General features: G+C 49.9%; 101 protein-coding genes and 1 tRNA gene (1 of these 102 cut by a window edge). 48 read left to right on the forward strand and 54 right to left on the reverse strand.

The genetic code is table 11. The annotated features are described in order from the left end of the window. Nucleotides 1-721, forward strand: the 3' portion of a protein-coding gene (gene pseI, locus P2G88_RS08590) for a pseudaminic acid synthase (protein ID WP_275795449.1). It extends 329 nt beyond the left edge of the window; 721 of the gene's 1050 nt are visible here — the last part of the coding sequence; its start codon lies off the left edge, out of view; its stop codon occupies nt 719-721. Between the two features lie 40 nt (nt 722-761). Here the strand turns inward: pseI and P2G88_RS08595 are convergent, their stop codons facing one another. The 24 genes from P2G88_RS08595 to P2G88_RS08710 all read right to left on the reverse strand — a co-directional run bounded on the left by P2G88_RS08595 (nt 762) and on the right by P2G88_RS08710 (nt 26203). After that, nucleotides 762-2099 (reverse strand): MBL fold metallo-hydrolase, encoded by a 1338-nt coding sequence (locus P2G88_RS08595; protein WP_275795450.1) that lies wholly within the window; start codon nt 2097-2099, stop codon nt 762-764. 15 nt (nt 2100-2114) lie between these two features. Next, complete coding sequence (locus tag P2G88_RS08600; protein ID WP_275795451.1) at nt 2115-2852, reverse strand: class I SAM-dependent methyltransferase; 738 nt, start codon at nt 2850-2852, stop codon at nt 2115-2117. A gap of 120 nt (nt 2853-2972) precedes the next feature. Next, nucleotides 2973-3647 (reverse strand): class I SAM-dependent methyltransferase, encoded by a 675-nt coding sequence (locus P2G88_RS08605; RefSeq protein ID WP_275795452.1) that lies wholly within the window; start codon nt 3645-3647, stop codon nt 2973-2975. 3 nt (nt 3648-3650) lie between these two features. Continuing rightward, entirely contained in the window at nt 3651-5735 is a 2085-nt protein-coding gene (locus tag P2G88_RS08610; RefSeq protein WP_275795453.1) for a 6-hydroxymethylpterin diphosphokinase MptE-like protein, read from the reverse strand. Further along, nucleotides 5713-6060 carry a hypothetical protein gene (locus tag P2G88_RS08615; protein WP_275795454.1) on the reverse strand — a complete coding sequence of 116 codons (348 nt, stop codon included), beginning with the start codon at nt 6058-6060 and terminating at the stop codon, nt 5713-5715. The genes P2G88_RS08610 and P2G88_RS08615 overlap by 23 nt, the downstream gene beginning before the upstream one ends. Then, entirely contained in the window at nt 6041-6457 is a 417-nt protein-coding gene (fliS, locus tag P2G88_RS08620; RefSeq protein ID WP_275795455.1) for a flagellar export chaperone FliS, read from the reverse strand. Before fliS ends, P2G88_RS08615 begins: the two co-directional genes overlap by 20 nt. A 14-nt stretch (nt 6458-6471) precedes the next feature. Next, a complete protein-coding gene (fliD, locus tag P2G88_RS08625; RefSeq protein WP_275795456.1) occupies nt 6472-7869 on the reverse strand; it encodes a flagellar filament capping protein FliD in 1398 nt (465 codons plus the stop codon). A 12-nt stretch (nt 7870-7881) separates the two neighbouring features. Then, entirely contained in the window at nt 7882-8322 is a 441-nt protein-coding gene (locus P2G88_RS08630; RefSeq protein WP_275795457.1) for a flagellar protein FlaG, read from the reverse strand. A gap of 65 nt (nt 8323-8387) precedes the next feature. Then, nucleotides 8388-9314 carry a flagellin gene (locus P2G88_RS08635; protein WP_275795458.1) on the reverse strand — a complete coding sequence of 309 codons (927 nt, stop codon included), beginning with the start codon at nt 9312-9314 and terminating at the stop codon, nt 8388-8390. A gap of 592 nt (nt 9315-9906) precedes the next feature. Beyond that, nucleotides 9907-10836, reverse strand: a complete 930-nt coding sequence (locus P2G88_RS08640; protein ID WP_275795459.1) for a flagellin — start codon at nt 10834-10836, stop codon at nt 9907-9909. Nucleotides 10837-11913: 1077 nt separating this feature from the next. Then, nucleotides 11914-12840, reverse strand: coding sequence for a flagellin (locus tag P2G88_RS08645; RefSeq protein ID WP_275795460.1), 927 nt, complete (start codon nt 12838-12840; stop codon nt 11914-11916). 491 nt (nt 12841-13331) lie between these two features. Continuing rightward, a complete protein-coding gene (gene flgL / locus P2G88_RS08650) occupies nt 13332-14558 on the reverse strand; it encodes a flagellar hook-associated protein FlgL (RefSeq protein WP_275795461.1) in 1227 nt (408 codons plus the stop codon). A gap of 16 nt (nt 14559-14574) precedes the next feature. Then, nucleotides 14575-16722, reverse strand: coding sequence for a flagellar hook-associated protein FlgK (flgK, locus tag P2G88_RS08655; protein WP_275795462.1), 2148 nt, complete (start codon nt 16720-16722; stop codon nt 14575-14577). 51 nt (nt 16723-16773) lie between these two features. Continuing rightward, nucleotides 16774-17775, reverse strand: coding sequence for a flagellar assembly peptidoglycan hydrolase FlgJ (gene flgJ / locus P2G88_RS08660; RefSeq protein ID WP_275795463.1), 1002 nt, complete (start codon nt 17773-17775; stop codon nt 16774-16776). Between the two features lie 4 nt (nt 17776-17779). Then, nucleotides 17780-18892 (reverse strand): flagellar basal body P-ring protein FlgI, encoded by a 1113-nt coding sequence (locus P2G88_RS08665; protein WP_275795464.1) that lies wholly within the window; start codon nt 18890-18892, stop codon nt 17780-17782. An 8-nt stretch (nt 18893-18900) separates the two neighbouring features. Then, the gene (gene flgH / locus P2G88_RS08670; RefSeq protein ID WP_275795465.1) at nt 18901-19581 is read right to left on the reverse strand and encodes a flagellar basal body L-ring protein FlgH; all 681 of its coding nucleotides are present in this window, start codon (nt 19579-19581) and stop codon (nt 18901-18903) included. Nucleotides 19582-19593: 12 nt separating this feature from the next. Further along, nucleotides 19594-20382, reverse strand: coding sequence for a flagellar basal-body rod protein FlgG (gene flgG / locus P2G88_RS08675; RefSeq protein ID WP_275795466.1), 789 nt, complete (start codon nt 20380-20382; stop codon nt 19594-19596). Between the two features lie 29 nt (nt 20383-20411). Continuing rightward, nucleotides 20412-21155: a flagellar basal-body rod protein FlgF gene (gene flgF / locus P2G88_RS08680; protein ID WP_275795467.1), complete on the reverse strand. Its 744-nt coding sequence runs from the start codon at nt 21153-21155 to the stop codon at nt 20412-20414. Nucleotides 21156-21383: 228 nt separating this feature from the next. After that, complete coding sequence (flgE, locus tag P2G88_RS08685; protein ID WP_275795468.1) at nt 21384-22775, reverse strand: flagellar hook protein FlgE; 1392 nt, start codon at nt 22773-22775, stop codon at nt 21384-21386. A 13-nt stretch (nt 22776-22788) separates the two neighbouring features. After that, the gene (locus P2G88_RS08690) at nt 22789-23466 is read right to left on the reverse strand and encodes a flagellar hook assembly protein FlgD (RefSeq protein ID WP_275795469.1); all 678 of its coding nucleotides are present in this window, start codon (nt 23464-23466) and stop codon (nt 22789-22791) included. 20 nt (nt 23467-23486) lie between these two features. Then, nucleotides 23487-23909 carry a flagellar basal body rod protein FlgC gene (flgC, locus tag P2G88_RS08695; protein ID WP_275795470.1) on the reverse strand — a complete coding sequence of 141 codons (423 nt, stop codon included), beginning with the start codon at nt 23907-23909 and terminating at the stop codon, nt 23487-23489. Nucleotides 23910-23913: 4 nt separating this feature from the next. Next, on the reverse strand, nt 23914-24312 hold the full coding sequence (gene flgB, locus P2G88_RS08700; protein ID WP_275795471.1) for a flagellar basal body rod protein FlgB: 399 nt from the start codon (nt 24310-24312) through the stop codon (nt 23914-23916). A gap of 123 nt (nt 24313-24435) precedes the next feature. Next, nucleotides 24436-25266 (reverse strand): protein-glutamate O-methyltransferase CheR, encoded by an 831-nt coding sequence (locus P2G88_RS08705; protein ID WP_275795472.1) that lies wholly within the window; start codon nt 25264-25266, stop codon nt 24436-24438. Nucleotides 25267-25285: 19 nt separating this feature from the next. Beyond that, the gene (locus P2G88_RS08710; protein ID WP_275795473.1) at nt 25286-26203 is read right to left on the reverse strand and encodes a chemotaxis protein CheV; all 918 of its coding nucleotides are present in this window, start codon (nt 26201-26203) and stop codon (nt 25286-25288) included. Nucleotides 26204-26346: 143 nt separating this feature from the next. On the opposite strand from P2G88_RS08710, the gene flgA reads away from it, so the two are divergent. From flgA to flgN, 3 genes are all read left to right on the forward strand, one after another. Next, complete coding sequence (flgA, locus tag P2G88_RS08715; protein WP_275795474.1) at nt 26347-27063, forward strand: flagellar basal body P-ring formation chaperone FlgA; 717 nt, start codon at nt 26347-26349, stop codon at nt 27061-27063. 206 nt (nt 27064-27269) lie between these two features. After that, nucleotides 27270-27605 (forward strand): flagellar biosynthesis anti-sigma factor FlgM, encoded by a 336-nt coding sequence (gene flgM / locus P2G88_RS08720; protein ID WP_275795475.1) that lies wholly within the window; start codon nt 27270-27272, stop codon nt 27603-27605. Between the two features lie 3 nt (nt 27606-27608). Beyond that, nucleotides 27609-28028 (forward strand): flagellar export chaperone FlgN, encoded by a 420-nt coding sequence (gene flgN, locus P2G88_RS08725; protein ID WP_275795476.1) that lies wholly within the window; start codon nt 27609-27611, stop codon nt 28026-28028. Nucleotides 28029-28120: 92 nt separating this feature from the next. Here flgN and P2G88_RS08730 read toward each other — a convergent pair whose 3' ends face one another. Next, entirely contained in the window at nt 28121-28555 is a 435-nt protein-coding gene (locus P2G88_RS08730; RefSeq protein ID WP_275795551.1) for an LPP20 family lipoprotein, read from the reverse strand. Nucleotides 28556-28772: 217 nt separating this feature from the next. Here P2G88_RS08730 and P2G88_RS08735 point away from each other — a divergent pair, with 217 nt between their 5' ends. The 5 genes from P2G88_RS08735 to P2G88_RS08755 all read left to right on the forward strand — a co-directional run bounded on the left by P2G88_RS08735 (nt 28773) and on the right by P2G88_RS08755 (nt 35373). Next, on the forward strand, nt 28773-29906 hold the full coding sequence (locus P2G88_RS08735; RefSeq protein WP_275795477.1) for a flagellar assembly protein T N-terminal domain-containing protein: 1134 nt from the start codon (nt 28773-28775) through the stop codon (nt 29904-29906). Between the two features lie 129 nt (nt 29907-30035). Further along, a tRNA-Arg gene (locus P2G88_RS08740) sits at nt 30036-30110 on the forward strand. Between the two features lie 578 nt (nt 30111-30688). Continuing rightward, a complete protein-coding gene (locus P2G88_RS08745) occupies nt 30689-31216 on the forward strand; it encodes a hypothetical protein (RefSeq protein ID WP_275795478.1) in 528 nt (175 codons plus the stop codon). Between the two features lie 15 nt (nt 31217-31231). After that, a complete protein-coding gene (locus P2G88_RS08750; RefSeq protein ID WP_275795479.1) occupies nt 31232-32314 on the forward strand; it encodes an efflux RND transporter periplasmic adaptor subunit in 1083 nt (360 codons plus the stop codon). Continuing rightward, nucleotides 32311-35373 (forward strand): efflux RND transporter permease subunit, encoded by a 3063-nt coding sequence (locus tag P2G88_RS08755; protein ID WP_275795480.1) that lies wholly within the window; start codon nt 32311-32313, stop codon nt 35371-35373. Before P2G88_RS08750 ends, P2G88_RS08755 begins: the two co-directional genes overlap by 4 nt. 179 nt (nt 35374-35552) lie before the next feature. On the opposite strand, the gene P2G88_RS08760 is transcribed toward P2G88_RS08755, so the two are convergent. The 8 genes from P2G88_RS08760 to recO all read right to left on the reverse strand — a co-directional run bounded on the left by P2G88_RS08760 (nt 35553) and on the right by recO (nt 43667). Beyond that, the gene (locus tag P2G88_RS08760) at nt 35553-35975 is read right to left on the reverse strand and encodes a hypothetical protein (protein WP_275795481.1); all 423 of its coding nucleotides are present in this window, start codon (nt 35973-35975) and stop codon (nt 35553-35555) included. A 222-nt stretch (nt 35976-36197) separates the two neighbouring features. Continuing rightward, on the reverse strand, nt 36198-37448 hold the full coding sequence (locus tag P2G88_RS08765) for an HD-GYP domain-containing protein (RefSeq protein WP_275795482.1): 1251 nt from the start codon (nt 37446-37448) through the stop codon (nt 36198-36200). Nucleotides 37449-37452: 4 nt separating this feature from the next. Continuing rightward, on the reverse strand, nt 37453-38262 hold the full coding sequence (mazG, locus tag P2G88_RS08770) for a nucleoside triphosphate pyrophosphohydrolase (protein ID WP_275795483.1): 810 nt from the start codon (nt 38260-38262) through the stop codon (nt 37453-37455). A 16-nt stretch (nt 38263-38278) separates the two neighbouring features. Further along, on the reverse strand, nt 38279-40426 hold the full coding sequence (gene relA / locus P2G88_RS08775) for a GTP diphosphokinase (protein WP_275795484.1): 2148 nt from the start codon (nt 40424-40426) through the stop codon (nt 38279-38281). 26 nt (nt 40427-40452) lie between these two features. Continuing rightward, a complete protein-coding gene (gene rlmD, locus P2G88_RS08780) occupies nt 40453-41787 on the reverse strand; it encodes a 23S rRNA (uracil(1939)-C(5))-methyltransferase RlmD (RefSeq protein ID WP_275795485.1) in 1335 nt (444 codons plus the stop codon). After that, nucleotides 41787-42167 (reverse strand): holo-ACP synthase, encoded by a 381-nt coding sequence (gene acpS / locus P2G88_RS08785; protein ID WP_275795486.1) that lies wholly within the window; start codon nt 42165-42167, stop codon nt 41787-41789. Before acpS ends, rlmD begins: the two co-directional genes overlap by 1 nt. Before the next feature lie 52 nt (nt 42168-42219). Then, nucleotides 42220-42951: a pyridoxine 5'-phosphate synthase gene (gene pdxJ / locus P2G88_RS08790; protein WP_275795487.1), complete on the reverse strand. Its 732-nt coding sequence runs from the start codon at nt 42949-42951 to the stop codon at nt 42220-42222. A 20-nt stretch (nt 42952-42971) separates the two neighbouring features. Then, a complete protein-coding gene (gene recO / locus P2G88_RS08795; RefSeq protein ID WP_275795488.1) occupies nt 42972-43667 on the reverse strand; it encodes a DNA repair protein RecO in 696 nt (231 codons plus the stop codon). Nucleotides 43668-43788: 121 nt separating this feature from the next. Here recO and P2G88_RS08800 point away from each other — a divergent pair, with 121 nt between their 5' ends. Next, nucleotides 43789-44445: a hypothetical protein gene (locus P2G88_RS08800; RefSeq protein ID WP_275795489.1), complete on the forward strand. Its 657-nt coding sequence runs from the start codon at nt 43789-43791 to the stop codon at nt 44443-44445. Here P2G88_RS08800 and P2G88_RS08805 read toward each other — a convergent pair. From P2G88_RS08805 to dsbC, 3 genes are read right to left on the reverse strand one after another with little or no spacing between them, the layout of a single operon-like run. Next, nucleotides 44436-44708, reverse strand: a complete 273-nt coding sequence (locus tag P2G88_RS08805; protein WP_275795490.1) for a hypothetical protein — start codon at nt 44706-44708, stop codon at nt 44436-44438. The genes P2G88_RS08800 and P2G88_RS08805 overlap by 10 nt on opposite strands. Continuing rightward, nucleotides 44705-46429 carry a single-stranded-DNA-specific exonuclease RecJ gene (gene recJ, locus P2G88_RS08810; protein WP_275795491.1) on the reverse strand — a complete coding sequence of 575 codons (1725 nt, stop codon included), beginning with the start codon at nt 46427-46429 and terminating at the stop codon, nt 44705-44707. The genes P2G88_RS08805 and recJ overlap by 4 nt, the downstream gene beginning before the upstream one ends. Before the next feature lie 27 nt (nt 46430-46456). Next, complete coding sequence (dsbC, locus tag P2G88_RS08815; RefSeq protein ID WP_275795492.1) at nt 46457-47179, reverse strand: bifunctional protein-disulfide isomerase/oxidoreductase DsbC; 723 nt, start codon at nt 47177-47179, stop codon at nt 46457-46459. A 259-nt stretch (nt 47180-47438) separates the two neighbouring features. On the opposite strand from dsbC, the gene P2G88_RS08820 reads away from it, so the two are divergent. Further along, nucleotides 47439-48668, forward strand: a complete 1230-nt coding sequence (locus P2G88_RS08820) for an EAL domain-containing protein (protein WP_275795493.1) — start codon at nt 47439-47441, stop codon at nt 48666-48668. 17 nt (nt 48669-48685) lie between these two features. Here the strand turns inward: P2G88_RS08820 and xerD are convergent, their stop codons facing one another. Continuing rightward, nucleotides 48686-49558 carry a site-specific tyrosine recombinase XerD gene (gene xerD / locus P2G88_RS08825; RefSeq protein WP_275795552.1) on the reverse strand — a complete coding sequence of 291 codons (873 nt, stop codon included), beginning with the start codon at nt 49556-49558 and terminating at the stop codon, nt 48686-48688. A gap of 92 nt (nt 49559-49650) precedes the next feature. On the opposite strand from xerD, the gene aceK reads away from it, so the two are divergent. Together aceK and P2G88_RS08835 are read left to right on the forward strand one after the other, a co-directional pair. Further along, the gene (gene aceK / locus P2G88_RS08830) at nt 49651-51351 is read left to right on the forward strand and encodes a bifunctional isocitrate dehydrogenase kinase/phosphatase (RefSeq protein ID WP_275795494.1); all 1701 of its coding nucleotides are present in this window, start codon (nt 49651-49653) and stop codon (nt 51349-51351) included. A 78-nt stretch (nt 51352-51429) separates the two neighbouring features. After that, the gene (locus P2G88_RS08835) at nt 51430-51921 is read left to right on the forward strand and encodes an acyl-CoA thioesterase (protein ID WP_275795495.1); all 492 of its coding nucleotides are present in this window, start codon (nt 51430-51432) and stop codon (nt 51919-51921) included. Nucleotides 51922-51948: 27 nt separating this feature from the next. Here P2G88_RS08835 and P2G88_RS08840 read toward each other — a convergent pair whose 3' ends face one another. Next, complete coding sequence (locus tag P2G88_RS08840; protein ID WP_275795496.1) at nt 51949-52533, reverse strand: outer membrane beta-barrel protein; 585 nt, start codon at nt 52531-52533, stop codon at nt 51949-51951. 187 nt (nt 52534-52720) lie between these two features. Between P2G88_RS08840 and fldB the strand changes: the two genes are divergently transcribed. From fldB to P2G88_RS08870, 6 genes are all read left to right on the forward strand, one after another. Then, complete coding sequence (fldB, locus tag P2G88_RS08845; protein ID WP_275795497.1) at nt 52721-53263, forward strand: flavodoxin FldB; 543 nt, start codon at nt 52721-52723, stop codon at nt 53261-53263. 30 nt (nt 53264-53293) lie between these two features. After that, the gene (gene folM, locus P2G88_RS08850) at nt 53294-54001 is read left to right on the forward strand and encodes a dihydromonapterin reductase (protein WP_275795498.1); all 708 of its coding nucleotides are present in this window, start codon (nt 53294-53296) and stop codon (nt 53999-54001) included. Beyond that, nucleotides 54002-54787 carry a CLCA_X family protein gene (locus P2G88_RS08855; protein WP_275795499.1) on the forward strand — a complete coding sequence of 262 codons (786 nt, stop codon included), beginning with the start codon at nt 54002-54004 and terminating at the stop codon, nt 54785-54787. 63 nt (nt 54788-54850) lie between these two features. Then, entirely contained in the window at nt 54851-55270 is a 420-nt protein-coding gene (locus P2G88_RS08860) for an organic hydroperoxide resistance protein (RefSeq protein ID WP_275795500.1), read from the forward strand. A gap of 88 nt (nt 55271-55358) precedes the next feature. Next, the gene (locus tag P2G88_RS08865) at nt 55359-55823 is read left to right on the forward strand and encodes a MarR family transcriptional regulator (RefSeq protein ID WP_275795501.1); all 465 of its coding nucleotides are present in this window, start codon (nt 55359-55361) and stop codon (nt 55821-55823) included. Between the two features lie 126 nt (nt 55824-55949). Beyond that, entirely contained in the window at nt 55950-56369 is a 420-nt protein-coding gene (locus P2G88_RS08870; RefSeq protein ID WP_275795502.1) for an organic hydroperoxide resistance protein, read from the forward strand. 48 nt (nt 56370-56417) lie between these two features. Here the strand turns inward: P2G88_RS08870 and P2G88_RS08875 are convergent, their stop codons facing one another. Further along, nucleotides 56418-57161: a transporter substrate-binding domain-containing protein gene (locus tag P2G88_RS08875; RefSeq protein WP_275795503.1), complete on the reverse strand. Its 744-nt coding sequence runs from the start codon at nt 57159-57161 to the stop codon at nt 56418-56420. A 147-nt stretch (nt 57162-57308) separates the two neighbouring features. Here P2G88_RS08875 and P2G88_RS08880 point away from each other — a divergent pair, with 147 nt between their 5' ends. From P2G88_RS08880 to P2G88_RS08905, 6 genes are all read left to right on the forward strand, one after another. Then, on the forward strand, nt 57309-57650 hold the full coding sequence (locus tag P2G88_RS08880; protein WP_275795504.1) for a metalloregulator ArsR/SmtB family transcription factor: 342 nt from the start codon (nt 57309-57311) through the stop codon (nt 57648-57650). Between the two features lie 9 nt (nt 57651-57659). Further along, nucleotides 57660-58130: an arsenate reductase ArsC gene (locus P2G88_RS08885; RefSeq protein ID WP_275795505.1), complete on the forward strand. Its 471-nt coding sequence runs from the start codon at nt 57660-57662 to the stop codon at nt 58128-58130. Next, on the forward strand, nt 58130-58849 hold the full coding sequence (arsH, locus tag P2G88_RS08890) for an arsenical resistance protein ArsH (protein ID WP_275795506.1): 720 nt from the start codon (nt 58130-58132) through the stop codon (nt 58847-58849). Before P2G88_RS08885 ends, arsH begins: the two co-directional genes overlap by 1 nt. A gap of 10 nt (nt 58850-58859) precedes the next feature. Next, complete coding sequence (gene arsB, locus P2G88_RS08895; RefSeq protein WP_275795507.1) at nt 58860-59876, forward strand: ACR3 family arsenite efflux transporter; 1017 nt, start codon at nt 58860-58862, stop codon at nt 59874-59876. Between the two features lie 33 nt (nt 59877-59909). Further along, entirely contained in the window at nt 59910-60398 is a 489-nt protein-coding gene (locus tag P2G88_RS08900; protein WP_275795508.1) for an arsinothricin resistance N-acetyltransferase ArsN1 family A, read from the forward strand. 110 nt (nt 60399-60508) lie between these two features. Continuing rightward, the gene (locus tag P2G88_RS08905) at nt 60509-61336 is read left to right on the forward strand and encodes a putative porin (RefSeq protein WP_275795509.1); all 828 of its coding nucleotides are present in this window, start codon (nt 60509-60511) and stop codon (nt 61334-61336) included. Nucleotides 61337-61405: 69 nt separating this feature from the next. Here the strand turns inward: P2G88_RS08905 and P2G88_RS08910 are convergent, their stop codons facing one another. Together P2G88_RS08910 and P2G88_RS08915 are read right to left on the reverse strand one after the other, a co-directional pair. Beyond that, nucleotides 61406-62272 carry a universal stress protein gene (locus P2G88_RS08910; protein ID WP_275795510.1) on the reverse strand — a complete coding sequence of 289 codons (867 nt, stop codon included), beginning with the start codon at nt 62270-62272 and terminating at the stop codon, nt 61406-61408. Further along, complete coding sequence (locus P2G88_RS08915) at nt 62272-63765, reverse strand: SulP family inorganic anion transporter (protein ID WP_275795511.1); 1494 nt, start codon at nt 63763-63765, stop codon at nt 62272-62274. The genes P2G88_RS08910 and P2G88_RS08915 overlap by 1 nt, the downstream gene beginning before the upstream one ends. A gap of 165 nt (nt 63766-63930) precedes the next feature. Between P2G88_RS08915 and P2G88_RS08920 the strand changes: the two genes are divergently transcribed. From P2G88_RS08920 to P2G88_RS08935, 4 genes are read left to right on the forward strand one after another with little or no spacing between them, the layout of a single operon-like run. Next, a complete protein-coding gene (locus P2G88_RS08920) occupies nt 63931-65049 on the forward strand; it encodes an S-(hydroxymethyl)glutathione dehydrogenase/class III alcohol dehydrogenase (protein WP_275795512.1) in 1119 nt (372 codons plus the stop codon). Nucleotides 65050-65057: 8 nt separating this feature from the next. After that, the gene (gene fghA, locus P2G88_RS08925) at nt 65058-65942 is read left to right on the forward strand and encodes an S-formylglutathione hydrolase (RefSeq protein WP_275795513.1); all 885 of its coding nucleotides are present in this window, start codon (nt 65058-65060) and stop codon (nt 65940-65942) included. Nucleotides 65943-65994: 52 nt separating this feature from the next. Further along, a complete protein-coding gene (locus P2G88_RS08930; RefSeq protein ID WP_275795514.1) occupies nt 65995-66405 on the forward strand; it encodes a DUF5675 family protein in 411 nt (136 codons plus the stop codon). Then, on the forward strand, nt 66399-66932 hold the full coding sequence (locus tag P2G88_RS08935; RefSeq protein ID WP_275795515.1) for a hypothetical protein: 534 nt from the start codon (nt 66399-66401) through the stop codon (nt 66930-66932). The genes P2G88_RS08930 and P2G88_RS08935 overlap by 7 nt, the downstream gene beginning before the upstream one ends. Here the strand turns inward: P2G88_RS08935 and P2G88_RS08940 are convergent. Next, nucleotides 66929-68476 (reverse strand): glutamate synthase-related protein, encoded by a 1548-nt coding sequence (locus tag P2G88_RS08940; protein WP_275795516.1) that lies wholly within the window; start codon nt 68474-68476, stop codon nt 66929-66931. The two genes, P2G88_RS08935 and P2G88_RS08940, sit on opposite strands and share 4 nt — an antisense overlap. A gap of 125 nt (nt 68477-68601) precedes the next feature. Between P2G88_RS08940 and P2G88_RS08945 the strand changes: the two genes are divergently transcribed. From P2G88_RS08945 to P2G88_RS08960, 4 genes are all read left to right on the forward strand, one after another. Beyond that, nucleotides 68602-69228, forward strand: a complete 627-nt coding sequence (locus P2G88_RS08945) for a YigZ family protein (RefSeq protein WP_275795517.1) — start codon at nt 68602-68604, stop codon at nt 69226-69228. 16 nt (nt 69229-69244) lie between these two features. Next, the gene (locus tag P2G88_RS08950) at nt 69245-69688 is read left to right on the forward strand and encodes a GFA family protein (RefSeq protein WP_275795518.1); all 444 of its coding nucleotides are present in this window, start codon (nt 69245-69247) and stop codon (nt 69686-69688) included. Between the two features lie 105 nt (nt 69689-69793). Continuing rightward, nucleotides 69794-70693: a transporter substrate-binding domain-containing protein gene (locus tag P2G88_RS08955; RefSeq protein ID WP_275795519.1), complete on the forward strand. Its 900-nt coding sequence runs from the start codon at nt 69794-69796 to the stop codon at nt 70691-70693. 112 nt (nt 70694-70805) lie between these two features. Then, on the forward strand, nt 70806-71207 hold the full coding sequence (locus P2G88_RS08960) for a hypothetical protein (protein WP_275795520.1): 402 nt from the start codon (nt 70806-70808) through the stop codon (nt 71205-71207). An 8-nt stretch (nt 71208-71215) separates the two neighbouring features. On the opposite strand, the gene P2G88_RS08965 is transcribed toward P2G88_RS08960, so the two are convergent. The 3 genes from P2G88_RS08965 to yjjX are packed head-to-tail and all read right to left on the reverse strand — an operon-like array spanning nt 71216 to nt 72899. Then, complete coding sequence (locus P2G88_RS08965) at nt 71216-71647, reverse strand: hypothetical protein (protein WP_275795521.1); 432 nt, start codon at nt 71645-71647, stop codon at nt 71216-71218. 31 nt (nt 71648-71678) lie between these two features. Continuing rightward, complete coding sequence (gene yjjG, locus P2G88_RS08970) at nt 71679-72353, reverse strand: pyrimidine 5'-nucleotidase (protein ID WP_275795522.1); 675 nt, start codon at nt 72351-72353, stop codon at nt 71679-71681. A gap of 3 nt (nt 72354-72356) precedes the next feature. Continuing rightward, nucleotides 72357-72899 (reverse strand): inosine/xanthosine triphosphatase, encoded by a 543-nt coding sequence (gene yjjX / locus P2G88_RS08975; RefSeq protein ID WP_275795523.1) that lies wholly within the window; start codon nt 72897-72899, stop codon nt 72357-72359. 113 nt (nt 72900-73012) lie between these two features. Between yjjX and P2G88_RS08980 the strand changes: the two genes are divergently transcribed. Further along, on the forward strand, nt 73013-74809 hold the full coding sequence (locus P2G88_RS08980) for a lipase maturation factor family protein (protein WP_275795524.1): 1797 nt from the start codon (nt 73013-73015) through the stop codon (nt 74807-74809). A gap of 35 nt (nt 74810-74844) precedes the next feature. On the opposite strand, the gene P2G88_RS08985 is transcribed toward P2G88_RS08980, so the two are convergent. The 5 genes from P2G88_RS08985 to P2G88_RS09005 all read right to left on the reverse strand — a co-directional run bounded on the left by P2G88_RS08985 (nt 74845) and on the right by P2G88_RS09005 (nt 80528). Continuing rightward, complete coding sequence (locus P2G88_RS08985) at nt 74845-76023, reverse strand: hypothetical protein (RefSeq protein ID WP_275795525.1); 1179 nt, start codon at nt 76021-76023, stop codon at nt 74845-74847. Between the two features lie 41 nt (nt 76024-76064). Continuing rightward, nucleotides 76065-76871 (reverse strand): outer membrane lipoprotein-sorting protein, encoded by an 807-nt coding sequence (locus P2G88_RS08990; RefSeq protein WP_275795526.1) that lies wholly within the window; start codon nt 76869-76871, stop codon nt 76065-76067. Continuing rightward, a complete protein-coding gene (locus P2G88_RS08995; protein ID WP_275795527.1) occupies nt 76868-79168 on the reverse strand; it encodes an MMPL family transporter in 2301 nt (766 codons plus the stop codon). Before P2G88_RS08995 ends, P2G88_RS08990 begins: the two co-directional genes overlap by 4 nt. A gap of 11 nt (nt 79169-79179) precedes the next feature. Beyond that, nucleotides 79180-79971 carry a TetR/AcrR family transcriptional regulator gene (locus P2G88_RS09000; protein ID WP_275795528.1) on the reverse strand — a complete coding sequence of 264 codons (792 nt, stop codon included), beginning with the start codon at nt 79969-79971 and terminating at the stop codon, nt 79180-79182. A 176-nt stretch (nt 79972-80147) separates the two neighbouring features. Further along, nucleotides 80148-80528, reverse strand: coding sequence for an STAS/SEC14 domain-containing protein (locus P2G88_RS09005; protein ID WP_275795529.1), 381 nt, complete (start codon nt 80526-80528; stop codon nt 80148-80150). 126 nt (nt 80529-80654) lie between these two features. Here P2G88_RS09005 and P2G88_RS09010 point away from each other — a divergent pair, with 126 nt between their 5' ends. After that, complete coding sequence (locus P2G88_RS09010; RefSeq protein WP_275795530.1) at nt 80655-80885, forward strand: hypothetical protein; 231 nt, start codon at nt 80655-80657, stop codon at nt 80883-80885. Here the strand turns inward: P2G88_RS09010 and P2G88_RS09015 are convergent. Further along, a complete protein-coding gene (locus tag P2G88_RS09015) occupies nt 80882-81691 on the reverse strand; it encodes an AraC family transcriptional regulator (RefSeq protein ID WP_275795531.1) in 810 nt (269 codons plus the stop codon). The two genes, P2G88_RS09010 and P2G88_RS09015, sit on opposite strands and share 4 nt — an antisense overlap. 132 nt (nt 81692-81823) lie before the next feature. On the opposite strand from P2G88_RS09015, the gene P2G88_RS09020 reads away from it, so the two are divergent. The 3 genes from P2G88_RS09020 (at nt 81824) to P2G88_RS09030 (ending at nt 84012) form a co-directional block, all read left to right on the forward strand. Then, a complete protein-coding gene (locus tag P2G88_RS09020) occupies nt 81824-82216 on the forward strand; it encodes a hypothetical protein (RefSeq protein ID WP_275795532.1) in 393 nt (130 codons plus the stop codon). Beyond that, complete coding sequence (locus P2G88_RS09025; RefSeq protein ID WP_275795533.1) at nt 82217-82747, forward strand: GNAT family N-acetyltransferase; 531 nt, start codon at nt 82217-82219, stop codon at nt 82745-82747. Between the two features lie 83 nt (nt 82748-82830). Next, complete coding sequence (locus P2G88_RS09030; RefSeq protein ID WP_275795534.1) at nt 82831-84012, forward strand: serine hydrolase domain-containing protein; 1182 nt, start codon at nt 82831-82833, stop codon at nt 84010-84012. On the opposite strand, the gene P2G88_RS09035 is transcribed toward P2G88_RS09030, so the two are convergent. Further along, nucleotides 84009-85013 (reverse strand): NAD(P)-dependent alcohol dehydrogenase, encoded by a 1005-nt coding sequence (locus P2G88_RS09035; RefSeq protein WP_275795535.1) that lies wholly within the window; start codon nt 85011-85013, stop codon nt 84009-84011. The two genes, P2G88_RS09030 and P2G88_RS09035, sit on opposite strands and share 4 nt — an antisense overlap. 158 nt (nt 85014-85171) lie before the next feature. On the opposite strand from P2G88_RS09035, the gene P2G88_RS09040 reads away from it, so the two are divergent. The 5 genes from P2G88_RS09040 to P2G88_RS09060 all read left to right on the forward strand — a co-directional run bounded on the left by P2G88_RS09040 (nt 85172) and on the right by P2G88_RS09060 (nt 88668). After that, the gene (locus P2G88_RS09040) at nt 85172-85750 is read left to right on the forward strand and encodes a thymidine kinase (RefSeq protein WP_275795536.1); all 579 of its coding nucleotides are present in this window, start codon (nt 85172-85174) and stop codon (nt 85748-85750) included. Then, the gene (locus P2G88_RS09045; protein WP_275795537.1) at nt 85714-86361 is read left to right on the forward strand and encodes a LysE family translocator; all 648 of its coding nucleotides are present in this window, start codon (nt 85714-85716) and stop codon (nt 86359-86361) included. Before P2G88_RS09040 ends, P2G88_RS09045 begins: the two co-directional genes overlap by 37 nt. Nucleotides 86362-86446: 85 nt before the next feature. Then, nucleotides 86447-86830 carry a hypothetical protein gene (locus P2G88_RS09050; RefSeq protein ID WP_275795538.1) on the forward strand — a complete coding sequence of 128 codons (384 nt, stop codon included), beginning with the start codon at nt 86447-86449 and terminating at the stop codon, nt 86828-86830. Between the two features lie 51 nt (nt 86831-86881). Beyond that, nucleotides 86882-88054 (forward strand): benzoate/H(+) symporter BenE family transporter, encoded by a 1173-nt coding sequence (locus tag P2G88_RS09055; protein ID WP_275795539.1) that lies wholly within the window; start codon nt 86882-86884, stop codon nt 88052-88054. Continuing rightward, entirely contained in the window at nt 88051-88668 is a 618-nt protein-coding gene (locus P2G88_RS09060) for a GntR family transcriptional regulator (protein WP_275795540.1), read from the forward strand. The genes P2G88_RS09055 and P2G88_RS09060 overlap by 4 nt, the downstream gene beginning before the upstream one ends. Nucleotides 88669-88678: 10 nt before the next feature. On the opposite strand, the gene amrB is transcribed toward P2G88_RS09060, so the two are convergent. Beyond that, nucleotides 88679-89464, reverse strand: a complete 786-nt coding sequence (gene amrB, locus P2G88_RS09065) for an AmmeMemoRadiSam system protein B (protein WP_275795541.1) — start codon at nt 89462-89464, stop codon at nt 88679-88681. 74 nt (nt 89465-89538) lie between these two features. Here amrB and amrS point away from each other — a divergent pair, with 74 nt between their 5' ends. Next, nucleotides 89539-90645 carry an AmmeMemoRadiSam system radical SAM enzyme gene (gene amrS / locus P2G88_RS09070; protein ID WP_275795542.1) on the forward strand — a complete coding sequence of 369 codons (1107 nt, stop codon included), beginning with the start codon at nt 89539-89541 and terminating at the stop codon, nt 90643-90645. Here amrS and P2G88_RS09075 read toward each other — a convergent pair. After that, on the reverse strand, nt 90642-92399 hold the full coding sequence (locus P2G88_RS09075) for a monovalent cation:proton antiporter-2 (CPA2) family protein (RefSeq protein ID WP_275795543.1): 1758 nt from the start codon (nt 92397-92399) through the stop codon (nt 90642-90644). The two genes, amrS and P2G88_RS09075, sit on opposite strands and share 4 nt — an antisense overlap. Nucleotides 92400-92601: 202 nt before the next feature. Here P2G88_RS09075 and P2G88_RS09080 point away from each other — a divergent pair, with 202 nt between their 5' ends. The 4 genes from P2G88_RS09080 to P2G88_RS09095 all read left to right on the forward strand — a co-directional run bounded on the left by P2G88_RS09080 (nt 92602) and on the right by P2G88_RS09095 (nt 96151). Further along, the gene (locus P2G88_RS09080) at nt 92602-93321 is read left to right on the forward strand and encodes a transporter substrate-binding domain-containing protein (RefSeq protein WP_275795544.1); all 720 of its coding nucleotides are present in this window, start codon (nt 92602-92604) and stop codon (nt 93319-93321) included. Between the two features lie 124 nt (nt 93322-93445). Next, entirely contained in the window at nt 93446-93640 is a 195-nt protein-coding gene (locus tag P2G88_RS09085; RefSeq protein ID WP_275795545.1) for a prolyl oligopeptidase family serine peptidase, read from the forward strand. A gap of 93 nt (nt 93641-93733) precedes the next feature. Beyond that, complete coding sequence (gene dgt, locus P2G88_RS09090; RefSeq protein ID WP_275795546.1) at nt 93734-95239, forward strand: dGTPase; 1506 nt, start codon at nt 93734-93736, stop codon at nt 95237-95239. Between the two features lie 96 nt (nt 95240-95335). After that, a complete protein-coding gene (locus tag P2G88_RS09095) occupies nt 95336-96151 on the forward strand; it encodes a methyltransferase (protein ID WP_275795547.1) in 816 nt (271 codons plus the stop codon). The last annotated feature ends 153 nt before the right edge of the window (nt 96152-96304 follow it).

Here is a 96304-nt window from a genome sequence, read left to right on the forward strand (position 1 = left end):
TCCATTCGATGAAAGTGCGGTGGACTTCCTGGAAAGCCTGGATACCCCGGCGTACAAAGTGGCCTCTTTTGAGCTGCTGGATTTACCGCTAATTGCATACATGGCAAAAACCGGTAAGCCCATGATTATGTCGAGCGGCATGGCAAATCAGGCGGAAATCAAAGAAGCCCTGACTTGTGCCAAAGACAATGGCGCCAAGGACATTGTGCTTTTGCACTGTATCAGCGGCTACCCGACACCAATCGAGCAAGCCAACTTAATGACTATTCCAATGCTGGCTAGGGATTTTGGCTGCCAGGTGGGGCTATCCGACCATACTCTTGGCACCATCGCTTCTACCACAGCTATTGCATTGGGTGCGCGGGTTATCGAAAAGCACTTCACCCTTCGTCGTGCCGATGGCGGCCCCGATGCGGCATTCTCTCTCGAGCCTGAAGAATTTAAGCGGCTTACAGAAGACTGCTTCGCCGCCTGGCAAGCACTGGGCAAAGCCGGCTATGAGCAACGTGAAGCGGAAAAAGCGAATTTGAAATTTCGCCGCTCGATTTATGTGGTCGAGGATATCAAGGCGGGAGATCTGTTTACCGAGAAAAATATTCGCAGAATTCGTCCCGGATATGGCTTACATCCAAAACATTTTAAAGACATTCTGGGACAGAAAGCCCGGCGCGACTTCAGCCGGGGCGAGCCACTGGTGAAACCTCCCAAAGAGTCGAGCTGATCTTCGGGAAATTTTCAACCTCTTCAGGAACCGGTATCAACTATCGGTGGAAAAAATAAAGACAGTGATAAAGACCCCTTTCAAAAACATCGGGTACCCTCTCGAAATGCAGATGAGAGCCAATCTCAGCATTATTCCAATGGGCATATCTCGGCCCTTTTAGAAGCAGATCCAGTAGCCGCACATCGAGAGCAATACGCACAAAGGGCTCTTTTTCCAAGGGTTTGATATCTTTCACTGGCAGCTTTTGCGGCGACTCTGTCATGGAAAAAACGTATTCTTCATCCTGCCCAAAACTAAACATAACCCTGGTTTGGGTGGTAAAGCCTATGCCGTTTGCCATCTTGAGAAATCTTTCATAAGCCAATGCCATGTTCTCATCTAAGACGTCTTCATCAACATCCAGATTATTTTCATAGTCATATGGCAGTGTTGATATTCTATTCATGAACTCATCAAACGATGGATGACTCAGAACCAGAGAAGCATCTTTGCTGTTGTTGTTTAAGTCCAACACTTCTCTCTGCTGAAGCAAAACCCCCTGACTTAGCGTACCAACCTCGATTTCAATATTGGCCAGGGCCAGCTGAATATTGGGAACGCCTCGAGAGACATTCAGAGTGTGAAGCTTGCCGCCGAGAATATAGGTGCCGGCAAAAGGCATAAATTGCTTTGGCCTGATCAGTTTCACAAAATTAACAGCCTGACAGATGAATTGCTTCTCCTTGCCCTCAATGGCCTTTTTCTTCTCTTCGAGCGAAGAGAAAGTAAAACACTGAGGGTAAGGACCTGCGCCAGCATAACCAACAAGCAACAGATCAATTTCCTCGTCCAGTTTGTTTGCCAAGATGGCAGCTTTGGCAAGCTCAAAAGGGCAATCATTCAGATTCAGAATTCTTTTATCGCCACTGCTAAACAATGCAAGGGTGTCTATATTGGTTTTTGAGTAGTCAATCTCCAGATCTGCACAACCAAAAAACTTGCCACACAGCTCTGGGTCGCAATTGTCTGCGGCAAATATCTGAATGAAGGAGTCCGAGTCAAAAAAGAATTTCTCGGCATTCTCACACTCGATCACTTCAAAACCGAAACTCTCGATTTTTCTCTTTAGAAAAACGGATTTGAACTTATGGATGATAACGGGCTTTTTATGAGGGAGATGCTTGAATGTTTTTTCGCTAAGGTGGTCTGGGTGAATATGACTGACATAAATATAATCATATTCCAAATCAGCCAACTTGCTCTCGGGGAAGGGGGGGTAGTGAAACCAACTACCATGATACTCCCCCTCCGTTAGCCAGGGGTCGGTCAGGATCCTGACCCCATTCAGATCCAGTATCTGAGTAGCAGACTGCAAATGCTGAACATGGCAACTCATGTTCTCTCCCCTGTATTAGGCTAGTTTTCTGAGGTACATCACCGGTTGTCGGCTTATGCTATTGGCAACCATCTGATAACGGCTTCCACTTGCCTGCAAAAACTCGAGCATGGCCACGGTCTCGCCAGGCCAAATAGCACTGATGGCCTCGTCGAAGGCAATAATGCCTCCCACAGCAAGTCGGTCTTCCAAAAAAGTCAAAGCGGTTTTAACGGGTTCGTAGATATCAAAGTCAATGTAGGCCAAAGAAATCAATACTTCTGGGTTGTCATTAGCAAACTGGGGAATGGTTTGATTTGCATCCCCGACGATGAGGTGAACATAATCGTCATACTGAAACATGGAGATTGCTTTTCTCAGAAGCGCTTCGTCACCACAATAGGCGCCCTGCAGTGACTTAATATGTTCTCCGTCTTTCCTATCGCCTGAAGGTAATCCTGAGAAGTTGTCAAAGCCGAGGACCATTTTTGTGGAGTTTGGGCTAAGCAACTGGAGTGTCTTAGCCATAAACATAAGGTTCGCCCCTTTCCAGGTACCAAACTCAGCAATATGGCCAGGCACCGACAACGTCTCTTTGAGCATCTCGTACACGGCAAGTTTATTGCCAAGGGTTTGCTCCCCTGCATATAAGGCGAAGTGGTCAATGCGCTCATACAGCCTGGGCTCACCAATCTCTTCGGCAAATTGCTTTCTGCGTTGCAGGTACTCGTTGTCGCCCCGGGAAAACTTATCCTTAAGCTCAGACAGTTTCATTAGTAACCTCATTCAGTTGTGATAGGGAGTGTCACGAAAGCCAATATAACCCTCTATGCAAGCAATTTTTAAACCATTCTTTTCATTAAAGGCTTAACCCGAAAAAGAAAGACCCTTTGCTTATTTGCTGTAGGGATTTTCAATAAATGCACCTTTTGTTCGTTTACGTAAAACACTCAAACCATAATTATGGTCAGGATGCCATGCGGGGTCAGAATTTATAGTCTTCTGCATTTCCAGTGAGTATGCCGGGTTCCAGAGGAACATCTTTGCGTAATCCATTTTATAGGAATGCAGGCCATGCTTTGGGGTGTAGTGGTTTTGAAAAGGCACTGTACTATAAAAATCCCAAATAATGATCCGTCCTCCATCAGCCAGAACACGATCGGCTTCGGCAGCAATTTTAAACAAGTCTTCTCTGTCACAGAGATAAAGGCAAAAGCCAAATATCACCGTATTAAACTGACCCGCAGAGAAGGATGTCAAGTCAGAGGCGACTCCCCTGCGCAAATCGATATTCGGATAGGCCTTATTGCCCTGCTCCACAGCCAGAGCGGAGGGCTCAACACCAACACAAGTCGCATCGGCAAAGGCAGATTTTATGGCGGCAAGACGATATCCGTTTGCAGCCCCTATCTCCAAAACCTTACCAGGCTCCTCGGATTGATTAAGGAGATAAACCAGAGCTGGATCCTTTTTTACGAAGTCGTCCAGCGAAAAAGTGGTATCAGATGAAGTGTTACGCAAAAACCAGGCATCGGCTTCGCCTGCCATGAAAGACTCTTTTTGTTTCATGGTTTACTCGAACTCCACATAGTCCAACATTTTTGCATACTTTTTCTTGGCGTCCTCAATATAACCCCGCCATAGCTCCAGGGCCTTATCAGTATATTCAAGCATCTTCTTCTCTTCTTTAAAAGAAAAGATAAAAAGTCGCAAAACAGCATGCACATAAGAGATCGTGCCATTAAATACGAAGTAAATATGTCTATTTTTTGTTTTATAAAAGGAATTAACATAATTCGATTGATGATATAAAGCTTCCGTTAGTTTATCCCTATTTTTAAACGGGCCTTTTATCTGGTCCAACAACACATCGCACACTTCTTCAAAAAGAGGAATATTGACAACATTCATATATTCTTCAGCAGTGATCCCTGAAGAAACAAAGGCACTCTTTTTTATCCAGTCAATTATTGGTTTCTTATTCAGAGGCCTTGTTAAAAGGATATCGTCAGGATTTACCGGATATGTCCCTCTCAACAGTGCGCCATCTGAACAGTTATAACGATGTCTGGCTGGCTCTGATTGGATAGCTTGCTCCAAGAAATAGCGACAGGTATCCAGTGTCCTGTTGGTTATTATCTTTCCACCAAAATTACCCGGCACCTCAAACTCATTAGTCGATACTGTATCTCCAGCGTGTAATGTTTCCCCTTTTTTAGATTTTTGATAATACGCACTTGCCTTTGAGTGATGATTTCCTCTGTCCCGGTAGCCGTTATCCACACCGAAAAGATAGATATCGTCGAATCCTAAATACTGGGAAATTACCATGCCAGTGTTAGCTACCAAAGGATTGCAATAATAAAAGTAACGAAACTTAATGTCGCGATCAAAATTGGCGTTTATCAGAGAAACGCATGGCTCGCCCATCTTCAGACCACAGCCGCTCCAGGCGAAGAGATCGTGGCAAGCAGGATGTAGAAGATTCACCGTTAGCAGATTTACTTTTTTTAGTATCTCATGATCTACATAATTGTTAAGAACATCGAAAGTCAATTTCGTACGCTCTAACTCCACATGAAAATCCGGGACGATTCCATATTTAACCAAAGAGGTTATGGCTGTCCCCATCGAAATGACAATGGCATTGTCCTGATGGGCTCTAATATGCTCAATACAGGTATCCAAAGAGGGACCATTGGCGATCAAAAATACGGGAGTGTCAGGAAATTCTTTGGATAAGTCAGTACCATTTTTCATAAACGGGATATCCCGTTTTAGGCTGTGGTATGTGTGTGCAAGGCTTAAGACGCTATCGTCGAAAAATCCCCATCCTGCACCAAGGACCGCGAAATCTTCACTGACCTGGTTAATAAGCTTACGGATATTTTCAGTTTGATAATGAAGATAAAGATAAGAAGCACAGGCATGATATGATCCTTTCTCATGTAAATCATTAAACAGGTCATTCGTTATATCTTTATATTCCACCCCAATATTTAAAACAATATGGGTATTATCCTTATCAACTTTTTCAAGAATTCTGAACCAATCTGCTGTGTATAAGCTCGCGTAAAACACGTCATTATTTGGTTCAATAATATATAGATTTTCTATTGTGAGCTTTTCAATCAACTCTTCTATATGATATCCCAAACCACTTCCAAAAACGAATAACGTACCGACTCTTTTTGGCAATGTTTCCAATGGTTCAAGGACTTCAGATGCCTCTTCATAAAGGCCATAAATTCTATTCATATATTCCACATGAATAAAATTCTCTGGATTTTTTTCGTTGCTGGTGAAGGTTATTTCGGAGCGAAAAGGTTTCTTAAAAAACTGCTCTACCTGCTCATGGCACTCTTTGAGAGGATCCTCACCATATAAGGGAATACCCGTACTGGACTCAACAACATTGATGACGCCAGACGCCGTAGCAAACATTTTCAGTTTATCCGACTTGTAGTCCTTAAACTGCTTGTGAATCTCAGGCATATGCTTCTCAAATGCTTTGAGATTCTTTTGGAACTGCTCAGGCATCAAGCGGTCAAGCTGGCGAGCCGCATCGATACGTCCCTTGGCTGCGGTAGCCATCTCTGTGACGCGCTTTTCCAAGGCTTCGAGATTTTGCTTATTACTTGTCTTTTTTGTCGTCATGGGAATACCGCTTATACTGCTTCGAGGCCTTCTTCTGGCGTTCGCTCTGAGATAATAGCTCTTTTATGCCTTGTTGTTGTCCTTCCAGCAACATCATTAAGTCATTAAAGCGGTTTTGAACTTCACCGAGTCTTTTTGATAGAGCAGGAGTCAGACTGTCTTCGTTAAGACAAGGGAAGAAATCTTCCAGGGCTTTTTTAAATCGTTCTTGGTGGGTTGCCGCCTGCTTCAGATCACCTGAGCCTGCGGCTATTTCGATATTGGATAACAGTTCTTCGATGCGGGTTAGTCTGGATTCAATAGCGTCAACTGGCTGCTTTTGCACTGTATGCCTCTTCTTTGGCACTCTCAGGGATTTGGTCCCAAGCGGATTTGATTTCCGCTAACAGTTTGGCAACTTCTTCGACGGCGTCAACATCATTATTGATACTGGCATCGGCCAATCTGTCAGTCATATAGGTATAGAGTGCCTGAAGATTGTTGGATAACTCTCCACCAATCTCCATATTCAATGAAGAAGACAATGCTTGGATAATAGTCGTAGCACGAGAAAGTGTAGCGGCTTTGACTTCCAAATCCTTACGCTCCATTGCCCCTTTGGCAAGAGCGAGACGATCCAGAGCTCCTTGCATCAGCATCTGAATAACACGATGAGGGTCGGCGACGGACAATTCACTACGAATGCTGTCTTTCTTGTACGCTTGTAATTGCCGTTGATTCATCTTTGACTCCAAAACTAAGACTTATTAGTGGTAAAACCGGGCAATGAGGCCAATTGCTGAGCTAGATAGTTACCTGTACTTCTAAATTGGGCCACCAATACATCCAATGCAGAGTATTGCTCACGCAAGCGTTTTTCCAACTGTTCCATACGATAAGCGTGCGAAGATTTATCATCTTCCAACTTACTCAAATCTTCTCTCAGGGCTGTCTCCCGACCTTTAAGCACACCATCGGTCTGCAGGTAGGTATCGAACAGAGAACCAAGCGATGTTGCCAGTCCATCAGCGCCAGCAAATACATTTCCTACATTGGCGAAGTCTTCATTCAGGGCATCATCTAGTGAGCCATAAGTCGAGCTGTACTCAAGCTTCCCTTCTTTACTGAGAGAAATTCCCAAGTCAAACAAAGAAGTAAAAGGACCGGCACCGGTAATTTGGCGACTAATCCCCGCGGTAACTTGCTCACGCATCAGACGGGTAGCAGAGTCATATGCCAGACTGCCCCCGGCACCGTATGCCGTGTTGAGCACATCCACCATTTCATTAAACTTAGTGACGAAATTCTCAATATTGGCTTTCACCGCATCTTTGTCTGCGGCAATTGTCAACTTATCGGTTTGGCCAGCTGTTGATACTGCCTTCGCAGTAATAGTAGTGTCCTGCACGGCATCGACAAACACATCTGTAGAACTACTGACCAAAATGCCATCTATCAGCATCTGCGCATCTTTGGCCTGATCAGCTACTGCGATACTGATACCGCCTGCACCACCGCCGTTGGCCTGTGTTGAGACGCTATCTAGCTCGGCTGTATCGTTACTGACAACCAAGTCATTACCAGCGCCAGTGACATTAGAGGTATAAACCAAAGTCGCGCCTGAGCCTGTATTAATAATGTTAGCGGATACACCAAAGTTATCTGAAGAGGTGTTAATGGCATCTCGAATATCAGCCAGCGTGGCGTTAGCACCCAAATTGACCGAAAAGCTCTTCGCTCCGGCAGTCAGGGTCAGGTTACCGCCACTTGCCGTTACCTCCTGAGCCGTTGAAGTAAAGGCGTTTTGAGCTGACTGAGCACGGCTGCCAGAAGACAGTTGCGTCACTTCGATATTAAAAGCGCCAGCTGTTGCAGAGCTGGTGGTGGAGACCGAAATTGCGGCCTCGCTACCAGCAGCCTTAACCTTTGCCGATACCAAGTCAAATTTGGTAGAGCTATCCAATGTCTTAATGGCCGAATTCACGGCATCCATGGCAGACTTTACTTTGCCGACACCGGACAAGGTAATGTTGAGGGTGGAACTACGCTTAGTAAATTGGGCCTGCTTAGGGGCATTTTCTGCTTTTACCAAAGCAGAGATTATCGCCTCTAGATCGAGCCCCGATCCAACACCAGCCGAAGTAATACCTGCCATTTATCTCTCCACCTAAGCTTGCGCTTCGTATAAAAAACCTTTCAAGGAATTGAGTTCTTCATTCAACTCCCTAATTTTATCGGCGACTTTGAGAAAATCTTCAGCAGGAATTTGCCGAATTAGCTCTTTCTTCTCCGTATCGTAAACTTTGATGATGGAACGCCCCTGATCCGCATCCACCTTAAACTGCAAGGTAAAGTTGGACATCACCAGTGCCTGGTTTACTTCCTCGGTCCGTTGATCCAATTCCTTCAGTTGCTCGGCTTTAAGCTCCTGGATTCGACTCAGAACTGTGGAATCTTGCTCTTCTGACTGTATCTCGGTTTTTACCGATACTGCAGGCACTGTCGATAGCTTATCAACATTGCGGTTGTCAGTTGACTCAGTCGAAGAGCGTTCAACTACACCACCGAACACCAATGGTGCTTTGACAGATAGTTGTTCAATTGCCATAAATGCTCTCCGAATCAGGATTACCTGGGACGACTAGCGCCCCAGGCTTATCCTATTATTTGCCATTAACCCAGCAGAGACAAGGCTGTCTGAGGACGCTGATTTGCCTGAGCCAATATTGAGGTACTGGCCTGTTGCAAAATTTGCGCCTTGGTCAAGGCAGCGGTTTCTGCTGCAAAGTCGGCATCACGAATACGTGACTGTGCAGCGGACAGGTTTTCTGAAATATTCGACTGGTTACGGATGGTAGAGGCAAAACGGTTTTGCACTGCACCTAACTCCGCACGTTTACGGTCAAACACTTCAATCATGGCATCAACAGCGTTAAGTGCTGATTGGGCGTTAGCCTGAGATGTCAGAGAGAAAGCGGTTCTGGCAGCAAACACCGTTGCAGCGCTAGCCTGACCGGAAGTCGAAAGAGAACCGACGATACTGGACACAGACGCAGCGATTTCACTTAACTTAAAGCTAGCAACAGAGTTTTGGCTGCCATCGAAGCCCTTTACTGCAGTCATGGTAAAGCTGATGGTTTGGTTAGCATCTGCGCCTACCTGGAAGCTGGCAGAATAAGTACCATCCAACAACTTCTGACCACCGAAGCTGGTGTCGCCTGCGATACGGTCGATTTCAGTCCACAACTGGTCGATTTCCAGTGCAATGGCCTGACGGTCCTTATCGGTGTTGGAACCGTTAGCAGCTTGCGCCGCCAGAGTACGAACCCGTTGCAAAGAGTTGGTCACCTCATCCAAGGCACCTTCAGCAGTCTGTGCCAGAGAGATGCCATCGTTGGCGTTACGGATCCCCTGGTTTAGACCGTTGATTTGACCAGTCAAGCGACTGGTGATTTGCATGCCTGCCGCGTCGTCAGCAGCGCTGTTGATACGCAAGCCTGACGACAAACGCTTAAATGCGGAATCCAACTGGCTGCCTGAATTAAGCAGTTGGCGTTGAGCATTGAGCGAAGACACGTTGGTGTTGACAAATAAAGCCATGTTAGCCTCCTAAAATTTTCACTCACTCGGGTACTCCGTTTCGGAATCCACCCGACCAGCATCTTTAAGACAGGGGGAACCAATTCCCTGCCGGTATGATGATTCCGGGTTATTTCCTGAACCGAAACACCCCGGTGAAGCAATCGAGCTCGTGTCCCAAACACAGGTTAGATTAGCCTCATATCTGTTAACGGCACCGATTCCCGAAGCTTTAGGGCTGAATTTAAAATATTTTCGCCAAAAAACGTAAGAAGCTGATTTTATTCAATTTTTACTTATGAAAAATCTTCAGGCAATAGCGGCAAAGATTGCCGCCAGGGGACAGACAGAGGTCGATAATGGAGACTAAGCAATATCGCCGAAAGCTGAATGTCCCTTTACTAAATAAGAACAGGGCTTTTATGCAATAGGCTCAGATTTACCTGGAGCAAAGTGAAACGTTGGAGGCAGGGCAATGGACCGAAGAACCGCCAAGTGCTTAATGCAGATGCACGGACGTTTTCTATCGCCAAAAATTTCGGCATACCGTTTATCTTGGACATAAAAAAGCCCGCTTGCGCGGGCTAATGAGCTAGTGCTCAGGAGGCGGTTATTAACCTTGCAGTAGAGAAAGCGCGGCCTGTGGACGCTGATTGGCCTGAGACAGAATAGTTGTACTGGCCTGCTGCAGAATCTGCGCTTTGGTCAGCGCTGCGGTCTCTGCCGCGAAGTCGGCATCACGAATACGTGATTGAGCAGCCGACAGGTTCTCTGAAATATTTGATTGGTTACGGATGGTGGATGCAAAACGGTTCTGAACCGCACCCAACTCCGCACGCTTGCGGTCAAATACTTCAATCAGGGCGTCTACCGCGTTCATTGTTGACTGCGCGTTGGCCTGTGATGTTAACGAGAAGGCCGTTCTTGCTGCAAATACCGTTGCTGCACTGGCTTGTCCGGTTGTCGCCAAAGATCCTACGATACCTGATACTGCGGCTGCAATATCGCTCAACTTAAAGCTGGTGACGGAATATTCACTGTTATCAAAACCTTTCACCGATGTCATGGTGAAGCTGATAGTTTGGTTAGCATCGGCACCCACCTGGAAAGATGATGCATAAGTGCCGTCCAACAGTTTCTGTCCGCCAAAGGTAGTGTCGTTGGCGATACGGTCGATTTCTGTCCACAGTTGATCAATTTCCTGAGCAATCGCCTGGCGATCCTTATCGGTGTTTGAACCGTTAGCTGCCTGAGCGGCCAGGGTACGAATACGCTGCAATGAGTTAGTGATTTCGTCCATTGCACCTTCGGCTGTTTGCGCCAAAGAAATACCGTCATTGGCGTTACGGTTGCCCTGATTCAGACCATTTATCTGAGAAGTCAAACGGTCGCTGATTTGCAAACCGGCGGCATCGTCGGCAGCGCTATTGATCCGCAAACCTGAAGACAGACGCTTGAAGGCTGTATCAAGCATTTGGCCTGAGCCCACCAGTTGACGTTGGGCGTTTAAAGCAGATACGTTGGTGTTTACATATAATGGCATGGCTAAGTTCTCCTAAGTTTCACTATTAAGCTCTATTTCAGCCTCTTGTCAGGTCTGCTTTTTGTTTTTTTGTATCTCCTGACACCCTATGTATCGCCAAACGAAAAAAAACCTTTAAGGATTTTTTTAAATTTCAAATTTAGATATAAATATCAATAAGTTACACAAATTAAAATTCAGATAAGATGCAGATAACTAATACATAAAAGCAGCACCAATCGCCTGCTTTTTTTTGCGTTAACATCAAATCGACATGGCTAGAGCAGCAAATTGGCTTGAAGCGACCATTTTCTTAGAAGAGCCGCATTATCGGCATATCTGAATTTAACTTGAGCACTTTTTTGAAAATGCCTAATGAGTAAATCTTGGATTGGGAGACAGTACACAGACTGAAGTCCCGTTTTGCCCCTTTCCAGTATAAGCAACTCTCAATCTGGGCATCCATCAGATACTCAAGCAGAGACCAAACGTACTTGCTCTTAAACTGACAACATAAATAGAGACGTAACACATAGGGTCTCATAACAACCTAACCTCGCAATCTTCTGTACCGGGAAGGAGAGGCCTGTTTCAAACCTCATCACAGGCAGTGAAGAACAGATGCTGTTACAAGCCAACTCAGGCAATCGCTGCTAAGCCACAGTACTGTCCAGCATGGAAACGGTCTCTGCTGATTAGACACAAATCAATAATGAGAGAAGTTATACAGGCAAATAAAGAAGAAAATGACCGTATGCAAGCTTGTGCCCGAATCAAGTGAAATGGTTCACTGGCATGTAGCAGGGCGCAGCAGACTAACCACGTATTAACTGAAAAACTGTACAAAGCCTACTTCTTGCTATTGGGAATTCGCCAGAGCATGAAGGGTGGTGAGAATGTTTGCCAAGAGAAGATGTCGGAAAAAAAGGCTTAAAGTTGGAATGGTTGTTGCTTAAAATATAGCATGCGTTTTGCGCATATTTTGGGTCACTGAGCCTCTGGTGACTCAATCACTCTCCAGTGAAGCTCGTAGCTCGTGTCCCAAACACTGGGGATTAGCGAAGGCGGTCTGAACCACCGCCTTCGCCTTTTACATTATTATCCCAGCAGCGACAGGGCGGCCTGTGGACGCTGGTTGGCCTGCGCCAGAATAGTGGTGCTAGCCTGCTGCAGAATCTGCGCCTTAGTCAGAGCAGCTGTTTCGGCGGCGAAGTCAGCATCTTTAATGCGGGACTGAGCAGCAGAAAGGTTCTCGGCGATGTTTGACTGGTTACGAATGGTTGAGGCAAAACGGTTTTGCACCGCCCCCAATTCCGCACGCTTACGGTCAAACACTTCGATCATGGCATCAACAGCGTTCAGTGTAGACTGAGCGTTCGCCTGTGAGGTCAACGAGAATGCGGTTCTGGCACCGAATACTGTCGCCGCGCTGGCTTGGCCGGACGTGGACAAAGAACCAACGATACTGGAAACAGACGCAGCAATATCACTCAACTTAAAGCTGGTGACGGAGTTTTGACTACCGTCGAAACCTTTTATTGCGGTCATCGTGAAGCTGATGGTCTGGTTAGCGTCTGCCCCCACCTGGAAGCTGGCCCCATAGCTACCATCAAGCAGCTTCTGACCACCAAAGGTAGTGTCATTAGCGATTCGGTCTACTTCGGTCCACAGTTGGTCAATTTCCTGGGCGATTGCCTGACGATCCTTGTCGGTGTTAGAACCGTTAGCAGCCTGAGCAGCCAATGTACGGATACGCTGCAAGCTGTTAGTAACTTCATCCAGTGCACCTTCAGCAGTCTGTGCCAGAGAGATACCGTCGTTGGCGTTGCGGTTACCCTGGTTTAAACCGTTGATCTGAGAGGTCAGACGATCGGTGATCTGCAAACCTGCAGCATCATCTGCTGCACTGTTGATCCGTAAACCGGAGGACAAGCGTTTAAATGCTGTATCCAGCTGAGAACCTGAACTGAGCAACTGACGCTGCGCGTTCAGGGATGAAACGTTAGTATTGACAAACAAGGCCATAATAGACTCCTACAAACACATTCCAGCCAGCGCTGGTGACAGGCTCGCGCCCAATATTTAAAAACACTTTCAAAACAATCACTTCTGAACAAAGTCACTGTTCATGGTGTTCTCGCTTATAGTTATCGACGCGCCTTGACCGTCCTTTAGCAAGATTTTGCCGCTTGACAACAAAAAGCGGCAATTATTTGCCGCCGCAAGTATAAAAAAATCATAATTTTCATATAATTATGTTTTTTGATAATTTTTTAATCAGAGAAGAAAGTAGAGATTTGGAGACTTGGAGCTTAAATCTGATGAAAAAGACAAAAAAACAAAACAAATCATAATATTTTATGATTTTTCCTAAAGTTTTCTTAGGGTTTGCCGATAGCTTGAGTTACGGCCAACTGCGCACAAATGTGCAGAAAAAACAGCGCTGAAAGAAGTCAGGAGTCTGTGAGTCAGACTCTATTAGTAAAGACAAATACGATTTAGGTAGAAACGCTGAGCTAGCGAATAAAATCAAACAGCGTCAACCCGGTAACACGGGAAAAGGTAGATTGTGCGGCCTGCAAAGCCGTTTCCTGTCGGGTAAGGTCTGACACTGCCTGTGCATAATCCACATCCTGAATATCCGAGCGTGTTGATTTGGTGGCTATCTCCAAATCAATGTTGGAGTTGTAGATAGAGTCCGCCACTCTGATACGTCCTCCAACCGAGGCTGTCGCGGCACCTAACGCATTGGTTCCATTATCCATCCCAATCAACACATCATCCAAAGCATCAAGAAAAGCCTCGCTACTTAGCGAACTGTCCCTCAGTGCAACAAAAAAATCATCCAGGGTCTGCGCCAAATTCTTCTTTTGGGGTGGGTCCAGTTGAAAGTCTACGGTATCACCGGGCCCACCTGTAATTTTGAATTCAATACCGTTGAAGGTAAAAGGTTCACCTGATGCAAAGTTGAAGGTACCCAAGTTAGCACCTGTTCCCACATTGGTAACTGTCACCTGATTACCGGCACCATTGATGGTAATGCGGAAATTATTGTTGGCCGGGGTCACCGCATCATAGTTATTTCGATGAAAGGCATCAAAAACCGGCTGAACCTCTATTGATGAACTGGAAGCCGCTGCAGTGCCGCCCGTGATGCTGGACTTCAGTCGGGCAAATACATCCTCAAACACGGTTTTACCTGAGTCATTTCCGTTTAACTTGACTGAGGAAGATAATTGGATTTGATTAACCCCTTCATCTCCCTGGAAGAAATATTTATTGCCTGAAGCCGTGGGATCATAGACAAAAGCAGGAGACTTGGACTGAAAACCGGCAAAAATATATTCACCGGAAGCATTTCTTGCATTCATCAGATCAAAGACTTCGTCGCGAATTTGCCCAATTTCAATACTGATGCCTTCCTTATCTTTGGCAGACATCACGCCATTACCGGCCTGTATTGCCAACTGCCTGGCGCGGGTAACAGCATCGTTAATATTGCGCATCACCGCTTCCTGCTGTTCCAACTTGCTCTTAAGCACATCGTTATTACGCTGGAACTGTGTAATTTGATCCAACTCTTCCGTCAGTCGGATAACCTTTGATGCCCCCACCGGATCATCAGAAGGACGCAACAGTTTCTTGCCCGATGCGAGACGTTGCTGGATATCGGAGAGATCACCTTGGTTGTCCAAAATGTTTTGGATACTGCGATCATAAAGCTGATTAGTTGAAATACGCATCGCTGGCTATTACCCGTTATCTGACCACGCCCAATATAGTATCGAATATATTTTGGGCCGCCGACAAGATCCTTGCAGAGGCACTATAGGCCTGTTGGAACCTGACCAAGTTTGCCGCTTCTTCATCCAAGCTCACTCCAGAAATGGAGTTAAACCAATCTTCTGACTGGGTTTTCATGGCGGTGGCGGCCTGTACATTTATATCGGCCGTTGCCGATTTTTCTCCAACGGAACTCACTAAGTTTCCGTAAGCCCCATGGAAAGTGGTGCCATTCTGGTTACTAAAGCCGGTACTGACGTCGCGACGAATGGTATTGGCATCCTGTAATCCAGCCAGTTCAAGGCCGTTTCGGTTGTCATCCACACCATTAGTGTTATAGCTGATGGTGAAAGTGTCACCTGCCTTAGGCACCCCTTTTAGGCTGATATCATAGCCAGGGTAGTCCGTTAGTGCCGAGAAACCTGCAGGCCAGGCCGGACCAGCACCGCTAGCCTGTCCTTGTGCCAGCAGGTTATTCAGGTTGGGCGGATTGGTCACCGTGGTAATCACCGTGCCTGCGCTGTCACGTACTTCAAACACATTGGAAGCTGTAAAAACGATTTGTGTTGGAGCGCCCAAACCCGGCACCGGTGAGGCACCTGGACCATGGATACCACCCGCACCATTAAAAGCAGAGGCTTGGTTGGTCGCAAAAGCGTTGTCTACGGTCGTGTTAGTGACTGAAGTGGACAAAACACTGGCAGATCCGAGGTTGGTGATAGCGCCCTCGCCCTTGATGGGAGAAGCGAAAGCCAAATCTTCACCACGCACAATGGCGGTGGCTATTTGCCCTGCACTCTGGCGGGTAGGCTGTAGTAAGAAAGCGTCTCCCACGGCATAGCCCGCGCCATCGGGAAACTCAAGTTCTAAACCATCGAGTATCGGTGCAAAAGTGCCGCTGGCAGCCGTTAAACCGGCAAAGTTTTGTGTAATTGGTGCGCCGTTGACATCCAACGATGGCGTGCCATCTGGATTCAGTAGATCAACGGTGACATCCACGCTATTGGGGACACCGGCGTTAACGGCGGTAATAGTAACACGGTAGTCTGAAGTGCTAAGTTGCTCGGCATTTCCAGCCTCGACCCTGCCATTCATACGCAGCGTTGCCGAGGAGTTGGCGGCATAGTTCAATCCAGCGGTAGTGGGCAATTGAAAAATGTCAGCGCCAAGCTGGCCATCCAAATCCATGCCAAGACGATTCTGCTCATTCATTGAGTCGGCAAAGGCCAGCGCCATTTGCCCTAACTGCCTTTGACTGGGTGCGAGCACTTGATCCCGAAAAGCAAACAATGCTCCCATTTTCCCACCCAAGGTGGTTTGTGCCACATTCACAGTGGTGGGTTTGCCAGCACTGACAAGGCTCAAGGTTTTGCGGGTAATATCCGGATCGCCATTGACTTGAAAAACGTTGAAACGACCACTTTCCAACACCAAGGATTGGCCAGAGGTTAAATTCACTAAGGTCGTGCCATCGTCCAGATTGCGTGTTTCAATAGAGGCAATTTCTGCCAATTTCATGATCGCTTTATCGCGCTGGTTCTTTAGCGCGCCAGGCTCTTCAAAAGCGTTGGAAAAACGGGTCTCGCGGATTTGCGTATTGAGATCGGCAATACTCTTAATCAGATCATTGGCTTCCCGTGTGACACTCTCCAGCTCAGTGTTAAGCTCTTTTTCGGTGACATCCATGTAGCGTGACAAGCTGGATACACGCTCCAACATGGAGTTGGCTTCACCTATCACCAAGTTTCTTGCGGCCACATTACTGGGTTCATCGATAGCCGTTTGCAGTGAGGCAAAGTATCGGCTTAAGCTACCTGAGATACTGTTAGACTCGCTGGCCAGCACATTGTCCATCTGGAAGATACGCTGGTAGAAAGTTTCCGCTTCGGCCAATTTGGTGGTATCACGGCGAAACTGATTCTGTGCAAAAACATTAAGCACCCGCTCAGTGTAGCCCTTGCCTACGCCTCCACTTAACTCATCAACAAAATTGGTGCGCTCACGGACATAACCTTCAGTGTTAACGTTGGCTATATTATGGCTGGTTGTCTGCAGCAGCCGATTGTGAGCTTGCACCCCGCTGGTCGCGATTGAGAAGAGATCTGCAGTTCTGGTAATAGCCATAGCTTATTTGTCTCAATATACCCTGGACAGGCGCCGCTGTTTTTGGAGCCGTTATTCTGAAGCCGATGGAGCTGAGAACAGTTCAGCCTGATCGCCTTGCGGATTACCCTGCATAAATCGTGCAAATGTTTCACTGTTCAGCACACTCAAGACCTTCTTGGCATAGAGAGGGTCGGTCGCATAGCCCGCTTTTTGCAGCGCATCGAAGTAGGCGCTACTATCACCAGCATTGTCCAATGCCTGCTGATACCTCGGGTTTTCCTTTACAAAAGACACATAGTCACGCATGGATTCTGTAAAGGAGGGATAAGCACGAAACGGTGCCTTTTCGGTCCTGGCGATACCGTCTTCATATTCGAGGGTGTTAACCACGGCTTTGTCCCCCTGCCATCGCTTATCGGCCTTGATGCCGAAAAGATTATGGCTGTTACTGCCGTCAGTCATATGGATCATCTTTTGTCCCCACCCCGTCTCCAGCGCAGCCTGCGCCACCAAAGCTCTGGCATCAATTCCAAGTTCCTTAGCCACTTTCTCGGCATGGGGCAGTAATTGGCTGACGAATTCCTCGGGACTGTCAAAAGCTGCCTGCTTGTTGGCAGGCATTGTTTTAGGCCCTAACACAAAATCTTGCGCAGAAGCCGTTTGCTGAGCTCTTTTACGATTGATAGATGACAAATTTGCATCGTTGCGTAAAACCGATGCCGGACGAAAATTCTCTATATCCTGCCCTAGCTGCTGGACAATGATGTCGGCCAATCCAATACTGCCATTGGCAGCCAGATCGCTGGCCATCTGCTGATCGTGCATGTCTCGGTAGAATTTCACCTGCTCTGAGTTAAACGGGCTATCGCTGTCCGAGAGCACATCGGAGGCGGCGCGCATGGACTTAAGCATCATGCGCACAAAAATTCCCTCGAACTGTTTGGCGGCCTCATGCAAAGCTTCTTTATCGCCAGCTTTGGCCGCTTTTCGCAAGCTGTCGAGACCTTGCACATCATGCACATTACGCGCTTGATGTAACTGGTCCTGAACTTTTAAGTCGAGGTTTTCCATGATCTTAAATTACAACCAATTGACCTTGCAGCGCACCGGCCTGACGAAGCGCCTCCAGTATCGCCATTAAGTCGCCAGGTGCAGCACCGACTTCATTCACCGCGCGTACTAACTGATCCAATGTCACGCCGGGATTAAAGGTAAACATACGGCTGTCATCGAGATTCACGTCCACCACCGATTGCGTCGTTACTACCGTCTCACCTTCAGCCAATACTCCCGGTTGTGACACCTGCTGGTTTTCGGTAATGGTGACGGTCAAACCGCCATGGGTAACGGCAGCAGGCAACAAGCGTACATCTTTGCCTACTACAATAGTGCCGGTGCGGCTGTTGATAATGATCTTGGCCGGTGCATCTGCCGGCTCAAAGGTGAAATTCTCTAATGTCGCCAGGAAGTTTACTCGCTGACCCACTTCGCGGGGCGCAGACACTCTCACTGATGCAGCGTCAATAGGGGTAGCAATGGTAATGCCCTTGGCTGGATCAGCGCCCAAATGAGCATTGATGGCATCTGCCAGATTACGGGCGGTGGAGAAATCTGGATAGTGCAGATTCAGGGTCAGGAAATCGTTCTGCATCAGACCGCTTTGCACCGTTCTCTCAACAATCGCACCATTGGCAATGGTGCCCACAGTGGGTGTATTGGAGACGATTTTGGAGCCATCTGCGCCTTCTGCACCAAAGCCACTAACCACCAGGCTACCTTGCGCCACGGCATACACATTGCCGTCCAAGCCTTTAAGGAAGGTCTGTAACAAGGTGCCGCCACGCAAACTACCGGCCTCCCCAATGGAAGACACTGTCACATCTATCGTTTGGCCAGGTTTAACGAAAGGCGGCAACTCAGCATGCACGGCAACCGCTGCCACGTTTTTGATTTTTGGCTTTAAGGTGCTGGGCAACATAATGCCAAAGTTAGACAGCATGGTGCGAAAGCTTTGTTCGGTAAAGGGGCTTTGTTCCCCGGTACCTGGCAACCCCACCACCAAACCATATCCCACCAGTTGGTTGCTTCGCACACCCTGGATAGACACAAGATCTTTGATGCGCTGCGCCGCTTGTAACGGTGCAGTCATCCCTATCAACAACATTAAAAACAGGGAAATAACACGCATAATGCCTCCTAGAAGGGCCACCATTGTGATGAGAAGAAGCGAGTCAGCCAGCCTTGCTCCTGAGCATTGGCAAAGGTACCGGTACCACTGTATTGAATTCTGGCATTGGCAATTTTGGTTGAAGCCACCTGGTTATCGGGGCTGATATCGGCTGCCCTGACAATGCCAGTCAGGCGGATATACTCATCGCCGTTATTAATGGTTAGCCATTTTTCACCGCGCACAACCAGATTTTGGTTCGGCATGACCTGAATCACCGTCACAGAAATGTTACCGCGAAGGTTATTGCTCTGATTGGCCGTGGCGCTACCAGAGAAATCGTTGGAAGAATCCAATCCCAACTGAATGGACTGGCTGCCAATATTCACCGCATTGCCACCTAAGCCCGTAATAGGCTGTAGATCTATTTCATTGGTTTTGGAGGTATTGGTGCCTGCGCTCTTAGTGGCATTTGTATTTTCCTGCAACACCACAGTAATAATGTCGCCAACGCGTCTGGCCTTCACATCTGAATACAGGCTGTTGGCAAAATCTGCATGAAATATGGAGCCGTCATCATTGATTTTTTGCTCCGGCATATCCGGCATCGCCGGGGCATAATAGGGATCGTTGGGCGAAGGCGCATGCACCGAAGTACTGGCACACCCTGCCAACATCAATATCCCACCAAGCAAGAGCAAAGCTTTCATTTTAGTTACCCATTAAAGCTGCTGAATCACCTGACCAAGCATCTGATCGACTGAACTGATTACCTTGGAGTTCATCTCATACAGTCGCTGGCTTTCGATCAGATTGACCAATTCTTCGGTGACGTTGACGTTAGAGGTTTCCAATGTACCTTGTTGCAAGCTACCCAGGCCTTCCAGACCAGGAATCCCCTGAATCGGCGCACCACTCACGGCAGTTTCCACATACAGGTTCTGACCAATAGGCTGTAAGCCAGCGGGGTTGATAAAGTCAGCAATATTCAGCTGTCCGAGGACGACAGGTTCGGCCTGTCCACGCACACTGGCAGAGACTTCGCCATCCTGAGAGATAGTGATCTGCTGGGCGTCCTCGGGCACTGCAATTACCGGCTGTAGCTGGAAACCCGCTCCCGGTGTGACCATTTGACCTTGGTCATTTAAGGTAAACTGACCGTTTCGGGTGTAGGCAATGGTGCCATCGGGCTGCAGGATCTCGAAAAAGCCGCGCCCCTGAATAGAGACATCCAGCGCATTGTCTGTGGTCAGCATATTGCCTTGAGTGAAGGCTTTTTGAACGGCAACCACTTTCGTTCCGGCGCCAAGCATCAAGCCTGAAGGCAGCTCGGTATCGGCAGACGAGCGGCCACCTGGCTGATTAATGTTCTGGTACAACAAATCCTCGAAAATCGCTCTGCCCTTTTTAAAGCCTACGGTACTGGCGTTTGCTAGGTTGTTGGAAATGACCGATACATCGGTTTGGGCCGCATCCAGGCCGGTTTTACTGATCCATAATGCCGGGTGCATAAGCTACCTCCACCTTTAAAATCAATTCGTTACAGGATTTGCAGCAGGCTGTTTGCCTGGCGATCAAGGTTCTCTGCCTTATCCATCAGTTTTACCTGCATCTCGTAATGACGTTGCAGGGTGATCATGCTGACCATCTCTTCAATGGGGTTGACGTTACTGCCTTCGAGCATCCCATTGCGCAGCCGAACATCGGCATCGACGCCCGCTAAATTGCCGTCGCGCATGCGATATAAACCATCGTCACCTTTGATCATTTCGCGCTTCTCTGGGTTGACCAGCTTCAATCTGCCCACCTCAGCCAGCACAGTTTCGGGCGCCCCCTGAGGGCGAATAGAGATGGTGCCATCAGAAGCGATATCTATTTTCGACAGCGGTAATGGCAGGAAAATAGGACCACCATCGCCAATCACAGTATTACCATGTCCATCCTCAAGCACACCGTCCGGACCTAACTGAAAATTGCCGGCCCGGGTATAGGCTTCATTGCCTTGATCATCCTGTACGGAGAACCAGCCATCACCTTGAATTGCCAGATCTAATTCGCGATCTGTCTGGATCATGGCGCCGTCTTCAAAATCATTAGCCGGGCTTTCTGTCATTGAAAAAACCCGCGTGGGCAACCCTTCACCAAATGCTGGCATCGCGCGGGCTTGTTCCAGTTGCGCTTTGAAACCGTTGGTTTGCGCATTGGCCAGGTTATTGGCGCGAATTGAGACCGCCAGCAGATCCTGCTTGGCACCGCTGGCGGCGATATAGAGCATTTTATCCATGACGATTCTTTGACTCGAAAACCTTAGTTACAGGATATTCTGCAAGGAAAGTGCCAATGTGGGAGATAGAGATTCCCGCTATCTACATGCGGGCATGTTCGCGATTACTACCAAAGGATTGGCTGTCTGAAATGCGGGAAGATGCCTGAAATGGTTATCGGGCATCTCTAATAAAAAGGACGAGGCGGGCTTTCACCACACCTCGTCTATCTCCTGAGCAACTTATTTTTATCGGATGTTCAATACCGTCTGGTTCAGGGTGTTATTCACTTCCAAGGCCCTGGAGTTAGCCTGGAAGTTACGCTGAGCAATAATCATATCGATTAACTCAGACGTGAGGTTAACGTTGGCTTGCTCTAAAGCAGAGGAATTAATGGTACCAAAGGTACCGGTAGTCGCTTCACCTGCTAACGCTTCACCAGAAAGAATACTCTCCTTCCACTGAGTATTACCAATTTGGGTTAGTCCCTGCTCGTTAGCAAATCGCACTAGGGAAACGCGACTTAGGGGAGAGGAGGTACCGTTTGAATAGGTGGCACGCACCAATCCATCTGGACCGATATCGATGCCTGTTAGACGCCCAACCGGCAAGCCATCCTGTTGAAGTGCAGTCACTTCAAAACCAGAGGCAAACTGAGTGGGTTCATTTGGCGTGGCAGTAGTAGTATTGAGATTGAAATCAATAACAATTGTCTGGGTTGGATCTGAACCGTTGGACAGAATAGTTGCGCCTAGTGCAGTTGTCGTCAGCTTACCATCCGGTTGGGCAACACCGTTACCCGATTGAATCGCTATAAAGTCACCACCAGAACTAAATGTAAGGCGAGAGCCAGTCACCGCATTACCGGTGTTGGTGCCGGCAGAGTTGGGTGATGCACCTGGTGCCGTTAACGTTGTGGCATCATCGTCGGTAATGTTAACCAAATTACCGTCAATGGCCGTCACCATTATCCATTGGTTAGCAGTAGGTCCGGCAATGGCGTCTTTTATAAAATAGTAAGTCTGAACATGGCTATCCCCCAGAGAGTCATAGATAGTCACCGAAGTCGCTGCGTTGTAAGTCAGCGGATCGGTAGGGTCGAAATCGGCCGGATTCAATGCTGCATCGCCTGCAGGAAGGTTCATTTTAATATCCACTTCACGGGTACGCTGCGGTATACCGGAAGAATCTGGAACACGAATGGGCTGAGCAGTGCTTAGTGCAACCGAAGCAGAACTACCATCAACGTTGACTGGAAACCCCAACAGGTGATGACCGTTGGAGTTCACCACAAAGTTTTCCGAATTAAGCTTAAACATACCCGCGCGGGTAAAGGAGAAGTCTCTGGATGTGGTTTCTGGAATAGTAGCAAAAAAGCCGTTACCAGTAATAGCCAGATCCAACGCGTTATTAGTGAATTGCAAACTACCCTGGGTAAATTGCTGAGCGACCACTGAGGTCAATACACCATCCCCCACCTTGGTTTTGGCACCAGCCAACAAAGAGGCTGCATAGACGTCACCAAATTCGGCCCGCGACTCTTTAAAGCCCACGGTATTGACGTTGGCGATGTTGTTAGCCGTGGTATCCAGGTCTTTTTGTGCAGCGTTGACGCCGCTCAGTGCAATATTAAAGGACATAACAGTCTCCTAATTAACCACCAATTTCCAATACGTCAGTTAGCTTAATGCTCTGATTACCGGAAAGGTTAAGAATCACGCCCTGGCTGCTGGAAGCCAGACTAACGCTGTTGACATGACGATGCATGGCCAGGGGAACTTCCTTCACTTCATTGCCAACCTTGGCCCTGGCGGTAAACTTGTAGTCACCGGGCGGCAAAACATTGCCGCGTCCATCGGTACCGTCCCAGCTAAATTCGATATTGCCGGGTTGATTGGAGCCTAGTTCAAGTACCCGTACAGTTTGGCCAATGCCGTTTTCAATGGTGATCTTCATCTCATGACCGGCTTTTTCATTGACAATCACGCCGGACACGTCGCTACCGGACTTGAGCACGCCTTGGTTACCCAGCACCAATACGTTCTGCCCTATCAGGCTTGAAGCCTGCAGTGCCTGGTTAGAAGTCATGGAGGCAGCAAAATTCTCAAAGTTGGTATTGAGCTTATTCAGGCTATCGGCCATGGTGAAGCTGGTCATCTGGGCAATCATCTGATCGTTGTCCACCGGTTTGGTGGGATCCTGCATAGACAACTGTTCGGTCAGCAAAGAGAAGAAATCCTCCTGGGTCAACTGGCCGTTTTTGTTTTCCGGCACACCCGTTTCTTCTTGCCAACGCAGGTTTGAGAGGTTGCTGTTGTTAATGGTGTTCATTGCTTATCCCCGCTTAGGCCTTAGTTCTGACCCAGTTGCAGAACGCGTCTGAAAATACGCTTGGTGGTATCTGCCACCTGTACATTGGTTTCATAGGCAGTGGAAGCGGACAACATATCAGCCATTTCCTCAACCACATTGACGTTGGGCTTATAGATGTAGCCGTCTTTATCTGCCATAGGGTGATTGGGGTTAAATTCCACCTGCAGTGGTGCGTCGCTCTCCACCACACCAAGGACCTTTACCCCGGTGCCGCCTTTTTGTGCTTCGATGGCATTTTCCATCTCGGCTGCAAATACCGGCTTGCGGGCCCGGTAAGTGGCGTCGTAGCTGCTACTGACACTGTTGGCGTTGGCGATATTACTGGCAGTGGTGTTGAGGCGAACGCTTTCTGCGCTCATGCCAGTGCTGGCAATATTCATCACATTGAACAAACTACTCATCTACTTATCCCCCACTGCTCAAGGCTTTTTTCATGCCGGTCAGTTTGCCGCTTAAAAATTCCATGGTGGCTTGATAGCGCATGCCGTTTTCCAGAAAACTATTACGCTCAGTCTGTACATCCACGGTATTGCCGTCGCCGGTATCCGGCTGGTCTGGCACGCGGTACATTAACTCTCCGGGGTTACGGACCTGGACATCAAAATGCTTCTCATGGGTGCGACTGAGACGCTGCGAGCGCTCAGACTGTGCCGCCTTCATTGCGGACTGGAAATCGATATCACGGGCTTTGTACCCAGGTGTATTGGCATTCGCCAAATTACCGGCAATCACTTCCATGCGGTCATTTCGGACCTGCAGCGCCTTGTGATGAAATCCAACGAGTTTGTCTAAGCTGATCGCCATTTATGCTCTCCCATGGCGGAATACTATGGCTAGAGCAAAGCAATTGATGTGCCAAAAAGGGAAAACGTGCTTGATTTGAATCTGCAAACCTCGCCTTCCCTGGCAAGGACATGACATAAGCCTTTATTTTTTAAGGTAATAAAGGCCAGGATTACAGCGAATCATGGAAAAGGCGTCGGACAATCCAGACATGGATTCCGAGGCACCGAGGAACAAAATACCTGCAGACGGCAGGCAAGCGGCAATTTGTTGCAGTATTTGCGTTTTGACCTGCGGCGAGAAGTAAATCAATACATTGCGACAGAAGACCATATCGAAGCGGCCCAATGAAGCATAAGACTCAAGCAAATTAATGGGACGGAAGCTGACCATCGCCGTCACCTGAGATTTAAGCCGCATAGAGCCATTGTCCATCGTCTCAAAAAATTGGCGCTTACGCTCTTCTGACAGCCCACGGGATAAAGACAGATTATCGTACTCTGCAGCCTTACAGCGGCTTAGCATATCCGTTGAAATATCGGTTCCCACAATCTGTACCCCGCCGGGGAAGGCGCCGGGGTTGCGCTGCAGGTACTCCAACACGCAAATAGCGATGGAATAGGGCTCTTGCCCCGAGGAGCAGGCCGCCGACCATATTTTCAACGGGCCAGACTTACCTTTGAATTTGCTGAGCAATTCAGATTTCAGTAATTCATAGGGGTAGGAGTCGCGAAACCACAGGGTTTCGTTAGTGGTCATGGCATCGATCACCGCCTCTCGCAATGTACGATCATGGCCATTCACCACTTTTCTCAGTAGTTGTGACAAATCCGGTATATCGAAGCGACGCAATAGCGGTGACAAGCGACTGCGCACCAAATACTGCTTGTTGTCACCCAATACAATACCGCACTGACGTTCCAGATAGTCTCTGAACGTCACATAATCTTGGTTTCCTAATTCTTGTTCTGGCACTGGGTTACTCAGATAGGGGTTAATCCAACCATTTCTTTACTGCGTTGGCGAGTTCATCAGGGTGGAACTTCGCGATAAAATCATCGGCGCCAACCTTCTTCACCATGGCCTGATTAAACACGCCGCTTAAAGAGGTATGCAAGATCACATGCAGGTTCTTAAGCTCAGGTGAATTTTTTATTTCCGCTGTTAAGGTGTAGCCATCCATTTCCGGCATTTCAATGTCAGACACCAAAACACCCACCTTATCGGTAACATCGCCGGTCTCTTTGGCCAGCTCTCTGAGCATAGTCAGGGCTTCCATACCGTTCTTGGCGGCGACAATATTAAGACCAAGGGTAGTCAGAGCCTTGGTGACCTGATTGCGGGCAACGGAAGAATCGTCGGCGATAAAGATAATCTTGTCTTTGATGTTAGAGAGATCCAAGCCTTCGGTAACCGACGCGCTGACATCGGTTTTAAGTGGAGAGATTTCGTTGAGGATTTTCTCCACATCCAAGATTTCCACTAATTCCTTATCCACTTCGGTCACAGCCGTCAAATAACTGGCGCGTCCGGAGCCTTTGGGGGGCGGCAGAATGGAATCCCAATTGATGTTGATGATTCGCTCTACCGAACTCACCAGAAAACCCTGCACCGAGCGGTTGTATTCGGCAATGATGATAAAACATTTTTTGAGATCTTCGATCTTGCCACCACCGGTGGCCAGACTTAAATCAATCACGGAAATGGTCTGTCCACGAATATGGGCAACACCTCTGACGAAAGGGTTAAGTTTTGGCATGGCGGTCAGCGGAGGACATTGCAGCACTTCCCGCACTTTAAATACGTTGATGCCAAAGCGCTGTCTTCCTTTAAGCTTGAATAAAAGAAGCTCTAATCGGTTTTGCCCCACCAGTTGTGTGCGCTGGTTGACCGAATCGAGAATGCCTGCCATTCCATCACCCCTCAATATAAATTCGATCCGGCACAAAACTTGCCGTCATCGAGGTAGAGATTCTTGTATCGCCAGTCTTTTGACGGCTTCACTATGTTACAAGAATTTGTTCATAAGCATAGACAAAGTGGCAAGAACTGAATATGAAAAATTTGCCTATTATCCTGAAGAGATTGAGATTTTTACCTTTTGCCCTGCTTGTAGCCGGACAATCGATGGGCGCATTGGCAAGCGCGGTAAATCACTCACAAGTAGAAGCAGCAGCCATCCAGCACGTGGCTACTGCACTCAATGTTGAGGTGCAGGGAGACCCCAATGTAGACATAACCATGTCACCATTGGATGAGCGCATCCAGGTTCCCCATTGCAGCGTGCCACTTAACGCAGAGACAGACAGCAACAGTCTTAGCCAGGCCAATGTCACGGTCAGGGTTTTCTGCCCCAGTTCCAACTGGTTCTTGTATGTGATGGTCAAAGTGACACATCTGCAGGATGTGGTTGTGGTAAAGACCGCCATTTCACCGGGCACAATGCTGGATAGCAGCAACCTGGAAGTGGTAAAACTGGAAAAAAGTCAGTTACGAAGCACAACCTTCTCTTCAGAGGATGAAGTGCTAGGTGCCCGCAGCAAACGTAGATTAAGACCGGGGCAACCTGTGGAGCCGTCACAACTTTGCTTTGTATGCAAAGGTGACAGCATCGTTATCCATGCAGATATGGGGGGCCTTCGCATCAAAGCGAGTGGCATCGCTCAGCAAGACGGCAATTTGGGCGACACCATTATGGTAAAGAACCAATCTTCCAACAAAATAATTGATGCCAAAGTGACCAGCCCCAATCAGGTGAGCGTGCGTATTTGAAGGCTTGAAAACATTTTTAAGGCCTGAATAAACTTCCCTGAGAAGACGCCGATAAAGTAAGTACCAAGCCCCATTGATGAAATGGATTTGGTAGGAAGGCAGCAAAAGTGGTATTTCATTAAAGGTTAAAGGATAATCTATTAAAGTATCAATTTTAGCTGCCGATAAAGTCTTAAGAGGTTTTTACAGGTAGTGGGTGATTAACCATGTCCGTCAACAACATTAATGGCAACATGAGCAAGGCTCAGATTGAAAGCCAGAAGCTGCAACAGCAGCAACAGACGCAGAATCAGGCTGCGCAAAGCGGCGCTGCCAAAGCGCAAACAGCCGCTCTGGCGCCACGCCAAGATTCGGTGTCGCTAACGCAATCTGCCCAGCAATTGTCTCAGGTGCAGAAGAAAGGCAATGATGCGCCGGTTGACCAGGCCAAGGTGGATCGTCTTAAGAAGGCGATTCAATCAGGCGAATATCGGATCAATCCTGAAGTGCTGGCGCAAAAGATCGCCAAGCTGGAAGCCGAGTTGTTTGGTGTTAAGTCCTAATCTATGAGTCAGATTGCGGAAGCTTTAGCCATTCAACTCACCCACTTGGATCGTCTCCAGTCTTTGCTGGACCAAGAGCTTTCGCTAATTAGTAACAGGGATGCAGAAGCCTTGATCACCTTGGTCAAGGAAAAGGAAGCACTGCTAGATGCTATTCAGGCGCTAGATGAGAAATTAAAAACTGCTCTGTCATCGGACATCGAAGAAGATGTCGCTATTGCCGATTTGAAACAGCAGATCCTGAGCAAAGTCGAAGAGTGCAAATATCGCACTAAGATCAATGCTACAGCCGTTGAACAAGGGCAACTACGTCTTGAGCATTTACGTGGATTGATTATGGAAGCCAGAGCTAAAGAAAGCCTGACTTACGACAAAGCCGGCAAAAAACAATCCGGCACCAAAAGCGGCGGTATCAGCGCTTAACTCTCAAGCTCGTAGCTCGTAGCTCGTAGCTCGTAGCTCGTAGCTCGTAGCTCGTAGCTCGTAGCTCGTAGCTCGTAGCTCGTAGCTCGTCACTAATAATACTTCACATCCCGAATACGCTTAGGCTTGGCCGTTGACAGGTAAATGTCATAGACCCGACGCATATCCAATTCCAGTTCAGTGGCATAAGTGTCATCGCCGATGGGATAGCTTTTAACAATGCGGGCCCCGCGAATAACGCCATCCACATTGGATTTTAACCTGGCGTCTTGCAGCACCATATCGGATAAGGTTTCCTGACCGGACAACTTGTGACCATACACCTGCTCAGCCAATTCGCGGTAGGCATCCAATTTTGACGCTTTAACAGCTTGTAGCATTTTGACACTGTCACTATTGCCCCGTTGAGCATCGATAGGGGCATAGCCAATCGCAGTCAGTACCGGATATTCTTCAGGCTCCACATATTCCCATTCCACATGCTTGTCGAAGAAGGTAGAACAGCCGGTGAGGACGAAAAACGCCATTAACACCCCTGCAGATTGTTTCAGTTTCATCATTCTCTCCACATCGAAAATGGGCCTCAGCATGGCCAACTAACCTTTTTGTCACTTAGTTGACTGCAATTACCGTACCTAGATGCTAAAAAACACCATGACAAACCAATAATGCGTATAGGCACATTTCCTGCAAAGTCCAGTGTCATTAATAACGGATTCTTGTCATGCGTTACGAGGTATTGTGGTGAAACCCCTATTTTTGCTTATTTGCCTGATGGCCTTCCCAAGCTATGGCGTATGGTTTGAAGCGAGCGGACAGGCCCTGATTATCAATGGGGACAAACAGCACGCACGAAAAATGGCAACTCAGGAAGCCATCAAACAGGCGTTGATGTTCGCCGGGGCCAAGGTCAGTAGCGTACAACAACTGGCCGATGGATTACTTCGTGACGATCTATTGGAAGTTCGCGCCGGCGGTGAGGTCGATAGGGTTGAGCTTATCGATGAGCATATCGGCAGCGATATCGTTACGGTGTCGATTCGTGCCGATATTTTCCCGCAGGAAAGCATGTGTGATGGTTCAGATTATCGTAAAAGCCTTGTCACCGCTTGGTTCCCCATAAGATACAAGCAACAAGCCAGTCTTGGGCAAATCTACGATTTGGGTAAATCGGTACCCATCCAGTTGAAAGAATTCTTCAAGCTTACCAGCCGCAATGCTGATATCGACTCTGTGCAGCATTTCTATCTTACCCCCGACAAGGATCTGAGCCAGCAAGCCATCATGTTGGCACGCAAGGCAGGCGGACAGTTTGTATTGGTGGCGGACATTGTCGACCTAAGCAGTGAACAGTTGGACGGCAATATTTTGACGTTTTGGCGTCAAGCCCCCATCAAACGCACGTTTGCCATCGAATTCCATCTTGTTAACGGTATCACCGGCGAAGTTCTGCTTTCTGAGCAAATAAGCACCTTGGCGGAATGGACATTTGAACCACACGCGACCATAGATGCCAATAGCAGCATTTTTTGGGACTCCAACTATGGCCGTGCTATTCAGGCCCTGCTGCAAGACGTAGCCCAGCGTATTGACGAACAAGTGGCCTGCCAACCAGCTCATGGCAGAGTACTGCAAAGCAGTAATGAGAAGCTTGCGGTGAATCTGGGCAAGACCCATGGTGTGAACATTGGCGACAGAATGCGCTTATTCAAGCTAAAGCAGTTCTTCGATCCGATGGGCAACCTGCACTATCAATATCAACTGCACCCGGAAGAAGTACAGGTCATTCAGCTCTCACTAAACTCCTCTGTGGTAGAGACGGTAAGCGGTGCCCCACTCTCCAATATCCAACCTAACGACTTCGTTTCAAAGCGCTAGGAATAGATGAATCGCGCAGTTTTTATGCACTTGTTCCGGGCAGACTTCAAAACTGCGCGGCATTAAGTAATAATGCCGCTCGGCTAAGCTGCCCGGCAAACCGTCGGTTCTTTTACAAGCCCATGCCAGGTCCCCATAGTTTAATGGATAAAACGAGCCCCTCCTAAGGGCTAGATCTAGGTTCGATTCCTGGTGGGGACGCCATTTCCAAAATCTCGCATCATCTGTATTAATCGAAACCCATCTAAAGCTATATAAATCAGTGTGTTAAGCATTAACGTATCAATTTTCTACTTTAATCAAAATAGACCTGAATTAGCCCAAAATTGACGCCGCATGTAGCACATATGCAGTAAGGGATTTGGTACTGCAAGCCAGTGATATAAGACAGTTGTTACTATCTAGTTGCAAAGGCGGGAGTGGCGGCAATGATACCGGAATAAATGCCTGACACAGCTCTCACCCGGCAACGCTGGGGACATACTGTCCAGTGGTGTCACGTTGCAAGGTACTTTCTAAAGTTAACAGAACCAAGAGTATTAATTTAACTAAACCCCAAAGATAAAATAACAACCTTGTTTAGGTTAGATTTCTGACGACGCCTAGTAACCGAGTAATAAGCTGCTTTGTCATTGGTAGCTTGCGGCCAGATGGCCTTACCTTACTCATCCAGCAACAGATCCAACTGATTGGCCCATACTTTAGGCAACCAAACCGATGCAGACTTAGGCAGTACTGCAGGGGCATTCATCGTCTTTAAACATAATGTTGAGGAAATCAAAATGCGTAACTTGCTGGTATTAGTGCTTTTTCTGAGTACAACGTTAGGATTAGGAGGTTGTGTGGGAATGGCAGCAGAGGGCGTGCGAGCGGCAGACAGTGAAAACACTCGAGCAGTCTATATGGAATCCGCGATGGCCGGAGACGCCGACGCTCAGTTTAAGGTAGGCAGTGCCTATTGCTGTACGCCTGGGGACAGTCAGGATGGCTATTATGACAACTTTAAGGCCACCGAGTTTTTATGCATGGCCGCCAGGCAAGGCCATGCAGATGCGGCCTTGAAACTGGGTAAAATCCACAGTGGCGATCGCATAGACGGTGTGCGCTTGCTACGACGGGCGGTGACAGCAGTGGCAGGCAGTGACAAAGCCAACCTGCAAGTCGCCGCCTATTGGCTAACCCAGGCACAACAACAGGGCAGTGAAGAAGCCCAAAGCCTGTTGGCAAAATTGCCAACACAGGATATCAGCGAATTTTCCGCTTCTGACAGCGCCCCTTGCACCTGGCAACAGGTTTACGGCGACCAGTAAATAAGGACAGTGACGATGCGACATCAAACATTTGGCGTTTTTTCCACGGGCAGCCTGCTTGGCTTAGTACTCACTCTTAGTGGTTGCAGCGAACCTGAGGCCCCCGAAGTACAGGTCCAGCCCCGTCTGGTAAATACCTATACCATCAGCCGCCAATCAGTGCAGGACTGGTTAGAATTTCCCGGGGTTGTAGAGGCCGCCCAATCGGCCGATTTAGGATTCAGGGTGACCGGAAAACTGGCGACCCTGGAGGTCAATGAAGGGGACACAGTCACCACAGGCCAGGTTCTGGCAACACTGGATGATACTGACTATCAGATCCAATTGAGCAGCCGTCAGGCCGAGTTTGACCAGACCAATGCCGATTTCAACCGGGCCCAAAACCTGCTGAGCCAAAACCTTATCGCCCGGGCTGACTATGACAAGCTCGAAGCTCAGCGCGCAGCATCACTGGCCGCCCTGACCGCCGCCAAGCAGAATGTGCAATACACCAAACTCACCGCCCCATTTGATGGTCGCATCGCCCGTCGCCATGTGGACAACTTTGAAGATGTGTCCACCATGCAGCCCATCTTCACCCTGCAGGACTTGTCCTCTTTGCATATTAAAGTGGATATTCCGGAAACCGTGATGATCAAGTTACGCCAGGATCGGGCATCGAAGATTTTCGCCTCATTTGACTCACTGTCAGACAAACAGTATCCACTGGCCCTGCAGGCCGTCTCCACCGAAGCAGATCCGAGTTCACGAACTTATACCGTGACCCTGAGTATGCCAAGGGTGCCGGATTTGAATATTTTGCCCGGCATGTCCGTTACCGTCAGAGGTTCACAGCAGGAAGACATAGACAGCGCAGTGGTGATGGTGCCGACCCAATCCGTGGTGGAAACCAATGAGGGACGGATTGTCTTTGTGGTGGAAGAGCAGGAACAAGGACTGGGAATTGTGCGCGTGCGTCAAGTCACTACCGGCAAAGTCTCGCAAAACGGTATCCAGGTCACGTCGGGGCTGACCCTGGGCGATAGGGTTGTCACCGCCGGCATGAGCAAGATGGCTGATGGACTGACCGTGCGCACCAGCAAGGAGTGGTCCAAGTGAATATCACTCGCCTAGCCATAGAGAACAACCGCATTACCCTGGTCTTGCTGGTGTTGATTTTCTTCGCCGGCTTTCAGACCTTTAACCAGATGCCACGGGCCTATGATCCGGGTTTTATTGTGCGCACCGCTCAGGTACTGACCTATTTCCCCGGCGCCAGCCCGCAGCGGGTGGAACAGCTGGTGTCGGCACAAATCGAAGAGGCCGTGAAGGAGATCCCGGAACTGGACTTTGTTAAAAGCGAGTCCCGCACCGGCGTGTCTATTGTACTGGTCAACATTAAAGCCGCTTATAAAGACATGCGCCCTATCTGGGACAATCTGCGCCGCAAGATTGAAGACAAGGTGCCGGATCTGCCCGACAACATTGGCGGGCCATTTATCAATGACGAGTTCGGAGATGTGTATGGCATTGTGCTGACAATCACCGGCGAAGGCTTTGACAATGCCCGCCTGCAGGACGTGGCCGATGAGGTAAAAGACACCCTGCAACAGATTCCCGATGCGGCCAAAATTGATATTCTCGGCGCTCAGGAAGAGCGTATTTTTGTGGAATACGACAACGCCCGGTTGTCAGAGTTGGGGATATCTCCCCATCAACTGGCGCAGATGTTAGAGGCCCGCAATATCGTGATTTCCGGTGGCGCCTTTAACCTTGGCAATGAGCGTATAGCGCTGGAACCCACCGGCAACTTTGAATCTGTGGAGGATATCGGAAAGACCGTTATCACCTCGCCTCAGAGTAAACGTCTGGTGATGCTCAGGGACATCGCTCATATTTCCCGCGGCTATGTGGATCCTCCCAGCACACTGGTACACAGCAGTGGTCAGCGCGCCCTGGCAGTGGCAGTTTCCATGCGTGAGGGCGGTAATAATATCGTCCTGGGTGAACAGGTGCTGGCTGCGGTCAACCGCCTCGAACAACGATTTCCCCACGGTATTGAATTTGACCTGGTGAATTTCTCGCCCGCCGAAGTCGATGCCAAGGTTAAGGACTTTATGTCTAACCTGCTGCAGGCCATTGCCGTGGTCACGCTGGTGATGCTGGTCAGCCTGGGTATGCGCACCGGCCTGGTGGTAGCCATGTTAATTCCCACCACTATGTTGCTGTCGCTGATTGTGATGTCATTATTTGACATAGGACTGGACCAGATCTCTTTAGCGGCCCTGATTATTGCCCTGGGCATGTTGGTGGACAATGGCATTGTCATGTCCGAAAGCATCATGGTGCAGATGGAGAAAGGCACCAAAGCGCTGGACGCCGCCATTGCCTCTGCCAATGAACTTAAAGTGCCGCTGCTGACGGCCTCGTTAACCACCTCTGCGGCCTTCCTGCCCATTTATCTGGCAGAGTCCGATGTAGGTGAATTCACTGCGTCACTGTTCAAAGTGGTCACCATCACCCTGCTCTGTTCCTGGGTTATTTCCCTGACCATTATTCCCCTGTTGTGTGTGAAATTCCTGAAAATCACACCCTCAGGCGAGGAATTGAATAAACCGGCCTATGAGTACTATCGTAACTTGTTGAGCTGGATGCTCAGACATAAAGCCGTCACCTTATTGATCACCTCTGCGGTGTTCGCCGTGGCTATCTCCGGGTTGTCCTTATTGCCGAAAATCTTCTTCCCGCCTTCGGATCGCAGTTACTTCAAAATGGAACTGGAATTACCCACCGCTTACACCATTGAAGGTACCGAAGCGGTGGTGGATGCGGTGGAGGGCTTTCTGGCTGACGAGTTGCAGGTCAATGAAGCGCGTCCAGAAGGGATCACCAACTGGGTCAGTTATGTGGGTGATGCCGGACCGCGCTTTTTGCTCTCCCACAATCCTAAACCCTCAAGTTCAAACTATGCCCTGATCGTGGCGAATGTGTCTGATGTTTCGGCTATCCCCAACGCTATGGCGAAGATCCGCCAATATGCGCAGGATCACCATCCGGATCTAACCCTCAAACTCAAACTGATTGAAAATGGTCCCTCGGTGGAAAACCCGGTAGAAGTAAGATTGTCGGGGCTTGATTCAGATCTGCTATTTTTTGCTGTGGAAGAACTTCGCGGCCATTTGCGGCAGATGCCGCAGTTGCAGAATGTCACCGACGACTGGGGACAGCGGATCAAGAAATTACGCATCGACATCGATCAGGTCCGTGCCCAGCGCGCCGGGGTCACCAGTCAGGATATTGCGATCTCCCTGCAATCCGGCCTCACCGGAATGGAGCTGACAGAATACCGGGAGGAGGAAGACTCAATTCCCGTGTTACTGCGCACCGAGGCCAGCGGCCGACAGACGCTCAGCAAGGTAGAGTCTTTATCCGTCTACGCCCAGTCCAGTGGCCATGCCGTGCCCCTGAGCCAGGTGGCCAGCGTGGAAATGGTCTGGGACATTGCCAAAGTGTATCGCCGTAATGGTATCCGTACGGTAACGCTGGGAGCACAGCTTGTGGGAGACGCCAATGCGGCCGCTGTGGTCAGTCAGTTAGATGGCTGGCTGCAAGAACAGCTTCCCCGCTGGCAGAACAGGGTCAGCTATTCATTTGGCGGTGAGCAGGAAAGTTCTGCCAAAGCCAATCAGTCCATTGCAGATAAGCTGTCCATCGCCGGCATGATTATTCTGGTGTTGCTGGTTGCTCAGTTTAACAGTGTACGTAAGTCGCTGATCGTGCTTTCTACTATCCCGCTGGGACTCATTGGCGTAGTCATCGGCTTGTTGGTGGCCCGCTCATACTTTGGCTTTATGACCATTCTGGGGATCGTGTCGCTGGCCGGAATTGTGATCAATAACGCCATTGTTCTGCTGGAACGGATCCAGATTGAACTGGATGCCGGCGTCGCACACTTCGAGGCCATTATCAGTGCCGCTTTGCAGCGTGCCCGGCCGATCCTGCTCACCACCGCCACCACGGTGTTAGGATTGATCCCGTTGTATCTGGGGGGAGGAGCCATGTGGGAGCCGATGGCCATCGCTATCATGGCAGGACTGCTGTTTTCCACCGTTCTCACCCTTGGGGTTATTCCCGTACTGTATGCCTGGCTTTATGGCGTAAAGGCCAAAACAAGCTAGATAAGGTTCAGCCAACACCGGGCAGCACACGCTGCCCTTTTTATTGGAGTCATGATGGTATTCGCCCTTGGCCTCTGGATTGCCAAACAAGAACGCTGGCCGATAAAAAGGCATATGGGGCTGTTACCCAAAAAACAAAGAGATAGGCCACGGCTATGCGCTGATAGCTATCTGATATATCAAGCTTCAACCCACAGCAGAAGACTGGACAGTCCCTGATCTTTAATCAACGTCAGGGACATTTGATATGGTTCTGGATTAGAGATGTGATAATCCAGGGTTTCACGATACGGCAGAAAATCATGCACTTTTTGCGGGCTTCCAAAAAGCGCGATAATTTCTTGTTCATCCATGCCGGGTCGAAGAGCCAGTCCCAACCGCCCCAGAATTTCATCCACTTTATGCAGGGGCAATTCGACCATATCCAGGGCAATTAGCCGGAGTTCATCCGGATGTTTTTTTGAGCGCAAAAATTCGGTTGCGCCAAATGCCTCACCCAGCCAGTCGCGGCCCATAAAACGCCAGCTGTCAAAGGTCTCAATAGTTTCCGGGGCCAGAAACTGAGCCAATCTGAGACTGAAGAAATGTTTATGCGGCAGCAAAGGACGTCCTTGAATGTCGTCAAAGCAGCGCTGATTTATCCTACCTCTGATAAACGACGCTTTACCAACTGGCTGTTTTCTTTAGCTTAAGTATTGCATAAGTCGCGCAGGTCGTTAGGGATATCGAAGCTTACATGGGAAATTGTTGAGGACGAAGCATCGATTGAAATGCATCTCCACCAAAGAAGGCTCCAATTTTAAGTAAAAAAATGCGGGGACTTATCAGCCCTTATCCACAAAATAGCTGATGCGGGCGCGTGGATTGAGGTATTCAAATACCGGTTGTGGTAACTGGGCGGGTTTGAGCACCCTATCGATTTTGACGTCGCTGTCCTTGAGATCGATCATCGGCGCTTCAGTGCTGGGTACACTGCCATCATATAGCAGCACCGAGGGATTAAGCAGGTCGGCGGTATTCACCGACATCACCATACCAACCCGCTTGTCAGTAAGTTGAACTAAAGAGCCCGGTGGATAAACACCAAGCAAGGTCACCAGGACCTTGGTTTCCCGATCGGCCAGCTTGCCCTTCATCTGCTTAAACAGATGAGAAAGCGCAGCATAAGGGATCTTACCTGGCTCGCCCCGGTTGGGATGACAGAGATTGTCATATTGATTGACCAGGACCAGGATCTTGGCCAAGGGATGCATATCCGTGCCCTTAAGGCCGCGGGGGTAACCACTGCCGTCTTCAAATTCGTGGTGTTGCAGCACCAAAGGTAATAGTGACTTGGGGAAGTTATCGGACAACGACAATAATTCGACGCCATACTGGCAGTGCATCTTCAGCAGGTTTTCTTCGGGTTTAGTCAGGGCGCCAGGCTTTCTCAGGACCGAGGTTGGGATCTTGAGCTTCCCCACATCGTGAAACAGTGCCGCCAGCCCAAGATCTTTTGCATCCTGCTTACTCAATTTGCATTGCTTCGCCATCATCATGGCCAGCACAGAGACATTCAGCGAATGAAAGTAGAGATCTTCACCTTGTTTGTCTGGGTTCATCAGGTGCAAGACCACACTGCCCTCATCCATGATCATATCGGCCATATCACCGATCATCTGCTGGGCATCCTCAATCGCTTCCAGTGGACGGCTACCCAACTTGCCCATCAGGTTGCGAACCTGGATCATACTGCGTTGAAAGGCTTTCTCGGTTCTTTGCAGACTGCGACGGAAATCCTTTAAGCGCTCAATCCGCTCCCTTTTCTCCCTTTCCATCTGCTCTTTGAGTTTGAGTACTTCCGGATCTTCTGCCTCTACCACAACAGGCTTTTTAGGCATGGGCGGTACGGCAACATCACTTTTATCCTGGTCAATGACCACAAAGGGCAGTTTCAGGGAGCGGATCACCCGGATCTGTTCATCGGTGGAGAGCTTAAAGCTGTTGAACAGGAAAGGATGCTTCATCCAACCCGAAGGCAATCTCACATACATACCAACCAGCAGTTGATCGGGATGGATTTTCAGCTTAGCCACAGAATTAGTCCTTCTTTACCCGCTGCCACACTCTTTCCATCTCCTCCAGGCTACAATCAGCTAGCTGTTTGCCCTGTTTGTGAATATGGTCTTCTACCTGACGAAAGCGCTTTTCAAATTTATTGTTGGCGCGCCTTAGCAATGTTTCCGGATCCTTTTTCAGCTTACGGGCAAGGTTGACGGTAGCGAAGAGTAAATCACCCAGTTCTTCTTCCAGGGCTTGTTCATCAAGATGGGGCTTGTTCAGTTCTACTTTGACCTCCAGGATCTCTTCCTGGATTTTGTCGAATACACCGTCCGTATCAGGCCAGTCAAAGCCAACAGTGGCACAACGTTTTTGCAACTTGGCAGCACGTTTTAAGGCGGGCAGCGTTTGCGGAATATTGTCTAACAGGCTGGCGATACCCTCGCTTAATTTGTCCTGACGCTCTTTGGCCTTTTCCGCTTCCCAGTTGGCTTTAACCTGTGACTCATCAAAATCCTGGTTGGCAAATACATGGGGATGACGGCGGATAAGCTTTTCCACCATGCCCCCTGCGATGGCATCAAAATCAAACCAGGCTTTTTCCTTTCCCAATCTGGCATAGAACACCACTTGAAACAGCAAGTCACCGAGCTCTTCGCGAATATCCTCAGGATTGCCCTTTTCGATGGCATCTACCACCTCATATACCTCTTCGATGGTAAAAGGCACGATGGTGGAAAAATCCTGCTTGAGATCCCAGGGACAGCCCCCTACCGGATCCCTCAGCCTGTCCATCACCCAAAGCAGTTGTTCGATGGCGCTATGTGAGGGATCAGGCTGCTGTTTCAAAGGCTAACTCCGGTGATTAGTGCTCGATACGCTTGATTTCATGAATGCCGTTTATCTGCTTGATCCTGGCCATCATCTTGGCCAGCGCGTTAAGATCCTTAACCTCAATTTTAAGCACAATTCGGGCGTGGTGATCTTTATGATTGCTGTGGCTGTTAACCGCCAGCAAGCCGACTTTCTCATTGGCCAACACCGTGGTGATGTCTCTTAAGATGCCATCCCTGTCAGCACAGCGAATATCCACTTCTGTCTGAAACGCACCACTGGGCGCTCCAGCCCAATGCACATCCAGCATACGCTCAGGATGTTCCTCTGTCAGATGCGCCAATTGTTCACAATCTTCGCGGTGGACGCTAACGCCTCGGCCAATGGTGATATAGCCAACTATGGGGTCTCCCGGCAGCGGCTGACAACATCCGGCTAATTGGGTCATTAAATTGCCCACGCCTTCGACCACCACGGCGCCTTTACCCTGCCCCTGACCGGAGCGAGTTTTAATTCTGGGATCCATGCTTGGCGGCGGCGCATGGCGCTGCTGCAGGAAATTAACCACCTGATTCAAACGCAGATCGCCACCACCAATGGCCACATAGAGATCATCCAGGCTGGCCATATTGAATTTCTCAAGAGCCTCAGCCGCTTCCTTGGCAGGCAGGCCAACACGCTGCAGTTCTTTTTCCAGTGTCTCTTTACCGGCGGCCAGATTTTTATCCCGGTCCAGCTTCTTAAACCAGGTGTGGATCTTGGCGCGGGCCCTTGAGGAATGCACATAGCCTAAGTTCGGATTCATCCAGTCGCGGCTGGGATTAGGTTGTTTACCAGTGAGGATTTCCACCTGATCGCCGGTTTGCAACTGGTAAGTAAAAGGCACAATCCGACCTGATACCTTAGCGCCGATACAGCGATGGCCCACATTACTATGAATGTAATAGGCGAAATCCAGCGGTGTGGAGCCAAGAGGCAAATCCACCACATCGCCTTTGGGGGTAAACACATAAACCCGGTCATCAAATACCTGACTACGCAGTTCTTCAACCAAATCGCCCGACTCGGCCATTTCTTCCTGCCACAGCAGAATCTTGCGTAGCCAGTTAATCTTATCTTCATAGCCGGAACGCCCGCCGGCGGTACCTTCTTTGTATTTCCAGTGGGCCGCCACCCCCAGCTCCGCATCTTGATGCATCTGCTGGGTACGAATTTGAATTTCCACCGAACGGCCGGCCGGTCCCACAATCACCGTATGAATAGACTGATAACCATTAGGTTTAGGTGTAGCGATATAATCATCGAACTCGCGTGGAATATGCTTCCAATTGGCATGAACGGTGCCTAATGCGCCATAACAATCCTGAAGCCTGTCGGCGATAATACGCACTGCACGGATATCGAAAAGCTCGTCAAAATCAAGATGCTTCTTCTGCATCTTCTTCCAGATACTGTATATATGCTTGGGACGACCATAGACCTGGGCGCGAATTTGCTGCTCTTCTAATTTGGCCTGCAAACTGGTGACGAAATCGTCTATATAACGCTCTCTGTCCTCGCGCTTTTCATCCAATAACTTGGCAATCTGCTTGTAGGTCTCAGGGTGCAGGAAGCGAAAGGCCATATCCTCCAGCTCCCATTTCAGCTGTCCTATGCCTAATCGATTGGCCAGAGGCGCATAAATACTGGCGCACTCCCGAGCCACCAGTACCCGGGTTTCCTCATCGGCACTTTTCACCTGATGCAGCGCACAGACCCGTTCGGCGAGCTTGATCACCACCGCACGCACATCTTCCACCATAGACAACAACATACGGCGCAGGTTATCAATTTGCGCTTCGTCTTTACGGGCATGTTTACTGTGCAGATTGCGGATAGCCGCCATGCGACGCACACCTTCCACCAGCTTCCAGACATTGGCACCCAAGCGATCGGTGATCTGCTGCTCAGTCCACTGCTCTGCTTCCACCAGGGGCAGCATCAGCGCCGTTTGCAGAGTCTCATCGTCCATATGCAGTTCGTGCAGGATTTCCACCATCTCACGTCCTGCACTGGGCAAATTAAAACGGTCCTGCAAGGCTTGTAGCTTGTCGGCAGTGCCTTTAGGCAGTTGCAAAGACGTCAACCATTCCTCGAATGGCACGCTGACCTGTTTATGCACTTTGCGAATTGAGACCATTTTCTATCCTGTAGAACGCTGGCGGGTTATTTGGGTACCAATAATGCCATGAGTTCGGTATGGGCGGTGCCCGGGAACATATCCATCAGACCTATTCTATCCAGTCGCCAACCTTTCTCAACCAACAGACCTGCATCCCGGGCGAAGGTCGCCGGATTGCAGGACACATAAAGCACTTGCTTAGGTGCAAGACGAGGAAGATATGGCATCAGGGCCTGTGCCCCGGCTCGTGCCGGGTCAAGCAATATCTTATCCACCTGCCCAATGCTTTTTATTAAGGCGTCGAGCTGTTTGCTATCGGATAAATCCACTTGCTTGAATTGAGCATCCAATCCATGTGCCTGTGCATTGCCTAAAGCTCTTTCCACCATCGGCTTCAGGCCTTCAAAGCCGCTGACTTGCGCCCCTTGTTTTGCCATGGGCAGGCTGAAATTGCCCACCCCACAGAAAAAATCCAAAACCTTTTCACCAGGCTGAATGTCCAGCCAGGACAGAGCCTGTGCCACCATCGCCTGGTTTAGTGGGCCGTTGACCTGCACGAAATCGTTGGTCCCGACCTTAAGACTGATATCCGGCATTGGGGCGTAGCTTGCTTCTCCTTGGGGCCCCGCCAAATGCTCGAACTGTCCCTGATTGTTTTCAAGCAGCAATTGGCAACCATGTTTATCGGCAAAATCCACCAGCGCGTTGCGATCTGCCTCGCTAAGCGGGCGGGTGACGCGAAGACACAACTGCAGCAGATTATCGGCATCAAACAGACTGATATGGCCCAGGTGTTTTACCCCTTTAAGGCGTTTCAGCAGCGGCAACAAGGCTGGCAGCAGGGCTTGTAACGCGCTGGTGAGCACCTGACATTCGTGAATGCCCACCACTTTGTCGCTAGCCTTGGCGCGAAAACCAATACGTACATCATTGTCACGCTGGGCATCAATGGCCAGTCGTGCCTTACGCCGGTAGCCTTTGTCCGCTCCCATCAGCGCCGCTTGCCATGGCAGTGTATCGATATGTCCAAGACGAGAGAGCAACTCTCCCACAGCCTTTGTTTTGTGCCGCAATAAATCAGCCTGGCCGATATGCTGATTCTGACAGCCACCACAGTCGTTAATATGTGGACAAAAAGGGACAATACGTTCGTTGGACGCTTTTTGCACCTTGGTGGCAATGCCATGCCAGACTTTGCTTTTCTGCTCGGTGATGCGCACATCCACCTGCTCGCCAGGTAATGCCCCTTCCACAAACACCACAGGTTGATGGCTGCGACAGACCCCAAGACCGCCATGCTCCATGTCATCAATGACCAGGCTGACCTTGCCAACCGGCTTGGACTTAGGCTTCTTTGGCGCCTTATAAATCTGTACCATCAGACACGCTCCAAAATCACTGTTGCCACGGCGTAGTGCTGCTCATCGGCGATGCTGATGTGGCTGTGAGTCACGCCCATTTGCTCACAGTGGGTCAGTAATTGCCCCGACAAACGCAAGCAAGGCTGGCCGGACTCATGATGGCCAATTTCCATCTGCTGGAAACTGATCCCCCTGCCAATGCCTACACCAGCGGCTTTGACCGCCGCTTCTTTGGCAGCAAAACGTTTGGCCAGGAAGCGCTCCGGAAACTTACTCTGACGAAACTCCGCCAGCTCCACCTCAGTGAGCACACGCTCAGCCAGACGCCCGGACTTTTCCAGTTGCGCTTGCATACGGGCGATTTCAACGATATCTGTGCCAATGCCGACTATAGACATAGCGAATCCCGGTTAGGCATAAGGGGTGAGGGGTAAGAACTGAGGCAGTGCATTATTGGCGAGCCTCTAACATCAGACGCTTCATGTCGGCCACGGCTTTGTGCAAGCCGTCAAAAACGGCGCGCCCGACAATGGCATGGCCGATATTCAGCTCAACAATCTCTTTAATGGCAGCGACAGGTTTGACGTTATGATAGGTCAGGCCATGGCCGGCGTTGACTTTCAAACCCAGGCTATGGGCGTATTTTACCCCGTCGATAATCTTAACAAGCTCTGCCTGCTGGGCCTTTTCACCATGGGCTTCGGCATATTGGCCGGTATGGATCTCAATATACTCGGCGCCACTGGCTTTGGCCGCGTCAATTTGCCTTTTGTCAGCATCAATAAACAAGGACACGATGATGTCCTCTGCAGCCAGCTGCGCGCAGGCTTGCTTGATACGCTCCTGATTACCAGCCACATCCAACCCGCCTTCGGTGGTCAACTCTTCGCGTTTTTCTGGCACCAGGCAGCAGAATTCCGGCTTGATCCGAAGCGCTATGGCCAGCATTTCTTCGGTTACCGCCATTTCCAGATTCATGCGGGTTTGCAGCGTCTGGCGTAATAGCTCCACATCACGATCGATAATATGTCGACGATCTTCACGCAAATGAATGGTGATACCGTCAGCACCGGCGCGCTCAGCGATTTCAGCCGCATGCACAGGATCAGGATAGGCAGTGCCCCTGGCGTTACGAAGCGTGGCGACGTGGTCGATATTGACGCCAAGGAGAATGTCTTTCATTAAATATGCTCCACTCATTTCTACTGTCCGGATATAAAAAGTTCTCTGCTTTTCAGGGGTTTATCCCCTAACAACGGGCGCAGGGCAAGCCTGGTTAACAGTTTAGCCGCCTTTAAGGATTGCGGATGCCAGTCAGCACGGCCAATGGCCAGCAACTGATCGCCCTCAAAACACACTGGCGCATTGTGCAGTACCCTGACAAACCCCATTTCATGCTCAAAGCGGTAGCGTTGCAGTGGCTCAATAGGTGCGCCAGACTCCGCTTCATTAACGAAGTCCAGTTCATAGCCTAACTGAGACAACAACAACAACTCATATTCGCGCAGGATCGGCTCAATGGCTTCTCCCGCACATAGCTGCTGCAAACATTGCTGATAGGCATGAAAGAGCGCCGGAAATGGCAACTCTGAGGGCAATAAGCGTTGTAGCAACTCGTTCAAATACAGCCCGCAAAACAGGGCATTGCCTTGTAGCTGAAAATGCTGGCCGGCAGATTCAACCGAGCGCAGGGTTTTCAGTTCGTGCTTACCTACCAAGCATAATTCGATAGGCTGGAAGGGCTGAAGTAAACTACGATTGGCGCTTTTCGCACTGCGCACCCCTTTGGCCACCAGGCTCTGCCGACCTTGTTCGGCACTGAAGATATCCACCAGGAAACTGGTTTCCCGGTATGGACGTCTGTGCAACACAAATGCCTGGCACAACCCGCTATTCAAGTTCTTGCCTTTGGTTTTAAAAAAGGAGCGTCAGTATAAGGTAATCTGTGATCCCGCCATAGGTTTCTCTTGAGTATCTAAGCTGCTATCCCTATGCTGTTGCGGCGAAATTGAGGGACCTATGCGAATTTCTAGCTTACTTTGCCTATGCGTGATTGCCATCACTGGCTGCGATAATCAACCTGTAAAAACAGACTCCATGCTGCACCTTGAGAAAGTACAGCAACAAGTGCAGCTGCTGATCGATAAGTTGGATGCGCAAATGACGCCTGAAGTTTTAGCAGTACCGCAGCAAAATGTGTCGACCATCCTTTATGCCTACGAACTGCTGGCGCAAATTGATGAAGTCTATCGACAGGGACAGGTAAAGGATCTACGTCCAGCATCGTTGCGTGCAATCGAGAATGACCTGCGTTCCCTTAATACTGCACTGGCGACCTACAGCATCGAACTGATGGACCAACTGGTAGAGAAGACCTTGTCACTGCGGCAAAAAATCTCAGCGATAAAAATGGCTGAGGTGGGCGCAGCAAAGGCTTCCAGTGAAACTTCCATTGCCATTTTTGCAAAACATTACAACGAGGATATAGAGGCCTGTTGTTTGAGGGATATTTATAAAGTCCGACAGATTCTGGCCACTTATGAACGGAAGCAATTTGAGGCACTTATTGCTTTTTCAGGCAACGTCACTTCAGAGCTGGTGTCAATTCTGCAGGACCCTGACGCTGCGCACGCTTATAAACAGAAACTAACTCAGCTGCACCCCTCTCAGCTCTGACGAATGCGCACTACCTTCATATACTCAAAGTCGATGCCCGCCACCTGCTCAGTTTGCGGATAGTAGGTCACATTCACTAGTGCGCCTTTTAAGCTTTTGTAAGGCTTTTTACGCCTGAACTTAAAAGGCACATCTACATCCTCCAGCATGATGGTATTCACAAACCAATCGTCCTCCTCCCGCTGTACATGGGAGGCGACCTTCATTTGCTCGGAATGAACCAGGTTCGGGTGTTTTTCGAGGAGTTTTTTGATCTTCTTCATAAGGGTGCAAGGGCATCCACCAGCAACTGCAAACTGGTTTTACCGCGAAAATGGTTGATATCCAGCTTATAGGCTAGCTGGGCCTGACGAATTTGACGATTTGGCCATACCGACAAGTCCACATTAAAAGCGATGGCATCAAGCAAGGTGCCAGCGGGATGGCGGACCATCATCTTTAAGTGTTTATCGCCCACCAGGCGCTGATCTACCAGTTCAAATTTGCCATCAAACAGAGGCTCCTCAAAGCCTTGTCCCCAGGGACCTGCGTCCTTAAGTAATTGCGCAAATTCCAGGGTCAGTTCATCGCCTTCAAGCTCGCCATCACTGATAATTTCACCCTCCAGAGCACGCCCGGCCAGCCACTCAGAGGCCACTTGTTGATAGACCTGCTCAAAAGCGGGCAGATTAGCCTGTTTAAGTGACAACCCAGCCGCCATGGCATGACCGCCGAACTTATCGATGATCCCCGGATAACGGCTATTGATCTCTTCCAGTAAGTCGCGAATATGCAGACCCGGGATAGAGCGGGCAGACCCCTTGATCACTTCGTCATCCTGATGGGCAAAAGCGATAGTAGGCCTGAAATACTTATCCTTAATTCGACCGGCCAAGATGCCGATCACCCCCTGATGCCAATCGGGTTGATAAAGCACTAAGCCGGCAGGCAAGCTTTGCTCATTAAATTGCAGTGTCTCCAGACTTTGCAGCGCTTCGGCCTGCATTCCGCTTTCTATCTCCCGTCGCTCTCGATTGAGGCTGTCCAGCTGTATAGCAATGGAGCGGGCCAGAGCGGTATCTTCTGCCAGCAGGCATTCGATACCCAATGCCATATCCTCTAAACGACCAGCAGCATTGAGTCTTGGCCCCAGCACAAATCCCAGATCCGATGCCTGGATTTGGTGCGGTGTGCGTCCTGCTACTTCAAGCATGGCCAAAATACCTGGTCTGCAGCGACCACTGCGAATACGTTGCAACCCCTGATGGACCAAAATTCGGTTGTTGCGATCCAGGCGTACCACATCAGCTACGGTGCCCAATGCCACTAAGTCCAACAGTTCTACCAACTTGGGAACAGGCATATTGCGCGCTGCAAACCAACCTTGCTGCTCCAGATGGCGACAAAGTGCCAGCATCAGATAAAAGGCGACGCCGACACCGGCCAAATGTTTGGAGGGGAAATCGCAGCCGGGCAGATTAGGATTCACGATGGCCTCGGCGTCGGGCAGTTGGGATGCAGGTAAGTGATGATCGGTAATCACCAGTTCCAGCCCCAATGCTTTTGCCTGCGCCGCTCCCTGCAAACAGGCAATACCGTTGTCGACAGTGATCAGGACTTCTGCACCCTGACGATGGGCCAACTCGACTATCTGTGGACTTAAGCCATAGCCAAAATCGAAGCGGTTGGGCACAAGATAGCCGAGCTTGTTGGCGCCCATGGCTTTCAGAGCAAGCATACAAAGTGCAGTGCTGGTAGCACCATCGGCATCAAAATCACCAATAATGGTCAGGGCTTTACCCTGCTCCAAGGCGCAGGCCAGCACCTGTACCGCTTGGTCAATGCCTTTTAATGCCTGGTAATGTGCCAAATCTTTATTACTGCGGGCCAACTGCTGCGCACAATCAACGCCACGGGCGGCATAGATGGCTTGCAGTCTGGCGGGCAGTTCAGAGGCGTTATCCTGCCAGGAGGACGACTCCCGACGTTTTATCTTTAATTTCATGGGCAAAAAAAGGGAGCATCTGCCCCCTTAAGAATGATTTTCGCGAAGAATTTCGGCCAATTGCTCAGGCGGCTGATAGCCTGGGATCATACTGCCATCGTCAAGGATAATGGCGGGCGTACCCTGAATACCAATTTGCTGACCAAAGTCATATTGCTCGCCCACTTTGCTGGGACAGCTTTTTCCTTTAACAGACTTACCGGCTTTGGCCATGGTCAGCGCTTCCTGACGATTCTCAGCGCACCAAACGGAGATCATATTTTCAAAACCTTCACTACCTGGTCCACCACGCGGGAATGCCAGATAGTTAACAGTGATACCGAGGCGATTGTATTCATCAATCTGTGAGTGAAGTTTGCGGCAATAACCGCAGGTAATATCAGTGAATACAGATACCTGATACTTCTCGTTTTTGGCTTTAAAGCTGATTGCCGAACCATTGAAGCCTTTGATACCTTCAAGACGAAGCGCCGAAAGAGCTTCCTCGGTCTCGTTACGAAGACCTTCGTTCAGATTAAACACCCGGCCATGAAGCAGAAACTGACCATTTTCGCTGACATAGAACAATCCACGATTGGTAAAGGCCTGTAACAAACCTGGCACCGGAGAGGGTTCAATAGTAGTGACAGTAAAACCCAGCTCACCGGTGAGTTTTGCCAGCGCTTCGGCGTATTTATCCTCAGCACTGCTGCCCAAAGAAACTAATGAGAGCAGCACAGCGGCCAGGGAAATCTTAAGTTTTGTCTTCATCTATATCTTCGCTACCAAGTGAATCTAATCGTTAGACCAGCATTAACTGAAAAAGGTTACAGAGCGATGCATTGTAAACGTAACTGATGACGGATACCAAGGCGGCAATTATACCTATATAACCACAGAGGGAGCGTTGACCGCGCGAATGTGCTTAACTACAAGTTAAGACTTGAATTATTGCTGGCCAATGGCATTTACTGGGTGAGCTGCAAGAGCCTCTTATGACATTAAACATCGAGTTTGTTAAGGAAGTCTGATGTCTGATAGCGGTTTGTCAGAGTTTTTACTGAAAAAAATGGATTTAGAAATGGATGATCAGGATTTGGATAGCCTGCTAAAAGGTGTCCGCACACACCTTGGCATGGAAGTCGCCTTTATTGGCGAATTCAGCGACGGCCAGCGCATAATTTCTTATGTGAATACAGACCATGGCAATCTCAGCATAGCGGCAGGCATGTCTTCTCCGCTAAGCCAAACCTACTGCCACAAAATTGTCGAGGGGCTGCTGCCCAGACTTATTCCTGATGCCATCCAACATCCCATCACCAAAGACCTCAAGGTGACCAAGTCATTGAAAATAGGAGCTTATGTGGGGGTTCCCATCAGGCTCACCAACGATGCCGTCTATGGTACCTTATGCTGTTACAGCCCACAGCCGGATCCCAGCTTGCAGCAGAAGGATGTCAGTTTTTTGGAACTGTTCGCCGATATGCTGGGTAAACAACTCAGCCGTAAGCGCGATGAAAAACAACTAAAAACACAAAAATTGCAGCGGGTTAAAAACGTGATGGATAATGTCTCGCTGAATATGGTTTACCAGCCGATTCTGAGTCTGGAAACCGGCAATTTTCTGGGTTTCGAAGCCCTGACCCGATTCACCGATGAGCCTTATCGCTCACCAGATATCTGGTTTAAGGAGGCAGCCGAGGTGGGATTAGGTGAAAATCTTGAGCTGTTGGCTATTCGCAAAGCATTGCAGCACTCAGACAGAATCCCCAGAGGCAGCTATCTGTCCATCAATATTTCAGCGGAATATCTGCTCAAAGATCAGTTGATGGCACTACTTAGCGAATCGGCAGACACCCGCATTATGTTTGAGGTGACTGAGCACGAAAAAATCCTGGACTACAGCAAACTCTCGGACGCCCTGTGCGAACTTCGTGAACAAGGGATTCGCATTGCATTGGATGATGCCGGCGCCGGCTATGCGAGTTTCCAACATATTCTGGATTTGCAGGTCGATGTGCTCAAGCTCGATCTCAGCTTGATCCGCAATATCCATCTGGACAAGCGCCGGCAAGCGCTGGCGGCGGGGCTGATTGCCTTTGCCCAAACCACCGGTGTCGATGTGATTGCCGAGGGTATCGAACAACATGAAGAACTGAAGACCTTAAGAGCCCTGGGTGTCAGCAAAATGCAGGGCTATCTGATTGGTCGCCCTATGCCATTTGAAGAAGCTATGGCGCATCGCCCTCTTCTATCCTGAGCGAGCAACATGCAGGCTCAGGCTCTTGGATGATGTTGCTCAATCAAGCGCTGCAATCTTTCGGTGGCCACATGGGTGTAAATTTGGGTGGTGGAAAGGTCAGCGTGTCCCAACAACATCTGCACCACACGCAGATCGGCCCCATGGTTAAGTAAATGGGTGGCAAAGGCATGGCGAAGGGTATGCGGTGACAGGGCATCCTGATCGATGCCGGCACCCAAAGCATGCAGCTTTATGCGATGCCAGAAGGTCTGGCGCGTCATTTGCTGGCCTCTGCTCGAAGGAAACAACACATCAGACGGAGACTGTAGTAACGCAGTCCTGCCCTCTTTGAGAAATCGCTGGATCCATTCCACCGCTTCTTCCCCCAAAGGCACCAGGCGCTCTTTATTTCCCTTTCCCGTGACCCTGGCAACCCCTTGGGCCAGACTTAGCTGCCCCAAACGCAGACTAACCAATTCACTGACCCTCAGACCCGATGCATACAAGACCTCCAACATGGCCCGATCACGCAGATGGACAGGATCGGACACATTGGGGGCGGCCAATAAGTCCTCCACCTGACGCTCAGACAAGGTTTTAGGCAAAGATTTGCTTAACTTGGGGTTTTGCAACAAGGCCATGGGATCGTCTTCCCGCTCACCACGTTGCACCAGATATCCGGTGTAGGCCCGCAAGGTCGAGAGAAAACGCGCGGTGCTGCGCTCTGACAACCCGAGATCGTAGCGATGGGCCAGGTAACTTTGGATTTGCTCCGTTGTGATCTGCGGCAGTAGCACAGCATCGGCCCACAGATGCTGGGCAAACTTGCTTAAATCGCTGCGATAAGCGCTTAAGGTATTGTCGCTTAAGCCTTTTTCCAGCCACAACATATCGATAAAGGCATTGATCGGCGCTTCATATTGTAACTTGTTGTTATTTGGCTTGACTGCGGCGCGGCTTTTTTTCACGCTGGTACCACTGCTTGTTGGGACGCACACCTATGTTATCACTGGTGGATGATATTGCCGATGCCATACTCAGTGGCTTTGAACGCCATTATCAAACCTTTCTGGAAATCACCCGCGGCGCCAGAGACAGATTTGAGCGCGGTGACTGGCGCTCGGTACAGCAAGCCTCCGCTCGGCGGCTGCAGTCTTACGACAGGCGCGTTGGCGACAACATCGCCATGCTGCAAAACCGATTTGGCCAGAAGACCCTGAATCAGAACCAGTGGCAGTGGGTTAAAACCGCATACAGCCGCAAGCTACTGACACATCCACAGCCCGAACTGGCGGAAAGTTTCTATACCTCGGTGTTCTGTCATATGTTCGATAGGAGCTATTTCCACAACGACAATATCTTTGTGGAAACCGAGATTGCCCCCTTGGATTGCACCCAGCGCCCGGTACTGCAGTGTTATCCCTTGGGTGAGAAAACTGCACACAGCCTGGGTGAGTTGCTAGCTAAGTTACCTCTTACCCTGCCCTTTGAGAACATCACGCGAGATTTGGCTTTACTCACCCGCGCTTTTTCCTGCTACGGCAGCGCGTCGGAGTTACAGGTACTGAAGCCACTTTTTTTTCGCAACAAGGCCGCTTATCTGATCGGTCGGGTAAAACAACAAGGGAGCTGGTTGCCGTGCATTATTCCTATCCTTAATAACGAGAAGGGCCAGCTCTTTGTGGATTGCCTGGTGTCAGATCCCTCAGAGGCGTCTGTTATATTCGGTTTTGCCCGTGCCTACTTTATGGTTGATACCCCCTATCCCGGCGCCATAGTGAATTTCCTGCAATCTTTTATAACCAACAAATCGAGCGCCGCCCTGTACACCAGCATTGGCTTGCAGAAACATGGCAAGACTTTGTTTTACAGAGACTTTTTACATCATTTGGAGAATACACAAGACCACTTTGTCAGCGCTCCGGGCATAAAGGGCATGGTGATGGAAGTGTTTACCCTGCCCTCCTACCCTTTTGTGTTTAAGGTGATTAGGGACAAGTTCGCACCGCAAAAAGATCTCACCCGCCAAACGGTGATGGAAAAGTATCAATTGGTTAAAAACCATGATCGGGTAGGACGCATGGCCGATACCTGGGAATTCTCCTACGTGGCCTTTCCACTTAACCGCTTTGACGATGCGCTAATTAAAGCGCTGAAACAGAGTATTGCCAGCCAGCTATCAGAAGAAGACGGCTACCTGATTATCCGCCATTGCTATATCGAAAGGCGCATGGAGCCCATGAACCTGTATTTGGACAGGCAACCAGACAAAACCAATATAGAAGCCGTCATCAAAGAATATGGTGACGCCATAAAGCAGATGGCCGGCGCTAATATTTTTCCTGGCGACATGTTGTTTAAAAACTTTGGGGTAACCCGTCACAAGCGGGTGATTTTCTACGACTATGATGAAATCTGTTACCTCACAGAGTGTAATTTTCGCAAGATCCCGCCGCCGCGCCATCCTGAAGATGAGTTAAGTGGTGAGCCTTGGTATTCGGTGGGGCCTAATGATGTTTTTCCAGAAGAGTTCGCCGACTTTCTATTGTGCGATCCCAACGTTAGCGACATTTTTCGGGCCCTGCATGCCGATCTGCTCGATGCCGGTTTGTGGCAACAAAAACAAGCGAATATCCGGGCCGGGATTTATGAGGATGTATTTCCCTATGCCCAGGAGAAGCGCTTTATTCATCAGTACTGAGTGAAATAGTCATTCCCCCCTTCCATTGCTTTGACCTAGACTGTGTTTTATACGTGGCATCAACGACTTGAGGAACTTATGGCCGGTGAACAACGACAACAAACCCTACGCTTTCTGGCCGAACCGGCCGATGTCAATTTCGGTGGTAAGGTGCATGGCGGCGCGGTAATGAAGTGGATAGATCTAGCGGCCTATGCCTGTGCCGCTGGTTGGAGCGGAAAATATTGCATCACCGCTTATGCCGGCGGTATCCGCTTTGTACGACCCATATTAGTAGGTAGCCTGGTAGAAGTTCGGGCCAGGATTATCTATACCGGCCGGACCTCCATGCATTTAGCACTGGATGTAATGGCGGGCGACCCCAAGCAATCGGACCGTCATCTGACAACCCACTGTATTGTGATCATGGTGGCAGTAGACGATGAAGGTAAACCCACCCCAGTACCGCAATGGCTTCCTCAATCCGAAGAAGACAAGTTCCTGCAGGAATCGGCGTTAAGATTGGTGCAAATGCGGGAGAAAATCGGCGAGGAAATGCAGGCCCATATTAATCTGTTGGGCGTCGATTAATAGAGGGGCGTAAGCCCCTCAAATTACTCAGAAGCTGTAGCGGGCAGAGATGGTGAATAAATCCATATCATCACCCACCTTATATCCCGCACCTACTGCAAATTGAGGAGCAAAATAGTAGGCAACACTGCCTTCAATGAAGGTCTCGGCATCTTCGATGTCTATGCGAGAAATCACACCTTTTAATTCAATGTTGTCGTTGAGCATCGAGCGAACGCCAATTGCAAGACCGTAACCATTGTCATCTTCTGACTCTGAATCAAAACGGCTGGAGGCAGACAACTCGACAGACTCATAAGAAACGATACCAAACACATCAGTATTACCAGTTATGGCGTGACGATATCCCATTCCAATAGACGTCCAATCAAGGTCGACATCTACACCGAAAATTTCATCGGAAACAGACAAAAAATTGCCCTGTAGGATATAGTTCGAACCCACTAACACTGAACCAGACAAGTCAAGACCATTGGCGGAGATATCCGTATCATCAATGTCAAGTTTGGCATAGGAAAGTTGTACGTTGTTCCAATTAGGCTGTGCGGCCAGAACAGACGCTGAGAACATTGCGGCACCGGTCAGAGCGGCAAGAAGAATGCGATTGGTCATATTTTTTCCTTTTTCATACAAACACGTCAAACCTTATGACGCGGGCGGCATTATGCCCTAAGCCTTTGCTGTGTAAACAAAAACACCATAGAAATCTGTAACAACAAATCATCAAACGCCACCCAACTGGATCTCGAGTCAAGTAACAAGCACAATAGCGCCCATTCTTTTTAAGATTGCGAGCGTAATGACAGATCCTGCGTTAAAAATCGGCCTGTTTTATGGCTCTACCACCTGTTACACCGAAATGGCGGCGGAAAAGATCAAAGCCGCCCTCGATGAGCTGCTCGGCGAGAACACGGTGGATATTCACAATATTAAGGACGTGCCTCTTAGCCAGGCCCAAGCCTACGACATCCTTATCTTCGGCATTTCCACCTGGGACTTTGGCGAACTTCAGGAAGACTGGGAATCCCATTGGGACGATATCCGCCCTTTGCAGCTCAAAGGCAAGATAGTCGCCCTCTATGGTCTGGGTGACCAGTTAGGTTATGCCGACTGGTATCAGGATGCCCTGGGTATGCTGCATGATGAGCTTCAAGTCCTCGGCTGCCAGTGCATCGGCTATTGGCCCAATCAAGGCTATGAGTTCTCTGCATCAAAAGCGCTAACCAGTGATAAAAGCCAGTTTGTGGGCTTGGCTTTAGACGATGAAAACCAATTCGATCAGACTGATGAACGCATAGGTCGCTGGACAGCACAATTAATCGATGAACTCTCTGCCCTTTAACGGCGTACTAGTGAGATTTTGAGGGATCCTATGCCAGGTTCACCCATTTTATTTACCGGCGCCGCGCAGCGCGTTGGCCTGTATTGTGTCAAGGCCCTGCATGCCCAGGGTCATCAGCTTGTTGTCAGCTATCGTACCCGTCGTGACAGTATCAATGCCTTGGAGAAATTGGGTATAGATTGCATCCAGGCCGATTTCGCCAGCGACGAGGGGATTCATGGCTTTGTCCACCAGGTAAAGTCGCGCTACGTCAGCCTGCGTGCCATCGTCCACAATGCCTCCGACTGGTTGCCTGACGATAACCTTCGTCAGGCACAGATCTTCGACACCATGATGGCGGTACATGCAAAGGCACCGCTTTTGATCAACCAAGCCCTGGCACCACTGTTGAATCAAGATAAAGCCGATATCATTCATCTGACCGATTTTGTTGCCCAAACCGGCAGCGCCAAGCATATGGCCTACGCCGCGTCTAAAGCTGCTCTTGAAAACCTGACCATGTCTTTCGCCCGTGCCCTGGCGCCAAGAGTCAAAGTGAATGCCATAGCCCCTGCGCTAATTTGCTTTAATAAGCATGATGACGAGGCCTATCGCCAGAAAACCCTTAAAAAATCCTTACTGGGTACTGAGCCAGGCGAGCAGGAAGTGTTTAAAGCCATTAGCTGGCTGTTGGACAGCGACTATATGACCGGACGTATTATCGGTCTTGATGGTGGACGACCGCTGAATCTGCCGTAAATGACCACATCCAGGCTGCATCGCCCCTACTTTCGTAATGGCCCCGATCATCGGGAGGGGCAGGATGTTAGTTTTGCCGATATCGTGCGGGCATTTGGCTTTCGTACCGTCAGCATCGGCAAATGGGTCACCAAAGAAGAGCAGCAACTGGCGGCCAACTTGTTTTTCGATGCACTATGTGACTTGATGTTGTTGCTTGGCGTACCGGAACAGGTCATTTCCTTAAACGGCTCATTGTCGCTGGCCTTTGGCACCGGTGGGCAAAAGTACGCCAGCGCCCATTACGAGTCAGGCAGTAAAACCCTGGCCCTGGCTAAAAACGCCGGTGGCGGTGCCCTGGCGCATGAATGGTTCCATGCCTTCGACCACTATATCTGTCGTCATCTGTTCACCAATACCAGTAGACAACAGTTCGCCTCTGAATGCTGGTTAAAAGACGCTAACCTGATTGCGCACCCGCTTAATCAGCGTTTATCCAGGTGTTTTCATTGCTTGTTTCTTGAAGATAACGGCAAAGAAAGCAATGCCTATCTGAAACGTGCGGTTGCGCTCGACAAATCGCTGCAAACCTTTTACTACGCCCAACCTCAGGAACTTGCGGCACGCGCTTTTGAAGCGGTGATACAGCACCAATCTCTAAAAAATGCCTTTTTAGTGCAAGGCACCAAACAAAGTAATGAGGCCAAACTGGGTCTTTATCCTCAGGATGAGCACCTTGAGGCACTTTCTGTTGCCTGGTTGGATTATTTCTATTGGTTGGGACAAGCCATTGAACATAAGGCGTAATGAGAAAACTTGACTACAATCTGAGCAAGACATCATCCTCAAACGGACCAAAAGGAGCTCTTGATGGACGTCATCTACAAGGCCAGTGCGACAGCAACCGGTGGACGAGATGGGCAGGCACGCTCCAGTGATGGTGTCTTAGATGTAAAACTGGCGGTCCCCAAGGAAATGGGCGGGGCCGGTGGCAAGGCAACTAATCCTGAACAATTGTTTGCGGCAGGCTACTCGGCCTGCTTTATCGGTGCCTTAAAATTTGTCGGCGGCCAGATGCAAGTTGCCGTGCCTACAGATGTCAGTGTACGAGCAGAAGTAGGCATCGGTAAAATCGAAGGGGGATTTGGTCTGGATATTGACCTGTATGTGCTCCTACCCGGCATGGATGCTGACAAAGCCAAACGTTTAATGGAAAAAGCACATCAGGTTTGTCCTTATTCCAACGCTACCCGCAATAATGTGACCGTGCGCTTGCATCTCACCGTTTGAATTGACAAGGGATGCTCTTTGTCCAAGTCCTTGAAAATTGTTTTGCAAACTCCCACTATGCCTTTATCACTATGAGCCGGTCCCCCCGATGAACGACGACGCCTGCGAAAATCTCAGATTAGACAACCAGTTATGTTTCGCACTTTATTCTACGTCGCTGGCGATGAGTAAGCTGTATAAGCCCCTGTTAGCTGAGTTAGGGCTTACCTATCCTCAATATCTGTTGATGATGGTGCTATGGGAGAAGGATGGCATCACTTCCACTTTGCTTGGCAAAAAGTTAGTGCAGGATCTGGGCGCCCTCAGCCCGGTTATCAAGCGCCTAGCAGCCCAGGGACTGATAGAGCGTCGCCGCAATCCCAAAGATGACCGGGAAGTGTTGATTTATCTCACCAAGCAGGGAAAGAGCCTACGCCAAAAGGCCCTGCCGCTGCCAGAGAACCTGATCTGCGCCAGTGGATTGTCGCTTCCCGAAGTCGTCGCGCTGCGTAAGCAACTGGAGAGCTTGCGCACACATCTGCATCAATATTCGTCACAGCAACCACAAAAGTAGTGGTCTGATACCTATTCGAAATTTCCTATCGACCAGTTCTAAAAATATAATTATCGCAACAACTATTATCGCACTAATATAATGTCCACTTTAAGAACGCTATTAATTGATTAAGAGGACATCACCATGCAAGTACTTTACAAAGCCAGTGTTACATCAACCGGTGGTCGTGACGGCCATGCCAAATCCAGCGATGGCATATTGGATGTGAAACTAACCACCCCCAAAGAACTTGGTGGACAAGGCGGACAGGCTACCAATCCTGAGCAATTGTTCGCTGCAGGATACTCTGCTTGCTTTATCGGGGCGCTAAAATTTGTCGCTGGCCAACAGAAAAAGGCACTACCAGGCGATACCAGCGTTAGTGCTGACGTGGGAATCGGTAAAATAGAAGGCGGATTTGGCTTGGATATCGATTTGTTTATCAACCTGCCGGGGTTGGAAAAGGCCGTAGCTAACGCTTTGGCAGAAGACGCCCACAAAGTGTGCCCTTACTCCAATGCCACACGAAACAATGTAGCGGTTAGACTGCATGTTTCAGTGTAATTTTGCCACCAGCCAATAGATCAAGGTTCAGGCGCCACATGCTGGCGCCTAATCATCTGCTTTTGCCAAACTCTGCCAAAAGGCTTTCGCGTTATCACTGTATTGTTGGTAGAAGCCTTTGGAAAAAGGAATATGCCAATAGGCCACCATAAAAGGTCTTGATGAGGCCTTTATACGGTGTGTTTCACCGATATTGGCAACAATATATTTGCCAATCTTTTCCTCTACCACATAACCATCCAGCCGACCTTGCGCTAACTGTCTGAGACCTTCCTGCGGGGTATATTTCATTCGGCTTAGGATCCCTGACTGACTGAGTTTGGCTTCAGCAACATAGCCAATGGGCGCGCCTATCCCCATCTTCACGTTTGAGAAGGCCGCACCATTCCAAACGGTATGAGAAGCACGCTGAAAAACCGGGTAATTGACCTTCTCCAAGGCCAGATTGTGATCCACCTGGCCATCCGCAGTTTTAGGAAAAACCGCCCAGTCATCTCGCTCGGGGGTCCAGATCATGGAAAAGGTCGCATCGGTTTCATTGTTTTGCAGATCGCGGATACAGCGTTTCCAGGCTGAGCGATAGAATTGCACTTTCAGTCCTACCGCCTCTGCTGCCCGTTTAATTTTTTGTGGCAATATTCCGGTGTTTTCGGCGGGCACTTCGAAGTTACCCAGCATATAAGGGGGATTCGCGTCTGACTCGTAACACACCCTGAATACCAAGTCGTCAGCCTGCACAGGGGGCGCAAATGGGAGAAGGAAGAGTAAGCCGAAGACAACAAATTTGAACATGCTGGACCTGTCAAATAACCCTTAAGCACAAGTCCGTATATGCCTAGACTTTCTGACACCTTATCGCCTGAAGACAATACTGACAAGCACATTGACATATGACATTTCATATATATGATTTTTCATATGTGAGTAATGGAATTCGTGATGGACCCTATTCAATTTTTCAAATGCCTGGCACAAGATACCCGATTGAAAAGCCTGCTGCTGATTGAGCAACATCAGGAACTTTGTGTTTGCGATCTCATCGATGCATTGGCACTAAGCCAGCCTAAAGTCTCAAGGCACTTAGCCGAGCTTCGCAAGTGCGAGCTGCTGGTGGATGAGCGCAGGGGAAAGTGGGTTTACTACAAACTCCATCCCTCTCTACCCCATTGGGCCAAGCAGATTCTGGCGACAACCCGCTTACAAAATCCCTCCTTTTTGCATGAAGAGCTGTGCCGACTGCAAACAAACGGTATTGCAGATGCAACGCGCTGTTGTCCTTAAGGAAAGACCATGAAGATCCTTTATATCTGTACCCACAATCGCTGCCGCAGCATCTTATCCGAAGCCGTTACCAATCATCTGGCCAATGGCCGTATCCAAGCCAGAAGTGCCGGTAGTCAACCAGCCGGCGAAGTCCATCCGTTGACCCTCAAGTATCTGGCCGAGGCCGGCATAAATACGGATGGGCTGGAGAGCCAGTCATGGGATGATTTTGCCGACTTTAAACCGGATCTGGTTATCACTGTGTGTGACAGTGCCGCTGGGGAAAGCTGCCCACTGTGGATGGGTGAGAGCCTGAAGATGCACTGGGGATTGGCCGACCCGTCCAAGTTACAAGGCAGCGAGGAGGATATCGCCGCGGCTTTTCACAAAGTAATGGATGAAATCAAGAGCAGGGTCAAAGGACTTCTCAGGCTGGATCTTGAGCATTTGCAGCGGGCAAACCTGAAACACGCATTGCAATCCTTGGGAGCCCGGTAATGAGCGTATTGGATTTGACACTACCGAATGTCGATAACGGTCAATTCAAAACACCGCAGCTAGCAGATTTCAGCGCCTCAGCGCCAACGCATAAGCCACGGATATTGCTGTTATACGGTTCATTACGCGCTCGCTCCTATAGCAAACTGGTTATAGAAGAAAGTGCCAGACTGCTGGAAGCGATGGGCGCAGAAACGCGCATATTCGATCCCTCTGGGTTGCCGCTACCCGACGATGAGCCAGCTGAACACCATAAGGTTCAGGAACTTCGCGAACTGGTGCGCTGGTCCGAAGGCCAGGTCTGGTGCTCGCCAGAGCGCCACGGGGCCATGACCGGCATAATGAAAGCACAAATCGACTGGATCCCTTTATCCGAAGGAGCAGTGCGCCCGACCCAGGGCAAAACTCTGGCGGTAATGCAGGTCTGTGGCGGCTCTCAGTCGTTTAATGCAGTCAATCAAATGCGGGTGCTGGGACGTTGGATGCGTATGCTTTGTATTCCTAATCAATCTTCTGTGGCCAAGGCCTTTTTGGAATTTGAGGAAAATGGTCGTATGAAGCCTTCCGGCTACTACAACCGCATCGTCGATGTGTTGGAAGAACTGATGAAATTTACCCTGCTCACCCGCGCCCACAATGCCTATCTCACCGACAGATATTCAGAGCGGGTGGAAAGCGCCGAACAACTGATGCAACGCGTCAATCAACGCAGTATTTAGGAACAACACAATGGGATTATTTGAACGTTATCTTTCGGTCTGGGTGGCCCTTTGTATTGCTACAGGCGTAGTGCTGGGCTCCATGCTACCTGGCGTCTTCGAACTGATTGCTACTTGGCAGTATGCCAACGTCAATCTGGTGGTAGCGGTGCTGATTTGGCTGATGATCTACCCGATGATGATCCAGGTGGATTTCGCTGCACTCAAGGATGTGGGTAAAAAGCCGAAGGGCCTGGTACTGACACTCATCATCAACTGGCTGATTAAGCCCTTTACCATGGCGCTACTGGGCTGGCTGTTCTTTAAGGGCCTGTTTGCCGACTGGGTCGACCCGCAAACCGCCAATGAATATATCGCCGGTATGATCTTATTGGGTGTAGCGCCCTGCACCGCCATGGTGTTTGTCTGGAGCCAACTGACCAAAGGCGACCCCAATTACACGCTGGTGCAGGTGTCTATCAACGACATCATTATGATTTTCGCCTTTGCCCCTATTGCCGCCTTTTTGTTGGGCGTCTCCGATATCCAGGTGCCCTGGGAAACCTTGCTTTTGTCGGTGGTGCTTTATGTGGTGTTGCCACTTTTGGCCGGCGCCTGGACCCGCAAGCATCTGGACAAGGAACACGACCACGCTCGTCTTAATGGCTTTGTGGCAAAACTGAAGCCCTGGTCCATTGTCGGACTGCTAACCACCGTGGTGCTGCTATTTGGTTTTCAGGCGCAAACCATTTTGGCCAATCCATTGGCCATTGTGTTGATTGCCATCCCCTTACTACTGCAAACCTATGGCATCTTTGCCATCGCCTACTTTGCTGCCAAGCAGATGAAATTGCCCCACAACGTTGCCGCCCCGGCCTGTATGATTGGCACCTCAAACTTTTTTGAACTGGCAGTGGCAGTGGCGATTTCACTATTTGGATTGCAATCGGGTGCTGCCCTGGCCACGGTGGTCGGGGTGTTAGTGGAAGTACCGGTGATGTTATCGCTGGTGTATTTTGCCAATCGCACCCGCCACTGGTTTGCCTGAGTATTGACGCTACGATTTCGCAAAGGAACAGATATGCAGATTCGTTATGCCAAAGGGGAAGATGTTCCCGCCATTACCGCTATCTATAACGCCGGCATCGCCGCCGGCACAGGTACCTTTGAAACCCGGCTGCGCAAAAAGCAAGAAGTCGCCACCTGGCTGAAAGGTGATGCCTTGTATCCCGTGTTAGTGGCCGAAAAGGATGGCAAAATCCTCGGGTGGGCGCGGCTGATGCAGTACCGGCCACGGGACTGTTATGCCCATATTGCCGAATTCTCTATTTACCTGGATGAAAGCGCCACCGGTCAGGGTATCGGTACACAACTGCTGAGTAAACTGCTGGAAGTTGCCAAGGTGTGGGGATTCCACAAAGTACTTTCTCGCATCTTTACCTTTAACCAAGCCAGCCGCGCACTATGCAAAAAACTCGGCTTTCGCGAAGTGGGTATCTATGAGCGACACGGCCTCCTTAATGGCGAGTGGCTGGATGTGGTAATTGTGGAAAAACAGGTGCAAGAATAGCGTTGTTATCAGCGCAGCACTTCGGGTACACGATTTGTTACCCCGGTTGTATTTATTTTATTTGGAAAAACCATAGAATACGGCCCACTTTAACCTGACTACGGAATGTCATGAAAAAACACGCGTTATTGCTTCCCCTGCTGGCACTGTCCTCTGCGGCCATGGCCGAGGATTATCAACTCTTCGGCTCGGCCCATTACGATAAAATGGACGCCGACAGCTTTGAGCAGGATGTCCATAGTCTGTATGCCAAATACTACTTTGATAAAAAGTCCACCCTTGGCCCCTTGGCAGAGCTGGATTACATCAATAGCAAAAGCAATGTTTTTGCTCTTTACTCCAGAAGCGAAACTTCCAATGCCAATTTAAGCTACAAGGATACCGACTACTATAAGGTGGGTGGCGAGCTATTCGTCAACAACTTCCTGATTGGCGCCTCTTACAGTTATGCCGACAGTGGCTCCAGCGACTATGACAACAAAACCTATAGCCTGGGTTATCTGATCAACAAAGACTTGTTGGTTAAGGTCGTCGCTTCCGATCCGGAAAATGGCGATACCACTTACCTATTTAGTGGCCAATATACCCACAGGTTGGGCGGCAATGACTATCTGGGCGTAACGGTCAGTGCGGATGATGAGTTCGATTATCGTGAAGTAACCAGTAAGTACTTCCGTTCTTTGGGTGAGGATCGTTACCTCTCTGCTTATGTCTTCTTATCCGATGACGAAAATTTTGGCAGTAATTGGTATCTGGGTGGCGATTTCTACTTTAATCGCTATGTCTCGGTGGGCGTGAATTACAGCAAGAATGATTACTACAGCCTCAGGGCACAGTATTTCTTCAACAGCAATTGGTCGCTGTCTGCCCAATATAGTAGCAATGCCGATATTAGCGATTACGACGGCTATTCACTTAACTTGGAAGGTCGCTGGTAAGCAGCTCTGCAGGAAACCCAAAAGCGGCTTGGTCGGGCAGACCAAGTCGCTTTTTTCTATTCCACTTTATTAGCGTAACATCAACAAAGGCACATTGGATTGGGTCAGCATCTTTAAGGTCAGGCTGCCCAGGATCATCTCGCGCAGACGGCTGTGGCCAAACGACCCCATCACCATTAACTGGATATCTTCGGCTTGCTGGTAGACCAGCAATTGCTGTTCGGGAGAGCCGTCGAGCTTGGCGCTAATCACCTCAAGACCGGCATTTTGTAACCTTGCCTTGGCTTCAATCAATAAATTGCCCGGCTGACGGCCTTGCCGACAGGCGTACACCAAGTGACACTGCATGCCCTTGTACAAAGGGCTGGTACAAAGCATATCCAATGCCTTGCCAGCCGCTTCGCTGCCGTCATAAGCCAGCATAATGCGCTTGGGCACCTGGAAGTTGCGGTTCACCACCAATACCGGCTTATGTAAGCTGCGAATAATGGTTTCCAACTGATTGCCAAGCTTGCCGCTTTGCCCATCGTGCAGTTCGCCACGTACGCCCAGCACCAATACGCGGATATGATCTTCCCATTCCACCAGGGTTTCCGTCAGAGGTCCATGACGCTGACAGCTCTCGGCACCTGTCACACCGTTTTGTGCCGCGCGCTCCACTGCCTGGGAGAGCATCATCTTACCTTGTGTTACCAGCAGCTTGCCGCGCTTGGCTTCAAGCTCGGTGAGTTCATCCAACAGATGTTCCCGACTGCCGAGGCCAATGCTACCGGATAAATCGGCTACCGCCGGTGAAGGACTTTGCTCAATATTGTGCAAAAAGGCCAGTGGCGAGCCCACTGTTTTGGCGATCCAAGCCGCATAATCGGCTACCGCACCGCTGATGGAAGAGCCGTCAATACCGGCCAGTACCATATTTTGCATTGGTTGCTGCATCAGTGCCCTCCCAGGACTTTTTCGATTTCTTCCGGTTTATCATGGATGCCGAAACGATCCACTATGGTTTCGCTGGCTTCATTCAGGCCAATCAGCTCTACGGTTGCACCTTCACGGCGGAATTTAATCACTACCTTATCCAGTGCTGCCACCGCTGATACATCCCAGAAATGGGCGCGGCTTAAATCAATCACCACCTTATCAACCACTTCTTTAAAATCAAAGGCTGCGGCAAATTTATCCGCAGAGTTGAAAAACACCTGGCCAATAATTTTATAGGTACGGGTGCTTTGCGCCTCGTCCAGGGTTTTGTCCACATACATAAAGTGACTGACTTTGTTGGCAAAGAACAAAGCGGCCAGCAGCACGCCTACAAATACGCCATAGGCGAGGTTATGGGTAAAGACAGTGACAATTACTGTGGCCAGCATCACCACGTTGTAAGACATGGGATGAGATTTAAGATTTCTGACCGACTCCCAGCTAAAGGTACCGATGGACACCATGATCATCACCGCCACCAGCGCCGCCATTGGGATTTGGCGAATCCAGTCGCTTAGAAACACCACCATAATCAGCAAAAACACGCCGGCCACCAGGGTCGATAAACGCCCGCGACCACCGGATTTAACGTTAATTACTGACTGGCCAATCATGGCGCAACCGGCCATACCACCAATCAAACCAGAGCCGATATTGGCAATGCCTTGTCCCTTACACTCGCGGTTCTTATCACTGCTGGTATCAGTTAAATCATCGACAATGGTGGCGGTCATCAAAGACTCGAGCAGACCTACTACAGCAAGGGCAGCGGAATAGGGGAAGATAATTGCCAGGGTGTCGAAATTCAGGGGCACTTCAGGCCACAGGAAAATGGGCAGCGTATCGGGCAGTTCGCCCATATCGCCAACGGTACGAATTTCCAGGCCCATCAGCATGGCTACTGCGGTCATGGAGAGGATGCACACCAACGGTGATGGCACCAACTTGCCGATTTTAGGCACATAGGGGAACAGATAGATAATGCCCAAACCGGCGGCCGTCATGGCATATACATGCCAGGTGACATTGGTCAGCTCCGGTAACTGGGCCATAAAAATCAGAATGGCCAGGGCATTTACAAAGCCGGTAACCACCGACTTGGAGACAAAGGACATCAAACTGCCCAGTTTCAAATATCCCGCCAGAATCTGAAGCACGCCGGTTAACAGCGTGGCCGCCAGTAAGTATTGCAAGCCGTGCTCTTTGACCAGAGTCACCATCACCAGCGCCATGGCGCCGGTAGCAGCGGAAATCATGGCCGGGCGACCACCGATAAAAGCGATAATGGTGGCAATACAAAAGGAGGCATAGAGGCCGACTTTGGGATCGACCCCGGCAATAATGGAAAAAGCGATGGCTTCGGGGATAAGCGCCAGGGCTACGACCAGACCGGCCAGTACGTCGGCGCGCACATTACCAAACCAGTCCTGTTTTGTTGAATGTAAAAGCATGAGTCTTCCGTCAATGAGTTGGCCGGCAGTTGCCAGCCTACGGCGAAAATAAGTCAGGGAGTTGTCGGCGCGGGATCTTACGGACTGCACCAGGTTATAGCAACCACGTGATCCAAAAGCCTGATGACTGACTAGACTTGAGCTAAACAATACTAAGGAGTCAGTATGTCGCCGATCAAAACCCGCGCCGCGGTGGCCTTTGCCGCCGGTCAGCCGCTGAGTATAGAAGAAGTCACCCTAATGCCCCCGCAAAAAGGCGAGGTACTGGTCAAATTAACCGCCACAGGGGTTTGCCATACAGATGCCTTTACCTTGTCGGGCGACGATCCGGAAGGTATTTTCCCGGCGATTTTAGGCCATGAAGGCGCAGGCACAGTCGTCGCCTGTGGCGAGGGCGTGACCAGCGTGATGGAAGGGGATCATGTGATCCCGCTTTATACCCCTGAATGTGGCCAATGTAAGTTTTGCCTGTCCGGTAAAACCAATCTGTGTCAGGCCATTCGCACCACCCAGGGTAAAGGCCTGATGCCCGATGGCACAACCCGCTTTAGTCTCAACGGCAAGCCCATTTATCACTATATGGGCACCTCAACATTCAGCGAATATACCGTGGTGCCGGAAATCGCCCTGGCCAAGATCCCCAAAGAGGCGCCCCTTGAAAAAGTCTGTCTGCTTGGCTGTGGGGTGACCACCGGCATCGGTGCGGTGCTCAATACCGCCAAGGTCAAAACGGGCGATACGGTGGCGGTATTCGGCTTAGGGGGGATTGGCCTGTCAGTGATTATCGGCGCTCGCATTGCCGGAGCCTCACGCATCATCGCCATCGATATCAATGAAAGTAAGTTTCCTATCGCCAAACAGCTTGGGGCCACCGATACGGTTAATCCCAAAAACTATGATGCACCTATTCAGGATGTGATTGTCAGCATGACCGAAGGTGGCGTTGATTTTTCCTTTGAATGCATCGGTAATGTCAAAGTGATGCGGTCGGCGCTGGAGTGCTGCCATAAGGGCTGGGGCGAGTCAGTGATTATCGGTGTAGCCGGTGCCGGTCAGGAAATCTCGACCCGGCCTTTTCAGCTGGTGACCGGACGGGTTTGGCGCGGCAGTGCCTTCGGTGGTGTCAAAGGCAGAAGTCAGCTACCCGATTACGTACAACGTTACATGAATGGCGAATTTGAGCTGGATACCTTTATTACCCATACCATGCCGCTGGAAGACATTAATCAGGCCTTTGACTTAATGCATGAGGGTAAATCCATCCGCAGCGTTATTCATTACTAGGGAGCGCCATGAATCATCTTACCGAAAAGCAAACTGCCCGCGCTTTTGGCGGCTGGCAACAACGTTTTGAACATGCTTCAGAATGTCTGAATTGCACTATGCAATTCTCCGTGTATGTTCCGCCGCAAATCTATGCCAATCAGCCACTGCCTGTGTTGTATTGGTTATCGGGATTGACCTGCACCGATGAAAACTTTTCCACCAAATCCGGCGCCCAGCGTATTGCAGCCGAATTGGGGATGATGTTGGTGATCCCCGATACCAGCCCCAGGGGCGACGGTGTGCCCGATGCGCCAGATGGCGCCTATGACTTAGGTCTGGGTGCAGGGTTTTACCTTAATGCCAAGCAATCGCCCTGGCAGCGCCATTACCGCATGTATGACTATATTCTGGAAGAACTGCCCGAGGTGCTGGCATCCCGCTTTGAGCTGGGTAAGGCGGCTATCGCCGGTCACTCCATGGGCGGTCACGGTGCTTTGGTGCTGGCCATGCGTAATCCGGATAAATACAGCTCTGTCTCGGCCTTTGCACCTATCGTCAATCCCAGTCAATGCCCCTGGGGCCAGAAAGCCTTCACGGCCTATTTGGGCGAAGACCGCGCCAGCTGGAAATACTATGATGCCTGCCTGCTGGCCAGAGAAATGGGGGAAAACCTGAACATTCCCATGCTAATCGATCAGGGCCTGTCGGATAATTTTCTGGAGCCCCAACAGCTCACCCGACCGCTGGAAGAAATCTGTCGCTATCAGGGCAACCCGGCGCGCTTTCGCTACCATGGTGACTATGACCATAGCTATTACTTTATCGCCAGCTTTATCGAAGACCATCTGCAATTCCATGCGCGTCATCTGGGATTAGACACCGCCAGCAACGGTTTTCTGGCAAAAGGCTGAGAACTGTCTATTTTTCAATAGGAAACCTTATACGCAGGGATAACACTGCACCATGCTTCAGGCCTACCTTATCCGCGATGATATTGGCCCCGATTGCATCCGCGGCATGCTATATGCCGAAGGAGAGCTTTTCCATGTGCTGGAAAGGCCCTGGTTAAATAACAAACCCAACCAAAGTTGTATCTGCGCCGGACGCTATGAAGTAGATTTTTTAGCACGCTCCGGCAGCGGTAAATACCGCGACGTTTACTGGTTACAAGATGTGCCGGGACGTAGCGGTATTCTTATCCACAAAGGCAATATCGTGGCCCATTCCACGGGCTGTCTTATCCTCGGCAAACGCCGAGGTAAATTGGGAGGCCAGCGAGCTGTGCTGAATTCCCATACTGCCATGCAGGAATTTGTGGAACTAATGAACAAGCAGGCATTTAGCCTGCAAATTCTAGGGAGCCAATCATGTTAGAAGCCATCGTCGGGATCTTTTCCTCCTCAGGCCTTGGCGCCATTGTCGGTTTGTTTGGTAGCTGGCTGACCAAGCGCGAGGAGCGGCGCAATATGGCGCTGAAATTGGAGTTTGAGGTAAAAATGGCGGAGATCCGCAAAGCCGAAGCCGAGATGGAGTTCAATCACGAGTTGGCGCTGGCCGATAAGCAGATTGAGCGGGCTCAGGTGGAAGGGGAAATCCAGCGGGATGTGGCGGAAATGGCCGCCTTCAAAGAGAGCCTCAAAGAGCAGCAGCAGATGTATGAGATTAAATTTGTGGACGCCGTTCGTGGTTTGATGCGCCCGCTAATCACCGTCTATCTGCTGATTATCGCCACCTATGTGACCCTTAAAATCGGCGGTTTTGTGGGAGGAATGGAAGGCGCCATGCCAGAGCAAGAGATGGTCATCATGTACAAAGACACCATCGCCCAGGTGATGTTTTTGGTCACCACAGCCGTTACCTGGTGGTTTGGCTCACGGCCTTCCAGTCAGCGTAAAGGTTAATTTCCTGGTGGCAACAAACCGCTGTATGTAATGCCGCTGAGTCTGGCCATGGGTTCACTCCATGTAGCCAAATCCTGCAAATTGAATTGATGCAGATGGTGGTGCCCACAGGCCCGGGCCATCACCTGCATCAATTCGCTACTGGCCTGTAGAAAATTAGCCAGTTGCCGGGCGCCTTTTTCCACATCCAATCGTTTACGCAACTTGGGATCCTGAGTGGCCACACCGGAAGGACAATTATTGGTGTTGCAGATACGCGCTGCCACACAGCCAATTGATTGTATAGCGCTATTGGCCAGGGCCACTCCATCCGCGCCAAGGGCCAGAGCTTTCACGAAATCCATCGGCAGGCGCAGACCACCGGTAATAATCAAGGTTACATCCCGTCCCACGCCTTGGGCATCCAGGAATCGCCTGGCCCGGGCCAAGGCGGGAATGGTGGGCACGCTGATATGATCACGAAACATGGTCGGGGCCGCACCGGTGCCGCCCCCACGACCATCGAGAATAATGTAGTCGGCGCCTGCTTCCAGGGCGAAGGCCATATCCTTTTCAATATGATTGGCACTGAGCTTAAAGCCGATGGGAATACCGCCGCTGATGCGCCGGACATCGTCGGCAAAGCGTCGGAAATCCTGGACATTTTTAAGGTCGCTAAAAGTAGGCGGTGACACCGCCGGCTTGCCTTCTTCAATGCCCCTGACTTTGGCGATTTTACCTATGTTCTTGTTGCCAGGCAGATGACCTCCGGTACCGGTCTTTGCGCCCTGTCCCCCCTTGAAATGAAAAGCTTGCACTTTTTCCAGTAACGCTTGCCGATATCCGAATTTAGCGCTGGCCAGCTCATACATATATCGGGAATTCTCGGCCTGTTCCTCATCCAACATGCCCCCTTCACCTGAACAAATACCGGTGCCGGCAAGCTCAGCGCCTTTGGCCAGGGCAATCTTGGCCTCTTCAGATAAGGCGCCAAAACTCATATCCGACACAAATAACGGCATGGACAAACGCAGAGGTTTGTTTGCTTTTGGCCCGATAACAAACTCGGTACCGACCTTGTCTTCTTCCATCAGTGGTCGCGTGGCCAGCTGTGCCACCATCAGCTGAATATCGTCCCATTGCGGCAGCTGATTTCGAGGCACGCCCATGGCGGTCATCGGGCCGTGATGCCCGATTTTGGACAGCCCCTCTTTGGCCAGTTGGTGGATCAGGGCCACAGTGGGCTCTTCCTCGGTTGGCTCAGCCACGGGGATTCTGTCTTTCTCGACTTGTCCCGGCCCTTCTTTGCCTACCTGCTCGGCCTTGAACTGTTTGTGCGTGCCGTCACAGAAAGGCGCATTGCCGGTATGCTTGCAAACACAAAGCCAGGCATCACCGTCCTTTTCAGCGGTAAAGGCCTTGGGTGACAGTCCTGTGCCCTTATGCGAGCCGTCACAGAAAGGTTGCTCCTTGGAACGCCCGCAAACGCAGAAATAGTATTCCTTGTCTTTTTTAAGCTGTACCTGTGCTGGCTTGTTATCGGCGACGATTGGTTTACTGGTCATGGACATGCCTACCTCTGTTGCAAAGCGGAAGGTACCGCTAACTGAATCAGATTCCTGGCACCAACCAACCTCACCAGGGTGAATCTATGAAATAATAGACCCTAAGCACAGCAAACAGAGATCTTATGCAGTCGGGTTACCCCATCCCCAGTGGTCGCTGCCAATTTGAGTTAGAGATAAAGCGCAGCAAATTCTTGTGTATTGCCGAGCATGCGCCGACTCCCGCCAGTGCCCAGGCGCTGATTCAGTCATTAAGAGCCGCCCACCCCGGTGCTAACCATGTATGCTGGGCTTATATTGCCGGCGCCCCAAACGGCACCGATATGTCCATGAGCGATGATGGCGAGCCCAGCGGCACGGCCGGGCGCCCCATGCTGAATCTGTTGCAGCACAGCGGTCTGGGAGAAATCGTGGTGGCGGTGGTGCGCTACTTTGGCGGCACCAAGCTTGGCACAGGCGGATTACAGCGTGCCTATTCCGATGCCGTGGCGGGTGTGCTGGAGATAATGGAAACAACCCTAAAGGTACATCGCGCTCCGCTTATATTAAGCTTTGACTATGCTCTGGAAGCCAAAGTACGCCATGTACTTAGTCAGTTTGATGTGACCGATGAACACTTTGAATATGGTCAGCAAGTTACCCTGTCTTTACGTTTAGAGGAAAAGACTCTGGAAGATTGTGCTCAACGTCTGACCGATCACTGTGCGGGTGCCATCAGTATCCAAGGCTTATCAGACAAGGCCAGCACCTAAAAAAAGGACAACAACCATGGAAAAGCCCTATCAGGGACAGTGTCTGTGCAGAGCCGTTACCTTTAGCCTGCAGCCTCCTCTTCCCCATCTATACCAATGCCATTGCTCCATGTGTCGCAAGCTAAGCGGTTCATCGTCCGATACCGCCATGTTCATCGATAAAGCACAATTTGCCTGGATTAAGGGCCAGCATAACATTGGCTCGTATCAAACTGATTCGGGCTATCGCAGTGATTTTTGCCAATGCTGTGGCAGTACCCTGCCCCATGCGATGCAAAACGGCCGTCAAATGTGGGTACCCGCCGGATTACTGCCTGGCAATATCCCCAGCCAGGTAAAGGCTCATCTGTTTGTGGATTCAAAAGCCCACTGGGATCCGTTGCTTAATGAACAAGAAAGCCTCTGCCACCCAACGATGCCACCGATGGAGGAGTTGGATAAATTGCTGCAAGGTGAATAGCATAACGTTGGTAAAGAGGGGGAGGCTCAAAGATGTCTCCTCTTCATATTTCGAATCTGGCATAAGACGATTAGGGGAAGTCTGTGTTAACTTGCCTATGCTTAGATGAACTATTCGTTGTTTGAATATATGCGGGCCAACATTCTGAAAACTCCCCCTCATTTTTCACCGCTCAACATTGATCTTCTGCTGACGCTATTTGCGCTCTGCTGCTTGGCCTTATTGCCCCTGAAAAGTGATGCCACCGAAGTGCTTAAAGTGAGGATCAGTGAGAAGGCCTTCCCGGCTGGCTTTAAGGTCAATGACAGGTGGCAAGGCATGGATATTGATGTGCTGGATGAAATTACCAAGCGCACAGGTATACAGTACCAAGTGGTGGTGATGCCTTTTCAGCGGGCGATGACAGAGATAGCCAAAGGCGAAATCGACCTGATTGCCAATCTGACCAAGAACCCACAAAGAAGCCTCAATATGGATTGGTTGGGGCCGGTCAGAGTTACCCAAACGGCGTTAGTGGTACAAAAATCTAATCCACTGTGTGAAATTGAAAGCATCGATCAACTCATCCAATTGCTTGAAACCAGTCAGCAACAGATTGGCCACGTTATCGGGGTCAGTTACAGCCCCATGTTGGATGATTATTTTGCTACTAATCAACGCTTTAAGGCAGTCGTATGGGATAGCGCGACCCGTTGGCAAATTGTTGAAATGTTGCAAAAAGGCAGAATTTTTGGCTTTTTCCAAGATGAATTTGAGGCGCGCAGTCTAATCGCCGCGAATCAGCATGATCCCAGCCATCCTTACGCCGGATTCAGCATTTGTCCGACGAATATCGATTCTTCGACCTCCGGCGCCTATTTCGGCTTATCCAAGCATCTTGATCCGGCAATCCACAAAAAGTTGCTAGCGGCATTTGCCGAGCTGGAAAGTGACGGCACCTTAGCGACCATCTATCAAAAATGGGATGGCAGTGGCACAGACCCCAATAACCCCCTACAAGACTGAAAACCTGTCGGCTTCCAAGGCTTAAGCATTTGATAGACAGAGATTTTACTGATAAAAATGTTGCTCTGTTCGCTAGTGGCGCCAAGCTGCACTTAGGAATCGCGACAAAAACATGGAATTACTAACCGGGCCAAAGCTGTGGGAGCTGATCAAGCACTTAAAGCAATGGCTGACCAACCTTAACCGCGCCAATGAAAAACGCCAGGCTCAGTCTGTGGCAGCGCTGCGTTCGGTGATAGTCGCTGCCCGCAATACGGCAATTTATCTACGCCAGGTGCAAGAGACAGGCAAATCCTGTCATAACAGCGAGGCAAAACTCTCAGAGCATTGGACCCGACTGGGATTTGAGTTGACAGATTTAGGCCTGAGCAAGTTGGCCAAACGTTGTGATATCACCGGCCGCTTTTGGGCAGAGCCTAAACAGTTCGACCAGGATTTTCTGGCGAAAGCCGATGTGGGTCTGGCCCGAATGGAACAATTGGCCAGGCAGATGCTGGCGCAAGTCACGCCTTAAAAGCGCGGTTATTCGTTTTCCTGTGCCGGCGGCACATAGATAGCAATGCCGCCGGCGCCGATATTGACCATCGGCCAGGACATACCGACACCAATACCCACATTACCATCGACGCCACCGGCGCCGGTGCCCACCGAACCGGTGATCTGTTCCTCGGTGTATTGCAGCAATACGCCATTGGCACCCAACGCCGCCGCCTCCATTTTCATGCGCTCAATGGCTTTATTGATCTTATCTTTCTCAGTCAGCGACCAGGAAAACTTACTGGTGGCTTTGAGGCGCGCAATTTCCTGATAGTCGGCCGGGGCATTGCGATAAACCATTACCTCGTCGGGGTCGATAGGCGCCCTGGCCTCGCCGGTCAAGACATGGGAGCTGGTGGCACAACCGCTAAGCGCCAGGAGGGTTAACAGGCCGACAATAAGATGTTTCAATGACATAGGGTATTTTCACTCAGCTCGCGATAATGACTCAGGCTTGCAATAAGGCCTGAAGTTCCGTCAAACAAGACACTTCATGGTGGGGATCAATTCCTTCAATCCGTTGCTGACCATGTCGGTTTAACCAGCAGGTATCAATACCGTAGCGCAAACCGCCGAGAATATCCGTATGCAGGTTGTCCCCGACCATCAATACCGCTGACTTTTCCGGATTGTCCATTCTGGACAAGGCATGTTCGAATATACGCGCATCGGGCTTGGCCACGCCCAACTGCTCTGAAATCACCAAATGGGCGAATCTGTCTTGTACGCCGGTGCGGTTTAAGCGCTCCTGCTGCAAGGCGGTAAAGCCATTAGTGATAATCCCCAATTGCACCTTGCCATGCAGTGCATCCAAGAGCTCTCTCGCTCCTGGCAACAGCTCACAAATGTCGGCCATGGCCTGGATAAAACTGCCATTTAAATGGGAGGGACAAACGCCCAGTTTGGCTGCCCAGGGCTCGAAACGTTTGTGCTGAAGCTCGGTAGCGCTGATGCGTCCGGCCTCATAGTCTTTCCAAAGAGGCAGATTCAGTTGCTGATAACGGGCAAATTCCTGCTCGTCAAACGCGTGTTCGAAGGAGGCAAACATGCGTTGCAAACCACGATAAGCATCAAAATGAAACAAGGTTTCATCGGCATCAAAGAGAATGCACTGGTACTTCATTCACTATTCCAGGTACAAAGTGGGATGTAAAAACGGAGCCATGGCCAATAACATGGTTTGGGCATAAATACTTTCACGGGTGGCATGACCGTTAGTTAACAGGCCAATGGCCCCACCCTTCTGTTTGATATTGTGAGTACCAAACAGTCTGTCCATCACGTCACCGAGCTCTTCACCTGCCAGTAGCGCCTGATAGGCAATATCTGGCAGTGGCAGGCTGGCGCTACGGCCAATAGTTTCGCGGTTTCCATCGCTTATAACCGCGTAGGCGAAGGTCGCGGGCCCTTCATCGAAACGATCCACACCGCCTTCCAAAGCCACATAGAAATCGGCGGTCTCCTGCCTGGCGCAATAGTGCACCCGATTGCGTGCACCCAAACGGGTTTCTTCCTCGTTCATGGGTTGAGCAGCCACGCCGGAGGGGGCATGCATGCCAGCGCATTCGACCTGATGATCAGGAAACAAGGTGCGAAACGCCGTCGCCACAGCACCGATTTTAACCGGGTTATTGGAGCCAACGATAACGCGCAGTGGGTCAGCATGCATAGCAAATGTCTCTTGATTGGCCAGGGCCGCTATTGTGCCACAGTGCAATAGATTTTGGGGATTATCCTGTGCCAATTAGGGTGGATTAAGAACATCTGGTCTATCTTGTTATCATGGAAAATCCCCTTCTCATCTACGATGGCTATTGCCGCTTCTGCCGAAGCTGGGTGCGCTATTGGCAGCGCCTGGTAGGCGCTGCCGTGCAGTTTGAACCTTACCAGAAGGCCGCCGCACGCATTACCGATATCAGCACCGAGCAGTTTGCCCAAAGCATTTGGTTTATCGGCACCGATGGACAAAAGTATCAAGGTGCAGCCGCCAGTTTTCAGGTTCTTCGCTATGCCCAAGGGAAGAGTCATTGGTGGTGGCTTTATCAACATTTCCCCGGCTTTGCCTGGCTGAGTCAATGCATCTACCGCTTCGTCGCTAATCACCGCCGGTTCGCCTATTGGGGTCAACGACAGCTATGGGGCGCACGCCTTTACCCCGAGCATTACCATAAAACCAGCTGGTTGTTTTTGCGTGCGCTGGCCGTGTTGTTGTTTTTTGCCTTTGCCTCTTTTTATAGCCAGGCCCTTGGCCTTATCGGTAAAAGCGGACTACTGCCGTTACAAGACTACTTAATCTTACTTAAAGACAACAATCTGGGCTTTTCTGAGGCACCTATGTTGTTTTGGTGGGATGCGAGCGACTGGGCCATAGAGGCGGTGTCTCTGGTGGGTATGTTGGCAAGCCTGCTGTTGTTATTCAATCTCCTCCCCCTGGTTTGCCTGATAGTGTGTTACTTCTGCTATCTGTCGTTGGTGCATGGTGGGCAGGTCTTTATGCAATTCCAGTGGGACTTGCTGCTTTTGGAAGTCACGGTTGCAGCCATGCTGCTAAGCAAAGGCTATCATGCCGGGATCTGGTTGATGCGACTACTGCTGTTTCGCTTTGTGTTTCTGTCCGGGGTGGTCAAGGTTACGAGCGGTGATGTCAGCTGGGCCTCGCTGTCGGCCCTTTTTTACTACTTTGAGACGCAACCCTTGCCGACGCCGCTGGCCTGGTATGCGCATCAACTGCCTGATTGGACGTTGCAGGCCTTAACCCTGATGGTACTTTTTATCGAGCTGGTGCTGGTATGGCTGATTTGGCTGCCAAGACGCCCCAGACAGCTGGCCGCCATTGGTATAGTTGCCCTGCAGTTTGGCATCTTGCTGACCGGCAATTTCGGCTTTTTCAATCTGCTGACCCTGGCGCTTTGTCTGTTTTTATTCGACGATCGGGCGCTACACCACCTGGTGCCGCCTTTTATCAATCACGATCTGTTGCCCGAAAGGCGTTGGCTGACCTGGCTGCGATGTGCAGGTGTCAGCGTATTGATGGTGCTGGGTCTGACTTACCTTTATCAGGGACTTCATCTGCAACCGCCAGGGCCGGCCATCAGCGCTCTTATTCGCCATATTCAGCCCTTTGCTCTGGTCAATCCTTACGGAGTGTTTGCGGTGATGACCACCACGCGCAACGAGATTGTACTGGAGGGTTCCCATGATGGGGAAACCTGGATAGCTTACGATTTCACCTACAAGCCCGATACAGCAACACAACAGCCAAGCTGGAATATTCCCCATCAGCCACGATTAGACTGGCAACTTTGGTTTGCCGCCCTGGATAAGGACAATCCGCCCCCATGGTTTCGCAACCTGTTGATTAGACTCTTGTTTAATCACCCACAGGCGCTTTCACTGATAAAAACCAATCCCTTTGCCGATGAAGCGCCCACACAACTAAGGGCGCGACTGGTGAATTACCGCTATACATCATGGGATGAAAAAGAGAAGACAGGCAAATGGTGGAATACAGAAGAAGTGGGTATTTACTACCCTGCGGTACAATTTAAGGTCAGTGCGACGCCAATAGCGCCCGAGTAAACGAGAAACGAGTGCAATGCCCGTTTCTCGTTATCCTAAAAATAATATTCCAGACTAAATTGCAGATAGTCGTCACGGCGTAGCAAATAAGTAGGCTCATCAGGTATGTCGGAGCTGAAGAACCAGCCATCAAGACGCCACTTCCAATTGTCGTTAATACGGCTGGACGCCTCGATAAAGCCGGAGCGCACGCCGCTTTCATCCAGATCCTGTACCAGCGCGATTAAGATTTCTGTGCCGTCGATATCGTTAAACACAATTCGACTGCCCAGCATCAAATCATTCTGGCCGAGGGAGCTGGCCTGCTCATCACGTTCGTCGTATTGGTATTCCATTAGCCAGCCGATATCATAAACGGAGTTGAGCACCCCAACACTGGTAAACTCAAAACCGCCGGTCAGGGCATAGAAATCTTCGACGTCGGTTTCACGGTGAATGGCTTCGAGTTTCCATAACCAGGCGCCAACCACGGCCAGCATATCCAGGCCGACTTGCTGCATTTGCCCATAGTAAGGGCGAAGCACCATCTCATCTCCAGTCATCGCGGGAACAAAACCGGGTTCACGATTGGTTCCATCAAAATACGACAGGCCCAGCTCGATATCGCCCAGATAGCCCATATAACGCACAGCCCAATCCAGATTGCTTTCCTTATCCTCCGATTCAAACAACGGATTGTCGGTGTCGATGCGAAGCGGTCCGCGGAAGCGACCATCTAGCCCGGCGAAAGTGCGTTCTCGGAAATAGGGCAAAGCAAAAGCAGATACCGTACCCCACTCTTTTACCAGGGAAAACTGAACCATTGGCTGACCGAGTTTCTCCTCGCCATCGACCGCTTCCACAAAATCTGTTTGGTTAATCACATCCACCAGGTGCTGTGATTCTGTCTGGCCCCAAAACACCTTGCTGATGCCAGCACGCATTTCCCACTCATCGCCCACATGCAGCCAGGCCAACTCGCGGATGTCCCAGTGGGTTCGCTCGCTATCTCTACTATCCACGCGCACAAAAGGCTTTACGTTAATGCTGTCAACGCCGTCGTTCCAACTGAAATAGACTTCGGGCTCGAGGAAAACAGAGATATCGCTGTTTTCCTGGCCTTCAAACTGGCCTTGCTGGAAGTAGTAACGTTGCTCTACTGCGGCCTTTACATAGGTTTGGGTATCAGCTTTGGCCGGTACACTCAGCAAGGAAGCAAGTGTGGCAGTCAGCAATACCTTTGCTGTTCTGGGTCCTGTTGAAGCATTACCAAACATTAACGTGCCCGCTTCAGACTGGCTTGGCTAAAGTCTTCTTCTGTCAGACCGGTGCGGAAGGTCAGTTCGTGAGTGACCAAATCGGTGCTTTTGCCGTTTTGATGATTGACCATCTTCATCAGCATAGGGCGCCAGTATTTATCCAGATATTGCTTGTAATCATGCATGGTCAGGGTTTTCAGCAAGCTGTCCTTGCGATCATAAAACTCGATTTTTTGGGCACGATAATGTTCTTTATCAATCCAGGCGAGCATTTTGGTGTAGCCGGAGAATTCATAGGCGGGCACCTGCTCAAGCACAAAGGCATCCTGGCCATTTATCTTCTCGTCACGCAAATATTTGTAGGAAAATTTTTCTACTTCAAAGGAGCTTAAATCCTCAAAAGCGAACTCACTGCCCATAAACGGACCAGACTTAGACTTGGAAGCAATACGCTTCACCCTTTTCAGTGCGGGTAAATACATCCATTGCTCATCGGGTTCAAGAGCATGGGAATAGTTAAGAAATGCGGTGCCTTTGACATCGGCCGGTTGATCGAAAACGGTCAGACCTTTGTCACCATCATTTTCCATTTCCAAGGTGAGCAGACGCATCTTGCGCTCGATTTCCTGACCGCTGGAAGTGCGCAAAATCATGCTAGCCTCAGCCTGGGAATCTCCCCAACCTTCATCTCTGATTTTACGCTCTTTGGCAATCGCCAAACCTTTTTCTGCATCGCTCTGCTGAGCCTGTGCAATGGGTGTTGAAGCAACAGCGAATACGAGTGAAATAGCACCTAGATTTTTCAGAAGAGTTGTCAGTGTCATGCGGTCTTTTCCTCTTTCATCTGCTTCTTGTCGAATACCATCAAAAATGCGGGCAGGAACAGAAAATCAACCGCCAGCGCCACCAAAATAATAATGCCTGTCAACAATCCCATGTCTGCATTGAGGGCGAAGGATGACATTGACAATACCGCAAAGCCCATGACCAATACCAGCGTTGTAATCCAAAGCGCTCGACCAACACTGGTAAAAGCATACCGAACAGCTTGTTCTGCATCCGCACCTTCTAAACGAGCATGCCGATATTTACTCAAAAAGTGCACGGTATCATCAACAATAATGCCCAGTGCCATGGTAAGTACCACCGACAGGCCCAGATTTATTTGCCCAGAATAGAGTCCCCAGATCCCAAAACCTATACCTGCAGGTAAGAGATTCGGTACCAGACTGATTACCCCCATGCGCCATGAGCGCAAGGCAAAAACCAGCAAGCCGGATATCAAGAGCAAAGCAAGCAAAGTTCCTTCCAACATACTCTCCATATTACGCTCACCAATATGCGCAAACATAAGGGCGGGACTTGCAGCCTTGAGGGTTAATCCACTTCCGTGTTCTTGCATCCAGGCTATAGCCTGCTTCTCGAATGCGGTGAATTCTTTGCTACCCAGGTTATCCATGGTCACCACGATGCGGGTGGCTGATTTATCTAGGTTAACCTGGTTGTTCAAATCCAATCCAAAGGGTAAGGACATTTCATAAAGAAGCAAATACTGAGCCGCTAATTCTTGATTCTCTGGCAGTCGATAGAATTCCTGCTCGTCGCTATGCATATTCTTATTGAGGCGCTTGAAGGTATCAGAAATAGTGCCCACATGGTCCACTTTGGGCTGCTCACGTAGCCATTCACTGAAATCACGCACTACTTGCAATACTTCTGGCTTGTTTAGCGCCGATGACTCATCCGCATAGATGGCAAAATCAATGGTAGACATACCACTGATATGTGCCTCCTGAAAATCAGTGGACTGGCGGAACTTGGTGTTAGTGTTGAAATATTCGGTAGCAACATCATTCACATGGTTATTGAAACTGGCTGCCACCGCCAGCACAGCCAAAACCAAGGTGATGGGAAATAATTTCTTGTGGTTTGCGATAACCCAGTCGCCAAATTTCTCCATACTGCCGTCTTTATGAGATTGTTTGGCTGCAACCCGCATAGGCAACACCAACAGTAGTGCAGGCAATAGGGTGACTGAGAACAAAAAGGCCAGCATGACGCCTAACGCAGCCACATTGCCGAGATCGGCCAGCACCGGCACATCTGAGAAATTCATGGTGAGAAAACCGATGGCGGTGGTCGCACTGGTAATAAAAATCGGCATCAGGTTACGCTCCATGGCAAAGCGCAGCGCATCCGGCTTTGACTTTCCTTGTCGTAAGGCAAACAGCATGGAGGAGATCACGTGCACACAGTCGGCGACGGCAAGGGTCATGATCAGAGTAGGCGCATTTACAGTGGCCGTACTTAAAAAGATGCCGACCCATCCAGTAATCCCCATTGTCGCCACAATAGTGGTGATAATGACGATCAGAGTGGACAAAGTGCCGGTGAAAGAGCGTAACAACAACCAGAGCACGCTGATAATGGCGAGGAACATCAGTGGAACCAAGGTTTCCACATCTTTTTGTGATTCAGATGCAAAGGCATGGTTCATAAAGACGATGCCGGTCTGATAAAACTCATGGCCTGGGTACTTTTCAGTATACTTGGCAGACATATCCAGCACATATGAGGCTACGTCTTTAACCGCCTGAGTTTTGTCGTCATCGGGCATCTGTACAGTGATATTTATAACCGTAACATCGCCTTTTTCTGATATCAGCTTGTTAACCAGATTGGGCTCCGCCAACGCTACTTGCTTTGCTTTCTCAATCTGTTCTGCGTCCATGCTTTCCGGGTCCAGAAACAGATCCTCTACGATCAGATCGTCCCCTTCAGCATAGGTATGCTGAAAATTCGCAATGGAATCGACCCGGCTTGAGTATGGGGTTTGCCAGGCTTGATCAGTCATCTCTTTTATCAGGGATAAGGTGTCAGCTGAAAACACATTTCCATCTTTCGGAGCAATGATGATACTGGCGTTATCATTCTTGCTAAAAATTCGCTCCATTTCCTGAAACGCCGCCAATTGCGGATTATCTTTGGCAAAATACACCTGATAATCACCGCGAAAATACAGGTATTTTCCACCATAACCGGCAGCCACAATGAACAGGACACCAATCAAAAGTGTCAGCCAAGGCCGTTGTAAAATGGCATTGAGCCATGCTTTTTTCATCGTTCTCCCCTTTAAGCCGAGGCTTGTTCCAATGTTGATAATTCAGTGCTAAAAATCTTTTTACCGATGCGCTGCCAGCAGGCTCGGTAGTCCCAGTCCTGACTAAGTGGCGTCCAATGCATGCCGTCAAGCACCAGGTTGACGTTAAATAACAATGCCTCTTGTGCGTTTATTCTGGACACCAGGGTGGCTTCACTAGCCCCCTGCAAAAGGGCATTTGAACCAAATGCCAACGCCCAGGCAGCAAAACTTAAGTGGCTGTAGGTAATACCGGCTGGAAGTTTGAGATCACCGTCCTGTATTCCTTGCTCAAACAACTGATCGCAAACATGAGAGAGCTGCAATTCAAGTTCAGCCTGCTGAGTGAGCCTGGCTTCACTGGCCTTCTCTTTTACTGCTGGCGTCTTGGCAGTTAATACGCAATAGAAAAGTGTTGGATGCATTAGTGCGTGTAAGCGGTAGGCATAGTAAATGGCCAGCAAGCGCTCTCGACTGCGACCTTGAAAAGCCAGCCCTTTGTCAAACAGCGCAATTTCCATTTCCATGCTTTTTACGCACAAGGCACAAAGCAAGTCTTCTTTACTGGAGAAGTGGTTGTAGACGGTGCCTTTAGAATAATCACAGGCAACCACCAGTTTATCCATGGTCAAGCCAGAAAAGCCTTCTTTGGCCATAATTTTTTCGGCCAACACCAATAGCTCCTGCTCGCGTTCAGCAAAGGCCTGCTCACGTTTATTTTTGAATTTCTTCAGCAGGCAGTGCTCAGAGCCACCGCCCTTACCAAAATGCAGTTTTATATTCATATTCACAAGCAAAGTGACGAATCGTCATATTTTGACAAATCGTCATTCTAGTGTATTTTTTAGACTTTGCAAGGTTATCTGTGTAACTGGCCAGCGAACAATTTGACTAACTCTCTTTAGTACTTAATTCATCTGTGCAGTCACTCAGAGGAACAGCCAATATTCCTATTTCCAAACTATTCCTGCAGCCAGGCGATAGCGGCTTGATAATCTTCGAAATATTTTACCTCGCCTGAAATAAACCAACTGCCTACTTTGGCGGCCCACTCCTGCCATCCCTTGTTGCCTAAAATGGCGATCCGTTCGAACTCATTACCATGCTTTAGACCCAGTTTAAAATCGTCCCAAGCGGCGCGAAGCTCCCACCCCTGAAACTCGGTGGCGTCAAAAAAAGACCGGACATTAGGGGCTTTGACTCCCGCCAGAGCCGAATCAAGCATGGGAGTAATAGTCTTGTAGTCTTCATGGGTCAGCTTGCCCACCGCTTTAAGATTGAGGAAAAATTGGTTGCCTATGCGCTCAATGCCAACAGATAAGCCGTGACGATAGTGACTCATAGAGTTTCTCCTATACAGGATGGAACATAATTATGGACCACTAGTCCAAGCCGGTGTTGTGATGGATCAGAGCCAAAGAATAATTTTTAACCACATAGTATTTATCAGCCTACAAGGAAGCACGATATGTCCAAAACTCAACGACTGATACCTGTGCTGAGTCTGGTTTTAGTCGGGTCTCTGGCGGCTTGCACATCCAAGCAACTTTACCAGGGCACCATGCAAAACCGCCTAAATGCCTGTGAAAAATATCATGGCGAACAACGTCTGCAATGCCGTGAGCAGTATCAGAAAAGCTATGAAGAATATGAAAGGGAACGCCAGGCAGTGCTCGAAGGCAAGACAAATACCCCTTAATACTGCCGCTGTGCACGGCGCCAAGCCGCCGGGGTCTGGCCATAGGCCTTCTTGAATTGGCGAATGAAATGGGTGGTATCCTGCCAGCCCACCTGCTCGGCAAGTTTTTCCACCGGCACATCGCTATGCTGTAATCTGGCACAGGCTTGTGTGAGACGCCGTGAATTGATCCACTGCCCCACTGTGAAGCCGGTATTAGCTTTAACCTGCGCCGCTACATAAGCAGGACTGCGATGCACCGAAGCCGCCACCTCTTTTAGGGAAATGGGCTGTAAACATTGCTCATCGATAAAGCTCAGTACTTTGGCGATCAGGGGACCATGATCATTGGATGTGCAAAGGCTGGCACATTGATTGATTTCATTAAGCAGCAAAATCAGCAGGCTACGCTGAATTAGCATGGCGTTCGTATTATTGCCTGCACCAGTCTCCCGGAACTCTTCCAGCAGGCGGATAAAAAACGCCAGGCGACTTTGGTTCAACTCAAACACCGGGAGCGCCCCTAAACGTACCTTGCGAAAACTGCTCATAATCCCTTGGCTTTCCTCCAAGCCTAAACAGGCAGGGCAAAAACTTACTTGCCAGAGTCGCACATTTCGCCCTCCCAGCAAGCGATGGGGAATACCAGAGGGGAGCAGTAGCAGCATGCCCGGAAACACCCTTACCGGCTCCCCAATGGCAATAGCAAACTCCCCTTCCAGCAACAGGAAGAACATATGTTCCGGTGGGGCACCATGCTGCTCAACGGGTAAGGTTGAAAATGAGTGAAAAGCCACATGAACGGCGTGGGAAGGGTTATCGAGCATTCAAATGCGCTCTGCTGCATTGCCTTTTCATAAAAATAAGCCGATTTAAACAAAAAAGCACCTCTAACCACTCCTAAAAAGCTATGTAAGAATGCACCAATACACTAAATAAGCCGATTTTGGATAATTTCTATGAACCTAGCCCCGGCCCTTATAGGCCTGTCACTCTATATCCTGATTTGGGAAAAACTACCCGATTGGGGCAATTGGTTTAATGCCGTTCTTGCCCGTCTACCTAAACCTTTGGCTTATCTTTATGAAGCCTGGCGTTGTCCCTATTGCTTTGGATTTTGGTGCGCACTGGCACTCCATTTTCTGTCTGGTTTGTACACGCTCGACAGCCTGGCGCAGCCTGTGGAATATCTGGGGCTGGCAGGCACGCCCATTGCCTGGTTTTTGGATGCACTGGCAACCGCCTTACTGATGATGCTGGGCAGTCTGCTGTTAAAAGCGCTGGCCGTCCCCGCCATTAAGGGCCAGCAAATGACAGAGGCATTTCGTCAAGCCCACAAGCAAGGTACATAGATGCAGCACCAAGAGCTCGAAAAAGCCTGTCAGTTCAGGACGGCAAGGCTCAATGTTAAGGGCTTTGCCATAGCGTCTTGCAAGAAACAGAGAAGGGCTTTTGGCAACAGGTTGTTGCCCCTGCTTGCCCCTGAAGTCAGCCTGTACCTGCCACCGAACTGGCAGGGCATAGAAGATATCGAAAGTGCCTTAGGTTGGTTCGACAAAATATCGAGTGAGGCAACGCTTAGAGGGATTTGGCACCATGACAGATTGATCGGCTTGCTGGTGCTCGCATCAGAGCCCGCCAGCCATACCCTGCATATCGGCTATTGTTTTGCTAAGGATTATTGGGGCCTAGGCTTTGCCTTTGAACTCTTATCGGCTTTACAACACTGGTGCCACCGGCAACCTGATAGTCTCACTTTGCTGGCCGGGGTGGACAAACGCAATATAGCCTCGGTTCGGGTACTGGAAAAGGCGGGGTTTATTGCCCTTGGTTCTGCCCCCTTTCAAGCGTCGCTTTATCAATGGCAGCCCCCTTTGCATTGACCAATTGCGTTGCTCATTTGACCTTTGTTTTACCTGGCTATTGCTAAGTTGGCCACTGAGATTCACCTTATTAGGACAACCCAATGCCTACCCACGCCATACCAACAACCCGACAGTGGCTGCTGTCCTTCGCAGCGCTGTTGTTCCCTGTTCTCGCCAGCGCCGGCGATCCTGCACGGCTTCAGACTCAGCTATCGTCTTTTGTAACAGATAAAAATCTGCCCGGCATGGTGGTCATGATCGACCAAGGCCAGCAAACCCTGTTCCATGCAGCCATTGGCCATGCCGACCGTGAAAAACAGATCCCGATGACGCCGGAACAGCGTTTTCGCTGGTTTTCCATGAGTAAGCCGGTGACGGCGCTGGCCATGCTGAAAAGCTTGCGGGATAACGGTAAAGCCCTGCAAAGCACTGTGCAGGACCTGTACCCCAGCTTTGATCTCGATACAGCTATTCCGGTGCATAACTTACTGACCCACACTGCCGGTTTGGGTTATGGCGGAGAGTGGAGCAGCGTCAGTGGCTGGCTGTATGCGTTGTTGGGGCCGCTTGAACGTGCAGGCAGCTTGAATGAAATGATGAGCAAACTGGACGGCATTCCACTGCATGACTCCCCGGGAACAACCTGGCGCTACAGTATGTCCAGCGATGTCCAAGGGGCATTGATTGAGCAAATCAGCGGACAGCGTTTTGAGCGCTATATGCAGGAGAGGATTTTTGCCCCCCTAGAGATGAACACTACCGGCTTTATTTACAAAGGCAAGGCAGATACTAGCCTGGCGCCAATATACCGATATGATCCCGATAAAAAACAAAGCGTTGTGATAGGAGATCCCTCTGAGTGGGATAAATCCGTGGCCGCCGGCGGTAGTGGCATGGCCGGTAGCGCCCAAGACTTTATGCGTTTTTTAAGGGTGTTGCGTTTCCCAGAACAGTACCCGCAATTCCCACAAGAATGGGTGCAAGCCATGACCCACAACCAGTTACCTGAGAGTATTGGAGCAATCCCAGAGGCAATTTACCCCAATTCGGGATATGGCTTTGGACTTGGCATCAAACTGCAAGATGAACAATACCTCAGCCAGGGAAGCTACTACTGGGCGGGATTGGCTGGCAGTTTCTTTTTTGTCGATCCCGAAAAAGAACTTGCGGTGGTGGTAATGATCCAAGAACTTGGTGCCCGCAAAGCCATGGAAAAGCATCTGATTCCTATGATTTACCAGTGGTTGCAGGAACCCGTAAAGGCCCTGCACAAGACAACTTAGCGTCGAGCCAGTACCACCCTGTACCTGGCGTTGCCGCTTCTTAGGTGCGCAATGGCGTCATTGACCTTTTCAAAAGGGAAGGTCTCCACTACCGGCTTGATATTGTGATGCACGGCAAACTCCAGCATTTTCTTGATGGTGGCCGGGCTGCCTACCGGTGAACCGGACACCGAGTTTTGGAATAAGATCAGGCTGAATACGCTGAGATCCAAGGGTTCAAGGGTAGCACCAACAAAGTGCAATCGACCCCTGGGTTTTAGAGTGGACATGTACAGATTCCAGTCCAGCTTCACATTCACGGTGGAGAGGATAAAGTCGAAGCGCCCGGCCACTTTCTCAATCTGGCTTGGGTCGGTGGAATTAATGGTATGGTGCGCTCCAAGCTTTTTGGCTTCCTGAGCTTTGGTTTCATGGGAGGTAAAAGCAGTCACCTCACATCCCCAGGCGCGCAGAAATTGCAGGCCCAGATGACCCAAACCACCAATGCCGATCACCGCCACCTTATCCGTCGGTTTAACATCAAATTGCAACAGCGGATTAAACACCGTGATACCACCGCAAAACAAAGGCCCGGCTGTTTCGGCATCCATTCCTTCAGGTAAAGGGATCACAGCCTGGGCATCGGCTCTGACCCTGTCAGCAAAGCCACCATGGCGACCGACTATGGTCTGCTCGGCAGTTTTGCACAGGTTATGATCGCCGCTTTCGCATTGCACACAATGCTGGCAATAGCTGCTATGCCACCCCAGGCCCACCACCTGTCCTACTGCCAGACCGGACACATCTTCACCGAACTTGACCACGCGCCCAACCACCTCATGGCCGGGCACCAGGGGGTAAGTGGACATGCCCCATTCATTATCTATCATGGATAAATCTGAATGGCAGAGTCCGCAATAATCCACCTCAATTTCCACCTCATGGTGGCCTAAGGGGGCTGGTTCGTATTCAAAGGGTGTCAAAGGGGCGCCGGCTTGTTGGGCGGCATAGGCTTTGAACATGACTGACTCCTGATAAAAAAGACAGGAGCAATCTTTAGACCTTTTGTGGCCGATTGGCAAGCATAAGAAAGGACAGCCACAGACTTCATTTTCAACCTACCTAAAGGCTAAAATAGCCGCCTCTTTGCCCCGGTTGGGCGATTTTGACGGACAAGCCCATGGCGCAACTTTACTTCTACTACTCGGCGATGAATGCCGGAAAATCCACTTCTCTGCTGCAATCGGCCTACAACTATAAAGAGCGGGGCATGCATGTGGCACTGTTTACCGCCGCATTAGACAACAGGTTTGGCACTGGCATTGTAGCCTCCCGTATCGGCCTCAAATCAGAAGCTCACCTTTACGGCCAGGACAGCCATTTGCTGGAGCAAATCAACAAGCTCAACCGCCAGCAAAAACTGGATTGTATCTTTATTGATGAAGCGCAGTTCCTGACTAAAGAGCAGGTAAAACAGCTGACCTTTGTGGTCGACGAGTTAAGAATTCCGGTACTGGCCTATGGCCTTCGCACTGACTTCGCGGGTGAAACCTTCGAAGGCAGTCACTATCTGTTGGCGTGGGCAGACAAGTTAGTGGAACTGAAAACCGTTTGTCATTGCGGTCGTAAGGCCAACTTTGTGGTACGCATGGATGAGAGTGGACAAGCTGTCCGCGAGGGAGCCCAAGTGGATGTTGGCGGCAACGATAAGTATGTGTCTATGTGCCGTCGTCACTTTACCAGTCTGGTTTGGCAATAGTGGACTACGCCGCCCTGTCACTGTTTATTTTGGTGGGCTGCATTACCCCCGGCCCCAACAACCTGATGATCCTGGCCAGCGGCGTCAATTATGGTATTCGCCCCAGCCTCCCCCATTTGTTTGGCATTAATCTGGGCTTTACCCTGATGGTAATGGGTGTGGGGTTGGGCATGGCAGGAGTATTCGCCCTATATCCTATGCTGCATGAAGTGTTGAAGGTTTTAGGCTCAGTCTATCTGCTGTGGTTGGCCTGGAAAATCGCCAGCGCACCGGTGCAGAGAATCGATATCAAAAAACGTAAACCTTTTAGCTTCTTGCAAGCTGCACTTTTCCAGTGGGTAAACCCTAAAGCCTGGATCCTCGCTACCGGCACGGTTGTCACCTTTAGCCTGGCACATCTGGAATACAGCAGGCAGGTAGTGGAAATTGCAATACTCTACCTGGTCCTTGGCATGCCTTGTACGGCTACCTGGCTTGGCTTTGGCACAGGTCTAAAACGTTTTTTAGCTTCCCCTCCCAGACTTAGGACATTTAATGTCAGTATGGGATTATTGCTGGCCCTGTCACTTTGGCCGGTCCTGGCAGAGCTTTGGCAATTATTTTACGCCTGATCACCAGTAAAAGCCTGCGATCGTCAGGGAATGACAAAACGCTGCTATTATCAATTTATTAGTCACACAAACTCAGACAACGTAAATGGAAAAGCAGCAGTACTTCGCATTTCTCGATTCTCTGCCCTTACCTGCGTTAATTGCCAAACAAATGCCTGAAGATGAACTGAATCAGTCCGTTGAATTTCTCAATCAGGCTTTTATTAATGAGCTTGGCTATACCACCAAAGATATTCCGGATAAAAATCGCTGGTGGGAAAAGGCCTACCCTGACCTTTCCTACCAAAAAGTGGTCGCCAACCAATGGGAATTGGAGCTAGAACTGGCAACAGAGCGTGGTAGTCAGGTGATCAGTATGGACGTATTTATCACCAACAAGAAAAATCAGGAAAAACGATACCGGGTAATCACCGCCCCTAGTCCTATTGGTGCTGATTTTGCGCAAGTCTATTTTATTTACTTGGAATAGTACTAAAGCTGCATTAAGCTAAATGTATACATTTTTTAAGGTGTATACATTTTGTCAAGGCCACTATTTCATGATTTAAGTCTGTCTGCTATCAGTGCCGGATTTATCGCCGTTCTGGTGGGTTTTGCCAGTTCAGTGGCGATTGTGTTTCAGGCGGCTCAGGCAGCAGGGGCCACCGAAGCGATGATGCAATCCTGGATCTTTGCGTTGGGCCTTGGTATGGGACTCACCTGCATTGGCTTTTCCTGGTATTACAAAGCCCCTGTCATCACTGCCTGGTCAACCCCGGGCGCTGCGTTGCTGGCCACCAGCTTACTCAATGTGCCCATAGCACAAGCCATTGGTGCCTTTATATTTGCGGCCTTGCTGACACTCTTGCTTGGACTATCAGGTGCATTCGATAGGCTTAGCAAGCGCATTCCCATGGCCATTGCCAGTGCCATGCTTGCGGGTATTTTGGTGCAGTTTGGCCTGGCCATTTTTACTTCAATGAAAGCCAGCCCGTTATTAGTCGGGATCATGTTAGCCACCTATTTGTTGACTAAAAAATTTGTTCCCCGATACGCCATTATTTTGGTTCTGCTGTCAGGCCTGATAGCAAGCGCTGTCGTTGGAAAGTCGTCATTGGATAGCCTGAGTTGGCAATTGGCGACACCCGTTTGGGTGTGGCCGGAACTATCTTGGTCGGTGCTTTTGGGAGTGGGCTTACCGCTTTTTATCGTGACCATGACCTCGCAGAATATCCCCGGTGTAGCAACATTACGCGCCAGTGGATACGAAAGTGTGCCAGTTTCACCTGTATTGACAGGCACCGGCCTGACTTCCTTGATACTGGCGCCTTTAGGTGGATTCGCCTTTAATCTGGCGGCTATTACCGCAGCCATCTGTACTGGCGCAGAATCCCATCCTGACAAAGACAAACGCTATGTCGCTGGTCTTTCAGCGGGTTTTTTCTATGTATTAGCAGGGCTATGTGGGGCGACGGTAGTAGCGTTGTTTGCCGCCTTGCCCACTGCCATGGTAGCGACACTGGCGGGGTTAGCGCTGCTAGGCACCATTGCCAACAGCCTGGCTCTGGCAACCCAGGAGGTTAAGGATCGGGAAGCGGCGATGGTCACCTTTCTTCTCACTGCATCGGGCGTCAGTTTCTTTGGGATTGGGGCCGCTTTTTGGGGCCTGGTCGGCGGCATGCTGACTTGGTTTTTTATGCGAGCAAAGCCTTGAGTCTCTATCATCGGTTAAAAGAAGATCTTCAGCAGGGGCAATTTATCCCCGGACAGGTGTTAACCCAGAAAATGCTGGCTGAGCGTTATGCTATCAGCCGGATTCCGGTGCGCGATGCAGTAAAAAGGCTGCAAAGTGAAGGGTGGCTGACCCTACATGGCAAGTGCGGGATCAAAGTTCCCGAATTTAACGCCAAGGAGGTGGAAGACATCTACCTGATGCGCATGCATCTGGAGCCGCTGTTGCTGGAATTCGCCCTCCCTTATCTTAATCGCCAGCGTTTAGGGGAAGCCAAAGATCTGCTGGAGGCACTGGATAGTGCAACGGATGCCGCGCAAATTGGCCAATTAAACCAGCAGTTCCACAGTTGCTTGTATCAAGCCGCCGGTCGTCCGGCATTGTTCTCCACCGTTGAAGCACTTAGCCGTCAAGCCCAGCGATATATAGGCTACCAATCACGCTACTTGCAGCATCAACGACAAAGTCAGCAGGAACACTATCAACTGCTGACTTATCTTGAGAACCAAGAAACCGAAAAGGCCCTGGCGTTGCTTAAAAGCCATATCGCCCAAGCAGGCCTCGCGTTGGTGGCCCACTTGCAGGAAAAGAGCTGAGGTTTGCATCTTAATGCAACACAAAGCTGGCGTAGCCCACCACGCGATCTTTGTCAGCGGACACATCACCAGAGCTGCATAGTTTCAATAACTGCGGTTGCCAGCCTTGGGACTGACAATAGGCCAAAGCACCATCTAAGGCATAGGCGCCACAGGCTTGTTGCGGCCGAATATGCTGATCACATTGCAAAATACGACTGACGGTCAACTCATCCAGCTGACGGGCTTCCTCATAGGAATGGAAGTGACTGAGGTCAGTACTGATCACCAATAGGCTGTTCTCAGATAGCGGTAATGATGACAGCACCTGTTTAACCATCTCAGGCGTGGCATGCCCCACCACCATCGGCAATATCTCAAAATCTTGCAAACAACATTGTAGAAAAGGTAACTGCACTTCCAGGCTATGCTCCTGGCGATGGGCATTGTCATCCACACTGACTTGCGGATGGTTAAGTGCCAACTGACGCCATCCCTGATGAATGGAAACCTCACCAAGGGGTGTACTGAAGGCTTCCTGACTTGGTAATGCCAATCCCTGCAATGGCTGGTAGTGACAGGGTCCCAGCAATACTATTTCGCGGAAACGCTCTTGAATCGGAGGAAGGCAAGCATAGGCTTCGGCTGCCACCGCACCGGAATACATATAGCCCGCGTGAGGCACTATCAGCGCCTTGGGCGGGCTTTTAGATATTGGAGGATGTGCTTCAGACAATCTGGCAACTACGGTCTGCTGCAGCTTACGACTGTCCATTGGATAAAACCGCCCGGCAACGGCAGGAGCGCGACAATGCATAAGATCAAAATTCCTGTGAGCAACTATGCTTTAAAACCAGTCTACTTAGTATAGATGTCAGGCAGGAGAGCACCGTGTTGCAAGAGCCACCAGAGCATTTTTCCACACAATACTGGACGGCACTCGAAGATGGACGAGTGCAATGCGATGCCTGCCCCCGACATTGCCAGTTACGTGAAGGCAAACGCGGTACCTGTTTTGTGCGTATGCACCATCAAGGGGAGATTACCCTGACCAGCTATGGTCGCTCCAGCGGCTACTGCATCGACCCGATTGAAAAGAAGCCCCTAAACCACTTTTATCCCGGGTCCCGGGTACTGTCTTTTGGCACTGCCGGGTGCAATCTAACCTGCCAGTTTTGCCAGAATTGGGATATCAGCAAATCCCGAAAAGTGGATACTCTGGCCGACAGCGCTATGCCCGAAGAGATTGCCAAGGCCGCCCAACGCTATGGCTGCGATAGCGTGGCCTACACCTATAACGATCCGGTGATCTTTATGGAGTACGCTATGGATACCGCACAAGCCTGCCATGAACTGGGGATTAAAAGCGTGGCCGTGTCAGCAGGCTATATGTGTGAGAAACCCAGGGAAGACTTTTATCGGCATATGGATGCGGTCAATATTGACCTGAAGGCATTTAGTGAAGACTTTTACCACAAGATTTGCCATGGGCAGTTACAACCAGTGTTGGACACCTTGCTCTACTTAAAGAAAGAAACTGATGTATGGGTCGAAATCACCACCTTGCTTATCCCCGGTGAAAACGACTCCGATCAAGAATTGCACGCCTTAAGCGCCTGGTTTGCAGAACACTTGGGGCCTGATGTGCCCTTACATTTCAGCGCGTTTCATCCCGATTTTAAAATGATGGACAAACCCCGAACGCCCCTAGCAACCCTGCGTAGAGCCAGAAAAATAGCCCTCAGCCATGGTCTGCATTATGTCTATTGCGGCAATGTGCACGACGCAGCCAGTGACAGCACTTACTGCCCCAACTGCCAAAAAGAGGTGATTGAACGGGATTGGTACGAATTAGGCGCCATCCACCTGGATAATCAAGGCCATTGCAACCACTGCGGTACAATTATTGCCGGCCACTTCACCGCTCCCATCCAGGGCTTTGGGCGACGGCGTATACCGGTCAAGCTCAATCAAAGTCCGAATGATTCGGCATTCTAGCTAAAATCTTGCTTATCCTGGGTAAACAAGGATTCAAGCTGTTCGCGTCCACGTTTGCTGCGTTCAATCAGACCAGGCATATCATCCGATTCATCCAATGAACTTTGTAACATGGCCTCATCATGGTGACGGAACACATCCACCATATACTCGGCTTTAGACGAGGAATAACCTTGTGCACGAAGCAGCAGATTGGCCGCCTCCAAACTGCCGCCAAACATCTCTCGCACGATATCCCGGACTCCCAGCTTATGCAGGCTACGCACGGTAATCCGATTTCGGGCGCGGGCAATGATACGGATATGCGGAAACTCCTCGCGCACCAGTTGCGCTATTTTCAGCACCTCATCTTCCCCATCTACAGCAATCAGTAATATTTTGGCGTGCTCTATACCCGCTGCCTTGAGAAGGTCCAGGCGACAGGCATCGCCAAAAAACACCTTATTGCCGAATTGCTCGACGAAGGCTATCTGTTTGGCGTCTTTATCCAAGGCGGTAAAGGAAATATGGTTAGCAGTCAGGATCCTGGCGCTGATCTGGCCAAAGCGACCGAATCCCGCAATCAGCACTTGTGGCTCGTCATCACTGCCCGCCGTGTCGTAAACCGGCGGACATTGTCGACTGTTTACCAACAAGCTGTACAAGATAACCACCGGTGACGTTAAGGCCATGGAAATCCCCACGATGAGACTGACTTTGTCTGCCAAGTCCGGGGCAATCAAGCCGTTTCCGGCAGCTTGGGTCATTACCACGAAAGCAAATTCGCCGCCCTGGGAGAGCATCAGCGCCACCCGCATAGCATCCCCTGACTTTTGCTTTGCGGCCATCAGTAAGCCGGTCATCAACAACGTTTTCAGTGCTATCAATCCGAGGGCCGCCGTTAGGATAAATAGCGGCTCAGATACCAGTAGTCCGAGATCCAGATTCATACCGATTGCGATAAAGAACAGTCCTAACAGCAGACCTTTGAAAGGCTCGATTTCGGTCTCAAGCTGATGCCGAAAACTGGAGTTTGCCAGCAGCATCCCAGCCAGAAAGGCACCCATCCCCATGGACAAGCCTGCCTGCTCCATGGCCAGGGCGGTGGCGATCACAATCAGCAGCGCCGCCGCCGTCATTACTTCTTCACTGCCATAACGAGCCAAGATACGCAGCAGCGGATTGAGCAGATAGCGCCCGGCCAACAGCACAAAGGCTATCGCTGAGAGACTTATATACCAGGCTGGTGCAGAGGCATCAGCACTGCCCGCCAGCCCTTCCACCAGCAATAAGATGGGAATTACCGCCAGATCCTGCATCAGTAAAATGGCGAAACCTTGCTGCCCTGGCGGCGTTTTAAGAATGCCCTGCTCTGCCATCAGTTGGATAGCAAAGGCCGTGGAGGAAAGCGCCAATGCCAAGCCAATCACCAGGGATTGCGGCCAGCCCAGAGCAAAAACAAACATCAGTATGGCAAAAAGCAACAAAGCAGAGAGCAATAGCTGCCCTCCACCTGTCAACATGACCGCCTGACGCATCTTCCACAGCTTTTGCGGCTCTAGCTCAAGGCCAATAATGAAGAGCAACAGGATGACCCCAAACTCTGCCACATGCAGAACTTGTTCGGCATCGGCCACCAGACCCAGTGCAGCAGGACCGATAATCACCCCTGCCACCAGATAGCCCAAGATCGCCCCCAATTTCAGGCGCTTAAAGAGCGGCACCGCTATGACCGTTGCAGTGAGATAGACCAATCCTGAAGACAGCAGGCTCATTATTCTTCCCAAATAAGCAAAATTAACCGCCAGCTTATCCCATCATAAAAATGTCCGTTGATCGATAACTACCGATTCACCGCTAAGTAATTGATGACCATAACCGCTTTTATGCTGGGGGGAACATGCCCTTTGAAACTAACTAATTTGCTGACATGCTCTATATTGAGCTCATTCGCATAATTCACCGGGTGCAGCATCGTTGACCAGCTTGTTAAAAAAATGCCCTCTTTGTTTGTACCTGCTTTTGGGCTGTTCAACACTACAAGCTGCAGAGTTGGTTTTCTCAGCACCGGATGAAGCAGCGGTTCAGGAGGTTTCTGAAAGGGTGCTGCGAGAAGCCTATCAAAACATTGGTTACCATATTCGCGTTGAACGCTTGCACAATCCACGGGCTCTGATGCTCTCAAACGCCGGCGAATTCGATGGTGAGCTTTCCAGAGTGAAGGGTATTAGTGCCGAGTTTAAGAACTTGCTACCCGTACCTGCCCCCGTAAATTTTAATGAGGGCTATGCCTTTACCAAGAATCCGGAAATTCAGATAGACGGTTGGGAAAGCCTGCGTCCTTATCGATTGATTTGTGTCATAGGAGTGCAGGTAATACGCCTTGCCATGAGCGAGAGAAATATTGTGTGTCAGTATGTGGCAACCCACGAACAAGCTCTGCAAATGCTGCATCTGAATCGGATAGATATTGCTGTGCTGCCCAAAATTAATGGCCTGCATGCCCTTAGAAAAGAGCAGCTACCCGACATCCGCCTGTCTGGAAATGGGCTCATCAAAGAGGACCTTTATCATTTTCTACACAACAAAAATGCCCATATCTTGCCTGCTATCAGTGACGAACTGGCTCGCATGGCAGCAGCAGGGCGCATCCAGCAAATAAGAGAAAACTACTTGGTAGAGAACAACTTTAACTAAGCAAGATCTCTCTTGTTCTCAAAGCAGATGCTCAAATGCAATTGTTTCAGAGGGGGAACAGGATAGGTTGCAACAGCCTACTGCCATCACGCCACTCAGTTTGAGTGCATAGACAAAAGCGCCAGTGCTGCTAATTCATGGTGACGAGGACAGAATAGTGCCTGTCAAACATAGCCAGGATATGGCCAAAGAACTGCAAAATACCGGTGGAACAGTGCGCTATGTGGAACTGCCAAAAGGCAATCACAGCCTGGAGCTGGAAGAAAACCGCCTACTCACCCTAAAAGAACTGGAAAGCTTCCTCTCGACACACCTTTAAGCTTGATTTGTGGGGCAGCTTTCCTGCCCCACACTTGACAAGCACTGCGCCAAACTGGCTAGCTAGCCCTGTTTTGATTTTGGAAAATATGGCATGCCTATAAATTTTCGTGACAAGCTGAGTCCACTTCGCCCCTATAACCGTAGCGCGCTGGATACCGATACATCACTGGATATCCGCCGTTTGGAAAGGGCGCTGGAAAGTGATCGCGGTCGCATAGTGCATTCGGCGGCCATACGTCGTCTGCAGCAAAAAACCCAGGTTTTTCCCCTTGAGCGCAATGCAGCGGTGCGCTCCCGCCTGACCCACAGTCTGGAGGTACAACAAACGGGGCGTTTCTTAGTGCGCACCTTGTATGACAAGCTGGGTGATGACGCGGCCAACTATGGCCTGGATGGTTTGGAGCGGGCCATCGAAAGTTTGGTAGAAATGGCCTGCCTGATGCACGATGTCGGCAATCCTCCCTTCGGTCACTTTGGTGAAGCGGCGATTTCCAGCTGGTTTCAACAAACCTTACCCAACTTAGAAATATTCAGGGCAGCAGCGGCTGACACCGTTCTTGCTAACGAGTTAGTCATGGATGCCGCCACCTTTGAGGGCAATGCTCAGGCCATTCGCCTGATCCATAGTTTGCTCGGCCTGAACCTGACTTATGCGCAAAGTGCCTGTGTACTGAAATACACCCGTGGCGCACATATGCCCAAGCCGGACAAATCATCGGCGCAAAGCTATCTGCAGAAGAAGCCCGGCTTTTATCTGTCAGAACAAGCCTTTGTTAAAGACATGCAAAACCAATTGGCGCTTGAGTCCGGCTGCCGTTACCCGCTGACTTACCTGATGGAAGCAGCCGATGATATCTCCTACTGCCTGGCCGATATCGAAGACGGTGTGGAAAAAGGCCTGCTTAGCATCGAACGCCTTGCCCAGCTTCTTATCGATGAATTTGATGACCAGCAGGGTCAAGCCGATACGCCATGGCTGACCGGCAAAGGTACTGATAAAAGAAGTTTCCGTCAGGTGATCAGCTCATTGCTGCAGCGGGCGCAACAGGAGCCTATCAACAAGGTGCACGAGTTTTTTGTCTGGCTGCGGGTAAACCTGATCCATCCGCTGGTGCAACATGCCGCACAAAGTTTTATCGATAATATTGAAGCCATCTATCATGGCACCTTAAATCGTGCCCTGCTGGAAGATGACTCGTTGCAACACCGCCTTATCGAGACCTTTAAACGGGTCGCCATCCGTAATATTTTCAGCGTTGCAGAAGTGCAAACCCTGGAACTGCAAGGCTATCGAATTATTACCGAGCTATTGAACCAATATCGGCCTTTGCTTGTATTAAGTGCTGATGATTTCCAGCAGGTCATTAGCGGCGGACATCGGGATCTCCTCATTGAGTCTCGCTTAGCCAAACGCCTGCCCAAAAAACATATCAGTGCTTATCAGTTAGCCGTAAAAGCACACCAACAGGAATCGGCATCGCGTCAAAGACTGTGGGAGGCTTATTATCGTTGCCGCTTGCTACAGGATATGGTCAGTGGCATGACCGATCAATTCGCCCTGGAAGAATATCGCGAATTACTGGCACTCAGCGCATAAGTGCTTAATCAAACACATAAATTTGAGATAACTGGTCTAGTATAGGGGCTTTGCTTATTTCACTCGCTTAGCTAAAACAATAAACAGGAGAAACAGATGAGAAAATTACGTTGGCTGGGACTTGGATTAGCCCTGACCCTGGGCAGTGCCAGTGCCTTGGCCATCAGCCTCGATGATGCTATCAAAGCAGACCATCGCAGTGACGAAAACAAAGCCCGTGACGTCTACCGTCATCCCAAAGAAACCCTGGAATTCTTTGGTATTCGCCCGGATATGACCGTGGTTGAAGTGTGGCCCGGCGCCGGTGGCTGGTATACCGAGATCCTGGCGCCCTATTTACGTGATAAGGGCACCTTTTACGCAGCTCAGTTTGATCCTAATTCCGGCGTGAGTTATTTCACCACTGCGCGAGAAGACTTTGAGAAAAAAATGGCCGCTTCTCCCGCCATTTATGACAAAGTAAAAATCTCTAGCTTTCAGCCCCCACAAATCACCGAGGTAGCCCCTGCGGGTACAGTGGATATGGTGTTAACCTTCCGCAACGTGCATAACTGGTATATGCGTGGCGGCGGCGAAGAGAAATTGCTGGCGGCATTTAAAGGCTTTCACACCGCACTCAAGCCTGGTGGCGTGTTAGGCGTTGTGGATCACAGATTACCTGCTGCGCGTTCTGCCAATGATCAGGAACAAAGCGGCTACATGTTGCAGGACTATGTGATTAAAATGGCTGAAAAAGCCGGATTTAAACTGGTTGATCAGTCAGAGATAAACGCCAATCCCAAAGACATCGCCAATCATCCGAAGGGCGTGTGGACTCTACCTCCACGTCTGGCATTGGGTGAACAAGACAAGGACAAGTATCTTGCTATTGGCGAAAGTGATCGTATGACATTGAAGTTTGTTAAAGAATAATCTTGTTTCGGTAGGCGCCTTTTAGGCGCCTCAGATTGATGATAAACCCCACCATTTTGGTGGGGTTTTGTTTTTTAGGGCCATCCAGTGAGTTTTCCGTGGCTCCTTACCTATTGATGGGATCGGCTGATTTTTTCTTAAGCGTGATTGAGG

Origin of the sequence: Aliiglaciecola sp. CAU 1673 (assembly GCF_029223185.1) — a bacterium.
Classification (GTDB): Bacteria; Pseudomonadota; Gammaproteobacteria; order Enterobacterales; family Alteromonadaceae; genus Bowmanella.

Excerpts from the sequence above, each read along its gene's own strand:
- P2G88_RS08855 (WP_275795499.1), top strand. The coding sequence starts at position 54,002 with ATGACCACATCCAGGCTGCATCGCCCCTACTTTCGTAATGGCCCCGAT.
- P2G88_RS08730 (WP_275795551.1), bottom strand. The coding sequence starts at position 28,555 with ATGGCGTTTTTCGTCCTCACCGGCTGTTCTACCTTCTTCGACAAGCAT.
- P2G88_RS08870 (WP_275795502.1), top strand. The coding sequence starts at position 55,950 with ATGCAAGTACTTTACAAAGCCAGTGTTACATCAACCGGTGGTCGTGAC.
- aceK (WP_275795494.1), top strand. The coding sequence starts at position 49,651 with ATGTTATCACTGGTGGATGATATTGCCGATGCCATACTCAGTGGCTTT.
- flgK (WP_275795462.1), bottom strand. The coding sequence starts at position 16,722 with ATGGCTATTACCAGAACTGCAGATCTCTTCTCAATCGCGACCAGCGGG.
- P2G88_RS08910 (WP_275795510.1), bottom strand. The coding sequence starts at position 62,272 with ATGCAGCAACCAATGCAAAATATGGTACTGGCCGGTATTGACGGCTCT.
- P2G88_RS08930 (WP_275795514.1), top strand. The coding sequence starts at position 65,995 with ATGCTTCAGGCCTACCTTATCCGCGATGATATTGGCCCCGATTGCATC.
- flgF (WP_275795467.1), bottom strand. The coding sequence starts at position 21,155 with ATGGATAAAATGCTCTATATCGCCGCCAGCGGTGCCAAGCAGGATCTG.
- P2G88_RS08935 (WP_275795515.1), top strand. The coding sequence starts at position 66,399 with ATGTTAGAAGCCATCGTCGGGATCTTTTCCTCCTCAGGCCTTGGCGCC.
- flgL (WP_275795461.1), bottom strand. The coding sequence starts at position 14,558 with ATGCGTATTTCAACTAATCAGCTTTATGATCGCAGTATCCAAAACATT.
- P2G88_RS08990 (WP_275795526.1), bottom strand. The coding sequence starts at position 76,871 with ATGACACTGACAACTCTTCTGAAAAATCTAGGTGCTATTTCACTCGTA.
- P2G88_RS08950 (WP_275795518.1), top strand. The coding sequence starts at position 69,245 with ATGGAAAAGCCCTATCAGGGACAGTGTCTGTGCAGAGCCGTTACCTTT.
- fldB (WP_275795497.1), top strand. The coding sequence starts at position 52,721 with ATGACAGATCCTGCGTTAAAAATCGGCCTGTTTTATGGCTCTACCACC.
- P2G88_RS08945 (WP_275795517.1), top strand. The coding sequence starts at position 68,602 with ATGCAGTCGGGTTACCCCATCCCCAGTGGTCGCTGCCAATTTGAGTTA.
- P2G88_RS09020 (WP_275795532.1), top strand. The coding sequence starts at position 81,824 with ATGAACCTAGCCCCGGCCCTTATAGGCCTGTCACTCTATATCCTGATT.
- P2G88_RS09000 (WP_275795528.1), bottom strand. The coding sequence starts at position 79,971 with ATGAATATAAAACTGCATTTTGGTAAGGGCGGTGGCTCTGAGCACTGC.
- P2G88_RS08645 (WP_275795460.1), bottom strand. The coding sequence starts at position 12,840 with ATGGCCTTGTTTGTCAATACTAACGTTTCATCCCTGAACGCGCAGCGT.
- flgH (WP_275795465.1), bottom strand. The coding sequence starts at position 19,581 with ATGAAAGCTTTGCTCTTGCTTGGTGGGATATTGATGTTGGCAGGGTGT.
- P2G88_RS09035 (WP_275795535.1), bottom strand. The coding sequence starts at position 85,013 with ATGTTCAAAGCCTATGCCGCCCAACAAGCCGGCGCCCCTTTGACACCC.
- flgE (WP_275795468.1), bottom strand. The coding sequence starts at position 22,775 with ATGTCCTTTAATATTGCACTGAGCGGCGTCAACGCTGCACAAAAAGAC.
- pdxJ (WP_275795487.1), bottom strand. The coding sequence starts at position 42,951 with ATGAAAGACATTCTCCTTGGCGTCAATATCGACCACGTCGCCACGCTT.
- folM (WP_275795498.1), top strand. The coding sequence starts at position 53,294 with ATGCCAGGTTCACCCATTTTATTTACCGGCGCCGCGCAGCGCGTTGGC.
- P2G88_RS09040 (WP_275795536.1), top strand. The coding sequence starts at position 85,172 with ATGGCGCAACTTTACTTCTACTACTCGGCGATGAATGCCGGAAAATCC.
- P2G88_RS08960 (WP_275795520.1), top strand. The coding sequence starts at position 70,806 with ATGGAATTACTAACCGGGCCAAAGCTGTGGGAGCTGATCAAGCACTTA.
- P2G88_RS08600 (WP_275795451.1), bottom strand. The coding sequence starts at position 2,852 with ATGAAACTGTCTGAGCTTAAGGATAAGTTTTCCCGGGGCGACAACGAG.
- recJ (WP_275795491.1), bottom strand. The coding sequence starts at position 46,429 with ATGAAATTAAAGATAAAACGTCGGGAGTCGTCCTCCTGGCAGGATAAC.
- P2G88_RS08915 (WP_275795511.1), bottom strand. The coding sequence starts at position 63,765 with ATGCTTTTACATTCAACAAAACAGGACTGGTTTGGTAATGTGCGCGCC.
- P2G88_RS08965 (WP_275795521.1), bottom strand. The coding sequence starts at position 71,647 with ATGTCATTGAAACATCTTATTGTCGGCCTGTTAACCCTCCTGGCGCTT.
- P2G88_RS08630 (WP_275795457.1), bottom strand. The coding sequence starts at position 8,322 with ATGGCAATTGAACAACTATCTGTCAAAGCACCATTGGTGTTCGGTGGT.
- dsbC (WP_275795492.1), bottom strand. The coding sequence starts at position 47,179 with ATGAAGACAAAACTTAAGATTTCCCTGGCCGCTGTGCTGCTCTCATTA.
- rlmD (WP_275795485.1), bottom strand. The coding sequence starts at position 41,787 with ATGGTACAGATTTATAAGGCGCCAAAGAAGCCTAAGTCCAAGCCGGTT.
- P2G88_RS08690 (WP_275795469.1), bottom strand. The coding sequence starts at position 23,466 with ATGAACACCATTAACAACAGCAACCTCTCAAACCTGCGTTGGCAAGAA.
- P2G88_RS08880 (WP_275795504.1), top strand. The coding sequence starts at position 57,309 with ATGGACCCTATTCAATTTTTCAAATGCCTGGCACAAGATACCCGATTG.
- P2G88_RS09030 (WP_275795534.1), top strand. The coding sequence starts at position 82,831 with ATGCCTACCCACGCCATACCAACAACCCGACAGTGGCTGCTGTCCTTC.
- P2G88_RS09010 (WP_275795530.1), top strand. The coding sequence starts at position 80,655 with ATGTCCAAAACTCAACGACTGATACCTGTGCTGAGTCTGGTTTTAGTC.
- relA (WP_275795484.1), bottom strand. The coding sequence starts at position 40,426 with ATGGTCTCAATTCGCAAAGTGCATAAACAGGTCAGCGTGCCATTCGAG.
- P2G88_RS08885 (WP_275795505.1), top strand. The coding sequence starts at position 57,660 with ATGAAGATCCTTTATATCTGTACCCACAATCGCTGCCGCAGCATCTTA.
- P2G88_RS08635 (WP_275795458.1), bottom strand. The coding sequence starts at position 9,314 with ATGGCTTTATTTGTCAACACCAACGTGTCTTCGCTCAATGCTCAACGC.
- flgA (WP_275795474.1), top strand. The coding sequence starts at position 26,347 with ATGAAAAATTTGCCTATTATCCTGAAGAGATTGAGATTTTTACCTTTT.
- P2G88_RS09050 (WP_275795538.1), top strand. The coding sequence starts at position 86,447 with ATGGAAAAGCAGCAGTACTTCGCATTTCTCGATTCTCTGCCCTTACCT.
- P2G88_RS08875 (WP_275795503.1), bottom strand. The coding sequence starts at position 57,161 with ATGTTCAAATTTGTTGTCTTCGGCTTACTCTTCCTTCTCCCATTTGCG.
- dgt (WP_275795546.1), top strand. The coding sequence starts at position 93,734 with ATGCCTATAAATTTTCGTGACAAGCTGAGTCCACTTCGCCCCTATAAC.
- P2G88_RS08605 (WP_275795452.1), bottom strand. The coding sequence starts at position 3,647 with ATGAAACAAAAAGAGTCTTTCATGGCAGGCGAAGCCGATGCCTGGTTT.
- fghA (WP_275795513.1), top strand. The coding sequence starts at position 65,058 with ATGAATCATCTTACCGAAAAGCAAACTGCCCGCGCTTTTGGCGGCTGG.
- P2G88_RS09005 (WP_275795529.1), bottom strand. The coding sequence starts at position 80,528 with ATGAGTCACTATCGTCACGGCTTATCTGTTGGCATTGAGCGCATAGGC.
- P2G88_RS09095 (WP_275795547.1), top strand. The coding sequence starts at position 95,336 with ATGAGAAAATTACGTTGGCTGGGACTTGGATTAGCCCTGACCCTGGGC.
- P2G88_RS08840 (WP_275795496.1), bottom strand. The coding sequence starts at position 52,533 with ATGACCAATCGCATTCTTCTTGCCGCTCTGACCGGTGCCGCAATGTTC.
- P2G88_RS09075 (WP_275795543.1), bottom strand. The coding sequence starts at position 92,399 with ATGAGCCTGCTGTCTTCAGGATTGGTCTATCTCACTGCAACGGTCATA.
- P2G88_RS08665 (WP_275795464.1), bottom strand. The coding sequence starts at position 18,892 with ATGCGTGTTATTTCCCTGTTTTTAATGTTGTTGATAGGGATGACTGCA.
- fliD (WP_275795456.1), bottom strand. The coding sequence starts at position 7,869 with ATGGCAGGTATTACTTCGGCTGGTGTTGGATCGGGGCTCGATCTAGAG.
- flgJ (WP_275795463.1), bottom strand. The coding sequence starts at position 17,775 with ATGGAAAACCTCGACTTAAAAGTTCAGGACCAGTTACATCAAGCGCGT.
- P2G88_RS08865 (WP_275795501.1), top strand. The coding sequence starts at position 55,359 with ATGAACGACGACGCCTGCGAAAATCTCAGATTAGACAACCAGTTATGT.
- yjjG (WP_275795522.1), bottom strand. The coding sequence starts at position 72,353 with ATGAAGTACCAGTGCATTCTCTTTGATGCCGATGAAACCTTGTTTCAT.
- P2G88_RS08820 (WP_275795493.1), top strand. The coding sequence starts at position 47,439 with ATGTCTGATAGCGGTTTGTCAGAGTTTTTACTGAAAAAAATGGATTTA.
- P2G88_RS08710 (WP_275795473.1), bottom strand. The coding sequence starts at position 26,203 with ATGGCAGGCATTCTCGATTCGGTCAACCAGCGCACACAACTGGTGGGG.
- flgB (WP_275795471.1), bottom strand. The coding sequence starts at position 24,312 with ATGGCGATCAGCTTAGACAAACTCGTTGGATTTCATCACAAGGCGCTG.
- P2G88_RS09015 (WP_275795531.1), bottom strand. The coding sequence starts at position 81,691 with ATGCTCGATAACCCTTCCCACGCCGTTCATGTGGCTTTTCACTCATTT.
- P2G88_RS08905 (WP_275795509.1), top strand. The coding sequence starts at position 60,509 with ATGAAAAAACACGCGTTATTGCTTCCCCTGCTGGCACTGTCCTCTGCG.
- P2G88_RS08900 (WP_275795508.1), top strand. The coding sequence starts at position 59,910 with ATGCAGATTCGTTATGCCAAAGGGGAAGATGTTCCCGCCATTACCGCT.
- P2G88_RS08610 (WP_275795453.1), bottom strand. The coding sequence starts at position 5,735 with ATGACGACAAAAAAGACAAGTAATAAGCAAAATCTCGAAGCCTTGGAA.
- amrB (WP_275795541.1), bottom strand. The coding sequence starts at position 89,464 with ATGCATTGTCGCGCTCCTGCCGTTGCCGGGCGGTTTTATCCAATGGAC.
- arsB (WP_275795507.1), top strand. The coding sequence starts at position 58,860 with ATGGGATTATTTGAACGTTATCTTTCGGTCTGGGTGGCCCTTTGTATT.
- P2G88_RS08955 (WP_275795519.1), top strand. The coding sequence starts at position 69,794 with ATGAACTATTCGTTGTTTGAATATATGCGGGCCAACATTCTGAAAACT.
- P2G88_RS08750 (WP_275795479.1), top strand. The coding sequence starts at position 31,232 with ATGCGACATCAAACATTTGGCGTTTTTTCCACGGGCAGCCTGCTTGGC.
- P2G88_RS08940 (WP_275795516.1), bottom strand. The coding sequence starts at position 68,476 with ATGACCAGTAAACCAATCGTCGCCGATAACAAGCCAGCACAGGTACAG.
- flgG (WP_275795466.1), bottom strand. The coding sequence starts at position 20,382 with ATGCACCCGGCATTATGGATCAGTAAAACCGGCCTGGATGCGGCCCAA.
- flgN (WP_275795476.1), top strand. The coding sequence starts at position 27,609 with ATGAGTCAGATTGCGGAAGCTTTAGCCATTCAACTCACCCACTTGGAT.
- P2G88_RS08860 (WP_275795500.1), top strand. The coding sequence starts at position 54,851 with ATGGACGTCATCTACAAGGCCAGTGCGACAGCAACCGGTGGACGAGAT.
- acpS (WP_275795486.1), bottom strand. The coding sequence starts at position 42,167 with ATGTCTATAGTCGGCATTGGCACAGATATCGTTGAAATCGCCCGTATG.
- P2G88_RS09025 (WP_275795533.1), top strand. The coding sequence starts at position 82,217 with ATGCAGCACCAAGAGCTCGAAAAAGCCTGTCAGTTCAGGACGGCAAGG.
- P2G88_RS08805 (WP_275795490.1), bottom strand. The coding sequence starts at position 44,708 with ATGAAGAAGATCAAAAAACTCCTCGAAAAACACCCGAACCTGGTTCAT.
- flgC (WP_275795470.1), bottom strand. The coding sequence starts at position 23,909 with ATGAGTAGTTTGTTCAATGTGATGAATATTGCCAGCACTGGCATGAGC.
- yjjX (WP_275795523.1), bottom strand. The coding sequence starts at position 72,899 with ATGCATGCTGACCCACTGCGCGTTATCGTTGGCTCCAATAACCCGGTT.
- P2G88_RS08995 (WP_275795527.1), bottom strand. The coding sequence starts at position 79,168 with ATGAAAAAAGCATGGCTCAATGCCATTTTACAACGGCCTTGGCTGACA.
- flgM (WP_275795475.1), top strand. The coding sequence starts at position 27,270 with ATGTCCGTCAACAACATTAATGGCAACATGAGCAAGGCTCAGATTGAA.
- P2G88_RS08920 (WP_275795512.1), top strand. The coding sequence starts at position 63,931 with ATGTCGCCGATCAAAACCCGCGCCGCGGTGGCCTTTGCCGCCGGTCAG.
- fliS (WP_275795455.1), bottom strand. The coding sequence starts at position 6,457 with ATGAATCAACGGCAATTACAAGCGTACAAGAAAGACAGCATTCGTAGT.
- P2G88_RS08800 (WP_275795489.1), top strand. The coding sequence starts at position 43,789 with ATGCGAATTTCTAGCTTACTTTGCCTATGCGTGATTGCCATCACTGGC.
- P2G88_RS08595 (WP_275795450.1), bottom strand. The coding sequence starts at position 2,099 with ATGAGTTGCCATGTTCAGCATTTGCAGTCTGCTACTCAGATACTGGAT.
- P2G88_RS08745 (WP_275795478.1), top strand. The coding sequence starts at position 30,689 with ATGCGTAACTTGCTGGTATTAGTGCTTTTTCTGAGTACAACGTTAGGA.
- arsH (WP_275795506.1), top strand. The coding sequence starts at position 58,130 with ATGAGCGTATTGGATTTGACACTACCGAATGTCGATAACGGTCAATTC.
- P2G88_RS08640 (WP_275795459.1), bottom strand. The coding sequence starts at position 10,836 with ATGCCATTATATGTAAACACCAACGTATCTGCTTTAAACGCCCAACGT.
- P2G88_RS08980 (WP_275795524.1), top strand. The coding sequence starts at position 73,013 with ATGGAAAATCCCCTTCTCATCTACGATGGCTATTGCCGCTTCTGCCGA.
- P2G88_RS08835 (WP_275795495.1), top strand. The coding sequence starts at position 51,430 with ATGGCCGGTGAACAACGACAACAAACCCTACGCTTTCTGGCCGAACCG.